85 protein-coding genes, 3 tRNA genes, 2 rRNA genes and 23 pseudogenes (2 of these 113 cut by a window edge) are annotated in these 115343 nt (G+C 34.8%); 47 read left to right on the forward strand and 66 right to left on the reverse strand.

From position 1 onward, the window contains the following. Nucleotides 1-617, reverse strand: partial view of a 4-hydroxy-3-methylbut-2-enyl diphosphate reductase gene (gene ispH / locus wVul_RS03655; RefSeq protein WP_047759225.1) — the 5' portion only. Its footprint begins 310 nt before the window's first position; the window shows 617 of its 927 coding nt (coding positions 1-617); its start codon is at nucleotides 615-617; its stop codon lies beyond the left edge, outside the window. A gap of 2 nt (nucleotides 618-619) precedes the next feature. On the opposite strand from ispH, the gene wVul_RS09790 reads away from it, so the two are divergent. Continuing rightward, complete coding sequence (locus tag wVul_RS09790) at nucleotides 620-1198, forward strand: penicillin-binding protein 2 (protein ID WP_238580392.1); 579 nt, start codon at nucleotides 620-622, stop codon at nucleotides 1196-1198. A 94-nt stretch (nucleotides 1199-1292) separates the two neighbouring features. Next, nucleotides 1293-2171, forward strand: coding sequence for a penicillin-binding transpeptidase domain-containing protein (locus wVul_RS09795; RefSeq protein WP_238580393.1), 879 nt, complete (start codon nucleotides 1293-1295; stop codon nucleotides 2169-2171). 2 nt (nucleotides 2172-2173) lie between these two features. Here wVul_RS09795 and wVul_RS03665 read toward each other — a convergent pair whose 3' ends face one another. Further along, nucleotides 2174-2482: a hypothetical protein gene (locus tag wVul_RS03665; protein WP_047759226.1), complete on the reverse strand. Its 309-nt coding sequence runs from the start codon at nucleotides 2480-2482 to the stop codon at nucleotides 2174-2176. 300 nt (nucleotides 2483-2782) lie between these two features. Here wVul_RS03665 and wVul_RS08625 point away from each other — a divergent pair. Continuing rightward, a pseudogene (locus tag wVul_RS08625) lies at nucleotides 2783-3485 on the forward strand (transposase); the annotation flags it as partial. A gap of 79 nt (nucleotides 3486-3564) precedes the next feature. Here the strand turns inward: wVul_RS08625 and wVul_RS03675 are convergent. From wVul_RS03675 to wVul_RS03695, 5 genes and pseudogenes are all read right to left on the reverse strand, one after another. After that, nucleotides 3565-4767: pseudogene (locus tag wVul_RS03675) on the reverse strand (IS256 family transposase). A 56-nt stretch (nucleotides 4768-4823) separates the two neighbouring features. Beyond that, nucleotides 4824-6135, reverse strand: a pseudogene (locus tag wVul_RS03680) (IS110 family RNA-guided transposase). A 459-nt stretch (nucleotides 6136-6594) separates the two neighbouring features. Further along, a tRNA-Ile gene (locus wVul_RS03685) sits at nucleotides 6595-6671 on the reverse strand. A gap of 39 nt (nucleotides 6672-6710) precedes the next feature. Next, nucleotides 6711-7037 carry a thioredoxin gene (trxA, locus tag wVul_RS03690; protein WP_047759228.1) on the reverse strand — a complete coding sequence of 109 codons (327 nt, stop codon included), beginning with the start codon at nucleotides 7035-7037 and terminating at the stop codon, nucleotides 6711-6713. Between the two features lie 89 nt (nucleotides 7038-7126). Then, entirely contained in the window at nucleotides 7127-7747 is a 621-nt protein-coding gene (locus wVul_RS03695) for a ribonuclease D (protein WP_047759229.1), read from the reverse strand. Nucleotides 7748-7898: 151 nt separating this feature from the next. On the opposite strand from wVul_RS03695, the gene wVul_RS03700 reads away from it, so the two are divergent. Further along, nucleotides 7899-7972, forward strand: a tRNA-Gly gene (locus tag wVul_RS03700). Nucleotides 7973-8267: 295 nt separating this feature from the next. Here wVul_RS03700 and wVul_RS03705 read toward each other — a convergent pair. Further along, nucleotides 8268-8582: a hypothetical protein gene (locus tag wVul_RS03705; RefSeq protein ID WP_047759230.1), complete on the reverse strand. Its 315-nt coding sequence runs from the start codon at nucleotides 8580-8582 to the stop codon at nucleotides 8268-8270. Between the two features lie 24 nt (nucleotides 8583-8606). Here wVul_RS03705 and era point away from each other — a divergent pair, with 24 nt between their 5' ends. Next, nucleotides 8607-9491, forward strand: a complete 885-nt coding sequence (era, locus tag wVul_RS03710; protein ID WP_047759231.1) for a GTPase Era — start codon at nucleotides 8607-8609, stop codon at nucleotides 9489-9491. After that, complete coding sequence (locus wVul_RS03715; RefSeq protein ID WP_047759232.1) at nucleotides 9484-10302, forward strand: 3'-5' exonuclease; 819 nt, start codon at nucleotides 9484-9486, stop codon at nucleotides 10300-10302. The genes era and wVul_RS03715 overlap by 8 nt, the downstream gene beginning before the upstream one ends. Nucleotides 10303-10546: 244 nt before the next feature. On the opposite strand, the gene wVul_RS03720 is transcribed toward wVul_RS03715, so the two are convergent. Then, a complete protein-coding gene (locus wVul_RS03720; protein ID WP_047759233.1) occupies nucleotides 10547-11839 on the reverse strand; it encodes a lipase family protein in 1293 nt (430 codons plus the stop codon). A gap of 334 nt (nucleotides 11840-12173) precedes the next feature. Between wVul_RS03720 and wVul_RS03725 the strand changes: the two genes are divergently transcribed. From wVul_RS03725 to wVul_RS10265, 4 genes are all read left to right on the forward strand, one after another. Beyond that, on the forward strand, nucleotides 12174-14186 hold the full coding sequence (locus wVul_RS03725) for a WD0745 family porin (protein ID WP_047759234.1): 2013 nt from the start codon (nucleotides 12174-12176) through the stop codon (nucleotides 14184-14186). Nucleotides 14187-14530: 344 nt separating this feature from the next. Next, nucleotides 14531-15328, forward strand: a complete 798-nt coding sequence (locus tag wVul_RS03730) for a DUF2163 domain-containing protein (RefSeq protein ID WP_047759235.1) — start codon at nucleotides 14531-14533, stop codon at nucleotides 15326-15328. A 31-nt stretch (nucleotides 15329-15359) separates the two neighbouring features. Continuing rightward, a tRNA-Ser gene (locus wVul_RS03735) sits at nucleotides 15360-15446 on the forward strand. Nucleotides 15447-15611: 165 nt separating this feature from the next. Beyond that, nucleotides 15612-15668, forward strand: coding sequence for a hypothetical protein (locus wVul_RS10265; RefSeq protein ID WP_202966477.1), 57 nt, complete (start codon nucleotides 15612-15614; stop codon nucleotides 15666-15668). Nucleotides 15669-16088: 420 nt separating this feature from the next. On the opposite strand, the gene wVul_RS08635 is transcribed toward wVul_RS10265, so the two are convergent. Further along, nucleotides 16089-17194 (reverse strand): IS3-like element ISWpi17 family transposase gene (locus wVul_RS08635; RefSeq protein ID WP_153295427.1). Its coding sequence is split into 2 segments (ribosomal slippage): nucleotides 16089-16921 and nucleotides 16921-17194, totalling 1107 coding nucleotides; the frame shifts between segments, so codons are not numbered across the junction. Between the two features lie 93 nt (nucleotides 17195-17287). Here wVul_RS08635 and wVul_RS08640 point away from each other — a divergent pair. After that, nucleotides 17288-17984: pseudogene (locus wVul_RS08640) on the forward strand (IS256 family transposase); the annotation flags it as partial. Between the two features lie 215 nt (nucleotides 17985-18199). On the opposite strand, the pseudogene wVul_RS03755 reads toward wVul_RS08640, so the two are convergent. From wVul_RS03755 to wVul_RS03765, 3 genes and pseudogenes are all read right to left on the reverse strand, one after another. Continuing rightward, nucleotides 18200-18613, reverse strand: a pseudogene (locus wVul_RS03755) (transposase); the annotation flags it as partial. Nucleotides 18614-18738: 125 nt separating this feature from the next. Continuing rightward, nucleotides 18739-20577, reverse strand: a complete 1839-nt coding sequence (locus wVul_RS03760) for a tetratricopeptide repeat protein (RefSeq protein ID WP_047759236.1) — start codon at nucleotides 20575-20577, stop codon at nucleotides 18739-18741. A gap of 260 nt (nucleotides 20578-20837) precedes the next feature. Continuing rightward, a complete protein-coding gene (locus tag wVul_RS03765) occupies nucleotides 20838-24098 on the reverse strand; it encodes an ankyrin repeat domain-containing protein (protein ID WP_047759237.1) in 3261 nt (1086 codons plus the stop codon). A 606-nt stretch (nucleotides 24099-24704) separates the two neighbouring features. On the opposite strand from wVul_RS03765, the gene wVul_RS08645 reads away from it, so the two are divergent. Together wVul_RS08645 and wVul_RS03775 are read left to right on the forward strand one after the other, a co-directional pair. After that, entirely contained in the window at nucleotides 24705-25511 is an 807-nt protein-coding gene (locus wVul_RS08645; protein WP_153295522.1) for a leucine-rich repeat domain-containing protein, read from the forward strand. Nucleotides 25512-26139: 628 nt separating this feature from the next. Then, a complete protein-coding gene (locus tag wVul_RS03775; protein ID WP_458694596.1) occupies nucleotides 26140-27984 on the forward strand; it encodes an ankyrin repeat domain-containing protein in 1845 nt (614 codons plus the stop codon). A 373-nt stretch (nucleotides 27985-28357) separates the two neighbouring features. Here the strand turns inward: wVul_RS03775 and wVul_RS03780 are convergent, their stop codons facing one another. The 5 genes from wVul_RS03780 to wVul_RS03800 all read right to left on the reverse strand — a co-directional run bounded on the left by wVul_RS03780 (nucleotide 28358) and on the right by wVul_RS03800 (nucleotide 32846). Beyond that, on the reverse strand, nucleotides 28358-29842 hold the full coding sequence (locus wVul_RS03780) for a recombinase family protein (protein ID WP_047759327.1): 1485 nt from the start codon (nucleotides 29840-29842) through the stop codon (nucleotides 28358-28360). A 10-nt stretch (nucleotides 29843-29852) separates the two neighbouring features. Further along, nucleotides 29853-30284: a DUF2924 domain-containing protein gene (locus wVul_RS03785; RefSeq protein ID WP_047759239.1), complete on the reverse strand. Its 432-nt coding sequence runs from the start codon at nucleotides 30282-30284 to the stop codon at nucleotides 29853-29855. 4 nt (nucleotides 30285-30288) lie between these two features. Beyond that, nucleotides 30289-30762 (reverse strand): ankyrin repeat domain-containing protein, encoded by a 474-nt coding sequence (locus tag wVul_RS03790; RefSeq protein WP_047759240.1) that lies wholly within the window; start codon nucleotides 30760-30762, stop codon nucleotides 30289-30291. Nucleotides 30763-30800: 38 nt separating this feature from the next. After that, nucleotides 30801-31511 carry an ankyrin repeat domain-containing protein gene (locus wVul_RS03795; protein ID WP_047759241.1) on the reverse strand — a complete coding sequence of 237 codons (711 nt, stop codon included), beginning with the start codon at nucleotides 31509-31511 and terminating at the stop codon, nucleotides 30801-30803. Nucleotides 31512-31679: 168 nt separating this feature from the next. Continuing rightward, nucleotides 31680-32846, reverse strand: coding sequence for a phage tail protein (locus wVul_RS03800; protein WP_047759242.1), 1167 nt, complete (start codon nucleotides 32844-32846; stop codon nucleotides 31680-31682). A 90-nt stretch (nucleotides 32847-32936) separates the two neighbouring features. Between wVul_RS03800 and wVul_RS10270 the strand changes: the two genes are divergently transcribed. Continuing rightward, nucleotides 32937-33152: an HU family DNA-binding protein gene (locus tag wVul_RS10270; RefSeq protein ID WP_047759243.1), complete on the forward strand. Its 216-nt coding sequence runs from the start codon at nucleotides 32937-32939 to the stop codon at nucleotides 33150-33152. On the opposite strand, the gene wVul_RS03810 is transcribed toward wVul_RS10270, so the two are convergent. The 11 genes and pseudogenes from wVul_RS03810 to wVul_RS03860 all read right to left on the reverse strand — a co-directional run. Further along, complete coding sequence (locus wVul_RS03810) at nucleotides 33133-33915, reverse strand: baseplate assembly protein (protein ID WP_047759244.1); 783 nt, start codon at nucleotides 33913-33915, stop codon at nucleotides 33133-33135. The two genes, wVul_RS10270 and wVul_RS03810, sit on opposite strands and share 20 nt — an antisense overlap. Before the next feature lie 2 nt (nucleotides 33916-33917). Continuing rightward, nucleotides 33918-34253, reverse strand: a complete 336-nt coding sequence (locus wVul_RS03815; RefSeq protein WP_047759245.1) for a GPW/gp25 family protein — start codon at nucleotides 34251-34253, stop codon at nucleotides 33918-33920. Nucleotides 34254-34274: 21 nt separating this feature from the next. Further along, entirely contained in the window at nucleotides 34275-34532 is a 258-nt protein-coding gene (locus wVul_RS03820) for a PAAR domain-containing protein (protein WP_047759246.1), read from the reverse strand. 1 nt (nucleotide 34533) lies between these two features. After that, a complete protein-coding gene (locus wVul_RS03825) occupies nucleotides 34534-34998 on the reverse strand; it encodes a phage baseplate assembly protein V (RefSeq protein WP_047759247.1) in 465 nt (154 codons plus the stop codon). Further along, on the reverse strand, nucleotides 34985-35461 hold the full coding sequence (locus tag wVul_RS03830; protein ID WP_047759248.1) for a hypothetical protein: 477 nt from the start codon (nucleotides 35459-35461) through the stop codon (nucleotides 34985-34987). Before wVul_RS03830 ends, wVul_RS03825 begins: the two co-directional genes overlap by 14 nt. Then, a pseudogene (locus wVul_RS03835) lies at nucleotides 35458-35933 on the reverse strand (phage tail protein). The gene wVul_RS03830 and the pseudogene wVul_RS03835 overlap by 4 nt, the downstream one beginning before the upstream one ends. A gap of 42 nt (nucleotides 35934-35975) precedes the next feature. Next, entirely contained in the window at nucleotides 35976-36281 is a 306-nt protein-coding gene (locus wVul_RS03840; protein ID WP_047759249.1) for a head-tail joining protein, read from the reverse strand. Nucleotides 36282-36426: 145 nt separating this feature from the next. Continuing rightward, nucleotides 36427-38478, reverse strand: coding sequence for a recombinase family protein (locus tag wVul_RS03845; protein WP_047759180.1), 2052 nt, complete (start codon nucleotides 38476-38478; stop codon nucleotides 36427-36429). A gap of 361 nt (nucleotides 38479-38839) precedes the next feature. After that, nucleotides 38840-39841 carry a major capsid protein gene (locus tag wVul_RS03850; RefSeq protein ID WP_047759250.1) on the reverse strand — a complete coding sequence of 334 codons (1002 nt, stop codon included), beginning with the start codon at nucleotides 39839-39841 and terminating at the stop codon, nucleotides 38840-38842. A gap of 24 nt (nucleotides 39842-39865) precedes the next feature. Further along, complete coding sequence (locus tag wVul_RS03855; protein WP_047759251.1) at nucleotides 39866-40237, reverse strand: head decoration protein; 372 nt, start codon at nucleotides 40235-40237, stop codon at nucleotides 39866-39868. A 197-nt stretch (nucleotides 40238-40434) separates the two neighbouring features. Then, a pseudogene (locus wVul_RS03860) lies at nucleotides 40435-40824 on the reverse strand (S49 family peptidase); the annotation flags it as partial. A gap of 79 nt (nucleotides 40825-40903) precedes the next feature. Between wVul_RS03860 and tnpC the strand changes: the two are divergent. Then, on the forward strand, nucleotides 40904-42274 hold the full coding sequence (gene tnpC / locus wVul_RS03865; protein WP_047759252.1) for an IS66 family transposase: 1371 nt from the start codon (nucleotides 40904-40906) through the stop codon (nucleotides 42272-42274). A gap of 10 nt (nucleotides 42275-42284) precedes the next feature. On the opposite strand, the pseudogene wVul_RS03870 reads toward tnpC, so the two are convergent. The 9 genes and pseudogenes from wVul_RS03870 to wVul_RS03910 all read right to left on the reverse strand — a co-directional run. Further along, nucleotides 42285-42989: pseudogene (locus wVul_RS03870) on the reverse strand (S49 family peptidase); the annotation flags it as partial. Continuing rightward, nucleotides 42986-44419 (reverse strand): phage portal protein, encoded by a 1434-nt coding sequence (locus wVul_RS03875; protein WP_047759253.1) that lies wholly within the window; start codon nucleotides 44417-44419, stop codon nucleotides 42986-42988. The pseudogene wVul_RS03870 and the gene wVul_RS03875, both read right to left, overlap by 4 nt. Nucleotides 44420-44489: 70 nt before the next feature. Continuing rightward, nucleotides 44490-44900: a type II toxin-antitoxin system RelE family toxin gene (locus wVul_RS08650; RefSeq protein ID WP_153295524.1), complete on the reverse strand. Its 411-nt coding sequence runs from the start codon at nucleotides 44898-44900 to the stop codon at nucleotides 44490-44492. Nucleotide 44901: 1 nt separating this feature from the next. Then, nucleotides 44902-45126 carry a gpW family head-tail joining protein gene (locus wVul_RS03885; protein ID WP_047759254.1) on the reverse strand — a complete coding sequence of 75 codons (225 nt, stop codon included), beginning with the start codon at nucleotides 45124-45126 and terminating at the stop codon, nucleotides 44902-44904. A gap of 3 nt (nucleotides 45127-45129) precedes the next feature. Next, entirely contained in the window at nucleotides 45130-46950 is a 1821-nt protein-coding gene (locus wVul_RS03890) for a phage terminase large subunit family protein (protein WP_047759255.1), read from the reverse strand. Continuing rightward, nucleotides 46947-48414 (reverse strand): annotated as a pseudogene (locus wVul_RS03895) (ankyrin repeat domain-containing protein). The gene wVul_RS03890 and the pseudogene wVul_RS03895 overlap by 4 nt, the downstream one beginning before the upstream one ends. 19 nt (nucleotides 48415-48433) lie before the next feature. After that, complete coding sequence (locus wVul_RS03900) at nucleotides 48434-48913, reverse strand: hypothetical protein (protein WP_047759256.1); 480 nt, start codon at nucleotides 48911-48913, stop codon at nucleotides 48434-48436. A 7-nt stretch (nucleotides 48914-48920) separates the two neighbouring features. Next, nucleotides 48921-50135, reverse strand: coding sequence for a DNA modification methylase (locus tag wVul_RS03905; RefSeq protein WP_047759257.1), 1215 nt, complete (start codon nucleotides 50133-50135; stop codon nucleotides 48921-48923). A 109-nt stretch (nucleotides 50136-50244) separates the two neighbouring features. Further along, a complete protein-coding gene (locus wVul_RS03910) occupies nucleotides 50245-50700 on the reverse strand; it encodes a crossover junction endodeoxyribonuclease RuvC (RefSeq protein ID WP_047759258.1) in 456 nt (151 codons plus the stop codon). Nucleotides 50701-51359: 659 nt separating this feature from the next. On the opposite strand from wVul_RS03910, the gene wVul_RS10490 reads away from it, so the two are divergent. The 5 genes and pseudogenes from wVul_RS10490 to wVul_RS03930 all read left to right on the forward strand — a co-directional run bounded on the left by wVul_RS10490 (nucleotide 51360) and on the right by wVul_RS03930 (nucleotide 55077). Beyond that, nucleotides 51360-51641 (forward strand): hypothetical protein, encoded by a 282-nt coding sequence (locus wVul_RS10490; protein WP_238580394.1) that lies wholly within the window; start codon nucleotides 51360-51362, stop codon nucleotides 51639-51641. Next, a complete protein-coding gene (gene rhuM, locus wVul_RS10495) occupies nucleotides 51583-51762 on the forward strand; it encodes a RhuM family protein (RefSeq protein ID WP_255351239.1) in 180 nt (59 codons plus the stop codon). The genes wVul_RS10490 and rhuM (wVul_RS10495) overlap by 59 nt, the downstream gene beginning before the upstream one ends. Next, nucleotides 51759-52354 (forward strand): annotated as a pseudogene (gene rhuM / locus wVul_RS10500) (RhuM family protein). The gene rhuM (wVul_RS10495) and the pseudogene rhuM (wVul_RS10500) overlap by 4 nt, the downstream one beginning before the upstream one ends. Nucleotides 52355-52522: 168 nt before the next feature. Next, nucleotides 52523-53791, forward strand: a complete 1269-nt coding sequence (locus wVul_RS08655; protein ID WP_076611312.1) for an IS4-like element ISWpi18 family transposase — start codon at nucleotides 52523-52525, stop codon at nucleotides 53789-53791. Nucleotides 53792-53874: 83 nt separating this feature from the next. Further along, nucleotides 53875-55077: pseudogene (locus wVul_RS03930) on the forward strand (IS256 family transposase). A gap of 214 nt (nucleotides 55078-55291) precedes the next feature. Here the strand turns inward: wVul_RS03930 and wVul_RS03935 are convergent. The 4 genes and pseudogenes from wVul_RS03935 to wVul_RS03955 form a co-directional block, all read right to left on the reverse strand. Further along, on the reverse strand, nucleotides 55292-55792 hold the full coding sequence (locus wVul_RS03935; protein ID WP_202966475.1) for a reverse transcriptase domain-containing protein: 501 nt from the start codon (nucleotides 55790-55792) through the stop codon (nucleotides 55292-55294). A gap of 384 nt (nucleotides 55793-56176) precedes the next feature. Further along, nucleotides 56177-57282, reverse strand: a protein-coding gene (locus tag wVul_RS08660) for an IS3-like element ISWpi17 family transposase (RefSeq protein ID WP_153295427.1) whose coding sequence is annotated in 2 segments (ribosomal slippage) — nucleotides 56177-57009 and nucleotides 57009-57282 — 1107 coding nt in all. Because the reading frame shifts where the segments join, the coding sequence is not laid out codon by codon here. 65 nt (nucleotides 57283-57347) lie between these two features. Beyond that, a complete protein-coding gene (locus wVul_RS03950) occupies nucleotides 57348-57506 on the reverse strand; it encodes a hypothetical protein (protein WP_153295526.1) in 159 nt (52 codons plus the stop codon). A gap of 63 nt (nucleotides 57507-57569) precedes the next feature. Then, nucleotides 57570-57734 (reverse strand): annotated as a pseudogene (locus tag wVul_RS03955) (helix-turn-helix domain-containing protein); the annotation flags it as partial. Nucleotides 57735-58516: 782 nt separating this feature from the next. On the opposite strand from wVul_RS03955, the gene lpdA reads away from it, so the two are divergent. Further along, nucleotides 58517-59902: a dihydrolipoyl dehydrogenase gene (gene lpdA / locus wVul_RS03960; RefSeq protein ID WP_047759260.1), complete on the forward strand. Its 1386-nt coding sequence runs from the start codon at nucleotides 58517-58519 to the stop codon at nucleotides 59900-59902. Nucleotide 59903: 1 nt separating this feature from the next. Here the strand turns inward: lpdA and wVul_RS03965 are convergent, their stop codons facing one another. Beyond that, on the reverse strand, nucleotides 59904-60266 hold the full coding sequence (locus tag wVul_RS03965) for a hypothetical protein (RefSeq protein ID WP_047759261.1): 363 nt from the start codon (nucleotides 60264-60266) through the stop codon (nucleotides 59904-59906). A 73-nt stretch (nucleotides 60267-60339) separates the two neighbouring features. On the opposite strand from wVul_RS03965, the gene murG reads away from it, so the two are divergent. Then, nucleotides 60340-61368, forward strand: a complete 1029-nt coding sequence (murG, locus tag wVul_RS03970; protein ID WP_047759262.1) for an undecaprenyldiphospho-muramoylpentapeptide beta-N-acetylglucosaminyltransferase — start codon at nucleotides 60340-60342, stop codon at nucleotides 61366-61368. A 97-nt stretch (nucleotides 61369-61465) separates the two neighbouring features. Next, nucleotides 61466-61621: pseudogene (locus tag wVul_RS03975) on the forward strand (IS481 family transposase); the annotation flags it as partial. A gap of 178 nt (nucleotides 61622-61799) precedes the next feature. On the opposite strand, the pseudogene wVul_RS03980 reads toward wVul_RS03975, so the two are convergent. The 7 genes and pseudogenes from wVul_RS03980 to wVul_RS04010 all read right to left on the reverse strand — a co-directional run bounded on the left by wVul_RS03980 (nucleotide 61800) and on the right by wVul_RS04010 (nucleotide 71718). Continuing rightward, nucleotides 61800-63002, reverse strand: a pseudogene (locus wVul_RS03980) (IS256 family transposase). 140 nt (nucleotides 63003-63142) lie between these two features. After that, on the reverse strand, nucleotides 63143-65935 hold the full coding sequence (locus tag wVul_RS03985; protein ID WP_047759264.1) for a glycine-rich domain-containing protein: 2793 nt from the start codon (nucleotides 65933-65935) through the stop codon (nucleotides 63143-63145). Next, nucleotides 65916-68270, reverse strand: a complete 2355-nt coding sequence (locus wVul_RS03990) for a VirB4 family type IV secretion/conjugal transfer ATPase (protein ID WP_047759265.1) — start codon at nucleotides 68268-68270, stop codon at nucleotides 65916-65918. Before wVul_RS03990 ends, wVul_RS03985 begins: the two co-directional genes overlap by 20 nt. A 47-nt stretch (nucleotides 68271-68317) precedes the next feature. Next, nucleotides 68318-68683: a hypothetical protein gene (locus wVul_RS03995; RefSeq protein ID WP_047759266.1), complete on the reverse strand. Its 366-nt coding sequence runs from the start codon at nucleotides 68681-68683 to the stop codon at nucleotides 68318-68320. 104 nt (nucleotides 68684-68787) lie between these two features. Then, nucleotides 68788-70065 (reverse strand): hypothetical protein, encoded by a 1278-nt coding sequence (locus wVul_RS04000; protein ID WP_047759267.1) that lies wholly within the window; start codon nucleotides 70063-70065, stop codon nucleotides 68788-68790. A gap of 97 nt (nucleotides 70066-70162) precedes the next feature. Then, nucleotides 70163-71191, reverse strand: a complete 1029-nt coding sequence (locus wVul_RS04005; protein ID WP_047759268.1) for an NAD(P)H-dependent flavin oxidoreductase — start codon at nucleotides 71189-71191, stop codon at nucleotides 70163-70165. 5 nt (nucleotides 71192-71196) lie between these two features. Further along, nucleotides 71197-71718, reverse strand: coding sequence for a cytochrome b (locus wVul_RS04010; RefSeq protein ID WP_047759269.1), 522 nt, complete (start codon nucleotides 71716-71718; stop codon nucleotides 71197-71199). Between the two features lie 254 nt (nucleotides 71719-71972). Between wVul_RS04010 and wVul_RS04015 the strand changes: the two genes are divergently transcribed. After that, nucleotides 71973-73145 carry an NADH-quinone oxidoreductase subunit D gene (locus wVul_RS04015; protein WP_047759270.1) on the forward strand — a complete coding sequence of 391 codons (1173 nt, stop codon included), beginning with the start codon at nucleotides 71973-71975 and terminating at the stop codon, nucleotides 73143-73145. Between the two features lie 469 nt (nucleotides 73146-73614). After that, nucleotides 73615-74496: pseudogene (locus wVul_RS10505) on the forward strand (transposase); the annotation flags it as partial. 24 nt (nucleotides 74497-74520) lie between these two features. Here the strand turns inward: wVul_RS10505 and wVul_RS08670 are convergent. The 6 genes and pseudogenes from wVul_RS08670 to pstC form a co-directional block, all read right to left on the reverse strand. Further along, a pseudogene (locus wVul_RS08670) lies at nucleotides 74521-75613 on the reverse strand (IS256 family transposase). Between the two features lie 319 nt (nucleotides 75614-75932). Beyond that, a pseudogene (locus wVul_RS09805) lies at nucleotides 75933-76553 on the reverse strand (IS66 family transposase); the annotation flags it as partial. Between the two features lie 107 nt (nucleotides 76554-76660). Then, nucleotides 76661-77305 carry a fructose-6-phosphate aldolase gene (gene fsa / locus wVul_RS04040; protein ID WP_047759271.1) on the reverse strand — a complete coding sequence of 215 codons (645 nt, stop codon included), beginning with the start codon at nucleotides 77303-77305 and terminating at the stop codon, nucleotides 76661-76663. A 508-nt stretch (nucleotides 77306-77813) separates the two neighbouring features. After that, nucleotides 77814-78158, reverse strand: coding sequence for a F0F1 ATP synthase subunit epsilon (locus wVul_RS04045; RefSeq protein WP_047759332.1), 345 nt, complete (start codon nucleotides 78156-78158; stop codon nucleotides 77814-77816). Between the two features lie 5 nt (nucleotides 78159-78163). Further along, nucleotides 78164-79600: a F0F1 ATP synthase subunit beta gene (gene atpD / locus wVul_RS04050; RefSeq protein ID WP_179943853.1), complete on the reverse strand. Its 1437-nt coding sequence runs from the start codon at nucleotides 79598-79600 to the stop codon at nucleotides 78164-78166. A 96-nt stretch (nucleotides 79601-79696) separates the two neighbouring features. Continuing rightward, nucleotides 79697-80785 carry a phosphate ABC transporter permease subunit PstC gene (gene pstC / locus wVul_RS04055; protein WP_047759333.1) on the reverse strand — a complete coding sequence of 363 codons (1089 nt, stop codon included), beginning with the start codon at nucleotides 80783-80785 and terminating at the stop codon, nucleotides 79697-79699. A gap of 107 nt (nucleotides 80786-80892) precedes the next feature. Here pstC and rpmH point away from each other — a divergent pair, with 107 nt between their 5' ends. The 3 genes from rpmH to wVul_RS04060 all read left to right on the forward strand — a co-directional run bounded on the left by rpmH (nucleotide 80893) and on the right by wVul_RS04060 (nucleotide 81685). Beyond that, entirely contained in the window at nucleotides 80893-81033 is a 141-nt protein-coding gene (rpmH, locus tag wVul_RS08690) for a 50S ribosomal protein L34 (protein ID WP_114517097.1), read from the forward strand. Between the two features lie 7 nt (nucleotides 81034-81040). After that, the gene (gene rnpA, locus wVul_RS08695) at nucleotides 81041-81385 is read left to right on the forward strand and encodes a ribonuclease P protein component (RefSeq protein ID WP_153295560.1); all 345 of its coding nucleotides are present in this window, start codon (nucleotides 81041-81043) and stop codon (nucleotides 81383-81385) included. A gap of 90 nt (nucleotides 81386-81475) precedes the next feature. Then, complete coding sequence (locus tag wVul_RS04060; RefSeq protein ID WP_047759273.1) at nucleotides 81476-81685, forward strand: hypothetical protein; 210 nt, start codon at nucleotides 81476-81478, stop codon at nucleotides 81683-81685. A gap of 24 nt (nucleotides 81686-81709) precedes the next feature. Here wVul_RS04060 and rrf read toward each other — a convergent pair. Together rrf and wVul_RS04070 are read right to left on the reverse strand one after the other, a co-directional pair. Then, nucleotides 81710-81816 (reverse strand): 5S ribosomal RNA (gene rrf, locus wVul_RS04065). 57 nt (nucleotides 81817-81873) lie between these two features. Continuing rightward, a 23S ribosomal RNA gene (locus wVul_RS04070) occupies nucleotides 81874-84660 on the reverse strand. 331 nt (nucleotides 84661-84991) lie between these two features. On the opposite strand from wVul_RS04070, the gene wVul_RS04075 reads away from it, so the two are divergent. The 6 genes and pseudogenes from wVul_RS04075 (at nucleotide 84992) to wVul_RS04095 (ending at nucleotide 92923) form a co-directional block, all read left to right on the forward strand. Further along, a complete protein-coding gene (locus tag wVul_RS04075; RefSeq protein ID WP_047759274.1) occupies nucleotides 84992-86044 on the forward strand; it encodes a methyltransferase domain-containing protein in 1053 nt (350 codons plus the stop codon). A gap of 47 nt (nucleotides 86045-86091) precedes the next feature. Beyond that, on the forward strand, nucleotides 86092-87897 hold the full coding sequence (locus wVul_RS04080) for a ribonucleoside-diphosphate reductase subunit alpha (RefSeq protein ID WP_153295536.1): 1806 nt from the start codon (nucleotides 86092-86094) through the stop codon (nucleotides 87895-87897). Between the two features lie 309 nt (nucleotides 87898-88206). Continuing rightward, a pseudogene (locus tag wVul_RS08700) lies at nucleotides 88207-89340 on the forward strand (transposase). A 292-nt stretch (nucleotides 89341-89632) separates the two neighbouring features. Beyond that, nucleotides 89633-91204: an actin-bundling T4SS effector WalE1 family protein gene (locus wVul_RS04085; protein ID WP_047759276.1), complete on the forward strand. Its 1572-nt coding sequence runs from the start codon at nucleotides 89633-89635 to the stop codon at nucleotides 91202-91204. 229 nt (nucleotides 91205-91433) lie between these two features. Then, entirely contained in the window at nucleotides 91434-92141 is a 708-nt protein-coding gene (locus wVul_RS04090) for a uroporphyrinogen-III synthase (RefSeq protein ID WP_047759277.1), read from the forward strand. Beyond that, the gene (locus wVul_RS04095; RefSeq protein ID WP_047759278.1) at nucleotides 92141-92923 is read left to right on the forward strand and encodes an exodeoxyribonuclease III; all 783 of its coding nucleotides are present in this window, start codon (nucleotides 92141-92143) and stop codon (nucleotides 92921-92923) included. The genes wVul_RS04090 and wVul_RS04095 overlap by 1 nt, the downstream gene beginning before the upstream one ends. A 39-nt stretch (nucleotides 92924-92962) precedes the next feature. Here wVul_RS04095 and wVul_RS04100 read toward each other — a convergent pair whose 3' ends face one another. Both wVul_RS04100 and wVul_RS04105 read right to left on the reverse strand, forming a co-directional pair. Continuing rightward, the gene (locus wVul_RS04100) at nucleotides 92963-93919 is read right to left on the reverse strand and encodes a hypothetical protein (protein WP_047759279.1); all 957 of its coding nucleotides are present in this window, start codon (nucleotides 93917-93919) and stop codon (nucleotides 92963-92965) included. A gap of 192 nt (nucleotides 93920-94111) precedes the next feature. Continuing rightward, a complete protein-coding gene (locus wVul_RS04105; protein WP_047759280.1) occupies nucleotides 94112-94366 on the reverse strand; it encodes a hypothetical protein in 255 nt (84 codons plus the stop codon). 142 nt (nucleotides 94367-94508) lie between these two features. On the opposite strand from wVul_RS04105, the gene wVul_RS04110 reads away from it, so the two are divergent. The 8 genes and pseudogenes from wVul_RS04110 (at nucleotide 94509) to wVul_RS09810 (ending at nucleotide 102381) form a co-directional block, all read left to right on the forward strand. Beyond that, nucleotides 94509-94988, forward strand: a complete 480-nt coding sequence (locus wVul_RS04110; protein ID WP_047759281.1) for an OmpA family protein — start codon at nucleotides 94509-94511, stop codon at nucleotides 94986-94988. A gap of 142 nt (nucleotides 94989-95130) precedes the next feature. Next, complete coding sequence (gene tilS / locus wVul_RS04115; RefSeq protein ID WP_047759282.1) at nucleotides 95131-96426, forward strand: tRNA lysidine(34) synthetase TilS; 1296 nt, start codon at nucleotides 95131-95133, stop codon at nucleotides 96424-96426. A gap of 78 nt (nucleotides 96427-96504) precedes the next feature. Beyond that, complete coding sequence (locus wVul_RS04120) at nucleotides 96505-97431, forward strand: ATP-binding protein (RefSeq protein ID WP_161794187.1); 927 nt, start codon at nucleotides 96505-96507, stop codon at nucleotides 97429-97431. Then, nucleotides 97424-97582, forward strand: coding sequence for a hypothetical protein (locus tag wVul_RS08705; RefSeq protein WP_153295541.1), 159 nt, complete (start codon nucleotides 97424-97426; stop codon nucleotides 97580-97582). Before wVul_RS04120 ends, wVul_RS08705 begins: the two co-directional genes overlap by 8 nt. Nucleotides 97583-97636: 54 nt before the next feature. Further along, nucleotides 97637-97792 (forward strand): annotated as a pseudogene (locus wVul_RS08710) (tRNA lysidine(34) synthetase TilS); the annotation flags it as partial. A 12-nt stretch (nucleotides 97793-97804) separates the two neighbouring features. Next, nucleotides 97805-99634 carry an ATP-dependent zinc metalloprotease FtsH gene (gene ftsH, locus wVul_RS04125; RefSeq protein ID WP_047759283.1) on the forward strand — a complete coding sequence of 610 codons (1830 nt, stop codon included), beginning with the start codon at nucleotides 97805-97807 and terminating at the stop codon, nucleotides 99632-99634. A 187-nt stretch (nucleotides 99635-99821) separates the two neighbouring features. After that, nucleotides 99822-100932 (forward strand): annotated as a pseudogene (locus wVul_RS08715) (IS256 family transposase). Nucleotides 100933-101582: 650 nt separating this feature from the next. Then, nucleotides 101583-102381 (forward strand): annotated as a pseudogene (locus tag wVul_RS09810) (transposase). A gap of 95 nt (nucleotides 102382-102476) precedes the next feature. Here wVul_RS09810 and wVul_RS09815 read toward each other — a convergent pair. Both wVul_RS09815 and mgtE read right to left on the reverse strand, forming a co-directional pair. Further along, a pseudogene (locus wVul_RS09815) lies at nucleotides 102477-102719 on the reverse strand (helix-turn-helix domain-containing protein); the annotation flags it as partial. A 135-nt stretch (nucleotides 102720-102854) separates the two neighbouring features. After that, on the reverse strand, nucleotides 102855-104225 hold the full coding sequence (mgtE, locus tag wVul_RS04150; protein ID WP_047759284.1) for a magnesium transporter: 1371 nt from the start codon (nucleotides 104223-104225) through the stop codon (nucleotides 102855-102857). Between the two features lie 154 nt (nucleotides 104226-104379). Here mgtE and prfB point away from each other — a divergent pair. Continuing rightward, nucleotides 104380-105481 (forward strand): peptide chain release factor 2 gene (gene prfB, locus wVul_RS04155; RefSeq protein ID WP_238580397.1). Its coding sequence is split into 2 segments (ribosomal slippage): nucleotides 104380-104445 and nucleotides 104447-105481, totalling 1101 coding nucleotides; the frame shifts between segments, so codons are not numbered across the junction. Nucleotides 105482-105665: 184 nt separating this feature from the next. On the opposite strand, the gene wVul_RS04160 is transcribed toward prfB, so the two are convergent. Beyond that, nucleotides 105666-106952: a Na+/H+ antiporter NhaC family protein gene (locus tag wVul_RS04160; RefSeq protein ID WP_047759285.1), complete on the reverse strand. Its 1287-nt coding sequence runs from the start codon at nucleotides 106950-106952 to the stop codon at nucleotides 105666-105668. A 166-nt stretch (nucleotides 106953-107118) separates the two neighbouring features. Here wVul_RS04160 and wVul_RS04165 point away from each other — a divergent pair, with 166 nt between their 5' ends. Beyond that, on the forward strand, nucleotides 107119-109377 hold the full coding sequence (locus tag wVul_RS04165) for an ankyrin repeat domain-containing protein (RefSeq protein WP_153295544.1): 2259 nt from the start codon (nucleotides 107119-107121) through the stop codon (nucleotides 109375-109377). Nucleotides 109378-109446: 69 nt separating this feature from the next. Continuing rightward, nucleotides 109447-110367 carry an RluA family pseudouridine synthase gene (locus tag wVul_RS04170; protein WP_153295546.1) on the forward strand — a complete coding sequence of 307 codons (921 nt, stop codon included), beginning with the start codon at nucleotides 109447-109449 and terminating at the stop codon, nucleotides 110365-110367. Nucleotides 110368-110373: 6 nt separating this feature from the next. On the opposite strand, the gene wVul_RS04175 is transcribed toward wVul_RS04170, so the two are convergent. After that, a complete protein-coding gene (locus tag wVul_RS04175) occupies nucleotides 110374-111636 on the reverse strand; it encodes an MFS transporter (RefSeq protein WP_047759337.1) in 1263 nt (420 codons plus the stop codon). A 34-nt stretch (nucleotides 111637-111670) separates the two neighbouring features. Further along, the gene (aspS, locus tag wVul_RS04180; protein ID WP_047759287.1) at nucleotides 111671-113473 is read right to left on the reverse strand and encodes an aspartate--tRNA ligase; all 1803 of its coding nucleotides are present in this window, start codon (nucleotides 113471-113473) and stop codon (nucleotides 111671-111673) included. A 327-nt stretch (nucleotides 113474-113800) separates the two neighbouring features. Here aspS and wVul_RS09450 point away from each other — a divergent pair, with 327 nt between their 5' ends. Continuing rightward, entirely contained in the window at nucleotides 113801-114076 is a 276-nt protein-coding gene (locus tag wVul_RS09450; protein WP_179943849.1) for a hypothetical protein, read from the forward strand. On the opposite strand, the pseudogene wVul_RS08720 reads toward wVul_RS09450, so the two are convergent. Beyond that, nucleotides 114027-114183, reverse strand: a pseudogene (locus tag wVul_RS08720) (IS4/Tn5 family transposase DNA-binding protein); the annotation flags it as partial. The gene wVul_RS09450 and the pseudogene wVul_RS08720 sit on opposite strands and share 50 nt — an antisense overlap. Nucleotides 114184-114398: 215 nt before the next feature. On the opposite strand from wVul_RS08720, the gene wVul_RS04190 reads away from it, so the two are divergent. Beyond that, nucleotides 114399-115343, forward strand: the 5' portion of a protein-coding gene (locus wVul_RS04190) for an N-acetylmuramoyl-L-alanine amidase (RefSeq protein ID WP_047759288.1). 522 nt of this gene lie beyond the right edge of the window; 945 of the gene's 1467 nt are visible here — the first part of the coding sequence; the start codon lies at nucleotides 114399-114401; the stop codon falls past the right edge of the window.

Raw genomic sequence — 115343 nt, forward strand, 5'->3', positions numbered from 1 at the left:
GCATTTTGTCTGTTTTGCGTTGCATAGCATATGTCCTTTAAATCTGGACCTATTATACTTGGAAATCTGAGCTTCAGAGCAGCAATAATTTCATGGGTATCATCGATGCTTAATGTGGTTTGTGTAACATAAGACAAATTATCTGGATCTTTAACCTTTAAATCATATACATCCTGCAAAGTTTGTACTAAAGTGATAGGATTGTTTACTCTTCCCCTAATTCCCTTAACTTCTGGATGGTTTTCATGCCCAATGAGAATTAATTCTTTACCACTATTTTCATACCTTTTTGCCTCTTTATGCACTTTGCTGACTAAAGGACATGTTGCATCAATCACTTGAATACCCTTTCTTTTTGCCTTATCTTCTATATTTTTTGATACTCCGTGCGCGCTGAAGATCAGTATTCCTCCATTATCTTCAATTTCCTCGATACTGTTCACAAAAACCACTCCTTGTCTCTTAAAGTCCTCTACTATATATTTATTGTGAACAATTTCGTGTAGCACATAAACTTGGCACTTGTTTTTGTATTTTTCTAAAGTAATAGCTAATATGTCCACAGCTCTTTTTACCCCGGCACAAAAACCTCGCGGCTCAGCTAAGATAATTTCCATTTTTGTCAAATCAAGTAAATATGCAAGCATTACTTAAAAATAAGCTCCGCTCACTGTGTTTTATAGTACCATTATTTACGTTTTATATAATAATTATTTTTCGCATATTCTCTTTAACATTTGATCAACCTACTACTTCAGAAAATTTTAGAAAAGATAATACAGTATATAAACAACTTGATATTTTAGATAGAAATGGAGTGGTAATAGCAACAAATGTGCCCACAACATCACTATATACAGATGCAACCAAAGTAAAGAATCCGGAAAGTATAGCAGCACAACTGTGTTCTATTTTGAATGATCTTGAATACGAGAACTTATATAGAGTACTTACTTCAGAAAAGAAATTTGCTTGGATAAAGCGGCATTTGACTCCAAAAGAACTGTTAGTAATAAAAAATGCCGGCGTGCCAGGAATAAATTTCTATAACGATGTAAAACGTATATATCCTCACAGCAATTTATTTTCACACGTGCTTGGTTACACTGACATAGATGGCAACGGTATTGCAGGAGTTGAGGCATATATAAGTAAAAACAATGAGCAAGAAAACCCATACTTAGATACACGAGTATAGTGCATAAAGAGCTAACTATAAAGCTGTAAGCAGATATCAGGCACTCGGCGGAGTAAGAATTGTTTTAAATGTGAGAAATAGTGAAGTCATTTCGATGGTCAGTCTACCTGATTTTAACCCCAACCTACAGAATAAGGCAGAAGACGTACAAAAGTTTAATCGCACCAGTCTTGGGGTGTATGAGATGGGATCGGTGCTAAAATTCTTTACAATAGCCGCAGCGCTTGATGCAAACGTTACAAAAACTAGCGATTTATATGATGTATCAACACCAATCACCATTGGAAAGTATAAAATTCAGGATTTTCACAAATCTAAAATTCCAAAAATTACTGCGCAAGATATATTTGTAAAATCATTCAACATTGGTGCAGCGAAAATTGCAGTCAAATTAAGCATTGAAAAACAAGTAGAATACTTTAAAGCTATGAAGCTATTTTCTCCTTTAAAAATAGAAGTACCAGAAAAATCTACACCGATAATCCCGGATAAACGGAGTGAAAACACTTTAATAACAGCATCTTATGGTTATGGCATAGCTATAACTCCTATACATCTTGCACAAACTGCAGCAGCATTAATCAACAATGGGATATTTCATAACGCAACCTTGATGTTGAATAAAAGAAGTATAGGAGAGCAAATTATCTCAAGAAGAACCTCCAGGGAAATGAGAAAATTATTACGCGCAGCAGTAACAGATGGCACTGGCAGAAAAGCAAAAATAAAGGCATATTCAATAGGAGGAAAAACTGGATCGGCGGAAAAAGTTGTAGATGGTAAATATAGCAAAGATGCAAACATAGCGTCATTTATAGGAGTACTAACTATGCTTGACCCAAGGTATATAGTGCTAATTGCTATTGATGAACCTCAAGGAATGCACCACACCGGGGGAATAATTGCTGCGCCTATAGTAAAAAACATTATAAATAGAATAGCACCTATACTAAATGTTACACCTGAGATGTAAAATTATGATTGCTTTACTATAACTTCAAATCTATCATTACCAAAATCCTTATTAATATACCAAGAACCATCATCTTTAGTTACAAACTCAAGACCTTTAAGGTCTCTTTTTATTGTCTTTCCATTTTGACCATCAATAGCGATATTAATATCGAATGTAATAACGTCTAGATTTATCATAGCTTCTTTCCCGCTGCATGAATTTAGACTGAACTTGCCTAACATGACATCATTAAAACTCACTTCCCCTGTATAGACATCACACTGACCGTCCACACAACACGTAGTCTCAATATAGAAAAGGTCTGACATATAAAACACCTTGCGTTTATAAAAAAAGAGCTAAATATATATAGCTAGTGCAGCCCTACGCCACGCCACTATAGTTGTAAACCTAGAGCACTTTATCTATAATACAGCTAGGAATGTAAAATTCAACAGTTAATTGTGTAAGGAAGTCTAAATTACTATATCTTAGAGGAATGGCTGGGAATGTTCAAAAAAGCATAAGCGTCAAGTTAAGGAAATAAAGGTATGAAAGAGATAGAATAATAAGGTATAAGTTTTCCTGGGTATATGAATGAGAGAACTTGCAATATAGCTTGCTTATAAAAAGACCTCAATGAATTCTTTAATGAAAAAGCAGACAAAATATCAATTGCAGTAGGTTTTATAAAAAGAAAGAGAAAACTTAATGGCTCATCATTCATAAAAGCTATGGTTTTTGGTAACATTAGGAGTTGATGATTGCAGCATAGAAACAATGTGCCAATTGCTAAATGGAGACTCGATAGAAATTACAAAACAGGGTTTAGGTTTAATGAAGAAGCAGTTGAGTTTATGAAACAAATGTATTTTGTGTTTATTTAACTACGGATTGATTGCAAAATTTTACAGCAATTAGGAAGCGTTAAATTATTGGATAGCAGTTACATTAGCCTACCCGGTAGCATGGAAGATATGTACAAAGGATAGCTATAGAGATTGTGAGAGTAATACTAAATCAAGAATAAAGCTACAGTTAGTCTTTGATTACCTGAATCAAGCGCTAGATAAATTAAATTTAATGGAGGTCAGATCGAGGTTATAGGGATTATCTTGAACAGCCAATGATTTTTTGATTTTGGCTACTTTGTACCTAGTTCTTTTAAACAGATTGATGAAGCAGGTGCATATTTTGTAAGTCGTTGATACCAACATATATGATAAATCAAAAAATAGAGCTATTGGAGTATTTGGAAGGTCAATTATCTTCAGAAAAAGATTAGGAAAGGAAGTAAAAATTCAGGTAAGAATTATATGTCAAAAACTAACAGTCTCTCCTAAGAAACTCCTTGAACTAACTCATCTTTTTTTACCAGGGAGTGTTAAATAAACTGTGTCAAACCACATTTTTAGCTCAACTGAATTTTCAATCTGTTAGGAAAGAAAATATCAAGCTGAGAAATAGTTAATGCCCAATTAGGCAAAGCCATGACCCATTTTTGCTCTACTTTTTTTATAGCACAATATACCTGTTTGTACAAGGCGTTTGTGTTGGTAAATGAGCCTTTGGTCTTAGTAAATTTTCTGATCTGCCTATGCAGCCCCTCAATAGGATTAGTAGTATAAATTAACTTTCTAACTGGACCTGAATACTTGAAATAACTGGACAAATTTTCCCAATTATTCTGCCAAGATTTTACAACTAACGGATACTTTTCGCCCCATTTTTCTTCCAGCTCAAGCAAATAATTTTCAGCAATTTCTTTACTTGTAGCACGATATATTTTTTTCAAATCATTCATAAAAACTTTCACATCTTTGCTAGATACATATTTCAATGAATTTCTTATCTGATGCACTATACATAGCTGTACTTCTGCATTAGGAAACACATTATTTATTGCTGTAGGAAAGCTTTTTAGTCCATCTACACAAGCTATCAGAATGTCCTCTATACCTCTCTCTTTTAGGTCATTTAATACACCCAACCAGAAGTTAGCTCCTTCGCTTTCAGCTAAATAAAAGCCCAGTACTTCTTTTTTACCATTTTGGTCTATGCCCAATATATTGTACATACATTTACTTACACAATGCCCATCCTCCTTGACCTTAAAAAACATGCCATCCATGAACACTATCGGGTATACAGATTGCAGTGGGCGACTGCGCCATTCATTGATTATCGGTAGCAATTTGTCGGTAATACTTGATATTTCTGCTGCAGATATTTTGTGATCATAAATTTCCTCAACATGTGACGCTATATCTCCATACCACTGGCAAATGTGCTTAAGACCTTTGCTTCAAGTTCGGGATGTAGGCTTGTTTGTCTTTTTCTAACTACTTGAGGTTCAAAGCTTCCCTCCCTATCTCTTGGTGTTAACAATTCAAATGAGCCTGCACTTGTACGTAAAGTTTTTCCCATTTCTTCGATTATTTTCTTCGCTTTCACCAGACAAGTGGTGTTCTATTTCACCTTCCAGACTTGCCTCAAGCAGCTTTTTTATAAACGGTGTCATCTCTTCCTGTTAGCGGTCTTCCTTCTCGTATAGACGACAGGTTTCTAATTCTTTATAATCTACCAATCCGGTAGTTTTATTTACTTGACTCATGTCAAACCTCCGTTTTTTTATATCAATTATATTTTTATTTCTTGGTTTGACACAGTTTATTTAACACTCCCTTTTACCAGGATATAGCCAAATTCAGAAGCTTTTTTACTCAGATTTTTCATAACCCTGTTTTGATAAAGTTTTTCGTAAGAATCAATTCCTTTTTCGACATACTCTTGTCCATACTTTAGCATATTATAAAAGATACATGCTAATTTCCTTGCCATAGCAGTGATCGCTTTTGGAGCTCCCAGTCGTTTTTTCCACTTTCTGCATTGTGAACCAAGAGCAGTATTACTTTTTGATACACATTGTGCAGCAAGCCGTAAGGCATTTGCAGCACGATTTACGACTTTACAAGTTTTCGTGCTAAACACTTTCTCTCCAGTGATTTTATTACCAGGACTCAGCCCCAACCAAGACGAAAATGTTGGCCATTTGTTATGGTTGATACCAGTCTCTGAGATTATGGTCTGTATACTTAGTACACTGAATCCTGGAACTCTAGTAAAATCTATCCCGATAACCCGGTATAATTCTTCATGCAAATTAAAGTTTGGATCATTTTTTTGCTTGCCTTGTGCTTTACTTGTTGATTTGCTCTCATCAGATTTTGTTTCAAATGTTTTATAGTAGCTTTCAACGCTTCTATCACATTCCTTTATTTGTTCCTGGAAAAAAGTATATGCTTCATATTCTTGCTTAAGTGTAAACAAGTGTTCCTCTCTGTAGTCACCGGTTAATGCCTTTACAATAGTAGATTTATCATTTCTTATTCGTCCATCCCTTAATTCAGCTAATTTTTCAGGATCTCTTTCACCTTCAATTATCGCTTCAATAATCCTAATACCTGTTACACCATTAATATCACTAATTGCCTTATGTAACTGAATGTTCATCTGAATTAATGCCTTTTGCATGCGTTGAGTGTGTGTACTTGCGCTTCTGATTAGATTATTACGTTGTCTGACGTAGCCACGCAGTACGCAAATTTGATCATCTGGTCTAAATGATCCTTGGAGCAGTCCATAGCTATGTAACTGTTGCAACCACTGGCAATCTTGAACATCAGATTTTCTACCAGGTACATTTTTAATATGCCGCGCGTTTACTAATTTTACTTCAAATCCATATGATTCAAGTATTTGAAATAAAGGAATCCAATATACTCCCGTTGATTCCATAGCTACCGTTTTAATTTCACACTTCTTCAACCATTTTGCTAAGTTATGCAGATCCACTGTAAAACAACCAAACTTTTGGATATGTTGCTCATCTCTTCCTTCTGGAACACATACATAATGTACAGATATCTATTCCTGCCGCATTAGGGTTCATTACTTCCAACTTATTTTTTACTTTTGCCATTTTATATCTTTAGTATATAATTTATCATTGAAGAAGCGCTTCAGCTTGAGACGGTAAAATTAAGGCACTCTCCTAAACGAGGTAGTCTGAATAGACTCCATCAATGGTTTAACCGTCACCTTCAAAACCATGCTAACCAACGGGCACTGTGACACCATTGGGATATCGGTCATAACTGCAGAAGTGCTTCCTACGCAATTATACCAACAAATTACTAAAAACTTAAATTAGGGAGTTTCTTTTTGGTTTGACAGGTTTTGCCTGTTCGATGCTAACTATAATGATAATCAGATTTAGAATATGCGGAAGTAACTTTTTTTGACAATATAATGGAGTTTTACAGACAAATAACAAACACTAATTGTCTTACAATTGCAACACTACAGAAAATTATATTAACTTTCTGTAACAACACAAAAAATTTATGTCAGAAAGTAGGTTTTGCAATTATATCAATAGTGGTGGGATTGGTAGGACTCGAACCTACGACCAATTCGTTATGAGCGAACTGCTCTAACCGACTGAGCTACAATCCCTTTTATCAACACCTATAATACACACAAAAGGAAATTTGTCTACTCGCTTATTTCACTATCAACCCAACTTTGCAAATCATTTGGTGCACCAATTTTACGTGCAATTTCCTTACCATCTTGAAATATGATTAAAGTAGGTATAGATTGAACTCCATACTTACTTGGCACCTCAGTTTCTCCATCTATGTCGAACTTGCAGATCTTGATCTTGCCTTTTCTATCCTTGGCTAATTGCTCAATACGTGGCATCAGACTTTTGCATGGCCCGCACCATTCTGCCCAAAAATCTACCAGAACTAACCCTTTATAGTCAGTGACTTCAGATTTGAAATTTTGATCATTTACCGCTTTAATATCATCACTCATAAAATACCTAAATTTTTGTAAAATATATCCTATCAATTAGCAGCTAATCAACTAAATTCTTTTGAACTGAAGTGTTTTGCATAAAATGATTACATTTGATGGTTAAAGATATCTACATTTCCCCAACCCATTAAGTCTAGCTCAATACGAGTAGAAAGAAATTCAAAGCACTTTTGGGCCAACTCTTTTCTGTTTTCACGTTTCAGCATTGAGTCTAGCTTTTCCTTTATTCTATGGAGATATAAAACATCAGATGCAGCATAACTTTTTTGCTTGTCTGTTAAATTTTCATTTCCCCAATCAGAAGATTGCTGTTGCTTGTTTAGTTTGGTATCAAGCAGTTCTAAGCACAATTCTTTTAAGCTATGATTATCTGTGTAAGTGCGAACTAAACGTGAGGCTATTTTCGTGCAATAGCACGGCAGTGCCCAAGTTTTTAAGTAATAATGTATTATGCTTACATCAAACCGCGCAAAGTGAAAGATTTTGGTTATATTTTTATCCTCTAATATTTTTCTCAAATTTGGAGCTGTATAATCGTTTTTGAATTGAATCAAATGAGCGTTGCCATCATCAAAAGAGAGCTGCACAAGGCATAATCTGTCTCTGCTATGAAGTAGCCCCATTGCCTCTGTATCAACAGCTATAGACCTTATACCATCTGGTATTTCACTAGCTGGCAGGTCGTCTTTATATACAAATATTCTCATAAATTTAATATATTGCATGGCACATATGATAACAAAAAATGTGTCTTAAGTATACGAAAAGATCATAGAAGGTTGTCTCCCACATTTTTCATATACGTGGGGTTTACAAATTGTAACATGCACCTATAATCAAAATAAGCAGAATTTAACTGCGGGAGTAGCTCAGTTGGTGAGAGCGCAACCTTGCCAAGGTTGAGGTCGAGGGTTCGAATCCCTTCTCCCGCTTTTTTTTCAACATAAAAAAATTACTTTACTTATCCAACTAATCTAGCTATACTAAAAATAGCTAAAAGCTTTTTAGAAAATAAGGGGTTATATGAAAAAAAAGAAAAAAAATAGTGTTATACTTTATTTAGCAATTTCAGGCATAGGAGCAACAATAGGAGCACTTACAGGTTTTGGACTCAGCTTTACAGCTTTATCACCATTGGTAATGGGTGGAATAGTAGGTTCTATAACTCCAGCATTGTTTACAGCTCTGTGTGCGGGGATTCTGCTATACGAATTTAGAAAAAAGGCTCTATTGAAAAGAATGATAAAATGTTTGTGTCGGTTCAGGTATTACCACACCTGCAGGTGCTGTAATTGGAGTTGGCCTTGCTGCAGCTACAATGGCTATTTTTCCCGGTGCAACGCTCGGAATGGGATTGGCAGCTTTAGCAGGTGCAGTAATAGCGCCCATAGCAGCAATCGCAGGGATGTTAGTAGCAGAAAATGTTATTGCACCAATAGCTAAAAAAGTGAATGAGTATATTATATCACCTATAGTTGAGCGTTTTTCTTCAAAAGGAGAAGAGTACAATTTACCTGCAAAATAATCAATTGACGTTAGCATTTAGCTTCCTTTATAATTTCCTTTGTGAAAGAAGAAAAATGTTTATTTGTAACGATAGCTGGTTTGCCAAATGCTGGAAAGTCTACATTAATTAACAGCATCGTAGGCAAGAAGATTGCAATTGTCACCCCTAAGGTGCAGACAACAAGGACGCAGGTAAGGGGTGTTGCAATATGTAACAATACGCAGATTGTCTTTACTGATTCTCCAGGAGTGTTTTCAGCAGAAACAAAACTTGAGAAAGCTTTAGTCAAATCTGCATGGTTGGCAGTTAAGGATAGTGACATCACCTTGCTGATTGTTGATGTAAGCAATTACTTAAAAAATATAGAAAGAATAAAAACTATATTCGCACGACTTCAGCGCACAAAAGGCAGATGCATTTTGGTTATCAATAAAACTGATTTAGTGAAAAGATCAGAACTCAAGATGGCACATGAGCATCTAAATTTGCTTTATAAATTTGAAAAAATTTTTACGATATCGGCACTGAAGAATGATGGACTTTCTGATTTGATGAATTACCTATCTGAAATTGCACCAGTAAGCCCTTGGTTCTATGAAGAAGATCAAGTAACCGATTCCTCAGCAGATTTTTTATCAGCGGAAATTACGAGAGAGAAGTTGTTCTTGAACCTGCGTGAAGAATTGCCATACTCTACAGCTGTTATAACTGAACAATTTGAGGAAAAAAAAGATAAGAGTTTAGTCATAAAACAGATCATATTTGTGTTGAAAGATAGTCATAAGAAAATAGTGCTAGGGAAAGAAGGTGGTAACATAAAAAAAATTAATATCGAGGCGCGTGCAGAACTGGAAAAATTATTTGAATGCAAAGTTCATCTCTTTTTGTTCGTAAAAGTGCGACCTTGGACTGATCGCCCTGAGGAGTATATAAGCGATGCTTAATTCTTTGTTGGTATTTGACATTGAAACTATACCAGATGTAAATTCCTGTAAGAATTTGCTTAATATTAGTGATGATAGTAGCGTAGAAGAGAAAAGAGATGCGTTAACAAAATATCATCTTGAAATAACAAGCGGGCAAAACTCTTTTCTACGTCAGCCTTTTCACCAAATTATAGTTATTAGTTTTTTGCTTTGTGATATAACGCACCAGAGCGGTTACGAGGTATTCACACTACAAGAAATAAGATCTGGAGGTACGATAAACTCTAATGAAAAAGAGTTAGTGAAAGGATTTTTTAACTACATATCAGAGAAAAAGCCAAGACTAGTTTCATTCAACGGACGCACTTTTGATATACCGGTACTGAAGTATCGTGCTATGGTTCATGGCATTCAAGCGGAATATTTTCACAAAGCTGGCGATAAGTGGAATAGTTACAATCAGAGATACAGTAGTGATTGGCATTGTGACTTACTTGAAACCCTCTCTGATTTTGGAGCTTCTGCGAGAGTGAAAATGAACGAAGTTTGTGCAGCGTTTAATCTTCCTGGTAAGATTGGAGTTGATGGTTCACAAGTTATGGACTTATACGACAATGGGAAAATACAAGAGATTCGCGATTATTGCGAAACAGATGTGATTAACACTTATTTGATTTACTTGAGGTTCATGCATCATCAAGGAAGAATGACTACAGAAAGCTATAATAAGAGCATAGAAGAATTGCTTTTAGAGTGTGAAAAAAAAGAGCATCTAAAAAAATTTAAAGAGGAATGGAAAATAACTAGTGGTGAAAACTTTTATACTTGAATGTAAATGAATAGATATTATGGAGCAATCTAATAAGTATCCATTCAGCAGGGTGGCAAAACAAGATAGACAAAAACATAGGAACAAATGGTGTCATTTGACACTGGCTTTTGCACAAAAAACGTTGTAGAGTGTTTACCAACTTAGTTGGATCCCAGTGTCAGCTACTTGGATGACAAGAAAAGAAGCACTGGTTTCACATGCATCTGAACAGATACATCTAATAATTGCTCCATAATAATAGTTATAAGCTCCTTGCAGTAGACAAGGCATTCTCATATGCCATCTGCTTAACTTCTGCTTGTTCAAGCTGAGAAGAATTTTTATTTTTTACTTCTTCGAAAAAATTTGACCCACTAAAAATATAATTCCCTAAATTAGCAGCATAATATTGAGCATTACCTAGAACTGCACAGTTAATTCGGCTTAATATTCTCGAAGGGTAGTAAAAGAGAGAAACGTTATTGTTTGATTGGAAGTCATTTTCATCCATTATTTTAATGGCTTCATGATAACCATCCATTTTATGAACAGAATATCCTTCAGGTACTGATATTCTTAATTGTGCACCTACATGAGCATAACCAAAGACACCAGGTGATACCGCCGGCACTGGATCTTGTCTATGTTGAGTTACTCTAATGGTTTTTTCTTGCAGAACATCATTATAAAATTCACTAGCAGTAAGGTCAAAAACTCGTGGATCACCAAAAGTTGCAACATGGATATCTTCAGCTCCTTCTGTTTTGTTGAGGCATAAAGCAGCTATCTTGGCAATAGCTCCTCCCATACTGTGACCTGTGAGATTAAATTTAAAATCTTTGATTTTTGATCCTTGTTTTTCAGCACGAGATTTCAAAATGCCATAAAGATTAGGCCATGAATCCGTAAATGAATTATAAAATCCTCTATGCATTCTTCCACCTTCAGGTAAAAATTCCGAAGTAGTAAAAAGTACATTTACATCAGTGATTCCATCGTTTACACCATGGCTCAGACGAGTACCGTGGTAAGCTATTGTAATTTCTTTACCTTTTATGAAAACATGACCAGCATCTTTTTCAAAGCTATTACCAAATGGAATAATTTCATAACTTTCGCTAATAAGTTCAGCTCTAGTTTTATACATTTTTTCAGTAGATGGAATAATCTCAAAATCTTCTGTAGTTTCAAATTTAGTTTTGTATACTCTTTGAGCTAGATTGTTACATTTTTTTTCACCTAATTTTTCATCATCATCGCCATAGCTTATCTTGCAGAAATTACTTATTTCCAATAATTTCTCTCTATCAAATCCTGCAATTTTTACAATACTTTCATCTATTTGATAATCAGAAGGTAAAGAACATGGCTCATTTGGGTCAGCACGATTTATAAATTCATAATCTTCAATGATCTCAAACTCATCATCATATCCTTTCATCTCACATTTGCTGTCATCTAATGAAATGGAGCTTGACTGTTCAGGTTTATCTAATTGTAAATCTATGCCACTACCTGTAGCGCTAAACCAATTGCGTAAAAAACTAAAATCCATAAGTACCTTAATCTATTAAAAATAAAACAATAATCTATTAACTATAATACAAATTAATATTATTGTCAACAACTTATATTAATATATTAATCTTTTTTTTTGTGCTTTCACTTTGAGTAAATTTTACTTCCATAGAATAAATATAGAGTTACAATGTACCAACAAGCGACCTTTGTGCTAAATTTTGGTTAATATACACGTTGAGCGTATTAAGAAAGTTGCTTTTGAAGTATTGCATTTTACTTTTATTTTCGCTATAAGGTTGCTTTAAGTTGGATTTTCAACATCTTTATACTATTTATGTTATGATTTTAAAATTTTTTGGGGGCACTTCATGAAAAAATCTATTTATACTAGAACTGCTCTGGCTTCTCTATTGACTTTATGTTCTTTCAGTGGCTTTGCTGCTGACTTTTCTGACGAGAGTATGAAGGAAGTAAAAAAGCAAGAGAGTAACGAGTCAATCAAAACTTCTGGAAAGATGGAAGTGATGAAGACGTCAAATAAAAAACTAAAAGAGAAAATGGACAGGATATGTAATGCTGATCCAAGAAAAAAAGCTGAAGAGCTTAAGAAAAAAGAAGAGCTAAGATTAGCAGCTGAGCAGAAGAAAAAAGAGGAGTTAAAATTAGCAGCTGAACAAAAGAAGAAAAAAGAAGAGTTAAAATTAGCAGCCGAACAAAAGAAAAAAGAAGAAATCAGACTGGCAAATGAGAAAAAAGCAAAACTTATAGAGGATTCAAAGGCGAAAGCCCTGAAAGTTAAAAATTCTAATGTAGAAAAGTCAAAAACTAAGGGTTCTAAAACCAAGAATGCTAAAATTGAAGCTGAAGATATAAAAAAGGATGTAAAAGTTGTTAACAGCAATACAGAGGAAAAAGGTAAGGCAAGTCCTGTTGTTTCAGTTGGTGGCGTTGATATTATCGATACCAACCAAGGAAAGGATGGCTTAAGGATAACTTTTGGTGGTGTTGTTGATTCTCAAGGTTATGGTAACTATGGGTTAAGTGGCTATGAGCGTTATAATGTTATGCCAGGGAATTTGGTAGGTTATTTTGCTACTTCTGAAGATCTTGTAAAAGGAGCAGATCCAGTATTTCCTAGAGGGATAGGAAATATTGGTGATTACAGCGAAAACATGGGCATGATTTCAGATGCAATATTGCACTTAAGAGCTGAAAACAAAAATGAAGATTTAGGACTTCTTTATGGTGCTGATGTGCAATTTCATGTTCCAGTGACTGAAGGTAAAGGAGCTTCACAAGGTGTGAATGCTGCAAGAGGTAGAAGTGCACATGTATTCTTAAATTCAAAATATGGTGATCTGAAACTTGGCTATCAGTTTGGTCCTGAGTCTCTAATGAGACTTGATGCAACAAGGATTGCAACTGTTGACGGAGCTGCAGATAGTGACTGGTTCAGGAAAGTGAACTTAGAAGGAAGTGCTGCAAACTTTCCATTTTACGTAACACCACGTCTTTACACTGAAAGCTTCTCGAGCGAGAGTGAGAAACTCTCCTTCCGTATGGCAGGGAAATACAACAAAGATATTATGACTACATTGCCGTTTAGAGCTGCTTACTACTCGCCAAATTATATGGGTGCGAGATTTGGTATTAGCTACTCACCTCGTTACGATAATAGTTTATCTATTGTAGAGGATTATGGTAATGTAAAACATGTTGGTCCAGGCTATGAGCACATAGTAAGCGCTGGCGCATCATATGAATATGACTTTAGTAAACATAACATAAAAGTTAAAACTTCCGTGGTTGGTGAGTATGGTCATGCAAAGGAACCAAATAAAGATAAGCATTCTTATAGGGAATTTGTAGAGTACAATGACCTTAGGGGTGTTAATTTAGGTGCAAGTGCTGATTATAAGATTGACGAAGGTCAAAATATAAAGTTTGCTGCCTCTTTTGCATATTTGGGCAAGTCTGGTCAACCAAAAGGTATTAAAACGCTGATTGATGTTAACTCTGGTAGATACTTGGATGAATATGAATCGCTTCCTGATAGTGACGTAAGGATGAGAGGACTGAAGGCTCAGTTTGGTGAAAATACCATGTATTGGACTGCAGGTGCTGGCTATCAATATGAGAATGTCTATACAAGCTTGACATACTTTGGCAGCACAATGAATGACAAAGATATGCTTCATGATGTTGCACTTGGTGTTCAATATGATCTATCTTCTTCATGCAGTAAGAGCAAATTTGTTCCTTATGCAGCCTTACATTATTTTATGACTGACGAAAAAGGTGCGCTACAAGATAAAGATAATAACGATGTACCTTCTAACCAAGGAATTCTTCTACTCACTGGTGTGAAGTTTTCTTTTTAATTAGTCCTAGTAATACACACCATAACTTGAGTGTGGTGTGTGTCTTGTCTGTCAGTGTTTTATTTGTCGATCAAATAAACATGTGGTGTCTTCTCTCCTGTCATCCCAGTGCTTGACACACGATTGTATAAGCGTTTGTTTTAATTCGCATAACAGGTGGTGTCATCCCAGTGCGTGACACTGATCATCAGAAACGTTGATTACTTTTATACCCGTAAATTTAACTAGATGCCAGTGTCTGGGCACTGGCATGACACCCTATAACTACTCAGATAATGGGTAAATCGTCATAATCCCTTACCTATCGAACTTTTCAAATTTAATCAATTAAGCGGGAGGCAACTATGCAAACCAAATTAAAAAACCATTTAGCTGGAGAATTACTTACCATCGCTACTTGCTGGAAATTAACGCTTGTAAGTGGGGAAGTAATGGGATTTACTGATTATGACGAGGATTTAAATGTCAATAATATACTTTATAAATCTTCAAGTGGGTTTACAGCTAGTAGTATACTATTAAACAGCGATTTGAGAACTGACAATCTAGAAATTGAAGGAATATTAAATAATGCTGATATTAAAGAAGAAGATGTTTTATCAGGAAGGTATGATTTTGCAAATATTGAAATATTTCTTGTGAATTATAAAGATTTAAGTCAAGGAATGATGAGTCTGCACTTTGGAATTTTTGGTAAAGTAACATTAAATAGTGGTAGGTTTATCGCTGAAATTAGAGGGCTTGCGGCAAAGCTTGAGAAAAGCATATCAGAATTGTATTCTCCTGTATGCAGGGCACAATTTTGCGACGATAAATGTAAAACTGATGCTAAAAAGTTTAGTAGAACAAGCACGATTACTAAAGTGATAGACGAAAGAAGATTTGAAGACACTAATTTGGTCAAAAGCGATGGATATTATAAGCATGGAGTAGTGAAATTCTTTAGTCCAGCAACATTTGAAGTTGTAGTTAAGGAATACAAAAATAAAGTAGTTACATTATTTGCTTTACCTCCATATAAAATTTCTACTGGGGATAAATATTTGATACTTGCAGGTTGTGATAAAGCATTTTTAACCTGCAAAAACAAGTTTAACAATACTGTGAATTTCCGTGGCGAACCATACATACCAGTTGTTTAGCAGCACAATTTTCAATATTATGAATAAGTATGGAAAGGTGGCTGAGTGGTCTAAAGCACACGCTTGGAAAGCGTGCACATATGAAAATATGTCGGGGGTTCGAATCCCCCCTTTTCCGCACATTATTTCTAGTATAACACAGTGTTTTTGTCCTACTTAGACTGGGTTAATTGCTGAGCTTTTGTAATCGCATTATAATTTGGTTGACCAATTTGTTTATTATTAGCACATTTTACAACTGTCTTTTATTAGAGAAAATTCGTCTACCGTAGCATTGTCACAAATGAGTCGTAAAGTAGAAGACAGACAAAACAAAAGACCGCAATTAGCAGACCTGTGAGAGTCAGGAACAAACTACTCTACAGAGACAGTTACTATAAAACCGACGCTAATAACGAATTAGAGATAAATGTTGCAAAGAATCGCAGTGGGTCAACCGGAAAGGTCACAGTACTGGGAGGATATTATGTTGAAAAATCGAGAAAAATATTGTATAATTATTAGTACTTTTTAAGCGAATGTCTTATGGCTTTTTCTAAATTTCTTGATGCACGCAATGATTATGCTTTTGTGTGACGTGAAAGTCGTCTATTGAACTGTTTAGCACTGACTAAACCGAGTGTTTTGCCACTCGTACCCTACTAAACTGTATAGTGCACCCATTTGTCTAGACCATTTTTTTCAAAGTGATCCGATTTTTAAAATGAATATGTTGATAAATACGTCGACACACATTTAAAGTATTTATCAACATATTCATTTACTGTTTATGATAATAAAGATCAGCAGGAACTTTATAATGTAGAGTCTGATGTCGCCTTCTATAGTTATACCAAGCAACAAAATCATTTATTATAAGATTCAAATCTCTGATACTATTTGGTCTATAATAATATATAGCTTCTTGCTTTAAAGTTCTCCATAAGCGCTCAACAAATATATTGTCGAAGCAACGTCCTTTATGGTCCATACTGATTTTGATATTAGCACGCTCTAATTCCATAATAAAGTTGTAGCTAGTAAACTGCATCCCTTGATCACTATTAAAAATCTCAGGTTTACCTTGTTTTAGAGCTTCTTTGAGAGTATAAAGGCAAAATCCAGCATCGAGATATGGTGATAATGAATGAGCAATAATATAGCGACTATACAAGTCCATTATTGCCACAAAATAGACAAACTTACCTTCTACCATAATATATGTTATATCAGTAGCCCATACCTGATTAACTCTGCAAATAATCAAATCTTTGAGTAAATAAGGATATATTTTATGCTTTTTTTCTTTAATACTTGTATTACATCTTTTTCTACAATACAGCCCACTAATCTTCATTTTTTTCATAATTCTTAAGATTTTTTTGTGATTGACTACTACTCCACTCGCTATGATTTCAGCAGTAATTTTACGATATCCATAACGGCAATCAGAAGCCAATTGAATCAAATTTGCTACTTCACTTTCGTTATTAATTATAGGCCTATAATATAGGCTAGATCTGCAAATCCCCAATAAATCAGCCTGTTTCCTAATTGACAGATCAGAATCTTTTTCTATAAACCTTACTCTATCTTTTTTGCTTATTTCAGTAATTTTTTTTTCAAATAACTATTTTCCACTGTCAATTCTCCTATTACTTTATGTAAACTTTCTATTTCTTGCGCTAAGATTCTTTGTTTTCTCGCACTTTCACTTTCTTCAACAAATAGGTCTTTTAACCTTGCCAATACTCTATCACGCCAATCATATAGATTTGTTGATGGTATTTTATATTCACTACATATCTCAGATGTGCTTTTTTGATTTTTTATTGCTTCCAAAGCTATCTTTGCTTTTAACTCTGGTTCATATTTTTTTGTTGCCATACTTTTACCCCTTTACCTTCCTACTCGGATTAACCATTTTTTTTTGGTCTAGTTTATGGGGTGCATTATAATATCAAGTATTACTGACAAACAGTAATCAACGAATGGCGTAGTCGTCCGCTGCAGTCTGTATATCCGATAGTTTTCATGGTTTTTTAAGGAGTTGTGTAAGTAAATGTATGTATAATATATTAGCAAAATGGCAGAAAAGAAGTTTTATTTAGCTGAAAGTGAAGTTCTGGTTGGGAGTACTAAATGATCTCAAAGAGAGAGGAGTGGAAGATATTCTAATTGCATGTGTAGATGGGCTAAAAAGCTTTCCTGCAGCAATAAACGGTGTGTTCCCTAATGCAGAATGTGTATAGTGCATCAGATACGTAACTCACTGAAGTATGTAGCTAGTAAAGAGTTTTTTGAGTGATTTAAAGAAAAGCTTCAAGTAAGGAAATTGCCGAGAATTATCTGTTGGAATTAGATGAAAAATGGGGCACAAAGTACCCTATAATCTTGGCAGAATAATTGGGAAAACCTATCTGGTTATTTTAAGTATTCCGACCCAGTTAGGAGGATAATCTATACTACTAATCCCATAGAGGGGCTACATAGGCAAATTAGGAAATTCACCAAAACCAAGGGCTCATTTACTAGCATAAATGCCTTGTATAAACAGGTATATTGTGCTATAAAGAAAGTGAAGGAGAAATGGACTATGCCTGTACATGATTGGGCATTGACTATATCTCAGCTCGACATTTTCTTTCCCAACAGATTGAAAATTGAGTTGAATTAAAAATGCAGTTTGACACAGTTTATTTAACACTCCCTTTAAGGTTTATTTGTTATATTTATTTTTTAAGAAATCTTGATCTAAAATAAGATAATTTTTTTTAAAGAGTCTATAAATTACTAATTTTATCGTTTAATATCTAAAATAATTTTTACCGCTTCTCTTCTTTCTTATGCCACTTTTCCTTAACTTGACGCCTATGCTTTTTTGAACGTTCCCGTTCCATACCCTTTATACATATTTTCCATACTGTTAAGTAAGCTAATATAGCTGCTGTCTAGTAACTTAACGCTTCTGAATTGTTGCAAAATTCTACAATTAATTTGCAAGGTGTCTTTAAATAACGTTAAAGATTCATTGTACACCCCTTTCATAAATTCCACTGCTTCCTTGGTAAATCTAAAGTCCAGACCTTGTTTCGTTATATCTATCGCATCTTTGTTTAATAATTGACACATTGTTTCTACACTACAATTATCAACTCCTATATTTCTCAAGATTATGGCTTTTACGAATGATGATCCTTTTAGCTTCCTCTTTCTCTTTATGAACCCTGTTATAGCCGAGATTTCATCTGCTCTTTCATTAAAAAGTTCTTTGAGCTTTTTTGATAAAAAAACTATCCTTTTCATTATATAAGTTCTCCATTTTATTTGTTAAATTTAAGAGAACTTATATCTCCTTTTTCTCTTCCTTACATCAAATGTATTACCACAAATCCTTAACTTGACTCGTATGGTTTATTTAATACTCCCATCTATAAATTGACTATAGCATCTTGCTGATGGCTAAGACCAATATTGACATTATTAAAATAACTACTTACTTGCTGCTGATTATCCATTTTTTTCCTTTTAATTTGTGTACTCTCTGTGCCTAGGAACCTTTTATTTCCTAGCAGTAACTCTTCACTTGATACTGAAGAAGAACTTTCGCTATTTTTTTCTACATAAAGCTCTTTTAAGATTGAGACACCCTTAGCATTCAAATCAGATTTTTCAAATTGTAAGAGCGATTCTCTTTTTTCTACCTCATTTTTTAAATATGTTGATTTATCTTCATCTCTAGTAAACAACTTTTGTATAGCATATACAGTATCTAAAGTATCAGGATGATTTATCCCTATAACCTTCTCTTGTAATTCTTGCAATCGTTGAAGTTCTTGTAATGCTTTTTCTTTATCCTCTAAGCAACTATGTAAAACAGCTATATAAAACTTCACAGATAGTACGTTAGGATGATTATCTAAAAATCCATAATTTTTTTGTAGCTTCAGCACTTTCTCAAAATATTGCAATGCTTTCTCTCTTAATTCTCTTTGAATTACTTTTCCTACCTCTATTTCAACAAAATAAGGAGCCGGTTGTAAGTACTGACTACTCTCTTGATTTATCAGAATATCTTGTAGCTGCCTAAATAAAGTTTGTATACTCAATTCACGAGGTAAATCTTCTTTATGTGGTAACGCTTCTTCATTTATAGTTACTTTTTTTCTTTCTTGACTCATAAAGAAATATGCTAAGGCATAGATATATTTTGTATCTAAATTATAAAATTCATACACCTCGGAAGGATCAAGATAAGGATCATTATCAGAATTAAAATCACTTATTTTAAGGAAAATTTCATCTCTCAGTTGTCTTACATAGTACAAAGTTGTAAATGCATCAGTATATCTTTTTTGCATCACAAATACTTCAGCTATAATAACTGCCATATCTAGATGTTCTTCTATAAATTCCATGATTTCTTCGTTAAATGAACTAGTAAATACAAAGTTATTGTATTTAATGTACGACAATGCTTTTTTATAATTTTTTTGTTTGAGATAAGTAGAAAGTACTTTTTTATCCAAAGCAAGAGAAGAAAATGTATCATTTATCTTCTCTAATTTTTTTAAATCTAGAAAGATTTTTAACGCTTTATCATACCGTCCCAAACCAGCTTGTGCGCAGGCGAACTCATATTTAATTAATCTTGAATATCCATCATCTACACTAAGCAATTGACATAATTCTGACGTAAGATTGATAACTTTTTTATACTCATATAACTCGTTTAAGCTACTTAAGACTAAACAAGGAAAATTCTTATTTTCTTCTATTAGATAGTCATATTTTCGACTATGATCAAACAAAGATAAGAGATGATCTATCTCTAAAAAACCTCCTTCAGCTTCAGATACCAGTTCTAGAACACAGCTTAATGTGTGTTTTTCCTCATCTATGCTAAGCTGTGAACGTATTACTCTTTTTATTAATTCATGCATAGTATAGACCTTGTATTTACCTTCCTCTTTTGCATAAATTATCGAATATTGTTCTAGCAATTTAAAAATAGAGTTTAGTTCATCCTTATCTTTAACCCAGAACAAAAATAAATCTGAATTAATTTCATCTGAACCAAAATAAGCCATAGCATTTAAAATTTTTAGAATTTTCTCTCCAGAACTCATCTCTTCTATTGTTTTTATCGAAAGTAGTAATGTTATTTGCAATATCCTATCGTATTCATTCTGCCTAGTGTTTCGTGGAAATTTCTGATCAAACTTTTCGTACTGTATTAAATATTCAAAAATTCCAAATGCTTTCCTCAAAGGGCTTGATCCTTTGTTTTTAATATACGCTGCTGCTAGATTTATAGCTAATGGAAAACCTTTGAGTTTTCTTATAAGTGCTTTTATTTGTTCATCTTGCGATCTATCTGCTATCTCTAAAATTCTTTTGACAAGTTGTATAGCTTCTTTTTCTCCAAAATTATCTAAAGATACTTCTGCTATATCTTGATAATCTTGATCAGAAGAAGTAAATAAGCAATCAAAACCACCTCTTTGACCTCTGATCTTTAAAATCCTCTCTAGATCTTCTTTTTTAGCTCCCTGAAAAAGGAATAGGCATTTTTCCTTCCTTTACACTCCTCTCCTTCCATAAACATGGCTAACCTATCTCGGACAAAGGAAGCAAAAGAACTTTCTATGGATAATATATCTTGAGTATTTACCTCATAGGCATGAAGATAAACTCCTTTGTTTTCTTCAACAAATTTTCTAGCTAGTTGAGTTTTGCCAATTCCAGATGGACCTACTATTACTACCGCTCCCCCCTGCAACTTTGTATATATTTCCTCTATTTGTTCCTGTCTTCCAGTGAATTCTTCTACTGGAGCACAAACATCCTTAAAATTCATTTTCCCAAATAGAAATGCTAATGTTTTTACATTTGATGCTTTTTTTATACTAGACCAAAGACTACTAGATCTTGCTGTATTACCATGCTCTGATTCGAGTAGGTTGCTATAGTCTTGAGAGACTGTTTCAGCATGCTTTACAAATGCTTCTTTTATTTTTAGATAGTAAGATGAATTTAGAATTGTTTTTAAACTTTTTTCCATCAAAGATATAACATCACTATTTTTTTCAGTCCTTTCTATTAACTCTTTACCTCTTCTTATATGTTGCTCTTTTTTTCCTTCTCCTTTAACTAAGTATTTCATATTCATATCTAAATTTTGTTTGCGTTCTTGACAACAAAATAAGATATGCTCGCTTAAAAAGCTTACCTCTTGTTCAATATGGGATTTAATTTTTACTATAAGATCTTCAATTACTTTTTTGCTTGGCATTTGAATTTCTTTATTAACAATACAAAATACCTGCTCCACAGTAGCCTTAAAGTCTTGTAGGCCTAAAGCGTCTAAGGTATACACATAATTTTCAAGTTCTACGTTTGTAGTTTCTACTCTAATATGTCTTGTATCATATGTTCTTTTCGACTTTTCACCCATAAGGGAACGGCGATAACCATACTGACTAGATTTATCCTCACTTTTCTTTCTATAATAGATAAAAGAGCCTTCACTTCCTTCTGCAATTCCGATATTTTCATATAAATCTCTAAGATTATAACTTATTCCTCCATACTGCGCAGACACCTCTTGCAAATATGTACTTAGAACAAGGGTTTCAGCTATCCCTATATTTCTTAAATCTCTCTTATGTTCTTTCTGAATGTAATATTCAATTATCTTATTTACAATATCATCTGCTATCTTTGAAACATGATCAAAGCCCATTTTCTCAAATTGCATTTCAAAACTTTGAAAAACATTGCATCCAGCATCTACTAATATTTTTCTAAAGCCCGGTTTATATTCATTAAATGTTTCTATTAAGTCTGATAGATTAATAAAATTTTTTGTCGCTTTTATTACATTACCTGTTCTCAAAGATGCCTTAACACCAGACATTGTCCAGTCATCTATATGTGTTGAACATCCAAAAATACTCCGCACAAATCTACTAGTGTTCATTCCATCAAAAAATACTCTGTTCCCCTGTCTCAGTATACTCGCAAGTACATCATATGTAATAAGCCTCGTTTCAAATGATTTAGTGAAACTCAGAACAAACTTCATCAAATTTGAATACTCTACTTGATAAAATTGATAATGATTACCTTCTTTGTAGGATAAGTGTATTTTATTACAATATTTTTCCTTTTCATTGTATACATAATCTTTTGAATCTTTCTGAGACACTATTATCGTTGTTTTTATCAGCTCAGACATTGCATTTATTTCATTCTTTCCACCCCAAACTCCAGTAAGTTCCATACACTTTAAGTATGTGTCAAATATAAATTCCTGAACTTGATTACGTTTTTTTATCTTATTAAGTTCAGTATAAATTTCCTTCACTGCATTTTCATTAAAAAAATTAGGTTGGAGTTTACTAATATCAATATTATACTGCTTAATTTTTTCAGCACCGAATTCATCTTTAAATTCTTCTTTAAAGGTACCTCCTGTAAAATAACTTCCACTTTGACTCTCAAAAAGATCCACAATATTAACCTTATTTTCAAATCTTCCTTGGCTGAAACATACTGCATCAACAGCTTCATTACGAAATGTCTTCGTTACCAACTGCCTCATTGCACTATCTTCATAAATATTTGCATTACCTTGCATTAGCCTTTGAATTGAATGTACATCATGGTCGCTCGTAAATAATTCTTTAAACCTTTCATGGAAGGCATAATCATCAAATTTTACGGGAGTTAAGTAAGCTAAAGCAACAGACCAAAATAAGCAACTGCCATCTCCCGGTACATCAACTTCTTCATATGAAATAAGTGGTTGCAGTATCTTAGCGATATCTTTTCTGTTATTATCTTTAGCAATATCTATAGGAGTCTTTCCCTCTCTATTTAAAACATCAATTTGCGCTCCTATCTTTAGCAAAAACCTGACAATTTTTAACTCTCCCACACAAACAGCAATATGTAGCGGTGTATCATTATATTGATTCACTCGAGAATTAACGTTTAGACTCGGATATACCTTAAAAAAACTTTTTAGCTTTTCAAGCTTTCCATCTTCTGTAAGATCAGAATCCTCTATAATACTAGTAAACTCTCTCTGTATTTCACTTATTAATAGTGTCCCGCTCAAGATTGGCTCAAAATGGAAATCTCCTTTATTTATTATATGTATAGTATCTTTTTCATTATAATCTGTACTTACAGGTTTGGATGCTAACCCATCAATAAGATAGCCTGACCATCCACACATGGGAAGATTTTCAATAACATGCAGCTTAACATTATATTCATTACAAATCATACTTCCCTCAATTTCAGGCCTGCCACATATAGGAATCTGCAACGTATTTCCATACTTTAAATCAGTTAACGATGAAAATACGTCTTTATTGTCTTTCTGCATTTTTTCTATATCTTCAATACTGTGTTCTATACCAATCAAGTAACTATTCCATAATTCATCATCATCAATACCAGGCTCTGGAAGTACTACTGTAGAATCTTCATGGTTTCTAGCATCTGCTATAACCTTTTCTTTCACTTCTTGATTACTTAAAGCTTGCTTCCTACACACTTCTCTCAAAGATTTCGCAGTAAAGTTTGTTCCAGGCTTTAATTGCTTAAGTCCTTGTGCAACTGCATCAAAGAAACAATCCCCTCTTCCAATTGCTTTCCCTATTGTAAAACCTTCTGGCAGCTGTAAGCCACTACTTATCAAACTAGATTGATCAGGTGTTTGCTTAAAAAGCCCTAGGCTTTTCTCTGCATGATTTACAGAGCATGATGCATCTAACATAATACCTCCAGCATTAATTGTCACTACATTATGGATAAAAAAAAATAACACAAGAAGAACTTTTTAATATTTTATTTGAGATACATAGTTTATGTTTTTAAAACTATAGCCAGTGCTCACAAATACACTTCTGTTTTTTTACTGCAATGTACTCTTTCTATTTCTAAATACTAATTCAACTTCACATATCACTAAAAACTTAATAATACATCCACTTTCAGCAACAAAAACCAGAAGCGTGAGAACATTTTTCTTTGGAATGGGTTGGTCACCGCTAGATCCGTGCGAACTTTTTTATATGGTAATTTCATTGTACGCTAAAACCAACTATATTAGCCTACTTTAGCCATGTTTACATACGAACTGTTTTGTATAACTTTGTTACAACAATTTCACATTCTTATTTACACAACGCCGCTTTTGTTTAAATTGTTCTCACAAAGGTAGGTACTTTTTTGTGGTTTTGAAAAAGTAAATAATTTGATTTTTTGTTGCGCTGAAGAGTCCAGCATTCTCCACAAGTTTTAAATAACTTATTAATATACTTGAAAGTTGCTGAAAATATCCAATACTATAATATTGATATAATTAATATGGTGAAATAAAATGGATTTTAGTAAACGTGTTGACGGTCATTCTCTAATTATTCGAAATCCTTCAGTAAATGTACAGGAACTAGTGCGCTTTTTACGAGATCACACACACATTACAAAACTTAGTATACTAGCTTGCGAAATTGGTGATAAAGGTGCAAAAGCTTTAGCTGAGGGTAATTTTCCAAACTTGACCGAACTTCATTTGGAAGGTAACAATATTACTTCTGAAGGTCTGGAAGCTTTAATTAAGGGTAATTTTCCAAACCTTACTACACTCAATTTGAATGAAAACAAAATTGACGTTACAGGTGTACAGGCATTAATTACGGCATCAAGTGAAGTATTTCCAAAGCTTACTAATCTTAATTTGCATGATAACAATATTGACAATAAAGATGCAGGAGCTTTAGTTGAAGCATTAGATAATGGTATATTTCCAAAGCTTAAGGAGTGTAACATAAACGGTAACTGCATCTCTGATGAACTTATTGAAAGATTAGATTATATGATAAAAAACAGATCTCAAAAAGGAACCGTGCAGATGGGAAATAAGTTACCCTTTGTAATCGCTTCTGCTGGCTTATTGTTAAGTTTAAGCATATCGTACTTTGCAGGAGCTGCTGCTTTAACCCCTGTTGCTACTGCCATTTCAGTGTTTCTTGCAGCTGCAGTAGTTGGCACATTAGTAGGTTACAGTATTGGTAAGTTTTATAAAAAGGTTAGTGAAGAGAAGCAAAAAGATCTTGATACGAGTACGTTGACTGCTGTTAAAAGTGTACTATGTAGTGTATTTACTAAGTCACAATTGGGGGCTTAATTCAAGGTAGCCTTGTTGCGTAGTTATTTATTAGAAGTGTAATGGAATTAATAGTATGTGTTATGCTATCATGTTATCTATATGAACTTTAGCTAGCATGGCATCTGCACTAAAATATTTTTTGAAAAAGTTAGTTGACTTGTAAATAATTCTCTACTAATACTGGCATGTGTTTGTTTATTCTGCTGAAGTTGCTCCATGCAGGTTTGCTGTAAAAACTTCAGCAGTTTCCGTACTCCTTTAAAGCATCATGCTCTTATAGTAGTGATATCAAGTATAGGTCTTAACCATGTTGATTTATAGTAAAATTAGCTCAAATTTGGAGTCATAAGCAACTTTTAACCTCTCTATATACTCCATTGTTACTCACCATAAAAACTTAACAAAAGCTTAACTACATAAGTAGTAAAAAGATTATGGTTATTGATTTAATGTTACATATTGCATATAATGTATTATGTATCTTAGCATTAGAGAGGTAAGTATGGGTGAGTCTACTGGGATAGTAAAATCTATCATCAATCTACTAAAACCAAAATCCAAACCAGAACCATCTGATTTTGAATATGAATCAATTATAGAACATCTATCATCTAAAGAGCATTTATTAAATGAGCTGATGAATGATATGTGGTACTCAGGAGATTTACCATCAGTTAGAAATCATAATGAACCATCATCTTTGATAGATAGCAAACTTGGATTAAGTGAACAGATTTGTGTTTGGTTTGCTCTAGATCACGATCTTACGCCAAGTCAAAAAAATTTAAACAAAAAGTTACTTAGTGCTCTAAAATGTTTAGCTTCTAACTGTGGTTCATTTGATAATACTGAGCCCCTTGAAGAATTTTTATATGATAATAAAAACAATAAAGATTTAAAAGTAGTTCTTAACATCAAAAGAGGAGAATCTCAATCAACAGTATTGCATGCGATTGCAGGAGCAAATATTGGTGGATTTCGTCGCACAGGAAATCAGGCTATAGATTTACTCTTAGAAGCAGGCGCAGATCCTAACATACAAGATAATAAAGGAAAAACACCATTATACCTTGCTGCTGCCAAAGGTCACCACGATAATGCAAACTCTCTTCTCTTGAAAGGAGCTAACCCTAATATAACAAGTAGAAAGGGAAGAACTCCACAACAAATAGCAACTAATAACCTCTGCTATGATATTGAAGAATTATTTTTAACTGATAAACAGAAAAAGATGAATAAGGAGTTGTATGACTTACTTGTACTCGATTCAGACTGCACTAAAAATTTAAAGGAGTTTTTAAGTAAGCATAAAAGAGATTCAGACCTAAAAGTGGTGCTAAATATTCGGCAAGGAATGGGTGAATCAAAAGTGTTTTCGTATGTTGATCGTTTTTCTTGGGACAATGAAGGTCTTATTCAAGAGTTAAGAAAGATATTTTTAGAAGCAGGAGCATTAGATTATGGTATAAATATTTATCGTCAGCAAAAGGAAGGACAGGCCAGTAAATTACTCGTTAATTTAACTTCAAATCAAAAGGAGAAATTAAATAAGTTTTCTGATAAGGTATTGCGAGCTCAAAATATGGCTGAACTTGAAGAGATTGTAAATGATGCTATAAAGTCTGGCGTACGATTAAACTATTCTCTTTCACAAGATTTCTTTTCAGGCAATGAGTACACTTTTACCGATTATGTGATGAAAAAAATCAGTGAGTTGGAAAAAAATCCTAAAGTTTCTAGTAGTATAATATGTCAATTAGTATCAAAAGGGGCAGTGTTTGGTAATACAGTTGATGCTAACACACTGACATCAGAATTTAAAGAGCATAAAACTAACCTAAAAAAAGCTAATAGAGATTTAGTTAGCAATTCTCATAAGTTTATTGAAATCGCAAAAAGTGCAACCAATAGCGAGCTAAAAGATGCAAGAGTGGACAACTCCGTTTTTTACTTAGAATATTCTAAAGATAGTAAAATAGACATTATAAAGATAACAGATGGGGTAAGGGGTTTAGGTCTAACCGATGGAGAGATAAAGTGTGGAAGAAATATAGTAAAGATCGGTAGAAGTGAAGTAGAAATTAAAACTGAAAATGGCATAAGGAATTATACAGATNTTACAGAAGGCAGCAGTATAGTATTAACTTTCTATACTAGTTTGGGAGAATTAGAAGTTAGATTATGCCCTCATGAAGAAAATAAAAATTGGATAAAAGTAGAGGTGAGTGAAGAAGGCCTACTTCTACTCGATAAAATAGACAGTTATAATGAAGCAATAGAAGATTGCAATGAAGGAATAGAAAATTATGAAAAGATAGGACAAAATTGCTTATTGGGAGGTTTATCGGTTATTGAAGCTATAGACCAAGGTGTTTTTGCTAGATCCGGTGAATTAATGCATCCTGAAGTCACAAGCGAGTCTAACAACAAATGGACAGAATGTGAAGAGTTAAGAAGGACTTCTGATCCTAGGAGAGAAGTTTCTAGATAGATTAAAAAAGTTAAAGATTATTATTTAAATATAAACTGCTATAGTTTATAGATTAAGAAGTTCGTACCAATGTCTTTTAAGAACACTCTTTTATATTGTTTTTAAGCTGGCTACAAAATGAAGATATGGAACATACAATTGGCTGAGCTGCCTTTTACACTCCAGGTCTACTATTAAAATATGCAGCTAAAATTGGATCATTTTCTACCATTGTTGAATCTAATCTACTAAAATCTTAATTATTTATATTAATATTTTCGCATAATTGATTTTGTAACATTTATTTGCTCTTCTACATCAATCTCAACATCTTTTGGCATGGCCCTTTGTAGCATCTCCTTCTGGCACATACTCTTTTGATCTCCTATTGCTTTTATAAATTAAAACCGTAAAACTTCTCTAATTGCTCACTCCACAGCATCGGTATTTCCCTCAAGTCAGCTAACTTTAAACCCCTTGGCTGTCTTCCATTTACTATATCTTCTTTAATCTTCGGAGCTAAATAATTTAACCTTAAAATCTGTTGTATACGTCTTGTACCTATATTAATTTTGACACCTAGCTCTTTTACACTTCCGTACTTTCCCTCTTCTAATTGCCGTTTCCAGGAATGGGCTCTCACCACTGCTTTCAGTAGTGCATTATTTGTTTTTCCTTCTGGCTCTACTACTGTGCATTTGTTTCCTTTCTTCTTCATTGGTATAAATTTTTCCTCTGATTCAGAACTCACCTCTATTCCATCCCCTTTCACCATTACTCCCTTTATTAACTTTTTCACTACTTCTTTCTGCTTTCCAAAACTTAAATTTTTCCACTCTTCCGCTTTTTTTCCCCATTTTTCATATAGCTGTTCAGCTTTCTTCATCACTTCTTTTTCTACTTCTCCGGCTACTACTGTTCGGTTTACTGATTCACAATTCTTTCCTCTTAAATGATTATTGCACACGTAATATCGGTACCTTTTATTCTCTTTTTTTGCATACGTCAGCGTCATATTTACATCACAGCTTTTGCACTTAATTATTCCCTTTAGTAGCGCCTCTTCATATCTTGCTTTTCTATATGGTTGATTCCTTATCAATTCCTGTGCTTTTTGCCATTTTTCTTCTTCTATTATTGCATCGTGCTTTCCCTCATACTCTTTGTCATAATGCCTGATTTTTCCCATATATATTGGATTTGTTATTATTCTTCTCACCGTCGCTTTTTTAAAGATATCTGCTTTCGTTCTGTAACCTTGACTATTTAGCTCCCTTGCCAATTCTGCCATTGATTTTAGCTCCACATATCTTTCAAATATGTGCCCTACTATTTTCGCTTCTTTTTCATTTATTATTAACTCTTTATCTTTCACATCATATCCCAGCGGTAAAGTTCCTCCCATCCACAATCCTTGCTCTTTTGATGTTGCTATTTTATTTTTTACTCTCTCTACTATCATCTCTCTTTCTAGTTGTGCTGCTCCTGATAATACCGTTTGTACGAACTTTCCCATTGGCGTATTATTGTCAAATATCTGCGTTACTGCTACAAAATTTACTCTATGCCTTCTAAAAAATGACGTTACTTCTATGCTGTCTTTTGTTTCTCTTGATAACCTATCTAGTGTATATACTACTACACAATCTACTTCTCCTTTTTTTACATCTTCAAACAACTCCTTTATCGCTGGTCTTTCTAAATTTTTTCCTGAATATCCTCCATCATCGTACCTTTTTGCCAATATCACCCAGCCTTCTTTGCTCTTTATATATTTCTCACATGCTACTCGCTGTGCATCAAGACTGTTAAACTTTTGTTCTAGCCCATCCTCATTTGATTTTCTCGTATATATCGCACACCTTACTTCTTTTAGCATTTTATTCTCTTCAATTTTCACTTTTATCACGCATCCCAAATAATAAAGGTCCGTTGTAGCTCATTCCCATTATTCTCCCTGCTACTGCTGACAATGACGTATAAAACTCTTCTTTATAGATTAAACCCTTATCTGTTACCATTACCACATGCGTTTCTTCCCCTCTCTCTAGTATTAATTCTGTCCCTTCTACTGGTAATTTATCGCTACTTATTCTTTTTCCCTTCTCTAGCCGATCTCCCAGATACTCTAGTCTTTTTATCCCCTTTCTTGACATTTCTCCATACGCTTTTTCCTGCATTCTATAAGCTAATCTTGGTATCAGATATTTCTTTGAGTATCTAGGCGCCTCTTCCCCAAATACCTTCTTCCACGTTTTTCTCAGCTCACCCAAAGGTTTTCTCTCTAAATTCATTACTTTCTTTTCTATTTCCTCCTCCATATTTTTAGCCTTTCATAAATAACTTTTCAATTCTGTCTATTTCTTTCTTCAATACTTCAGTTACTTCTTTACTGGTTTTCGCATAATCCATCGCTGTCATTCCAAATTTATCCGCTTGCTCTATTTCTCCTCCAGCTTTCACTAGCTCCTCCACTATTTCTTTTTCACCTACCATACATGCAAGGTGCAGCGGTGTGCATTTATTTCCATATTCCTCAGCATTTACATTCCCTCCTGATTTTATCAATTCTCTCACGGTTTCTAGACGTTTCTCTGTTACCGCTAGATGCAGTGCTGTGTGTCCTTCTACATCTGCTGCATTCACATTCGCTCCTTTTTCAACTAATAATCTCACTGTTTTTGCGTCTACTGCATAATGTAAAACTGTTCTTCCTTTTTCGTCTCTTTCATAAATATTTTCATATGAGTTCTCTAATAATTCTTTTGCTGACTTATTAAATTTGCCAAGCTTTAACATAATCCACCCCACCTTTTCTTTAAATTTAAATCCCTCTTTTAAACCTTCCTTTTCGCTACCTCATCTATCATTTCGTTCACTTGGCTCATTATTTTGCTTGCTAAATTTTTACATTCTTCCTTTATTAGCGATTTGTCTCTCTTCCTTATTTCTCCTATCTCTATTATTTTTAGCTCCGGCAAATAACTCCCATTCAACATGTCTGCTATTTCTCCCACTAGCCTCTCTATTCCATAGCAGGTCAGTTCTCTACTTTTTGTTATTCCTCCTTGTTCTCTCAGAAATTTACTCGCCTCTTCACTCTCTTTGCTATCACATAGACGATACTTTTCACTTTCCCAAATGTAATACATTGGTGTTGCACCGTACTTATTCAGTTGATTAACTGTAGCTCCGGCCTTTACTAGCTCTTTTATTATTTCAACTTTTGCTCCTCCTATTTTGCACGCAGAGTGGAGTGGCGTACATCCACTGACATATTGAGTGGCATTTACTTCCGCTCCAGACCTTAGCAGCACTTTCACATTTTCTAAACTTTTTGCGAATACTGCACAGTGTAGTGGTGTATAACCATTTTTATCTCTTGCATCAACCTCTGCCCCTTTTTTTATTAATAATCTCACTGTTTTGTAATCAGAGATTTCTACTGCTTGATGCAAGATCGTCTCTCCTTCTTCATTTCTTTTATTAATGTTTTTAAACCCGTTACTTGATACTTCTTTAAAAAACTTACTCTTGCTAAAACTCATTTCATACCTCACAAAATTAGCTTTTCTAGCGTTAGATAAATTTCTTATGTTTACCTGCTGCTATTCAAGTCATGTCTTTTTTAGCATGAGAAAGCAAGTACTTTTCTTTTTATTTCATACATTTTAACCTATTATTAATATAATATATGAGGATCTAAATATAAGTACTTAACTTATTAGAGATATTACTTGACTATTTTTCCAACTTCTGTGCAAATGTCGATGTTCGTGCCACTTCAGTACTCCTGAATAAAATACTAAAATGTAATTTTCTAATTCGTGTATTGAGTCTTTTTGCTCTGAATCTGAGTTATTTTTATAGTAAACGTTGTGTTCTGCTAAAACATATTTTCTGACCTTCTGATCTGTACAATTTTCTACTTTGTAACGATGGAGAATGCTGAATCTTTCTAAAATTGGCTTGTGTTTTAAACTCCAATGCTGCCCTGAAAGTTTATCGCTTCCCAATACAAATTTATTTCCTTCTTCTTCTATGCTACCAACCGGAAAGCACGCATTTGTTTCTCCTAAGTTCCAACTGTCCGATAATACTATCTGCGCTTTAGCAAATTTAATCGATGGTAATAAGCTTTGAGTTAGAGGATACAGGGCTTTTAAGTTATACCACTGATGACTTCTTTCATAAATGCCTTTGTAATCCTTTGTGTGAGGCTCTGTTTCCCCAAGTACTGCTACATCTAATCGATATATGTCATTACTAAATGTTTGTTCATAATGCTCTCTTAAATAGTTGTCTACAATCTCTACTAACGGACCTCTAGAACTGAAAAAATTTATTCTTCCAAACGATAACACTGGCCCATTTTTTTCAACTTTTCTACCTGAATAGTCTGATAATAAGCTGCCGAATATACTTTCATCTAATATAAACCTATCAACGTTATAGTAGTCATTAAAAATCCTCATTAGCCTTGATCTTGCTGGTAATGATAGTTTTGCAAGCTCTACAACCGCATCTACAAAAAAGTCATTTGGAACATCTTTTATCCCTATCTGCAGTTCAAAAAAATGTTTACCAGGTGGTTCTTCAATAATTGTAATATCTTCTATATTTGCCCATTTGAGAGCTATTTTGAGTGAAGCAGGTGTTCCTCGCAGTCTTTGAAATTTTACTCCTTCTACTATAGCTCTTCTTTTATTTTTTACCCAACGCAGTATCTCTTCTAAACCATATTCTTCTATTATCCACGGCAATGTTTCTTCTTCCAATCTAAATTTAAATCCTCTAATACAGCTTGGATCAACCTTATAATCTATTGCATCAACCAGTGCTTGCTCTTGCTTTGTTGCGTTTGGCGGTAATAAACTTTTCATTTGTCTTTTCTTTCAAGTTGCTTTAATTTCCTTTATTTAGGTAGCTTATGAGTAAGCAAGAGATCATTGCAGAACTGATCAAAAATAAAGATGTTCTTAATATCAAAAACACTTTCCTTAATATTTGACCATATTATCCATACTTTAAAAAACAAATTACAACTTCTGGAAGAAAATCAATACTTTCGTCTCCCTAACATTGGTCATTTTTATCCAGTAAACCTTAAACCACTTATTGCACGCAATCCCCTCACTGGTACGATTCCACAAAACAAAAAAATACGTTTTAAATCCTATCTAACTTGACGTAGCCAAGCACTGCACACTCATTCCCCAGAACCACAACATCCTCTCTTGGCTCGATTAATTCTACGTTTTCTACACCCTCTACAAACAAATTTGCTATTATCCAAGATCTTGTAACATTCCATCCCAGCCTTCTATTTGCTTCAAACTTCTTAATGAACTGCTTCTTGATTTCCTCCTTCGATATTACAGGACTTATGCTCATTCTGCTGTGAATATCTATTTCCATAATATTGCAACCAATCACTGTTACTGCATCTGTTAATACCCTTATATCATCTCTAGTAAGCTGCTTTTTTACAATTTCAAGTAGTTCTTCTGATGCTGTGGATAACTTTGTTGATAAAATTGAAATTTGTACTTTCCCTGGTATGGGTGATTCTACTAATGCATCCTTTACTCTACTATCTGCTGAGAGTGCTTGAAACCGATAATGCTCTTTACTCCCTCCTGTGCTTGAGCCAACTATTCTTGCCTTGATTCTTTTTCTGAAGCGTTCATCTTCTTCTCCATCTTGCCTCTCTGCTCCATAAAACTCAGCTAAATTATCAAGCTCTTCTCCCCTTGCAAACTTGAGTAAATTGCTTTTTACCGCTTCATTTATTCTTTGTCTCAGCAAAAGCTCTCTCCAGGCTGCTACTTCTAAAATCTTCATCGCTGGGTCACTTTCAATTAGTGCCGTAAAACTTTTATCTCGATTTATTAACTCTTCTTTCATCCGAGCAAAAATCTCTTCGAAGTTCAGTGGTTCAGGCTGCTGCATTTTTAAACAACTACTCCACTAATACCTATGAATTTGCCTTCTGGAAGATAAAGACCTTCGAGTACAAGAGTCATTTTTCCTTCTTTAACTTCAGCAATCTTTACTTTTTCTAACTTAAATCTCTTCTCAAATTTCCCCAGTGCTTCTGCTGTTGCTGCATAGATTTCCAAAGTTAAATCTCTATTTATTGGCTTATCCACCAATTCAAATAATCTTGACCCATAATCTCTCCTCATTATTCTACTGTTTACTGGAGTGGTCAGTATATCAATTATCGATTGCTTTAAGTGCTCTATTCCTTCTAACGCTTTTCCTGTTTTAGCATCCATTCCTCTCATTTTTCGACTATTTTAATTTTTTTATTTTGAAAACACACTTTGATTTTTACTTACTATTTGAAAACTACAAGACGCCACATCACCTGTTCTCGCTACACCAATACCATTTACAAATACGCTGTTTGATCCTTGTGTTAGTGTCTCCTCTCCCATAGTTAAGGTATCACTTCTACGACAGACAGATCTACCATTAATACGCACATCTTTACTCCCGCTTACGCAAACATGAATAGGTACTCCAGTACAATTATCACCTGTACAAACTATAGCTCTTCTCATGTCAATTTAAATCTATTCTACTTCCTTTCAGTTTTATTCCACTTTTTGTCATTTCTATACTCGCTTCTCCAGCCTTCAGTGTTATTTTGTCTACTACTTCAATCTCTAAATGATGTTTATCTTTATCGTATGACAACTTTGTTCCATCTTGAAATGTTAAGCTACTCACCTCTTTTTTATTCTCTGGAGCAGAGTACTTTTGTTGATATATTCCAAGAAGTACTACTCCTAAAGATAATTCTCCCAGCGGGGAAAGTATAACTACTTGCTCATCAATATCTGGAGGAGACCAATCTCTATCTTTTCCTGCTTTACTTGTTATCCACGGTAAATAATCTGTTAAAAATTCTCCTATTTTCACTCTTACTTTTGCTTTTTCATAATCTACTTCTTTTACAACTCCTATACGAATGATATTCGCTAATTCTCTACTTAGCTCTGAAATCGCAAAACTATGATCCAACATGTACGTTACCTATCTCTATAATATACGGTTTAATTCCAGTTTCTGACCACACTGACTCACCAATATGTATCTCATGAACCCAATCAACTACCCAAACAAGATATGCATCTAATTCTGGCCTAAATCCTTCAATTTCCGCAGAGAGAAATTCAGCAGGAAAAATATTTTCCACGTTCCAAGTATTTTTATTTACTACTCTCGCAACCTCAGCAGCTAATGTTCTAACAACTACCGAGGAATCCTCTACTGTTCCATCAACTACAATCCTCGCTTCAAATCTTGCTTTCAGCGCTAATTCTTCTGTTCCAGGATCATGTCCTTTTTCAAATCCGCTAAGTTCCACAAACACCGCTGGCGCTACTAATTCTTTTCTTATCGATGGATAAATTTCACATGTTTGTATTGCTGGTATTTCTTTCTTCAGTGTGGTGCAAATTGCATTATGCAAATCTTTAAAATTCATACACTTCCTGTAATATAACTTAATTCACGTTCAAAAAATTTTGTAAATACTTTCTCAACCTCATAATTAACAATATTATCCTTGAAGCCTCTGGTTCCAGTGGTAGTTTTACTTCCTTTATTGGCAATGCTGCTCTTCCTTCACGTTTAAAAATACCGCTATTTCCTTTTGGCATAACTGCTGCAAATCCTCCTATAAACTCATGCTTTCCTACTTTCGATCCTCTTCTTGTTTTTTGTATTTTGCCAATTGTCGATGCTCTAATGTCGTAGAGATTTGCTCTAATTAACACTTCTAATCTGCTTGTTCTTGCCTTAAAGATTCGCAGCCTTTTTCTCATTACCGTTAATTTTATCTTCTTTTCCTCACTGATTTCCTTAGCTGCTTTTGCTTTTAACCATAGTGCTGTTTTGTTTAATGCCCTCTCCGTCGCTTTTTCCACTTTTTTCCTTTCAGCATCTATACTTTGCATAACCTTCTCAATGCTATCGCTAACCTCAACGTTGATACGCATTCACACCCCCGACGCTTGAATTTTCCATACCATTCCTGAATTGTCTTGCAGCGGTGAAGAATGTACTTTATATTTACGATCATCAATAACAAAAATATCTCCCACCATTGGCTTCAATACATCAAAAACGCTTACCTCAAGAAAAAGCATCTCCCCCACAAATTGTCCTTCACCAATTCCATATAATTTATCTGGCTGTTGCTTCAATATTTGTACCATGTATGCCTTATCCTTTGATTCATACAACGCTTGCTCCCCAAGATGTGCAAAACAATCTGCAAATAATCTTTCTATTTTTCCTTGCATATTTTACCTTTATGCACTAATCTCTACATGCACGCTAAGAAGGGGCATATTGGTAGAGCAGTCCTCATGCCTCACCACTTTTGTAGTTGCTCTACCAGTATTGTTATGTTGCAACGACTTTTACTGATCGTTCATATTGATGCTCCTATAAAAAATTTATGATGTTGAGTTTACCATTTTTAAAATCTATTAACATTCTAATAGTTTCTGATTTATCCTCAAATAAATATTTGCAATTAGCTTTACTAGTATCTTTTTGTATTTTAATTTTACCGTTATTAATTCTATCATAAAGCCAATGCCTAGAAACTTTAAGGATTTTTGCAACTTGCGAAATAGTAAGGTAGCCAGGTACTTCAATGGGAAGTGGATGATACTTTTTTTGAGAAATATTATTTTTTAATCGAATCCTTTCTACTGTACTTTTTAAAACAGTGTTCTTCTTGGGAGAGCGATATCCTTGTTTTTCCAGGTACTGAGCAATTTCTATATCTGTTTTGTCATCTTTGCTTAGCTTTACTATAAGTTGTTCCATTTCTGTTGCGTTGGTTAATTCACGAAAAGAATTCACTGAAATAGGAATCTGAAAAGTGGTAGTTTCTCCACCATGCCATACAATACGTATTTGTAAGCAATCACGTTTAATTCGGTGCGCTACTACCTTGTCAATTATGCAACGGAGAAAAGATTTTTGTTGTTGATGTGACAGAACTGGTTTATACCAAATTTCAGGTAATTTCCTACCTATATCTAGAAATACCTCTTTCAGTTCCTCAGATAATTGAGGAGTAGGTTTTTTTGGATGTTGACGTTCAAATATAACCTCCGCATCCTTAAGGTCACTCAATGCTTGTTCCCAACGCTTTTCAAGTTCTGCAGCTACAAGACGATTATCAGGATCAACTTGATTAAATTGTCGTTCTGCCAGCTTAGCTTGATATCTTAAGCGTTCTAATTGTTGCAAACGTACTTTATTAATTGCTTGTTCAGATTGTAACTGTGAATCAATAGCTTTGGTATAAGCATCCAACTCAATTTGACTAAGTGCTTCAAAAAATTTAGGAACTACTTCATTGTCAATAGCATCAGCAGGTAAACTTTGACATATAGGTTCAAGACCATGTTTGTACGAGTGATTACATATATATTGGTTTCCTTTTTTGTACTTCACTATCATTTTGTATCCACATTCTCCACAATAGATTATTCCATGCAATAACAAGGCTCCTTTTCTAGGTATTCCGCGTGTTTTTCCATGCATATATTCTGGATAATTATCTTTTAGCATTGTCTGAATTTTTATAAAACTTTCCCAATCTATATAAGCTGGATATTTATCTTTTACCAAAACTTTCCATTTTTCTATTGGCAATCTTTTTGTCGTTTTTTCAGCAGAGGATAGTTTGTAATTTGTGGTACGACGACCATAAACAAATGCTCCAGCATAAGCTGGATTCTTAAGTATCGAGAGAATTGCACACCTCTTCGGTTTTTCCCATTGTAGTTCTTTTAAATAGCTATACCTAGGAATAGTAAGTTGATGATCATGAAAATATCTTAGAACCTTTCCTGCTGATCGTTTTTCTAAAAAAGTTTTAAAAATAAGCTCAATATGATGCTGAACTTCAAGATTAGGATCCTTATGTATTGAACCGTCTGGATAACGAACAAGGCCAGCTGGAAGAGTTAAGGCTAAATCACCTCGTGTTGCTTTATTCAATAATCCAGCATTTAGTCGAGCTCTTATAGTAGATAACTCTACTTCAGCAAGTTGCCCTTTTATACCCAGTAACAATCGACCATTAATACTACCAGGATCATAGATACCATCCCTATCAGCTATTAAACACTGTTTATAGCCACATATATCCAGTAACGGATACCAGTCAGAGCAATTCCGTGATAAACGGGTTACATCATAAGAAAGTATGATCCCTACTTGTCCTAAAGTAACTTTAGTAACAACTTCTTTAAACCCTTCACGCTTTTCAATATTAGTACCAGTTATACCAAGATCAGTATCAATTATGATAACCTTATCAGCTTTCCAACCAAGATCAATTGCCCTTTGCTTCAACGCATACTGTAGTTCTAGACTCTCTTGATTGCTTAATATTTGATGAGGTGTTGATTGTCTTATATAAATTATTGCTTCGCGTGCTAAGTGTTGTACTGTGATTAGCTCTGACGTGCTCATGAATAACCTCTTGAGATATTAACAATATATTTTCTAAGACTTCCAATTTAGAACTTTGTGACATTCGCTGCCACAGTTGATATGGTTTACATGGCATAGTAATTTATACTCCTTTGCTAAAGAAACAAATTCATATAATGATTCATATGTTAGCTTACTAACGATAAAATCTTCCCTATCAACTAAATTGGTAGCAGAAAACGGAATACTTAAAATGATATCATTACGGTAAGTAACCAATATATTGCTACCACAATGGACCCTTGAGGCTATGGTAAAAGTTCTACCAAACAGTGGATGAGTTGGGTCTGTAACTGTAATCTTGTCAGTTAATATTTTTACTTCATTGTTGAGGGGGGTATTAAGATAATATCTTGACTAATGTCCCTGGACGATGGCACATTGGTAAAGGATTTGACTGAGTATGTAAATCGGTCCCTCTATCAAATCTTCTTGGCTCTTGTTTTGCATATAATGGCTGACCAAGCGTATTCACTGTCTCATTAAAGTCTGCTGGTGCAAAATATGTCGTAAACGTACTTGCTGTTCCTAGTGGAAAACAGTGTCCTGTATCTCTTTCTATAAATCTTCTTACGGTTCCTTCAGGATCAGTTGCTTGTCCTCTATACTCCTCAAACGTTATTCCACAGAACGTAAATCCTGATCTCATATCATTTCGAAGTGCTGCTCCTTCTTGCCATCTCTCATATGCTTCTTTCACTTTAGTATGAGAAGTAAGTGCATCAAAAAACTCAGGGCTTACCAAAGCATGAACTCCAGTCATATATTCACCACTTAAGTTATCCTCAATATGTCTCAATACTTCCAGACATTTTCGTTTTACATCAGTTGTTGCTGTTCCTAGCGCAAAATTTACTACTTTTGGTGTGATTTCAAATTCGTTGTACAGATTTAATAATTCACTGCCATCTGCGTCCAGAATAATCCCTTTCAGCGCTCCCATTCGCAAATGCTCCAACGTTATTGCATGTTTATTTCTCATTAGCTGCAAATGGTCAGTTATTACATCCGCCAGCGCTTTAAGTTCACTTTCTGATCCAAATGCTCTTATTCCCTGTACTTCCTCTGGTAAAACTACATCATCATGGGGAATATGTGGAATTGTGAATGTTCTTATTTTCCGTTTTCCTCGTTTTCCCACTGTTGCTGGTGCTCCTGGGGATTGTGTTGGTAATAAACTGAGAACTCCTTGGTGTTCTTCTATTGTAATATGACGAAATCTTACCGACCTACTTGGAAATAAATTTAAATTTTCTGTACGTCCATAATTTATCGGCAATATGTTTATCGCATTTGTTAGTGCCGTCATACTAAATGCTGGATTTGTAAATGGATTTTGCATTTTTTTCTCCCTTTTTAATTTAAGTTAAACTCCCTTGCGGATAATGATTCCTCGTGCTTCAAGTTGCTTTATTGCTGCAGCTTTCTGCTCTTCAGTGATATTTGCTGGCCACACCACTGCATGATCTGCTAACATTGCTATACGTGTAATGATTACTGCTTTGGTGGTTTCCGTTGCATTTACATCACTTGTTATTACACCTATAGCTGTTTGCGTTCCATCCGTAGCTGCTGGATTAAGTATCCTAATAAAACCATCGTCTGTCTTCTTGGCAACTACTGCACCAAGCTTAATATTTTGACCTTTTGCTACTGTTATTTGGTCTCTTGAATATAGACTTGATGCCTCATATTTCAGAAGATCACCTAAGTTATTTGCTTCAGTTATACTTGTCATTTTTGCTCCTTTTTTTCTTTAATTTTATCGCCATGTTTGATACGCGGCGGTAAAAGATTTATAATAATTTTGGCTACTTGTTTACCGCTGTGTTTATAGCTGTTATACGCCGCGGTAAAAGATCTGTAATTGCCTATTCTGGCGGACTTTGGTCACTTATTTACTGCGGCGTTTGTAATTGCTGATACCTAAATTTCTCAAATGCCAGATTGCGCTCGAGTTCTTGCTACCTGCATCATCAAGTCTTCTGGTGTATTTTGCGGTATTGTACTCAGTATCTCTGTCTTCTTCGTTCTCTCCGCCAGTATCGACATTAATATCTCTTGGGCTTGTTTTGCATTTACATTCTGCTCAATAAATTCTCCTATTTTCTCTGGCATCTTTGATAAATTACATAATCTTATTACCTCTAATACTTCCTTGCGGCAGCTCTCATACCCAAAACATCTTCCTTGTTCAATTAGATTGTCAATATCTATTGCTTGTATCTCAGTTTTAGTCATATTACTCCTATAATTGTCAATAAATTCTGAAAATGTCGTAATTCCATCAGCAAGTCCTATCTCTATTGCTTTCTCGCCAAAATATGTATCCGTTCAGGAGAGTGGCAGAATAAGGTAGACAAGGTAATCTAAAAAGATAACCATAGAGCAAAAGTGAGGTAATGTGGTAAACCTTTTAGAACTTTGCAAAAATTTACAGCAAAAAATAGAAAGGCTGGAAAGAGAGAATGAAAATTTAAAAGCAGAAAACAAGGCTTTAAAGATAGAGAACGCTGAATTAAAGGAAAGGCTCGGTTTAAATTCAAAAAACTCATCTCTGCCTAGCTCAAAAGAGCTATACAAAATAAAAAAGGACAAACCAAAAAGCGAAAGGAATGTTGGCGGTCAGGTTGGGCACAATGGCAATTATCGCGCTAAAATGAACGCAGATGAAGTGGTAAAAGTAGAGTTGTCATCTACTTGCGAATGTGGAGGGGAGATCGCAATATACAAGAAACCGTACATTCACCAAAAAGTTGATCTTCCGGAAATCAAGCCTTATGTAGTGGAATATCAGCTGGAGCAAGGTCGTTGCCGGAGATGCGGGAAAAGGAGAAGCAGTAAGTTACCAGAAGGTGTTACGTCAGATACATTTGGACCAAGGGTTAAGTCAATAATTGCAGCGTTCAGCGGGTTTTACAAAAATTCAAAACGCGAAATAGCGAGTGTCGTAAATGATATCTTCAATTTGAACATAAGCGTCGGTAGCATATCAAATAGTGAACATAGAGTTGCTTCAAAATGCAAAAAAATGTATGAGCAGATCGAACAAGAAGTAAGTACAAGCAAAATTCTTCATATCGATGAAACCAGCCATTACAATAAGGGTAAGCTTGGTTGGTGCTGGATGTTTGCAAGCAATGCGGCAAGTTTTGTAAAATTTACAGAGTCAAGAGGAATGAAGGTTTTACAAAGTAGTAAGTTCTGCAATCGCAATAGCTTAGTAGTAACTGACAGATATGCAGCATACAACTACTTTGCCGATAAAAACAGGCAAATCTGCTGGGCACATTTATCAAGAGATTTTGAAAGGTTAGTGCATAGTTGGAACATCGAAGTCAAAGTTCTGGGCTGTTACTTAAGAAACGTAGCTACTGAATTATTTGCACTGAAAAAAGCTTTACTAAAAAGTGAAATAGACGTTTTAAGATTTACTAGACGTGCCAGAAAGTTGCGAAAACGTACAAGGTATTACTTGAAGGAGATATTCCACTTACCTGAAGCAATAGGAGCTTCTCGAGTTGCAAAAAATATTTTGAAATCTGAAAGAATGATGTGGAATTTTTTGAATGATTCAGAAAACATTCCATTGACAAATAATCATGCTGAACAACAGATACGACACTATGTCGTTTACCGTAAAAATTCATATTTTACCCAATCACAGCGAGGAAACACATTCCTTGAGAGGATAATTTCATTATACTTAACTTGGAAACAAAGGGAGTTAAACCCTTTTCACAATCTTCTATCTATCGTTTCTCACACCGCTTAGCTGAACAGATACCAAAATATAGCCCTGCTTCGGTTGATTTGATTCTTTCCATGGACAAATTTCGGTTTCTTGCTATTAGCTGGACAAACATCTCATATAGGCGATTTACCTCTCCTTGCAAGCTTTCCAGACTTTCAGACGTTATCGGCTCATGCGGATTTAAATCGTTTTTTCTCTTTCCTGCAAATACTGTGGTATATTTTATTCCTTGTTTTTCATCAAACTCACTTTGGTCTATATGGCTTGCTATTACTCCTATGCTTCCTATACCTGAAGTCCGGCTTATATATACCTTTTCAGCACTTGACGCTATCGCATACGCCGCAGAATATGCATCATCATTCGCTATTGCTATTATTTCTTTTTCTCCTCTCGCTTTGTAGATAAAGTCGGAAAGGTCGAATAAACCGTTTACTTCACCTCCTGGACTATCTATATCCAGTACTATTGTTTCTACTTCTTCATCCACTAAAGCTCGTTTCAACTGTTCTTCGATTTGTTCATATGATGTCATTCCTAGTATATCATCGAAGATTTCCGATTTTTTTGTCAAAATTCCATGTGTTGGTATAACTTTTATTCCTTTTTCACTATTTTTTATTGCATGTTTTACATTTTTAAATATAGGCTGTTTTCCCGCATGTAACGATAGTAACTCAAAACTTCTTGCTTCTATCATCATCGGCTTATTCAACCAGATCATTTGTGTTGTCATATTATTTCAGAATTAGAATTAAAGTTGTTGCTGACGTCGGAGTCAAAATGTAGACCTAATTCACTAGCACGCCTTTGATCTTCTGCAATTTCTTGGTCTATTTCTTCTATATCGTAACCCAGCTCTGATACCACCTCTGACCTGCTCTTAAACCCATTTCTTACCGCCATTTGCTGTGCTTGCTGATCTTTCAGCGGGTCTACCCAATCAAACCCTTGCGCTATCCATTTTACCTCTTTTGCCCCTTTTTTTGTCCATTCTTCTCCTATATCGAGTTCTCCTGAGAGTAGGGCTAATTCTAACCACCTATCCCATACTGGACGGCAAAATTGAAATACTACCACGTTATGCTGTAACATCGCGCACCTCCTACGAAACTCTATTAACCCTGCTCTTATCGATGAATAATTAACCCCGGTAAGATCTCCTGTTAGCTGCTCATACGTTATCCCTGTGCCTACTGCTATTGCCCTGAGCTGCTGTTTCATAAATGCTTCATAACTTCCTCCAACATCAGATGGTTCCGAAAATTTTATATCTTCTCCTGGGTCTAAAAGTTGCATTGTTCCAGGTTCAAGACCAGATAGTGCTACCCCTTGTTCATTACTCTCTCCTTCTCCCATGATGTTTGCTTCAGGATCAAGTCTCGTAATAAACCCTGCAAACATCGCTGCTGTCTTCTTTCTCACTAATTCCGCATCGTCATATTGATCAAGTTCGTAGAGCTTTAACAGTACTGTAGAAAGCCATGGTACTCCTCGAATCTGCCCTGGTCTAAGTGGTTTATAAATATGTAAAACATCGTTTGCTGGCACTCTCACTGATTCGCCAAACGAGCCTTCACCAGGGTGCTCTCGAAAAAGGTAATACGCTTCTCTTTGCCCAAGCCTGTTAAACTCAATGCCGTTTCTGATTACATTACCGTTGGCAAGGGTTTGATTGCTCTTATTGTCTAAATGCTCTGATTCAAGTACTTGCAGTTGCAACGGTACACAAAGACCATCTTCTCGTTTTCTCGTTCTCAGCCGTACAAAACATTCCCCTCCCTCTATCATGCTCCTACAGACCAAAGCTTGTAACCCATAAAAATCATTTATCCCACTGCTGTCTGCTTCATCTGTCCATCTCAGCCATAATTCTTGCACTTTTTTCCGAAACTCTGCATCTTTCGCCTTTGACTGCGGCTTTATTCCTGTTCCAACAGAGTTACTTACTATCGTATCGATGATGTTTGCTGCATAGGAGTTCTTTCTTACCATGTCTCGAGATCGACTTCGTAAAGTTTCAAGACTATACGAGAGTAAGCTATTTATACTTCCTGTCTCTGGTTGAAAGTGAAAAAATCTTCTTCCAGATCCTCCTGCATCCCACGCTGAACCTTTAGGCTTTGGTGGTTTGCGGAATAATTGTTTGAATGACTTTAGTAACATTTAGACACCTTAACAGACAGATAATGTTTTAAAAAACAGCTTGCTGACTTTATGCAACTGCACAAAACTCTTAATCCTTCTTTGATTTACCACGTAATGGTATGCCAGCTTTCAGCGGATCAGTTGTAAGTTTTTCATCTATAATTTTTTTTATTTTTGATCTTATCGTTGGTGGTATATCTGGAAAATCTTTTTCAAGAACATTTTTTGAATAGGCAATTTTGTACTTTTGTTTACCTTCATCATCTTCAGTGATTTCCTCAGATAACCAGTCTACATCCTCCCCTCTAATCAACTCTGCACCTTCAACATCTCGTTCTGCAATCATTTTTGACAATTCTATGTCTTCCTCTAGCGCTTCCGTTGCTAGATGCACTAAAATCTCTGCTACAGTCTTGTTGTCAATTTCTGCTATATCTTTGAGATATTTCGCTAATTCACCTTCAAAGCTCACGTTAACATTTAGTTGATTTTCAGCCATTTTACTTGACCCCTTTATCTGTTGAAATCACAATCCTGCGCTTCGGCTTTACACCTACAACTTTTAACTCAGCTTTAATTCGTTGTCTTAAATCCAATAGATCTTTTATCTGCACTTCTCCATACCTAACCACATGATCACCATATGCAATCGATACTACTCTTTCGCCACTTTGAAGCTTCTTTATTGCTTGTTCAACTTGAATTAGATAATCTTCGTTATACATTTACTACTCGCTGATCCATTTGCTTTTGACTATTTTCTTTGATTTTTTACTTTCCATTTTTCCACTCAAACTATTCCATTTACTCTCTGGCCAACGATCGATTCCAAGTGCAATAGATGCTGCTCTCGCATAAATCCTGCAATCTAGTACTTCATTTCGGTCTCTTATCTTCTGCCACTCTTGCTTGGTGTATCCTTTTACTACCTTGGTAATTAGTTGTTCTGCAGTAAGTTGCTTAAAATATTCAGGTGGATACTCTGGAAAATGACAATATCCCGGCGCCCCTTCTGTTAAAACATTAAGTAGCTGAAAAAGCTCGGACTTCAATATCGATACCCCAACTGGCCACAGCTTCATTCCTCTCCGTAACTTCTTACCACCAACTGTTACATCAACTCTACTTGGGCTGTTAAGCGGCACTAGCGCTTTGTTTGCTCCTTTTACTGCCATTACTCTCCCAGAGCCTTGGTGACTCCTTACCCAGTTATAAACCTCTTGCGTTGCATATCCAGCATCTACCGCCATCATGCTTATCATGTATTCAAGTCCATTTTCACCGATAAAATGATGATTCAAAAGCTCTGAAAGTCTTTCCCATACTTCTCCACCTCCTGTATCACCTTCAAATACCTGGTAATCTATTGACCAGCTTTCACGACCCATACCCCATGCCACTACTTCTACTTCTAACCGATCTTTTTGGACATCTACTCCTGCTGTCAATATCACTTTGCCTTTCGGAACCGTACCTATCGGAAAATTTTCTCGACGCTCAAATAGTTGCTTCCAGTCTGGTACTTCTCCTTTGTCTACCCAGGTTTCTCCGAGTGTTGTATTTATCCAAACTTTCAGTAATTGCTCATTTTCCTTTGCATGGAGAAAATCTTCCACTGCTTGAGTCCAGCTATACCACCCAACTGGGCTATACAAACTAGATAAATGAAACCCTATTTTTGCCCCTTCTTTTGCCCCTTCACCTGTAGCTCTCCATTCACCTCTAGCTAGCATCTCTGTTTTTTGATGATTTTCTATCTTTTCACCACATTCTATACATATATAGTGTGCTGTATTTGGATTTTTATCTTCCCATTTAATTTGTGACCATTTTAGAACTTGATAGTAATTACAATGCGGACATGGAACAAAAAAATATCTCTTATCTGTTGCTTCAAATTCTTTTTCAATTCTGCTTATTCCATGAATCGTTGGCGTTGATACTAAAAAAATCTTTCGCCGTGCAAATGTATTGGTACGAGCTATGCTGAGTAAAACTGGATCTCCTTCTCCTCCTGAATCTCCTGGATAGGCATCAATCTCATCAAGAAAGAGATATTTTACTGGCATAGAACGAAGTCCTACACTGCTATTTGCTCCAGTTATTACTACTATTCCACCTGGAAATTCCTTACTTTGTACAGTATTTCCTGAGTCTCTTGACCTTGGGTCTTTTACTTTACTTTTTAAACATGGCGTACTCTCTATTAACGGCGCAAATCTTCCTTTTGACCAACGTTTTCCCATTTCAACTGTTGGCTGTACTACTAGCATTGGACCTGGTGTTTGATCTATGATGTAGCCTATCCAATTGTTACCAGCTTCTGTTCCTCCAATCTGTGCTCCTTTCATGAATACTACTTTCTCCGCTGACGAAGATGGAGATAGCGAATCCATGACTTCTTTTAAATAAGGAGTTCTTTCCGTTCTCCATTTACCTGGCTCTGATGCTGCAGTTGGTGCTAAAACTCGATACTTATTCGCCCACTCTGATACTTTAAGCTGGGGATCTGGTCTTAAACCTTCAGAAAAAGCTCTGGCATATATCATTGTCTGCATATACTCATAATTTGTTCTATCTCAACATCATTAACAGTAGAACTACACTCTTCCAATTCCATAAACATCTTTTTCTGAAATTCCTTTTCTATATATCTTTTGCTCATCTCACTTGCGATTATTGCTATAACAAGTGCAAGTATTCCTGTTATTGTTGCAAAAATGATCGCACTGCTTATTGTTGTTGCTGTTAAACCTGTATATGCTGCCATTGCTACTGCGCTAACTGTAATACAGATGCAGATAATATTATTATGTTTTTTCATCCTTTTATCTGCTATTTCTCTCTGTGCTATATATTTATTATGAAGGGTTGGAAAATTAACAACGGTGTCTCTGCAGAGCAATGCCCCATTTTTTTCAGTAAATAAAACTTTAAGTAACTCCAAATTATTTGATTTGATTGCTAAGTGCAGAACAGGTGTATAGTTTGCTCCTTTTTTCAGCAATAACTTTACTACATGTAAATGCCCTTTTTCCGCAGCAAGGTAAATCGGAGAGTGACCTTTATTATTTAAAATATTAATATCGATTTCTTCTTTTAAGATTGCATCTACAACTCCTTTTTGTGCAGCTAAATGGAGTAGACTGTTCTTTTCAGGACCATACTTATTGTTCATCAAGATCTTCTTTATCTCAGGCTTAGCGTAATCAAATGGTGTCTTGCCACTATCGTCTTTTACCAGAGGATCTATATCTTCTCGCGTTAGTAAGACCTCTATGGTTTTAAGTCTTTCAGCGTAATGTAGTGGTGTTCTATTCTCGTAGTCTTGTAAATTGACTTGAGCATTAGGCTCCTTTATTAAGCATTTGAGGATATCCAAACACAAATCTCTTTCATCGTAATTAGTATTACTTACGGCTATATGAACAGGTGATAATTTCATCGAGTTTTGTCCTACACGTGCGCTATTTACATCTGCTCCTAGCTCCAGTAATAACTTTACTATCTCCAATTTTTTGTTGTTAACTGCATAGTGCATCGGTGTCTGATTTCGTGCATCAAAAACCTCGATTTCAGCATTTCCTTCTCTTATCAAAATCTTTACAACTTCTGCATGTCCTATTCCTGCTGCTAGATGTAATGGCGTATGATGCAAAGCATTTCGTACATTAACGTCAATACCTTTTCTGATCAAATATCTAACTGCATTAACTTCACCTATCATTGCAGCTAAATGAAGTAAGCTATCTTGTTCTGATCCGTACTTGTTATTAATTAGCGCTTGTAATATTTCTGCTTTTTTCCCTTCTTTGGCGTAATCAAGAGATGTTTTGCCTTCATTGTCCTCAACAAAAGGATTAATGTTCTTCTTCGTGAGTAATAAATCCACCATGCTTAAACTCTATAGCGCAATGTAGTGGTGTCTTTCCATTTAATCCTCTGACATTAACATCTAATCCAGGTTGATTAATGAGACACTTTATTAACTCCAAACTTAAGTTATCAGCCATTTTATATTCAAAATCTTTTTTATATTTGAAATTTAGTATTAGATAATTCTTGTAATGAGCTTGTAATCTCTTCAGTTAGCGTCTTATGAATCTTTTCAGTGTCACTCAGTGATGCAAGCAGTGCTGAAACCCTATTTGGAATATTAAGCAAATTATTACGTACAACTCTTGCTACATTAAATGCTTCGTTTTTTACTTCTTCTACTGCTACAAGTTCACCAATCTCAGCTTTTGCTTTTGCCTCCAATAATCTACCACGTTCCATTTCATTTTTTATTCTAGTTTTTAGCAACATCGTGGAAAGGTTACTTGTATTTTCTGGATTTTTCCTCCTCAGTGGCTGACTTGGATCTCTTATTGCTGCCACCGCTTCATTTGCCTGTTCTCTATTGATCAAACCATCCTCCAACTTAACTATTCCTTTCTTTACTAAATAACAGACATATTGCTTTGAAAATCCTTGTTCTTTTGCCCATTCTGTTTGCGTTATCTTTTCCACTTTTTTCTTACTGTTTTTCTTCTTGAATTTGTGAAAAGGTTTTACCAGTATCGGCTAGAATGGCATCTCTTCCGGTATATATTTGCCAACGTTTTATCGTTACATCTACAAACTTTGAATCTAACTCTATTGTCCTACAAATTCTTCCTGTTCTCTCGCATGCAATCAGTGTACTTCCAGAGCCGCTAAATGGATCAAGTACAGTATCCCCAGGTCTGCTGCTATTAACTATTGCTTTCTCCATTAGCTCTACTGGCTTCATCGTTGGATGTAGTGAGTTGTGTGTTGGCTTATCATAAAACCAGAGGTCACTTTGATTTCTTCCTCCATGCCACTCACGTTTATTGCCATTTTTCCAACCGTAGAGCATTGCTTCGTATTGTCTTTGATAATCAGACCTTCCTAGCGTAAAATGATTCTTTGCCCAAATAATAAAAGTTGACCATTTCCCCCCCGCTTCCTCAAATACTTTTTGCAACGTTGAAAACTCTGATGATGATGTACAGATATAAATCGCACCTTTGGTGTATGCTAAAATATTGGAACAGATGTCATAGAGAAAAAGTTCGTACTTTTCACCTTGATTATCATTTAATATTTTTTTATCTTCTCTCTCTTGACTACTACCATAATCAACGTTATATGGAGGATCACAAACGGTAATATCTGCCATTTTATCATCTAACAGCGCTTTATATGATTCAACTACAGAGCTATCACCACAATAGATTCGATGATCACCTAAAATCCATAAATCCCCTGGTTTTGTTACTTTTTTGTCATCAATAGCTAAGTCAGAAAGATCTTCTTTTTCACTATCTAAATCATCAAGGAAATGTTGAACTTTTTCTAATTCAAATCCTGTCATTTTTAGGTCAAACTGCAGATCTTCTAGCTCTTGAATTTCCACTTTTAAAAGCTCATCATCCCACTTTGCCCAATTAGCTGATTGATTTGCAAGTAATCGAAAAGCTTTAGTTTGTGGTTCATTTAGATTATCACTTAAGACCACTGGTATACTTTCCATACCAAGTTTTCTTGCTGCTTTAAGTCTTAAATGACCATCAACCACAGTGCCATCGCTTTTTGCAACTATTGGAATACGAAAGCCGAATTCCCTGATTGAAGCACACATTCTGTTTATTACGTCATCATTTTTACGTGGATTACGCTCATATTCGACCAGATTTTGAGTAGGATAGTAGTGGATTGCTAAATTCATATAATTACTGTACTAATTAAAAAGTTAATATTCAAAATATGTCTAACACTAGAAAAGGCCTGGGGTCTGACCCACCAAATCCGCCATTCTGGCTGAAAGGACCCACTTTTTATGGATTTTTCGTCTTATTAATATCTTTACTAACATAGAACATTAATGCCAAAGCATCGGCCTCATTATCATCTCTAGGTGAAAAACTTTTTTCACGTATCGCTTCAATAACTTCACTCTTACTTGCATTGCCTTTGCCTGCTATAAAGCGTTTGATAGTTTTAACATTAACACCTTGGTAGGGAATATTGTTCTCTTCACACCAAGCAGAGAGAACTGCGAGAAAACCGCCATAGCAATGCGCTGCATCAGTTCCTAGATGTCTTCTCACTTCCTCAAAATACACTGCAGAAATGTCTTTCAAAGAATTGAGCCAATTACGAAAATTCAAGAAGCACATGCCACCTCCACTGAAACGACTACCATGAAAACTTTCGCTTCCACTTTCAATTACTCCACCTGTTAAAATTGCCCAGCCCGTTTGCTTGCCGAGGTCTAGTGTTAGGATTGACATTATTTAAAATTACAAGTAGCACTAAATATTGTTTGGTTCCTGCAAAGCACACCAGCAATTCATAGGTTTTTGTAGTCCAACAATGAGAATTATGTGCTACTGCAGAAAGTTGTTTTCTTGTTATATATATTCACCAAAATTACGAAAACTGTTCAATTTTTTTTATTTGCAAAGTACAAAAATCGTATTAGACTTATATACAGGTTTGTTCTATAGTAGTAAGGTTATTGACAATGCCATTTAATTAAGTTTTAAAGGGTGTTATATGCGTTCTTTGGTGAAGTGCTGTTGTAATCATTACCCATAGAATCACATCTAGCTTTAAAACGAAGTTTTTATCTCATCTAAAAAAATATAAATTCTCAAGCTTACCAAATTTCCTTTCTACTAAATGTCTGTTTGTTAGTGGTAGGATTGACATTTTCTTGAAGCTCTCGTACTTAAAGCGCATCTACCTCGTTGAAACAATGCCCTTCTATTATATATATACCGGATTTCTTACTACTTTTTCCGGGATTTTCTAAAAAAAAGTTAAAATAATTTCAAAACTGCTTACCAGCTAAAGAATAAAGTAGATAGTTCTCTATTTTTAGAGTTTTACAGTTGCTTGTCTTTTTTACAAATAACCTATATGCTACTTGAAGTAAGGTAGAGTAGATATGATAATAAATGAAAACGAAATTTTATTATATACAACTCCAGATGGAGACGTGAGAATTGATGTTTTGTATCGAGATGAAAACATTTGGCTTACACAAAAAAGAATGGCGGAGTTGTTTGATGTTAATATTAGAACAATTAGTGAGCATTTACAGAACATATTTGCTAGTCAAGAGTTAGATAAAGATTCAGTTATCCGGATTTTCCGGAATACTGCTGAAGATGGTAAACAGTACCCTACACAATTTTATAATTTGGATAGCTATTGGTTATCGAGTTAATTCTAAAAAGGCTACATCTTTCAGAGTATGGGCTACAAAAATTTTGAGAGATTTCATCATCAAAGGATTTGCATTAGATAGCGAACGGCTAAAAAACGGCCCAAAGTTTGTACTTCAATGAATTACTTGAAAAAATCAGGAGTATCTGAACGTAGATTTTACCAGAAGATTACGGACATTTATGCTGAATGCTCTGCAGATTATGATCCAAATTCGGAAATAACAAAACAATTTTACGCAAAAGTACAGAATAAATTATATTGGGCGATTTATGGCTTGACTGCAGCAGAGCTAATATATTCTCGAGTTGACCACAAAAAACCAAATATGGGGCTAACTACATGGAAAGATGGTCCTGGCAACAAAATTCATAAGAGTGATGTGAGTACTGCAAAAAACTACTTGACTGAAAAAGAGTTGAGTGAACTAAATCATATTGTTTCCTAGATTATGCGGAACTTCAAGCAAGAAAGCATCGGCTAATGAAAATGCAGAATTGGGTTGAAAAGTTGGATGCATTTCTATTGTTCAATGATTATGAAGTGCTTAAAGATGCTGGTAAAGTTAGTGCTGAAGTTGCAAAAGCTCTAGCTGAAGGAGAATACGAAAAGTATAGAGTTATACAAGATAAATTACATGAATCTGACTTTGATGAATTAATTAAAGCAAGTAAAGAAAGTGAGAAAATAACTACAACAAAAACCAGCTTGTAGTTGAGCTATCTGTGTTTGACATCTTGTCTACCACCTTTTGTTTTAATTTCAAGGGGGGTGAAAAATTCACTGCCATTAAGTTAAGGGAAAGTGATGGACTGTATTGTAAAATCAGGTAAGATCCACAAATTAAAAGAAGTAATGACATGAGTAAAAAAAAGAATAATCATGTTTATAAAAAATAAATTGATGAGTTTAAACTTTATAAACGCACACAGAGCATCCTCAAAAGACTTCTCACGAAAAAGAAAGCTGCCCTTCATTAATGTATTTCTCCTGATTTTTAGAAAGAGTGTAAAGTCATTACAAGTAATGCTTAATGAGTTTGTTCTGCATACAAGAAAAGATTACACAATTACGGCAAGTGCATTTACTCAAGCAAGAAAGAAGCTAAAGCATACTGCGTTTTCAGAGTTAAATGATGATATAGTTTCCCTATACTACCAAGATCAGGAATTTAAAACCCACCATGGCTTCAGAGTACTTGCATTTGATGCTTCAATACTGATTCTGCCAAAGAGCGACAAAATAATAGGCGAGTTTGGCTCAAGAGCAGTATGGAATGGAATCCAGAGATTTGAAGACTATACAAGTGCAACCTTTGAAGTTTGCTACGATGTGCTAAATAATATTGCAATAAAATCTGTGCTAAGTAGAGGTGACAGCTATGAGGTTGATTTAGCGATCGGTATGCTTGAATCCATAAAATCAGACGATTTGTTAATCTGTGATAGAGGATACGTATCTTATCGATTTCTTGCTGAGCTTACAGGAAGGAAAATCAATTATATAATTCGCTGTCCAAGTTCGTCTTTCAATGAAATAAACGCTATGTTTAAGCCGGAAAGCCCATCTAGTATGGTGGTAGCACCTATTAAAGTAGCAAGACAGCTACGAAAGCTAGGATTACCTGATGAGATGAAATTCAGGTTAGTCAAAATAATACTTTCTTCTGGAGAAGTTGAAGTGTTAGTAACATCTCTGTTAGATGAGCAAAGTTTTACAGTCGAAGAGTTTGAGAGATTATATTACTTGCGCTGGGGAGTAGAAACATTTTTTTCTAGGCTGAAGGGAAGATTAAATTTAGAGAATTTCACAGGAAAAAGTATTGAAACTATCAAGCAGGATTTTTGGTCAACTATCTTCATCAGTAATCTAGAAAGTATCATGATAGAAGATGATGAAGAGACATTGAGCGCACAGAATAGTAAACTAAAAAAAAGCATCAATAAATCTGTCTCATTTAATGCGATTAAAAACTTAGCCTTTGATATTTTTTCTACAGAGTCAGACATAGACTGCATTATGGATCGACTATCACAGTTATTTTTGATGAACACTTTAGTGGTAAGAAAAGGGAGAAGAGTTGATCGTCATAAGATATCTGATATTCGTTCACTCAACTACCAGAAAAGAGCTAGAAAACATGTGTTTTAAATTCAAGATATCGGGAGTGTTAAATAAACTGTGTCAAACCAAGAAATAAAAATATAATTGATATAAAAAAACGGAGGTTTGACATGAGTCAAGTAAATAAAACTACCGGATTGGTAGATTATAAAGAATTAGAAACCTGTCGTCTATACGAGAAGGAAGACCGCTAACAGGAAGAGATGACACCGTTTATAAAAAAGCTGCTTGAGGCAAGTCTGGAAGGTGAAATAGAACACCACTTGTCTGGTGAAAGCGAAGAAAATAATCGAAGAAATGGGAAAAACTTTACGTACAAGTGCAGGCTCATTTGAATTGTTAACACCAAGAGATAGGGAGGGAAGCTTTGAACCTCAAGTAGTTAGAAAAAGACAAACAAGCCTACATCCCGAACTTGAAGCAAAGGTCTTAAGCACATTTGCCAGTGGTATGGAGATATAGCGTCACATGTTGAGGAAATTTATGATCACAAAATATCTGCAGCAGAAATATCAAGTATTACCGACAAATTGCTACCGATAATCAATGAATGGCGCAGTCGCCCACTGCAATCTGTATACCCGATAGTGTTCATGGATGGCATGTTTTTTAAGGTCAAGGAGGATGGGCATTGTGTAAGTAAATGTATGTACAATATATTGGGCATAGACCAAAATGGTAAAAAAGAAGTACTGGGCTTTTATTTAGCTGAAAGCGAAGGAGCTAACTTCTGGTTGGGTGTATTAAATGACCTAAAAGAGAGAGGTATAGAGGACATTCTGATAGCTTGTGTAGATGGACTAAAAAGCTTTCCTACAGCAATAAATAATGTGTTTCCTAATGCAGAAGTACAGCTATGTATAGTGCATCAGATAAGAAATTCATTGAAATATGTATCTAGCAAAGATGTGAAAGTTTTTATGAATGATTTGAAAAAAATATATCGTGCTACAAGTAAAGAAATTGCTGAAAATTATTTGCTTGAGCTGGAAGAAAAATGGGGCGAAAAGTATCCGTTAGTTGTAAAATCTTGGCAGAATAATTGGGAAAATTTGTCCAGTTATTTCAAGTATTCAGGTCCAGTTAGAAAGTTAATTTATACTACTAATCCTATTGAGGGGCTGCATAGGCAGATCAGAAAATTTACTAAGACCAAAGGCTCATTTACCAACACAAACGCCTTGTACAAACAGGTATATTGTGCTATAAAAAAAGTAGAGCAAAAATGGGTCATGGCTTTGCCTAATTGGGCATTAACTATTTCTCAGCTTGATATTTTCTTTCCTAACAGATTGAAAATTCAGTTGAGCTAAAAATGTGGTTTGACACAGTTTATTTAACACTCCCAAGATATCTTTTCAGTATCATTGCATTAGTACATTCTTTGCAAAATAACCTGCAATTATTACTTTTTTAAATAACTTGCACTTTTCAGACTCCCTTTTCTTAAAAATTCACCCTAGTATTTACCATAATTATCAATCGCTTCAAATTTTTTGTCCAATCTTAACTTCTCTTTCCCTTAACTTAATGGCAGTGGGTAATTACACCTCCCTGCGGCACTCCGCTGAGACGCTTTATCTTTGTTCCATCTTCAAGTTGCATATCTGCACTTAGCCATCTTTGTATGTATAAGATAACCCATTTATTTGTAGTGTGTTTTCTGACTGCTTTCATCAGTAGATTGTGGTCTATGTTATCGTACATTCCCTTGATATCAAACTCTATTAACCAATTTTGGTATCGCTTCCTGGTTTGTCCTATGGCATCTAATGCTGATTTATTTGGCCTATAACCATATGAATCTTCATCAAATGCCTTCTCAAGTTCTGGTTCTAAAACACTTCTTACAACTTCCTGTGCTATACGATCCGAGACAGTTGGTATTCCAAGTGTCCTTGTCCCTCCATCTGCCTTAGTTATATCACAAGCCTTCACTGCAGGTGGAAAATAACTACCGGATGATAGCCTATTCCATAGCTTGTAAAGGTTCTTGCTTAAGTCTTGATCAAACTTTTCAATTATCAATACCTGCTCCTCCTCTGTTTTCTTTAACTCTTTTATAAGCCAAAAACACTAGAGATTTTGGTATGTTAAAAGGCTTTGTTCTTTCAATCATTTTCATCCTCCTTCAAGTTGAATGATTTACTAAAATCAACTAGTTCAACCCCTTTGCTCCATGGTCATTACAACCACTTCTTCACTACTACGCGCCCCAGTGATTTGCATCGCTACTCTAAAGCTTGAGGATTAGCCTCTTGCTTATCTCGCTTTTCATCAAATCGACTGGTTCCTGCAGTTTATAGTGCACCCATTTGTCTAGACCATTTTTTTCAAAGTGATCCGATTTTTAAAATGAATATGTTGATAAATACGTCGACACACATTTAAAGTATTTATCAACATATTCATTTACTGTTTATGATAATAAAGATCAGCAGGAACTTTATAATGTAGAGTCTGATGTCGCCTTCTATAGTTATACCAAGCAACAAAATCATTTATTATAAGATTCAAATCTCTGATACTATTTGGTCTATAATAATATATAGCTTCTTGCTTTAAAGTTCTCCATAAGCGCTCAACAAATATATTGTCGAAGCAACGTCCTTTATGGTCCATACTGATTTTAATATTAGCACGCTCTAATTCCATAATAAAGTTGTAGCTAGTAAACTGCATCCCTTGATCACTATTAAAAATCTCAGGTTTACCTTGTTTTAGAGCTTCTTTGAGAGTATAAAGGCAAAATCCAGCATCGAGATATGGTGATAATGAATGAGCAATAATATAGCGACTATACAAGTCCATTATTGCCACAAAATAGACAAACTTACCTTCTACCATAATATATGTTATATCAGTAGCCCATACCTGATTAACTCTGCAAATAATCAAATCTTTGAGTAAATAAGGATATATTTTATGCTTTTTTTCTTTAATACTTGTATTACATCTTTTTCTACAATACAGCCCACTAATCTTCATTTTTTTCATAATTCTTAAGATTTTTTTGTGATTGACTACTACTCCACTCGCTATGATTTCAGCAGTAATTTTACGATATCCATAACGGCAATCAGAAGCCAATTGAATCAAATTTGCTACTTCACTTTCGTTATTAATTATAGGCCTATAATATAGGCTAGATCTGCAAATCCCCAATAAATCAGCCTGTTTCCTAATTGACAGATCAGAATCTTTTTCTATAAACCTTACTCTATCTTTTTTGCTTATTTCAGTAATTTTTTTTTCAAATAACTATTTTCCACTGTCAATTCTCCTATTACTTTATGTAAACTTTCTATTTCTTGCGCTAAGATTCTTTGTTTTCTCGCACTTTCACTTTCTTCAACAAATAGGTCTTTTAACCTTGCCAATACTCTATCACGCCAATCATATAGATTTGTTGATGGTATTTTATATTCACTACATATCTCAGATGTGCTTTTTTGATTTTTTATTGCTTCCAAAGCTATCTTTGCTTTTAACTCTGGTTCATATTTTTTTGTTGCCATACTTTTACCCCTTTACCTTCCTACTCGGATTAACCATTTTTTTTTGGTCTAGTTTATGGGGTGCATTATATTGCCTTATCGTTACCCTTCATGCTGTCTTCCATCATATGAAAAATGTCGACCTCTATGATATTGAAGATTTCGGAACTCAATACCTTCACTTTCGTTGTACCCTGCATTGTCCATTCCATTAGCTTTACTACGCTCGTTACCTTACGCAGCATAATGGTCTGTTCTAGGCTGCTGGCTAGACTTTGCCTAGGTTGACCAACTGTCTTCTAAACGCTTTTCTTGGCACACTCATATAATGCCTCTTCTCCTCCTGTTTCGTATAGTTCTTTGAATCGGTAAAATGTATCTCTCGAATATCCCATCACTTTACATGCCTGCGATACATTCCCTAATTGTTTTGCAAGTTCTCTAACTTTGGTTTTAATATTTTTTCTTCTCATATCTGACACTCCTTTATAATTTGTTTATATTTTTATCTTACTTTATTAGCCTGTCAGATTAAGTCTAGACTATTACATGTAAAGATTATCGGAGAGCCACGTGATATGGAAACAGTCATGCGTGGTTCGGAGAGGGGTTGTTGGAAAAGTGCTTAACAGTAACTCGTTGGCTACCTACTCTACTTTCCGTACAGTTCTGCAAGAGACTGGTTGGGGAAGTTCCACCGGTCTACTCTCCTCGTCATAAAGTGAATCAGCTTCACACGCCACCATTTTCGGTCTCTTTTAGCTATAAATATTAAGAAATTTACTAAGCAAAAAAAGGCAAAAGAATCCCCAGCCATTGTTTATTTTCAGTATCGGCGCTTTTTAGTCTTAAACACTGCAATTTAGCTGCTTTTAAATGCAATTAATCTAAGTTATAAATGTTTAAGAAATTTACCAGCAGAAGAAAAAGACAAGGAATCCCCGCAGTAGCTTACTCTTTATTTTAAAATTTGACGTTGGGTGATATCTTAAACGCTTTATAAGCCCGTTTCAGCTTGTATAGGGAAAAATCCGGAAATTTTATAAAGACATATCATGCACATAGTGCAAAAATAGTACGCCAAATACAAGTCTTCTTGTCGTTTTAATCTGCACAGATTGGGAAGTTAAATAATATAGCTTCAATATTATAATAAGGGAATTGGCAAGATTTGTCAAGTTGCTTCTATGTACCTGAGCATTGATCATACTGGTTCCATCTGTTATATATAGTCTTTTGAACACGAAGAAAACTGATGAATAAGTATGATATTACAGTTATAGGTAGCGGTCCTGGTGGTTATATAGCAGCAATTAGAGCGGCGCAGCTTGGATTTAAAACTGCAATTGTTGAAAAGGAAGTAAATTTAGGCGGTATATGCTTAAATTGGGGATGTATACCAACAAAATCGCTACTTAGAGCATCTGAAATTTATAGATTAATAAGAAGATCAGACGAATTTGGTATAAAAGTAAAAAATGCAAGTTTTGATATACAATCGATAGTGAAATATTCAAGAAACGTTGTTGGTAAGCTATCAAATGGCGTTGAGTATTTGATGAAAAAAAATAACATCAAAGTTCATCAAGGCTTCGGTAAACTTACAGGTAACCATACTGTAAAAATTCTTAATGATAAGAAGGAGGAGGAAATTTCTTCCAAGCATATCATTTTAGCAACAGGCGTGAGGGCACGAAATCTTCCTGAAATAGAAGCAGATGGAGATTTAATATGGAATGCGCAGCACGCTATGACTCCAAAGAAGTTACCAAAATCTCTACTAATCATAGGTTCTGGTGCGATAGGGATAGAATTTGCAAGTTTTTATAGTACTTTGGGAGTTGATGTAGCAGTTATAGAGATAAAAGACACTATTTTGCCGCTGGAAGATAGGGAGATTTCAAGCTTAGCACGAAAAATATTTACAGATCAGGGAATAAAAATATATACAAGCAGCAGTGTAAAAACTTTTACTAAAAATAAAGACTCTGTTCAAGTGCAACTGAGTAGCAGTGAAAGCAAAGAATTTGATAGAATGATTGTTGCAATTGGTGTTCAAGCAAATACTGAAAATATAGGCTTAGAAAACACAAAAATTAAGTTGAGTCTTTCTGGTTTTATTGAAGCGAATGAGTGGTATGAAACAAATGAGCCGAACGTGTATGCAATAGGTGATGTCGCTGGTCCGCCATGTTTAGCGCATAAAGCAAGTCATGAAGCTGTAATCTGCATTGAGAAGATTGCTGGTAAAAATGTCCATGTGTTAAAAAAAGAGTGCATACCAAATTGCACTTATTCCCATCCACAAATAGCAAGTGTTGGCTTGACTGAAGAACAGGCAAGAAAAAATGGATATGATATAAAAGTAGGGAAATTTCACTCCAAATTTAATGGTAAGTCTATTGCACTAGGTGAAACTGAAGGGTTAGTGAAAACGATTATAGATAAAAAAACAGGCGAGCTTCTTGGAGCTCACATGATAGGAGCAGAAGTAACAGAGTTAATTAGCAATTTTGCTCTCGCAAAGCAACTAGAGGGAACAGACTGTGACATGAAATCTACGATTTTTCCTCATCCAACCATTTCAGAGATGATACACGTATCAGTACTTGCTGCAGATGGTGAATCGCTGAATAGTTGAATTAACGTTCTATCGTTTTGGAGTTGTCAATGTTGTGCTGTGCTGCAATTTGAGTACCAGCGTCAGATTTCTGTAACCTTTCTTTTAACCCTTCAGCTGCTTCTTTCACTTCAAGCTTTTTTTCCTTATTAAGATCCTCTGGGCTTTTTCTTTTACTATCTAAACCTTGTTGTCTATCAATGTTTTTATTGAGTTGTTCTTGCTGAGGTAGATCAACAACTGAGTTAAAAAGAGCTTTTATAATGCTTTTTAACAATCTTATAAAACCTCCGCTTCTGCCCTCTCTTTGTTTTTGAGGGTTGTTTTTCACGTTAGATTCTTTTTTACTGTTACTACCTTTAGGCATTTTTAACTCAACTATCATAAAGCTTAATAAAATTTTACATGCAAATTATTAAAAAGTGATTAACAATCTATTATCAAATTGCTACTTACAGATGAATATTATTCTAGCAACAGGCGGTACAGGCGGACACATTTTTCCAGCTATAACTTTAGCAAAAGCACTAAAGACACAAGGATACAATTGTATATTATTCACTGACCAAAAAATCATCAATGTAGAAGGTTATATTTTACCATTGTGCAAGCCAAGTGGCAACAAATTGAAGTTTCTCTTTTTGTTAATGTATAGTTGTGCACTAGCAATATATAAAATCAGAAAATTGAAACCAAAACTAGTCATTGGTTTTGGTAGCTATGCTTCTTTTCCAACTCTTCTTGCAGCAAAGATTCTTTCTATACCTATAATTTTACATGAACAAAATACAGTTTTAGGGAGGGTAAATAGATTCTTTTTCAAGAGTGCAAAATTAATTGCAACTAGCTTTCCAGAGACTAAGTATGCAGAAGGTAGTAAATGCGTTTTTACAGGAAATTTTGTCGATATAGAAGCACAAGACTATTCTAGTACTGAAACAGTCTTAAACGTGTTAATAATAGCAGGCAGTCAAGGTGCAAATTTTTTTGATAATGTAGTGAGCAGCGTAATTTGTAATTTGCCTATTAAAGTGAAAAAGAAGATTAGAATAATACAGCAATGCACAAAGAAAAATATGAACAAAGTCAAGAGTCTATACAAAAGTGAAGAGATTGATTGTGAGTTAAGTGAATTTTTCGATGATATGGAGAATAGACTGGCCAATGCTCATTTGGTAATTAGCAGAGCAGGAGCAACCTCGATAGCCGAGATTACTCTTGCTAAACGTGCTGCTATATACATTCCCTATCCTCACTCAAAAGATAACCATCAATTTTATAACGCAAAGCATATTGAAAATTCGGGAGCAGCTGTAACGGTTGAGCAAAATAGTAAAACAGAAAAAAATCTTATAGAGCTACTAATCAATTTGCTTCTTAATCCCAAAAAATTGCTTAACATAGCAAACAACACCAAAAAAACAGGAATAAAGAGTGGTACTATTGAGATTTTACATCAAATTCGTAAATTAGGCTTGGTAGATTGATAAGTTATTTCTGAAAGGCACGTATTAATTGTAATAGTTTAGACTTAATCTGACAGGGAAACAAAGTAAGATAAAAATATAAACAAATTATAAAGGAGTGTCAGATATGAGAAGAAAAAATACTAAAACCAAAGTTGGAGAACTTGCAAAGCAATTAGGAAATGTATCACAGGCGTATGGGATATTCAAGAGGAGATACATTTGCCGCTTCAAAGAACTGCATGAAACAGGAGGAGAAGAGGCATTACACGAGCATTATATGCAAATAGAGTATCAGAGAATTGACCTTACCCAGAAAAAGTAGAGAGGAAGTAAAGAAGTTTTTGCTATGAAAATAAAAAGTTCAGGAATGCAATGTAGAATGTCTACGCTGTTTATTATAAAAAATTTCTATATAGGGAGTGTTAAATAAACTGTGTCAAACCACATTTTTAGCTCAACTGAATTTTCAATCTGTTAGGAAAGAAAATATCAAGCTGAGAAATAGTTAATGCCCAATTAGGCAAAGCCATGACCCATTTTTGCTCTACTTTTTTTATAGCACAATATACCTGTTTGTACAAGGCGTTTGTGTTGGTAAATGAGCCTTTGGTCTTAGTAAATTTTCTGATCTGCCTATGCAGCCCCTCAATAGGATTAGTAGTATAAATTAACTTTCTAACTGGACCTGAATACTTGAAATAACTGGACAAATTTTCCCAATTATTCTGCCAAGATTTTACAACTAACGGATACTTTTCGCCCCATTTTTCTTCCAGCTCAAGCAAATAATTTTCAGCAATTTCTTTACTTGTAGCACGATATATTTTTTTCAAATCATTCATAAAAACTTTCACATCTTTGCTAGATACATATTTCAATGAATTTCTTATCTGATGCACTATACATAGCTGTACTTCTGCATTAGGAAACACATTATTTATTGCTGTAGGAAAGCTTTTTAGTCCATCTACACAAGCTATCAGAATGTCCTCTATACCTCTCTCTTTTAGGTCATTTAATACACCCAACCAGAAGTTAGCTCCTTCGCTTTCAGCTAAATAAAAGCCCAGTACTTCTTTTTTACCATTTTGGTCTATGCCCAATATATTGTACATACATTTACTTACACAATGCCCATCCTCCTTGACCTTAAAAAACATGCCATCCATGAACACTATCGGGTATACAGATTGCAGTGGGCGACTGCGCCATTCATTGATTATCGGTAGCAATTTGTCGGTAATACTTGATATTTCTGCTGCAGATATTTTGTGATCATAAATTTCCTCAACATGTGACGCTATATCTCCATACCACTGGCAAATGTGCTTAAGACCTTTGCTTCAAGTTCGGGATGTAGGCTTGTTTGTCTTTTTCTAACTACTTGAGGTTCAAAGCTTCCCTCCCTATCTCTTGGTGTTAACAATTCAAATGAGCCTGCACTTGTACGTAAAGTTTTTCCCATTTCTTCGATTATTTTCTTCGCTTTCACCAGACAAGTGGTGTTCTATTTCACCTTCCAGACTTGCCTCAAGCAGCTTTTTTATAAACGGTGTCATCTCTTCCTGTTAGCGGTCTTCCTTCTCGTATAGACGACAGGTTTCTAATTCTTTATAATCTACCAATCCGGTAGTTTTATTTACTTGACTCATGTCAAACCTCCGTTTTTTTATATCAATTATATTTTTATTTCTTGGTTTGACACAGTTTATTTAACACTCCCGAACGTTCCCGAGTTGAACTAAAAATTCGGTTTGACACACTTTTTTGAACATTCCCCAGAGTTCTTTGACTATAGTCCTAATAATTCTTTTTTAATTTCTTCTTTAATGGTATCAATAATCTCTTTATCAAGTTTATTTATTAAAGAATCATCAATGGCTATGATATCATTTGGATTTTGTATCATTTTTTCAATAGCATCATCTATTTTTTTTACTCTTTCTTTATTAATTTTGTCAAACATAGGTTTAATCTTCACATAACCAGGAGCACCTTTACTGTAACTTTTGGTGCTTTTGTTGATACAACCGCCAGCACCATATATTTTATTAGTGTAGCTTTGACTACATTTTGTTACATCTTTATATCCAATCTCACCATTCCTTATGTATGCTATTTTATTATCCTTTCTAGAGTTTAACTCATCTCCTTTTACAACTTCTTCTTCTAGCTTTAAATTTTGCTCATGAATTATTGTATCTTTGTAATCTCTCCCCCCATAGGTTCTGTATGTACCCCCGCCTGCAACAGTAATTAAATCTTTACAACTTACTTCTGAAGAGTTTCTGCACATTTTTATTAAAGTAGGTCCCCCATCTTTGTTAGATTCATTATCTTCTTGCCCACCACCTCCTTCTGTCACTTTTACTTTAATATATGGATAACTAGGGTTGACTTTTAGTTTAGCTTTAATATAATCACCTGGCCTTCCTGGCTTATTTACAGTAGAATGAGCTTTGCCAATTACATGACCAGCTTCACCACCTCCCCATGCCTCTATTTCAACATAATCATACACCGATAAGTTATCTGTATAGCCATCTCCAAGCTCATAAAGTTTTCGATTCTTTTCTTCAATATTCTGCTTTTTACTTTCCAATTGCTTCTTAATTATTTCTCTTAACTTCTTTTTTAAACCTTCTAAATCGAACCTACATAATTTATCAGCGAAAAAGACTTCTGTTCTATTTGCTTTAATTGGATTATCTAACTTCGTTACAACGCCATTTTCATCTTGTGAAACTCTTAAGTAAAACGGCTTATCATCCTTATCTACATACTGTGTTGAGCGACTACACACTCCATCAAAGCAAAGGCAACCATCATCACCTTGATTGCAATTTTTTTCTTCATGCTTTCCATCTGTTAATTCATATACTATCTTGCATTTGTTACAATTTTGTTTTGTATCTATCTCTTTATCCTCTTTCGTCATGCAATTATCTCTAGGCTTATTTTCTTCAGGAATGAAAATATATTCCTTCTTATTGAATATTATCTCATCCAGCTCATTTTGCGGCTTTGCTAAAACCTCAATTGTTTCGTTACAAGGAAAATAATAAAGTTGATTCGACTCCTTTGAATAAACAGTACTGTATTTAGCATAGCTTGCCCCCACTGATTTTAGCGGTATTAGCTCACTTTCTTTTTCAAGAGCAAACTCCTCCGGTTCTGGCTGCCAACCAGAAAGGCAGAGCATTTTACTTTTAGAATTTTCTTTATATTTTATTTCTACTTTTGGATATCCTGAGTTATCTAGCTTGTACTTATTACCCTGAAGCTCTTTACATTCTGTTTCGATATTAGGAACATAACCATACTTTTTTAAAACCTCAAACTGAGAGTTATTTTTTAATATACCTTCTATTATGTTATCGATATCGCTTTTACTGTTACTACTATCAGTTGTTTTTGCTACTATTACCGGCTTTACTACTTTTAAAGGTAGATGGCCAACGTATGTAGGAGAATTCGCATTAACATAAAAAGTACAGACTCCATTATTGTGAGTTCCACGTGCATCATGAGTGCAAACATTCTCACTCATCTTCATTTTTACTTTTAATGTATTTTCACCTTTACCCTCATCAGGCTTTGGTATGCTCACTTCTTCAAGCTCTGGAGCAGGCGGTGCTGGGAAACAGCGAGCAGGAAATTGTAATTTTCTTTCGGACTCTTCTCTCTCAGTACCATAATATTCAGTGCAGAGCCGACCTTTTTTTCTATAAGTTTTAAAGTGATGGTGGGTATCTTTATCTGGAATAGAGTATGGAGCACTTTGAATATTCTCATTACTTGAAACAACGCGTGGAAAAGGTAGCTCCCTTCTTTCCTTCAGCTCACCAACAATGACTCCAACTCTTGGATGAAAGTAATCGTTGTCTTGATTGCTTATAGGAAAAATTCTAACTTGCGGAGGTGACATCGCAAGTTGCTCACAAAACGGAGGAGGACCGGGCGCAAGTGGCACAGGGACACATTGTACTTTTGTTTGATAGCAAACATCGCATTCATCTTTACCTACAGAAGTCGCACGTGCGAAAAGTTTTGTTGAATAGTCTGCACAAGCAATTTTTTGACTACAAGCACACACCTTAGGAGAATTGGCAAATTTTTCTCGCTCTTTTTCAGTTACATCTTTTGCCCACTCCCAGTTCATGCCATTTTCCAACTTATCTCCCTCTTTTGTTCCTTGCCAATCGATGAAAACTGCTGCAGAAACTCCAGCACCACTCCCTTGAGTTCCGTATATTTTTTGACAAGACTGTTTATTATACAATTCATAACAATTATCTCCTTCATAATCACACACTCTAATTCTCGGATTAAAGTAACCATCAACACCTTGATTTCTCACTGGACTCACTTTAATATTTTTTAATAGATGATCATCATAATTTACATTGCCCCAATCAAAGCTAATAATCTTCCACAAGCCTTTACCTGTCTTATTTACAATTTCTTCAGCATGAGTATTAGTTTTTACTAAGTTTGGACACGACGGAGCAGGGTACCCACTATTTGCACCAAGCAAAATTAGCACTAGGAAAAAAAATTTGACTTTAAACTTTACATTTTTCATAGAACACCGGTAACCACTTACTCACTTTTTCGCCCTTTTCCTTTATTGCTTCATACATATACTTTATAGTCTCTTTATTAGCCGAAAGCACATGTATTTTTTTCATATTTTTCAAATCTAGACTTAAAGTTACTAAACCTTTGTATTGCTTTATCAAAAATAAACCTTCCTGCGTTGGTGTTCGCAAAATAATACCCATTTCCTCTTTCGATAGAGAAAATGCCTTCATGTATGACATGTCTGCATTAACGTTCGGCATAAAGATTCTTGTATCAACATGTTTATCTAAATGTTGAGTAAACTTGCTAGCAAGTGCTAGAGTTAAGTTTTCAGTACTTAGAATTACTACAACATTCAACTTTGTCATCCTATGCATCCAGTCGTCAAACTCTTCCTCTGTAGGAAAAATATTACTTATCTCCCATGCTTCATCCAAAACAAGTATTGCAGGCGAGCCATCACATTTTGCTTCAAAAGAGTATAAAAAATAGTAAAGTATCACGGACATACATTCTTTTTGCTTAGTGAGATTTGCAGTATTGAGAGATATGGTTTTTGTTTCCCAGTCAATGTCTGACTCATCACCATCTTGGAATAAGTAAGCAAATTCACCATCACCGCACCATTTATTTATTTTACCCCCAAGAAGTAAAAGCACTTCAAAAATTTGAGAAATAGAGCGCGATTCTCTTGGTATAGCAAATATAGAATCTACAATTTCTTTTATCTTTTCTTCTACGTCCACCAAACTCGCATCTGCAACCATTCTTTTGATCAATTCGATCAGCATATTGCGATTAGAAGCACTGTCTTCAATGTTCAGTGGGTTAAATTTTAGACTTTTATCTTTACATTTTGGATCAATTATGTAATATTGGCCACTCACTGCTTTAGTAAAGATTATTGATTTTCCAGTATTATCTAATATTACAATCCTGGGATTAAATTTTCTTGACTTCGACAGTAGAAAATTGATCAGTGAGGTTCTGCCTGAATTTGGAGCTCCAAGTATCGTGGTATGACCATTATTTTTCTTTCCATGAAAGTTAAAAAAATAAGGACTTCCTTTTTTTGAAAAAAAGACTGTTACTGCTTCTTTCCACCTTCCCCCTTTTAATGTACCCGATGTAAAATCGTGCAACATAGCAAAGCTGCAAGCATATTTTTCTAATATATTTTTCGGTTGTGTAACAAAAGCAAAATTTCCAGGAAGCTGCGCCCAAAAATGATTTTCCATGTGTAGATCAGTTCTAAACACCATCAAACCAATTAACGACATTACAGAGGATAGATCGCTAATATTTTTAGCTAATCTGTTCTTATCATCTGCAAAGATTGTAAAAATAATTTTCTGTTGACAAAAATCCATAACAGAAGTTTTTTCAAGTTCTATTATTTCCTTTATTTCTGAATTTTGAAGTAAGGTGTTATCCTCACTGATCTGCAATATATTAATTTGTTTTTTGAATTCTTTGACTGCTTTGCTATTACTAGTGAATATTATTACCTCTGTAATAATAAGCTCAGAGTCAAGTTGCAAACATCTATCTATATTTTCCAAAGAGATTTCTCGATATTCCTTTATGCAAAAAATAGAACCAAACTTCTGTTGATTTCCAAATATTGTTTGAAATGTGTTGAATCCAAAAGCTACTTTTAGATTTTTAACATGTTGCGATAGATCCTTTTCATATATTGGATATTCTTTGTGGGTTAATGTAATAATATAATGGAGAAATTCCATCATCTTAGAATATACTTTGCCTTCACTAAACCTAAGGCCCAGCTTTTTAGCTCCAAAAGGTTCTAAATCTTTTTGAATCAGACCAGTCACCCTTTGCAATTCTTGATGATTTTCTTGTAAGAATAATCTATGTTTACTCTTTATAACACCCCAAAAAAATGTATTACTAATATGCTTGCCAAAATCACTAAATAACACCACAATATACAGCTCATTTATATACTGTAATTTACTATCAGTTAGTTTATTAAACCATATTGAATGTAACTGATCGGAGAAGTCTACAGTTTTATTCCACTGTAAGCTCGGTTTGTTGTGCTTTCGGACAGTATGAATCCAAACGGTAAAATATAAGCTTTTGATATTTTTTGATATGCTTTTTCTAATTTCAGTTCTAAGATCGCTGTGGTTATCAACTGAAGAATAATCTTTTAATTTGATTATTTTTAACAATTCCCCCTGTTTTGTTAGTATAGTTTCTTCATCGTAGTGGCAAGCATAAGGGATAAAATCTAAATTAATACTCTCTAGTAATGCTAAATTGTTCTTTTTTTTAGACTGAGAGCTAGTGGCCGGTACTTTTAGCTGCATACAATATTATGCGTATTCAATAAAAAGATAACTAAAAAACATAAAACTTAATTCTTATCTTCTTTTTTGCTATCGGATTGTAACTGTATATCTTTTGCAAAGTTGAATTTTTCTTTCAAGTAATCTGTTGCTTTTTCTGTACTCCCAAACATCATGATCAGTACGCCAAACATTATCATGAAAAAAATCAAACCTCTGAACACTACTGCAAGTATCACTGTAGCTATACATAACCCTATAATTGTCGAAGGACTCATATTTTCCATAGTATCTTTAACTGAAAATGAAGAAAAAAAAGTCTTTAATGTTTCTGGTATGTTTTTTAACTCATCACTTGCTTTGCTAGGACATGACATGAAGATAAAACTTAACAGGGCTACAATAGCAAAAACCCTACCCAATTGAATATGCATCAGCTAAATACCTTTAAGATACTTCTCAACTATAACAATTTTTACATCAATAGGCAAGAACCGAATTCACTTGCTCATCATAAGTAACTCATATTTAATTTTTACTATGCCGTAAGCTCTTTATTGTCAATAAGAGGACTCACACTAATGGATGTCAATTTACTTGACAGAACATTTGAATACAATTCAACTGCTGCTGCTATAGCAAACACTGCAGCCGTAGCAAATAGTACTGCTGCTCCTACTAGTCCTGATGTCATTGCTCCTGCAACAATGCACCCTATTGTGGAGAGAGCACAACCTGCTACAAATGCAACGTGAAGATTTCTGTTATTGGGTTGTTTAACTTCACTCTTCTCACGATATTTAGAAGAGGGTCTTCTTCCGCTTGGCCCTTTGGGCCTTGTTTTGGTTAGGTGTGCTAATTTTGTCTCTCCTTCATCCTTTGGTTGCAAACCGTTACTTTCTTCAGTAGAGCTTAATGTTGTGCTTACACTTTCCTCAGATGAATTGCTTGTTACTGAAGTTAAGCTGCTCCTCCTGCTACTTGATACCAAGCCAGGTGAATTTATTTCACTATCTGAGTCATTGCTACTACTGAGTTTAGAAGTATTTGCAACGCTTAGCACTTCTACAGCATCTGCAGTTGTACTAGGGTCTTTATTTTTTAAATCCTCACAAGATTGGCTAAAGGAGCCATTCAATTGTGATTGTGCAATCTCCTTTCTTGCTTGTGATTGTTCTGATGTAGGAACTGTTGAAGCACCATAATAACCTGAATTTCTCAATGTATTGTACGTTCCAGGGGTTCCTTTTCCACTTACACCCTTAGCTAAAGAACCCCTTTCCAAAGCACTACTACCCGAACTTTCAGCACATGCAACTTCATTAGAAAAACTTTTATTCTTAAATAATCTCATGTCATTAACTCGTCTATCTGTTTGATGATTTTTTTGATTTTGAATAGTACTAATAGAAAGATCCTTATCGCTGCTCTCGATAGTAATTTTTGCAATTATTCTTAATATTTTCCCTTTTATTGTTGGTGATCTTTGTGATGATTTTCCTTCATTGCTAAGTACTGAAGGTTTTGTTAATTTCTCTGACTCTATCACTTTTGTTTTCAATGCTGGAAGGAAGTTGTCAATATAATATTTATAATATTCTTTTTGTTCTCTCAGTGACTTTTCTAATTCAATTAATACGTTAGGATCAGCTCCTTTGTTGAACAACTCTATGCATTCTTTCAGAGTTCTGTCTTTTTCAGATTGTGGGCTTGGATGTTTGTGCTCTTTTTTTGTTACCTTTTTGTATATAGTGTTGTGCAATTGTCGATTAATAATTACTTCACTACTCTTATGCTTTTTTAAAGTACCTAGCATAACATTTCTCCGTACATAACAAAATGTATAGATACCTCTTTAGCGTTAATTTTACGTTAAACTTGGGCAATTATACCTTATTTAGCTTATTACGAAGCTACTTGCTTTCCGAATTTTCTACTTCTACAAATTTGCTTTTGGTATAATTGTCTGCTTGTTGAACTAACATACCTATCACTTCTTTTACAGGTTTTTCCCTATCAACCATACCAACACTTTGACCGGCCATTAAAGATCCTGTTTCAACATCTCCATCAATTACTGCTCTTCTTAAAGCACCAGCCCAGAACTTTTCTATTTCAAGTTGCCCTTCTTCTTTTGAGGTCTGTCCATTTTGATATTTATCGATAATGTCTCTTTGATGCTTCATAAAATCGTCACTTGCTTTGTTAGCTATAGCTCTTACTGGAATTACAGGGAAATCAGCACTGATCTGTATAGAAGATACTGCATTACGCGCAGCTGATTTGATGAATACTTCTTTAAAATTTTTGTGAGCGATTGACTCATTAGTGCAGACAAATAATGTGCCTATTTGACAGCCACTTGCTCCCATCTTTAGGTAGTTCATTATCATTTCGCCTCTTCCTATTCCACCTGCAACAAACACCGGTGTTTTCTCATTTTTAAAATAAGGCAGTATCTCTTGTGCAAGAACAGAAGTGCTGACTGGACCTATGTGACCACCTGCTTCCATTCCCTCTATTATTAACGCATCTACTCCCATTTTTACTAACCTTTTCGCGAGGCTTAATGCTGGTGCAAAACACATAACTTCAATGCCCGCACTCTTGATTTTTTCTATATTAGGCTTCGTTGGTAGTCCACCGGCAAGCACTATATGGCTCACTTTCGTTTCAATGCACACATTTATCAACTCACTTAACTTTGGGTGCATAGTAATTAGATTTACACCAAATGGCTTATGAGTTAATTTTTGCGTTTCTATGATTTCTTTTTTCAGTAAGTCTGGAAACATTGCACCGCATGCAATTACGCCGAATCCACCGGCATTTGAGATTGCTGAAACCAAATTTCTCTCCGAAACCCAGCTCATAGCACCACCCATTATGGCAAATTCACTACTAAGAAAATCTGTTCCTTTTTTCCAGAGGCTATTTAACATATAACCTATATTATACGTTTAAAAATGTTTTGTTTATCTATAAATGTGTGTTTTAAAGCACCAAGTATATGCAAAGTTATAAAGACTACCATAAAATATGCAAGCATCGAATGTAGCTGATTAGCTGCACTAGCTAGCTCTTTGTTTTCATTGATTAACAAAGGGATATGAAAAAAATATTTGATCTCTTTGCTAGAAGCAGAAGACATGACATAACCAGATAGTGGCATTAGCACCATCAAAGCATATAAACCAAAGTGTATCGTTTTGCTCGCATTGATTACAAACCGAGAAAAATTGGCTGGTAATGGCGGAACATAAGTAAAGACGCGAAAAAATACGCGTACTATAATTAATCCAAGAGCAGTGATACCGCAAGCCTTATGAATAGCGTATATGCTGAATTTAATTTCACTACTAATCGGCAAACTTTTCATGTACAAGCCAGAACAAAGCATGCCAATAATAAGAGCAGACATTAACCAATGAATAATCCTTAAACCTAAACTGTATTTATTGTCTTTCATTAATTTTGATTACTCTAAAATAGGACTTAAAAAACTATTTTTTAGTCAAAATTATCTATACATAATTTTGCTGCCTTAATCAACACAAGTATAATAATTGTACGTGCAACATAAACATTGTCTATCAGATCATAAGAAGGTGGTGAAGTTTGTAAGGGCTTTTCTGTTGTAACGATAGTTGTGCCCGTGCAAGAAGCCTATTGACTTTAAGCACATTTTAGCCTATACAATTTCAATATCTTAAACTACCAAGCATGCCCGATCTAAAGACAATGATGTTAAACTTTGGACCACAGCACCCAGCTGCACATGGGGTGCTACGTCTTGTTTTAGAGATGGATGGCGAGGTGATCGAAAGAGCAGATCCCCACATTGGGCTTTTGCATCGCGGCACTGAGAAGTTAATAGAACATAAAACGTATCTTCAAGCTCTGCCTTATTTTGACCGCCTTGATTATGTGTCACCAATGTCACAAGAGCATGCGTATTCGTTATGCGTTGAAAAATTGTTGCAATGTGAAATTCCAATCAGAGCAAAATATTTGCGTGTTTTATTTTGTGAACTGACAAGGATACTAAATCACTTACTGAATGTCTCTTCTCAAGCACTTGATGTTGGAGCAATGACTCCTCTTTTATGGCTCTTTGAAGAAAGAGAAAAAATACTGGAGTTCTATGAAAGAGCCTCAGGTGCAAGATTTCACGCAGCTTACATAAGACCAGGTGGAGTTGCAGCAGATATTCCAGAAGGTTTGATTGAGGATATTGCAAAGTTTATAGAACAATTTCCAAAGTATATAGATGATGTTGATGAACTTTTAACAGAAAATAGGATATGGAAGCAACGCACTGTAGGAATCAGTGAAATATCAATAAAACAGGCGCTTGATTGGGGCTTTAGTGGACCAATGTTGCGTGCTGCTGGTCTCGCTTGGGATTTGCGAAAAAGCCAATCATATGAGATATATGATTGGCTAGATTTTGATATACCAATTGGCCAAAATGGTGACTGTTATGATCGTTATTTAGTTAGAATGGCGGAGATTAGGCAATCTATAAGCTTGGTGAAGCAATGTATAGAGAAGATGCCTGAAGGGCCAATAAAAACTGAAGATAGAAAGATCTCTCCACCGCCAAGAGCAGAAATGAAAACATCCATGGAGGCTATGATCCATCATTTTAAACTTTATTCAGAAGGATATCATGTACCAGCAGGTGAAGCTTACACAGCTGTTGAGGCACCAAAAGGCGAGTTTGGAGTATATATAGTTTCAGATGGTACCAATAGGCCTTACAGGTGCCGAATAAGAGCACCTGGCTTTGCACATTTACAGGCCTTAGACTTCATGGCAAAAGGACATATGCTTGCCGACGTTGCAGCAATTATCGGTTCACTCGATATAGTCTTTGGTGAGATTGACAGGTAAGATAACTGTAGTTTCATTCATTACATATTAACTTTCATCCTGATATCTATGCTATCCTTAATTCGCCAGATTATGAAATAAGAGATAAAATTGAGAGTAAAGTACGTACAATTCTTCCTTCCAAAAACATAATTAATGTAAAAGGCAGCGATATAAGCAGTTGTGTTAAAAGTCAATAGAAAAATGAAAAATACTGAAAATAATTTTCACTTGGTAGGCTATAAAGCCAAAGATGTTTTGACACATTTTTACGTAATTTAAGTTGTAATTCTTAGCTTAAATTCTTTTAATAAGTAAGGAAGATATGAAGCTTTAGATTTAACAAGTTAAGGAATATGTGCTTATAGTTTGTGTGGACGCAGGCTTTGTTGCATAGCTAGTGTTGGTTTAATGAAGGAAAAAAGCTTTAAAATGTATGGTACTAACACATTTTGTTGTAAAATAGGCATCTTTCAAACAAGTATAACTTATGCCACAAAAAATGAGAGTAAGTAACCAAAGAGAATATAACGAATTTCTCAAAAAAAGAGGAAATATTTTTCACTTTATTAATAGAGAATTGGTATGAAAGCAGTCCGAAATCAGCTGGCGGCAACAATGTTTATAGTGATAAGGTTGTAGTTTTAGTACACATATCTATTTAGGATAGGTTTAAGGCAAGCAGTAGGTTTTGTAAAGGGTACCTAGAAAAGATAGGAAAGGTTCTGAAGCTACTCTCAAGCTATCTAGGAGGCTAAACAAACTCAATATGAAGATTAATGATTGTAGAATAAATAAAGATGATATAGAAAATATTGAAATTGCTATGGATAGCAGCATGATTAGTATTTACAGCAATAGTTTTCAACACCACAAAACTAATGTTGAGAAAAGGAAGTATAATTATCTCGCTCAAGTGAGAAAGTTACATATTACCTTAAATATAATGAATAAAGAAGTAATGGCTACAAGCGCTACTTTACGTGACAGTGTATTAGCGTGTAGCATGAGATGGATAATAAGAGCAATATTTTGTCTCTTCGTGCGGATATGATGCAACCAATGTGTACAAGATATGTAAGGAGCTTAATATTAAACCTATAATACGACCCATAAAGAAAGCAATAGTCTATAAAAAGAGAGATTATTTATCGGAAAGGAATAACAACATTAAAGTTATACAATCTTGTGAAAACTATGAGAAGGAGTGGAAAATGATGATGAAATACGGTTTGAGATCACATTTCTTTTTTAGGTTTAATTGGATTTAGTTTCAAAAATAAATCTGAAATAAATCGTGAGAAAGAGTTGCTAATAGTGTTACTTGATTAATAAATTTACTGCAATCGGCATGCCTAAGTTGGGAGTGTTAAATAAACTGTGTCAAACTGCATTTTTAATTCAACTCAATTTTCAATCTGTTGGGAAAGAAAATGTCGAGCTGAGATATAGTCAATGCCCAATCATGTACAGGCATAGTCCATTTCTCCTTCACTTTCTTTATAGCACAATATACCTGTTTATACAAGGCATTTATGCTAGTAAATGAGCCCTTGGTTTTGGTGAATTTCCTAATTTGCCTATGTAGCCCCTCTATGGGATTAGTAGTATAGATTATCCTCCTAACTGGGTCGGAATACTTAAAATAACCAGATAGGTTTTCCCAATTATTCTGCCAAGATTATAGGGTACTTTGTGCCCCATTTTTCATCTAATTCCAACAGATAATTCTCGGCAATTTCCTTACTTGAAGCTTTTCTTTAAATCACTCAAAAAACTCTTTACTAGCTACATACTTCAGTGAGTTACGTATCTGATGCACTATACACATTCTGCATTAGGGAACACACCGTTTATTGCTGCAGGAAAGCTTTTTAGCCCATCTACACATGCAATTAGAATATCTTCCACTCCTCTCTCTTTGAGATCATTTAGTACTCCCAACCAGAACTTCACTTTCAGCTAAATAAAACTTCTTTTCTGCCATTTTGCTAATATATTATACATACATTTACTTACACAACTCCTTAAAAAACCATGAAAACTATCGGATATACAGACTGCAGCGGACGACTACGCCATTCGTTGATTACTGTTTGTCAGTAATACTTGATATCTCTGCCGCCGATATTTTGTGATCGTAAATTTCCTCAATATGTGACGCTATATCTCCATGCCACTGGCAAATGTGCTTAAGACCTTTGCTTCAAGTTCTGTTGTTTGTCTTTTTCTAACTATTTGGGGTTCAAAGCTTCCTTCCCTGTCTCTAGGTGTTAACAACTCAAATGAGTTGTACGTAAAGTTTTTCCCATTTCTTCGATTATTTTCTTCGCTTTCACCAGACAAGTGGTGTTCTATTTCACCTTCCAGACTTGCCTCAAGCAGCTTTTTTATAAACGGTGTTATCTCTTCCTGTTAGCGGTCTTCCTTCTCGTATAGACGACATCTTTATAATCTACCAAACCGGTAGTTTTATTTACTTGACTCATGTCAAACCTCCGTTTTTTTATATCAATTATATTTTTATTTCTTGGTTTGACACAGTTTATTTAACACTCCCCCTAAGTTCGAAATGGCTGCGTGAATTTTTCATATAAAATGTTAACATAAGTGGCTATGCAACAAAGCCGGTGGAGCATAAAATTCGTGAAATTAAGATTTTATGTCGCATACCTATCGCAATTTTCAGAAGAAATACAACATGAATAATTGCTGGTCTGGTAAACCTCAGACATGAGTTTTATTGATCCTGCTGCTCGCCTAACTCATGCTGAAATTAGTTGCATACCGTTTCGCAGTGGGTCTAAAGTACCTCTCGGTTACTACCAAACTATTATGATTGCAGCATACATTGTTTTTTAAAAACTTTCATTCCTCTTGACTCTGTAAGTTTTACAAAACTTGCTTAGCAAACACCAACCAATATTGTAATGACTCGTTTCATCAATATGCAACAACTTTCAGTTCCCTGCATTTTGATGCAACTCTATGTTCACTGTTTGATATGCTACCAATACTTATGCTCAAATTAAAAATTTCATTATGCTTTGAATTTTTGTAAAATCTCTTGAGTGCTGCAATTACACCTTGCTCCAAATGTATCTGCATTTTGCTAAGGAGCTACTTCTTCTTTTTCCACACCTTCAACTGATATTCTACTACATAAGACTTGGTTTGGTGAATCCCCCACCACATTCGCAAGAATTCTACCTTTACTACCTTCTATTTTAGATGCCCAACCTGACCGCCAATGTTCCTCTTGCTTATCCTTTTTTATTTTATACAATTCTTTTGAACTTGGCATTGATGAATTTTTCGAATTTAAACCAAGCCTTTCCTTTCTTTGAGCATTCTCAGAGCTTCTTTTTCGGCTTTTAAATTTTCTACCTCTATTTTTAAGTTTTCGCAAAGTTCTAAAAGTTTTACCATATTACCTCATAGCTATTCTATGATTAGACCACCTTGTCTACCTTGCTACTCCCCTGAACAGATACAATTATTGTGTTTTATGTTTTTTTCACATTTAGTAATGTCATTTATTGTTTTATGCCCCAATCTTTTTCAAATATTGCGACCCCTTGATCAGTAAGTGGATGATTAATTAACTGTCTAAGTACTTTTGCTGGTGCAGTAATTGAATTAGCACCAAGTTTTGCAGCTTCTATTACATGTGCTGGGCTTCTTACTGATGCAACAAGAACTTTTGTTTTGAAACTATAATTAGAATATATAGTGCATATATCTTTTATTAGCGATAAGCCATCATAGCTTATATCATCAAGACGGCCAACAAAGGGAGAAACAAAACAAGCACTGGCCTTAGCGGCAAACAGTGCTTGTCCAGGAGAAAAACATAATGTGATGTTAACAGGTATTTTATGCTCTGTCCACAACTTTTTACAAGAAATTAATCCTTCATATGTAAGGGGCAATTTTACCACAACATTATCAGCGATTTCCGCTAATTTAAGGCCTTCCTTAATCATATCTTCATGGCTACTTGCAACAACTTCAACACTAACAGGCCCTTTTATAATAGAGCATATTTCACTTACTAAATCTTCGTATTTATCTTTATGCCCAGATTTCGCTATCAAAGAAGGATTAGTTGTTATGCCATCAACGAACTCTTTTAGCTCCTTAATTTCATTCAAATCAACGCTATCAAGAAAAATTTCCATATTAATCTCCTATTAAAAAACTATCTTTACAAAACATTGTCATCTTTGAAGGCAAAAGTACAAAAATGGTGTTATCCCAGTGTCCGCTACAGAACTGTACGAACGTTCAGTAAGGCAAGGTGTCATTCCAGTGCTTGACACTGGAATCCAGCCTATTTCATCATAGAAATTGTTTTCGACATATGTTCCTAGAATCCCCTGCCAATTGCATGATTTACAAATATTTTTACACCTAGATCCCAGTGTCACGCACTGGGATGACAAAGGTGAACACTGGGATGACAGGGAAGAGAATACTGGATGACAGAAAAAAAGCACTTGGATGACGCCATTTTTTGTACTTTTGCCTTCAAAGATGCAACGTTCGTATAGCAGTGAACTTGACCATAGGATCCAGTTGTCAAAATTTCTGGATCCCAGTGTCACGCACTGGGATGACAAAAAAAGAGCCCCCTGAGCAAAAATCTTATAGCCACTTGAATGATAATTGACTTTTTGCCTAAAATAACTAAGAAAGAAACTTCTCATCAAGATAATTTAAATATATACCAACTCTCTTATTTTTTAATGATTCCTCATCATGAGTCAAGTGATCAAAAACCTGAATTTGATTTGTTACAATGCTACAATTATTATTCGCAACCTCTAATATACCACTGTCAATTACAACTTTTTTCTTTGTCTGGTTATTCATTTGAGCAGTAATTATACCAGGCAATAAATAAATTAAGTAAGGAGAATAGTAAGCTAAAATCATCAACTCCCCCTCAAGCCCACTCACTGAAAGAGAAACTACTTCATCAAATGAAATTTTATTATCAGGAGAAAAAAATTGCACCTTAAAAGTGTTCATCATCTTTAATGCTTAGCTCCAACTTCAGCTTTTATCGACTCAGCCTTTTCTATTGCTTCACCTATACTTCCTACCATATAAAACGCAGCTTCTGGCAGATGGTCATATTTACCTTCAATAATTCCTTTAAAACTGGAAATAGTATCAGAAAGTGAAACAAATTTACCAGACATGCCAGTAAATACCTCCGCAACATGAAAAGGTTGAGAAAGAAACTTCTGAATTTTACGAGCTCTATCAACAACAATTTTATCTTCATCAGATAGTTCATCCATACCAAGTATTGCGATAATATCTTGCAGCGACTTATAAGTTTGCAATATACGTTTCACCTCAGAAGCCACATTATAATGTTCCTCACCAATGATTTCAGCAGATAAAGACTGAGAAGTTGAATCAAGTGGATCAACAGCAGGATATATGCCCATTTCAGCTATTTGTCTTGACAATACTGTGGTGGCATCAAGATGAGAGAATGTAGTTGCTGGAGCTGGATCAGTCAAATCATCCGCAGGAACATATATAGCCTGTATAGAAGTAATAGAACCAGCAGTAGTTGAGGCTATTCTCTCTTGCATAGCGCCCATATCAGTTGCAAGAGTTGGCTGATAACCAACAGCTGATGGTATTCTTCCAAGTAAAGCAGAAAGTTCAGAGCCAGCTTGAGTGAAACGGAAGATATTATCTACAAAAAATAGAACATCTTGGTTTTCACGATCACGAAAATACTCCGCCATAGTTAGCGCCGTTAAAGCAACTCTAGCCCTTGCTCCAGGAGGCTCATTCATTTGACCATAAACCAAAACGGCTTGAGATTTTTCGTGCTCATTTATATCTATTACATTCGAAGTGATCATCTCATTATAAAGATCATTACCTTCACGCGTTCTCTCCCCTACTCCGGCAAATACGGAAAATCCTTTATGAGCTTTTGCTATATTATTAATTAATTCCATTATCAGAACTGTTTTACCAACACCAGCTCCACCAAATAAGCCGATTTTTCCTCCTTTAAGATAAGGTGCAAGAAAATCTATAACCTTTATTCCTGTAACTAAAACTTCTTCCTGTATCTTCTGCTCAGTAAAACTTGGAGGTGATCTATGTATAGGTTCTAAATCATACTTTCCTTTCAGCGGACCACACTCATCTATAAGCTCTCCCACAACATTAAAGATCCTTCCTAAAGTTGAACGTCCAACCGGAACTGATATTGGTGCACCTGTATCAACAAATTCGTCACCTCTTGACATACCATCTGTGCTATCCATAGCAATACAACGGACTATATTGTCACCTATATGCTGTGAAACCTCTAAAATTAGCTCCTTGCCCTTATATTTTAATTTGCTTTTTAAAGCATCAAATATCTTAGGTAATTCGCCTTCAAATCTTAAATCAACAACTGCTTGAGTTATTTTAACTACTTTACCTATATCCATCTCTTTCATCACCTAACACTACAATTCTATAAAAGAACTTCTAAAGAAAATAAATCTTACATTATTAACAGAAATTTTGCAATATTAAAACACTTACTAGTTACGCTTCATTATAAACAATGCAAATGCATTCAATAGCCAAGTAATAATAAACAGCACCAAACTAAGCGCATAAGCAGCAAGAGTTTGCACACTATTGAAATCCTGATCTCCGGTAAGCAATGTAGCAATTTGCACAGTAATCGTAGTAATTGAATTAAGAGGATTAAAAGTCAAATTTGCGTTAATTCCCACAGCCATTAGCACAATCATTGTTTCACCTATCACTCTTGAAATCGATAATAAAATTGCACTTAAAATTGTAGGCATTGCATAAGGTATTGTTATATGCCATATAGTTTCCGCTGGAGTTGCACCAAGCGCCATAAAACCATAACGTAAACTTTTTGGAACAGATCTTATAGCATCTTCGAGTAAAGAAATAATAAAAGGAAGAATCATTACCCCAATTGATAAACCAGCAACTAAGGCACTTTCTGAGTGTATACTTAACTCAAAAAAATTAGCTACCTTCTTCACAAATAAGGATAAAAATACAACTGAGAAATATCCATACACAATCGTAGGAATAGCAGATAAAACTTGTAAAATAGTATTAACAACGTAACGCGCTTTCTTGCTTGCATATTCGCTAATATATATTGCAGAAAGTAAACCAAGCGGGATCACAACTAACATTGCTACAACAGTTATAAGTAATGTCCCTACTAAAAGTGGTGCTATACCAAAATACCCTACCTCTCCTTTGCCGATAATAGCTACATTGTGGTTCCATTTTAAACAAAATAAGAATTTTGAAATAGCTACTTTATTAAAAAAATTAATGGACTGAATAAAAATAGATAGCATTATAAATAAAGTGATAAAAAGTGATATGGCTAAAGCCATAAATAACAAAAATTTTACCATCTTATTTCTTTTACCCTTAAAGATAAAAATCAGCATAAAAAAAAGTAACGCTATAGAAATAGAAGTTATAAAATAACCATCATAGAGTGCTAACAACCAAGGTAGCATCCACATACAACTCAAATATATATAAGACTTAACTTTACTTACTGTTTGAAATCTACTCAAACAAAATAAAAGGATTAGTAAAACAGGTACACCTATAATTAAATTCATTTTTCCATACATCAAATTTTATTCTACAAGAATGTCATATAAGTTCACTATTATTTGACAATAAAGTAAAACTATTTAAAATAAATCATTATATTAATACAAAAACAATGAGCACAAAAAGAACATTCCAACCAAGCAAATTGATAAGAAAGCGTAGGCATGGGTTTCGTTCACGCATGGCAACAAGAGCTGGAAAAGCAATCCTTAATAGGCGTCGTTCATTAGGATGTAAAAAATTATGCGCATAATAAAACTATCGAGCATAAAAAAAAAGATTTTTCTTCTGTTTTTAAAAATAAGTTAGCATTTAACAGTTCTTTTTATCGCGGATTTTACATATCGCTATATGCCAAAAAAGAAGAAGAACCTGAAAAGTATGTTAACACTATTAGAATAGGTCTAGCTATTAGTAAAAAAGTCGAAAAAGCAGCAAAAAGAAATAAAATAAAAAGGCAATTACGAATGCTCGCTAAAATTAGCATTTTAAATATAAGTAATGTAGGATACTACTACATAATACTAACTCATAAAAACATTATGCAAGCAGGCTATAAAAATTTACAAAAAGATCTAACTATTTGCTTAAAAAAGATAAAATAAGAAAAAATTTTCACTAAAGTATTTACAACTATATTTTTTATGATAAGGTAAGTAAAGTTTTTAAAATAAATTAATAGATGTGGGTAGTTAGTGGTAGAGAGTATAAGAAAGCAAGATAAAAAGCTTGATACAAATAATATTAAGGAAGGTTTTTATGAATATAAAGAATCTAGCTATCGTACACAATGGAAAATAGCATTTGAACAAAGCCAATACTTAGAACAAAATAAGAATAAACCTAGAGCACAGCTGCTAAACTTAAACATAGAAACAACCTCTTGCAATAAGAGAATCATTTGATAAAAGTAAAAAAAAATTTTATAAACTTGGCAGCGACCTACTTTCCCTTTTTAAGTATCATCGGCGCTAAAAAGCTTCACTTCCGAGTTCGAAATGAGATCGGGTGGTTCATTCTTGCTATAGCCACCAAGTTAATAAAAATTTCCAATTTAATTTAATATTTAACACTGCATATATACATATAGAAAGCAAATAAATCAATCAGGCTATTAGTACTAGTTAGCTCCACATGTTACCATGTTTCCACACCTAGCCTATCAACGTGGTAGTCTCCCACGGCCTTAATTGGGAAATCTTTTTGAAGAGGGTTTCTTGCTTATATGCTTTCAGCAATTATCCCATCTATACATAGCTACCCAGCGATGCTATTGGCATAACAGCTGGTACACCAGAGGTATATCCATCTCGGTCCTCTCGTACTAGAGTCAGATCTTCTCAAATTTCCTTAACCCACGGCAGATAGAAACCGAACTGTCTCACGACGTTCTAAACCCAACTCACGTATCACTTTAATCGGCGAACAGCCGAACCCTTGGGACCTTCTTCAGCCCCAGGATGTGATGAGTCGACATCGAGGTGCCAAACGGTGTCGTCGATATGAACTCTCGAACACCATCAGCCTGTTATCCCCGGCGTACCTTTTATCCGTTGAGCGATGACCCTTCCATACAGAATCACCGGATCACTATGACCGACTTTCGTCCCTGCTTGGCTTGTCAGCCTCGCAGTCAGGCAAGCTTATGCCATTGTACTATCAAGCTGATTTCCGACCAGCCCTAGCTTACCTTCGCACGCCTCCGTTACTTTTTAGGAGGCGACCGCCCCAGTCAAACTACCCACCATACAATGTCCTAGTTCCAGATAATGAAACATAGTTAGATATCAAAAATGCAAAGGGTGGTATCTCAAGGTTGACTCCATTACAGCTAGCGCCATAACTTCAAAGTCTCCCACCTATCCTGCACATCACATTTTTAATAGCAATGTAAAGCTATAGTAAAGGTGCACGGGGTCTCTTCGTCTAACCGCGGGTACCCCGCATCTGCACGGGGAATTCAATTTCGCTGAAATGATGTTGGAGACAGTGGAGAAATCGTTACGCCATTCGTGCGGGTCGGAACTTACCCGACAAGGAATTTCGCTACCTTAGGACCGTCAGTGTTACGGCCGCCGTTTACTGGGGCTTCAATTCAGAGCTTGCACCCTTCCTATTAACCTTCCAGCACCGGGCAGGCGTCAGACCCTATACTTCCACTTACATGTTTGCAGAGTCCTGTGTTTTTAGTAAACAGTCGCTACTCCCTATTTTGTGCCACCTACTCATAGTTGCCTAAAAGCAGGTTACCCTTCTTCCGAAGTTACAGGTATAATTTGCCGAGTTCCTTCAACATCATTCTTTCAACACCTTAGTATACTCTACTCATCTACCAGTGTCGGTTTACGGTACGGCCTTATAAATATAAGTGCTATTTCCTGGAGCTTTTTCTAAGCATAGATCAATCCAATAAGACCTATACAAATACAAAACCCGTCACACTTAAAAGGTTTAGGAATATTAACCTAATTGCCATCGACTACTCCTTTATGGACTCGCCTTAGGAACCGACTAACCCTACGCAGATTAACTTAACGTAGGAACCCTTAGATTTTTGGTGAGAGTGTTTTTCACACTCTTTTACGCTACTTATGTCAGCATTCTCACTTCCGATATCTCCAGCAGTCCTCTCAAACTACCTTCACAGACTTACGGAACGCTCCGCTACCGCACCCATTGATCGAAATCAACAAGTACTCACATCTTCGGTATACAGCTTTAGCCCCGGTACATTTTCGGCGCAGAAAAACTTATTTAGACAAGTGAGCTGTTACGCTTTCTTTAAAGGATGGCTGCTTCCAAGCCAACCTCCTAGCTGTAATGGTTTTTCTACTTCCTTCCCCACTTAGCTGCAATTTTGGGACCTTAGATAGTGATCTGGGTTGTTTCCCTCTTCACCACGGACTTAGCACCCGTAGTGTGCCTGTTGTACAATTAATTATTGGTATTCGGAGTTTGGTTAGATTTGGTAAGATGATGAATCCCCCTAGTCTATCCAGTGCTCTACCCCCAACAACATACATACAACGCTCTACCTAAATAGATTTCGCGGAGAACCAGCTATTTCCAAGTTTGATTGGCCTTTCACCCCTAATCACAACTCATCCAATAATGTTGCAACATTAACTGGTTCGATCCTCCAGTGTGTTTTACCACACCTTCAATCTGGTCATGACTAGATCACTTGGTTTCGGGTCTAATCCATAAAACTAAAACGCCCTATTCAGACTTGCTTTCGCTACGCCTACACCTAACGGCTTAAGCTTGCTTCATAGATTAACTCGCTGACCCATTATGCAAAAGGTACGCTGTCACTCTAATACAAACTAACTACAAGATTGCTCTTGTAGGAAAAGCATAGAGCTCCAACTGTTTGTAAGCACTCGATTTCAGATTCTATTTCACTCCCCTCCCGGGGTTCTTTTCACCTTTCCCTCACGGTACTTGTTCACTATCGGTCGCTAAGGAGTATTTAGGCTTGGAGGATGGTCCCCCCATATTCAAACAGGATTTCACGTGCCCCGCTCTACTCAAGGATTTAAAAACTTTCTACTTATACAGGACTATCACCTTCTATGGTTACTATTTCCAGAGTATTCTAATTCTTATTCTTAAATCACTAGCCTTTTCCGCTTTCGCTCGTCACTACTAACAGAATCTCGATTGATTTCTTTTCCTTTGGCTACTTAGATATTTCAGTTCACCAAGTTTGCTTTACATACTTAGTATGTAATAACTAGCTAAGCTAGTTGGGTTTCCCCATTCGGAAATCTGCGGATTAGAATTTGTTGACAATTACCCGCAGCTTATCGCAGCCTGCCACGTCCTTCATCGCCTCTTAACGCCAAGGCATCCATCAAGTGCTCTTAATAATTTATTTATCTGACTATATGTAGAATATGCAGAGTTAAATATTAACTTACAATTGAATTGAGATTAAATTAATCTCTACCATAAAACTTGTCAAACATCTAAAAACTAATCTTTTACATACTACAACCTGATAAATAATATGTCAACGCCTTTTTACACAAAACATTTCCTATTATTATCAACAACAATATACCAGCAATCCTAAACAGTATAATCTGAGAAATATACGGTAAATTTATATATACAGAAAAATTAATGAAAAAGATATTTTGTAAGATAAAATGTGTTAAAATTAGTTACCTAAAAACGATAATGAACATTCGGAGTATTTCTAATGTATGAAAAGTAATCTCTCTTTTATAAAAAACGTTGTTTTAAATTGTATATCTAAGCTCACTAGTGTATTAAATATTAAGAAAGTAAGAGATTTGATTATGGATAAATATAATACTCTCTATAAAGAAATCGTAGTGCTTCTTGAAAAATCTAAAAACCTGTTAAATACCAACATTGAAATCGGTTTATATCACTTTTATAAAGGTAATATATCAGATGCAAAGTTAAGATTTTGGTTAATTAGCATATTCCACCCCAATTCACCTATAATCTGGTATAATATTGGAAGATGTCATTTTGCAGTAGGAAATACTAACAAAGCTTATAATTATTTAACAAAAACGCTAAAATTAGATAGTAGTTATGAAGAAGCTTCTTACTACATAAAAAAAATAACAAACACATCAGATATTATAGAATTGCCTGAAAATCTCATAAAGCAATATTTCGATTACACAGGTGAATATTTTGTTGAGCATTGGCTGATTGCCAAACAATACAGAGGGCATGAACTCGTACACATGATAATTACAAAAGTCTTTAACAACTCCACTTCTGAACTAAATATACTTGATCTTGGTTGCGGTACTGGAATATGTGGTCATTTCCTAAAAATAAATAATGTCAGAAGTTGTACAACGGGAGTTGACATCTCAAATAGAATGCTAAATATTGCAAGAGGATGCCTTATAAAAGGTAAACCTGTTTACAATGAGTTAATACATATGGAAATGAAAGAGTTTCTTAAACAGGAGAAGAGCCAGCAGTACGATGTAATTATCTTTGCTGAAGTACTACATTATCTATATGATTTTCGAGCAGAATTGGAATTAGCAAAAGGATTGACAAACAAAAAAGGGGTTATTGTATGTTTGGTAAGAAGAAAAGAAGGTAAAGGTATTGACTTTATAAACAAAGGAGATTATTTTCGTCATTCGGAAGACTACATTCACCATGTTGCAAAAGAAATAAACATGCAAATAAGTCATATGAGTTATTGTAAAATATATGGCAGTCAGGTTGACGGTATCTTGTTTGCATTACAGCATCCATAAAAAAAAAATTCAACAACTTAATCTAGGAATCGCTCAAATAAATGTCTATGAATCATAAAAGGAGCCTTATGAATTACATTGCTATTAACTACGCAAAGGACAGTAAATTAACCGACTTTGGAAAAGCAGTTCTATTGGACAGGTATTTAATAGAAAATGAAAGTTATCAAGGTCTCTTTATACGCATTGCCAATTACTACTCTGATAACAAAGAGCATGCACAGCGTCTTTATGATTACATGAGCAATTTGTGGTTCATGCCTTCAACGCCAATACTTAGCAATGGTGGTACCAAGAGAGGATTACCTATTTCCTGCTTTCTTAATGAAACTGAAGATAGCTTGCAGGGAATAGTTGATTTATGGAATGAAAATGTTTGGCTCGCTGCACGTGGAGGAGGCATAGGTAGTTATTGGGGAAATCTACGCTCAATTGGTGAAAGTGTCAAAGGTAGCGGTAAAACATCAGGAATTGTGCCATTTATTGTGGTACAAAATGCTCTAACACTTGCAATCAGTCAAGGATCTTTAAGAAGAGGAAGCTCAGCAGTTTATCTTCCTGTATCCCATCCAGAGATAGAAGAGTTTCTTGACATACGCAAGCCAACAGGAGGTGATCCAAATCGCAAAGCACTAAATATACACCATGCTGTAATAGTGACAGATAAATTTATGCAAGCCGTTGAAGGTGACAAAGAGTGGGAGTTAATCAGTCCTCACAATAAAAAAGTTATCTCAACTGTCAAAGCACGTGATATATGGATCAAAATGTTAACAGCAAGAATTGAGACTGGAGAACCTTACATTATTTTTCTTGATGCAATAAGTAACAATAAACCAGAATCTTACAAAAAGCTCAATTTAGACATCAAAATGTCAAACCTATGCAGTGAAATAACTTTAACTACAGGTTACGATCACCTGAACAAGTCACGCACTGCTGTATGTTGTCTATCATCTGTGAATCTTGAATACTACGAAGAATGGAAAGATAATGAGCTCTTCACAGAAGATATAATGCGTTTTCTTGATAATGTACTAGAGGACTTCATAAATAAAGCACCAAATGAAATACAGCGAGCAAAATATTCCGCAATAAGAGAGCGTAGTATCGGTCTTGGTGTGATGGGTTTTCATTCACTTTTACAAAGCAAAATGATTCCTTTTGAATCGGTAATGGCACAACAATGGAATAAAAAAATATTTAAGCATTTACGACAACAAGCAGATATAGTTTCTAAAAAATTAGCAGAAGAAAAAGGGCCATGTCTTGACGCTAAAGAAATCGATCTAATGGAAAGGTTTACACATAAGCTCGCTATCGCTCCAACTGCCTCAATTTCGATTATTGCAGGCAACACTTCCCCTGGAATAGAGCCATATGCAGCAAACGTATTCATACAGAAGACACTAACAGGTTCATTTGTAGTGCGAAATAAATTCTTGCAAAAATTATTAGCAGAAAAGAATCAAGACAACGATAAAATATGGTCCTCAATCTCGACAAATGAGGGTTCTGTTCAGCATTTAGATTTTCTTAGTGAGCATGAAAAACTGACATTTAAAACAGCATACGAACTTGATCAACAATGGATCATAGAACATGCAAGTGATAGAACTCCTTATATTTGTCAATCTCAATCAGTAAATCTGTTCTTATCTGCCAATGTGTATAAACGTTACTTACACAAAATACACATGCTTGCTTGGAAAAAAGGATTAAAAAGCTTATATTACTGCAGATCACAATCAATACAAAGAGCTGACAAGGTCTCACATGACATATTCAAAAAAAGTGAAATATTGCAACAAAAAACAGATATTAATTATGATGAATGTCTATCATGCCAGTAGACTGTGCATACCTTACTGTCACCAAAATACAACTGTACAAAAGTTATGTTTTCAAGGCAACTCAGTTGTCGCTCAGTATTCTCTTACCCGGCAGGCTTTATTGCATAGGAGAAAAAGATTTAGCAGTGATTCTGTTATAGAGTAAATATCTATCAAATAAATACAGCTTATGCCACAAAGAATAGACTTCTTGGATAACCTAAGGAAGCAGCTTAAAATTAGGGAGTGTAAAATAAACCATAGGAGTCAAGTTAAGGAAATAAAGGTATGAAAGAGATAGAATAATAAGTTCTCCCAGATGTACTTTTAGTGAGAGAACCAATGAATAAAATAACTTGCTTATAAAAAAAGCTCAAAGAATTTTTTAATGAAAAAGTAGACAAAATCTCAATTACAACAAGGTTTATAAAAAGAAAGAGAAAGCTAAAAGGTTCATCGTTCGTAAAAGCCATGGTCTTATAGGGGTTGATAATTGTAGCGTAGAAACAATGTGTCAATTACTAAACGAGAGATATAACAAAACAAGGTTTAGATTTACTGAAGAAGCAGTGGAATTTATGAAAAGAATGAATCTGTGGTTCTCTTTAAAAATATCTTGCAAGTTGATTGCAAAATCTTGCAGCAATTTAAAAGCGTCAAGTAGTAGCTCTGCCTAACAGTATGGAAGAGATGTATAAAGGGTAGTTACAAAGGTTATGAGAGTAATACTAAGTCTGGAGTTTTCGACTACATGAAATAAACCAACTTAATTTAACGGAGGTCAGACCAAGGATATAGTAAGTAAGCAATGATTTGCTAATCTCGGTTATTTTGTGCCAATAAACAAATCAATGAAATAGGAGCTTATTTCATAAGTCGTTGATACCAACATATATGATAAATCAAAAAATGGAATTATTGGAATATTTAGAGATTTTTAGAAAACGAGGTATTGTTAGGAAAAGAAGCAAAAATTAGAGTAAGAATTATATGTCAGAAACTAACTGAATATGGCCAGAAGAAGGAAAGCTAATAGATTAGCGAGATCGCAAGGATATACATCCTCTACAAGAATTGTTAAACTGGTCAATACTAATGTTCCAGAAAATAAAATTAGTGCTGAGCAATAGAGTAAGGTGGCAAATTATTTAAATTGTATAAAAGCCATATCAGACTTGATAAGCTACCGTGCAGAGTATTATGTGAACTATATGCTAAATTGTGCGCAATTCTTATATTTCACGGCATAGTTGGTTGCACAGAAGTGAAAAAGAATACAGTTTAACAAAGGCATTTATTGAGTTAAAAAGGCGGGTTAGAGAGTTATTTTTAGCACTAAAGAATAAAGTTAATAGTTTGGAAATTTTTCTTAAACATAACTTGGTCACGATTTTCATTAAAAGATAAGTACAGAAAAACTAGAGTATCTACCTAACTTCCCTGAATTCGCTCACAATCTCTTAACTTGACGCCTATGGTTTATTTAACACTCCCAATCTAAACGAGACGTCATATCGCAACAATCACTAACGAGTAGCGGCCTCTCGCCATCTATAGTCCCTTCTCCTATCATTCCAAGACTAGGATAACACCTATCGACAGCAGCATTCACAAAATTGTGTTTAGCTACTTACATTGCACCATTTAATTTTCTGTGCTTCCAAAAAACACATTAAGTAAACATTGGTAGTCGAATTAACACTAACTTAAGAACTGAAGAATACAATTATAATATATTGTTAATGTGAGGTTAAAAATGTCACCTAGTGAAAAAAACTCTTCAAATTTTGTTGAAACTAAGCAAGATGATCTTGATTTGAGTAAAATGATGCAAGATTCATCAAATTCAGATATTGCTCATGATTCTAAGAAGCTAAAGGAAAGAATTACTGATTTGTTAAAAAGAGATACAGAATTTTCCAAGATGAAACAAGGAGATAAGGCTCTTGTAGTAGGTACAGCAAGTGGGTTATTTACAGCAATGCTACCACTTTTGGCAGTTGGTGCAACACTTGTTATACCAGGTGCTATAGTTGGTCTTACTTTATATTTCGCTGCGAAAGTCGCTGTAAAAGCAGTTCAATCTGGATATAAAGGGCTCAAATGGTCAGCAGAAAAAACAGTTGAAGGGGCGAAGCATATTGGCGGGAAAATTAAAGATGGTACTGTGTATGTTAAAGATAAGGTAGGAGATGGTTATGAAAATTCAGTAGATTCACTGAAGAGGGGTACTCGTTTTATAAGTGAAAAAACAAAGGAAAAGACAAGTGATATACTCACTGCAACAGCGAATAAATTATATCGTGCGGCTGGTAATGAAAATTATTCAGATAGAATAGATAATGAGCTTATCCCTGACTCGCCACAAAAGGAGAAGATCCAAGGAATAAAAGGAGATCTTAGAGCAATTTGCACGGACGGACAAAGTGATTCCATGTTAAGAAAGAGCATAATTTCTGGGATATCATTGAAAATAGGGGGAAAAATAGAAGCAAGAGAGAAGGAGGAACTCAGTTGCTTTGCAAGTGATGTTGCGGAAAGTTCTGATTTGATTATGAGGTGGAAAGAACAGAAAAAGTTTATTGATAACTTGGGTGCAGATGGTTTGCGTAACTTAGTTACAAAAAGACTATCGGATAAAGATAAATACTTTAGAGACAGTATTTTCTCTGAACATCACGATGAGATTAAGGAGGTTATTACGGAATGCGAATTTGATCAACTTGCAAAGATGCGCTGTAACAATATAGAAAATGCAGCAGGAAGAAAAGCTAGTAGATCATTTTTTTCAGGGAGAAGAAGAGACTCTGAACAATCTCACAGCTTGTCGGGAAGCAGTTCAATGGATTCTCTAAGCAGTTACAGCAACGAAGCGGAATTATTAAATCCTAATGAGCATAAGGAAGTAAAAGCACCTACCTCACTTTGGAGCAAGTTGTCATCATCGCTAAAAGGTGGCAAAAAGCCAGAGGAAGCTACTTATATAAGATATCAAGATTCTGAGTTGGATCAGATACAATCTGCAGAGATAGGAAATAGCCGTTTTTATGTTGCTCCGGAGAAACCGCCAAGAAGCAATTCAATGGGTTCTTTAAGCACTGACAGTACTGCTACAACTTCTAGCTTTGCCAGTTACCGTCGTAATTCTGATAGTGGGTTCAATTCACCAAGTTCTTCTACTCCACAAAGACATAGTCCTTCTCAAGAAACAAGATTTGGTCTAGGAGTTACGGAAGAGCTCACTGAGAAGTTGGCAAAACGACGTGCGATTGTAGATCAACCAAACGTAGAATCTGTTCAACAAAAAGCTGAGCCTAGTAAAGGATAAACAAAACCGCTTATCATTCTAAAAGGATGTTACTCAACGAGTAACGTCCTTTTTCCCATTTGATCAAAAATGTTCGCTTATTTACGATCAATTTTTCATTACCGGGCCAATCATGGAGTCTCTTTTACCTTTTTTTTCTAATTTATGCAAGAAACTTAAAAAATAAAAGTTTTTATTCAATAATTTGTCTATAAGGGATATTATTTTACTGCTAGTGAAATAAACCAGAATGAAGTCCATTTTATTGACAAGGCCTTTATTAGATTCGTTGAGTACAAGAAGCACACTGAAAAAATATGGATACAAAGTTTTTATAGAACCAGTATTTACAATAAAGCTCTTAAATCCTGATATATCTACCTATGAATTTGACGTTGTGATATCCACAAGTAAAAACAGTGTAAAGGCTTTCAGTCAAATATGTAAAGAGGATGACTTTCCAATTATTACGGTTAGTAATTCAACCATGCAGGCTGCAAAAAATTTGGGATTTTCCGATATAATCTCAGCAGACAGCAACGTTGATGGTCTGATATCATTTATAAAAACTCATTATTCAAACGCAATAAAGTTCTTATATATAAGGGGACAAGAAGTATCATGTGACCTAAAAAAAAGATTATCTGAAGAAGATTTTAACGTAAGAGAAGTTGTACTCTATAAAACAATTACTAAAAGGAGTCTAACTAATAGGTGTAAAAATTTATTATTGGATGGTAAAATTGATAGTGTTGCCTTTTTTTCCTCACAGACAGCAAGGGTATTTTGTTCATTAGTTCTAAAAAGTGGACTATCTCATGTGATAAATAATACAGTTGCATATACCATGAGTAAGAACATTGCTGATAGTTTAAAGTTAATCAAATGGAAAAAAATTATAACATCGAGATTGCCTACTGGGGAGAGTTTAATTGATATAATTAATAAGGATTGTTGATGCTAAGGATTGCAACTTGGAACGTAAACTCCATACGTAAAAGAATTAACCAACTTTGTAGTTTTATAGTTGATAGTCAGATAGATATAATTTTGCTGCAAGAGATAAAATGTACAGAAGAGCAATTTCCTTATGCAGAGATAGAAAAGTTAGGATATGAATATGCTATCTATGGACAAGTTGCAAGAAATGGTGTTTGTGCTTTATCTAAATATCCAATATTGGAGCAGTTTAAGATTGACATTGTAGAAGATTATCAAGAAGCGCGTTATGTAGAGTGCATAATAAAGTACAATAATCAGAAGGTAAGGGTAGGAAGTGTATACGTGCCAAACGGCCAAAGCCTAGACTCTCAAGCATTTGAATATAAACTCAAGTTTTTTGATAATTTATATAAAAGGATGAACAATCTATTAAAAAATGAAGAGTTAACCATCATAGCTGGCGATTATAATGTTGCACTGAATGAAATTGATATTTTTGATTCAAATTTATTAAATGGCCAAGTGTGCTTTCATATAAAAGAGCGTGAGAAATTAAGAGCGATCTTGAATCTTGGTTTTAAAGATGCATTTAGAATATCTCACCCAAACTTGCAACAATTCACTTGGTGGCATTATCAAGGTAATTCACTAAGAAATAATCAAGGAATGCGAATAGATCATATGCTGCTATCGCCACAAGCTGCAGATAAATTGGAAACATGTTACATAGACGATAGGTTGCGTAAGCTAGAAAATCCATCTGATCATACTCCTGTTGTATGTGTTATAAAACAATAAAAGACCTCTTACACAATTCACTTTTGGTAAGTCTATGTCTTACTTGACTGCTTGCCCTTGTTCCTCAACTAGCTGATCTACAGTAACTTGCTCATCAAGCACAGTAAGCTGCTCACCCCCTTTATTTCCCACCTGAGAAGCTTGTTCCGGAGTAGGTTGTTTTTTACTCCCGTCAGCAATTGTTTCAAGAGGTCTTTCAATTGGGGTTTTTAAAATATCATCAATGCCATTGCGAATTTTTTCATTCAATCTTGCTCTTTTTTCTGTATCATCTTTATCTTGTGAACTAGGGTCATATAAAGTACCTTTTTTGTTATTTGAAAAAAGAACCTCAACTCCTCCCTTTACGGCAAATATTGTACCAATAACAGCAGCAAATACCGCAAGTGTAGTAGGACCAAAAATCAATATTGAAGCAACGGAAAAAAGGACAGGAATAAAAACCTTGCGTACGAAAGCTGTTACCATCTCTTCATCACTGAGCGGTGGTTCATCTTCCTCTTTTTTGTCTTTACTTAAGAATGGTATTTTTTCTTTCACCCCATTCATAAAAGAGCTGGAAATATTTTTTGGGTCTATTTTTATTCCAAGTGGCAAACCAATAAGCTTTATGAGTGAATCCTTAGCTTCTGTAACACGTATATCAGCTACACAATCATCTACTAATTTCTTTCTTTCATCATTCTCTAAATTCTCTTTGTTCGCTAATTTTTTCTCTCTAACTTCTTTAAATACAGAAAGTAAAAACTGACAAAAATTCTCTTCACTGAGTGAGTTTATATCTTTTAGATTGACATTATCAAGTGGTATGTTGTTATAAGCTGATATAAAATGATCAGTTATTCCTTTGTTCTCTTTTAATTTGGCTTTACCTTCTAATACTTTTACAAAGTAATCATAGATTGCCTTATGTTCCTTCTTGAGGAGTATCTCATTTTTTCCCATCACCTGAGTAGATGACTCTAAAGGCTTAGCTTTTACTTTTGGAGCTTTCATAACTGATCTATTTACATTAATCTATGCTTTAATTGTAGCATATTTTTCGTATTAATTCAAATGATTTACACTCTAAGAACACGTCTTAAAAGGACTCAAGTAGTTAATTTAGCAAGCATAATAGTAATCATATTAAAGAAGATACCACTTTTTGAAGTAAGGGGAGAATGCTCTTGCTCATACGTCTAAAATTCAAGCAAAGGTTCTTTCAACAATCCAACGTTTGGGAATAACATGAAATCCTGTAACATCAGCAGCCTTCTTGGCAATCGTTAATAAACATCCTGTTTTCAATAAACAGTGATTTTGCAATTTGCCTATATATCCCTGATCAGCAAAAAACTTACGTAAATTTGCATTTAGCTTGAACAAAAAGATACCATCACGATCTTGAACGCTTGCACTATGAACATGCCAGCCTTTGCTGGACGCACAAAAATCGAGCATCTTATCAGAAAATTAATTGTCAGGTTGTATTGTAAAGGAAATATTTAGTATTTTATTTTTCTTGACTACATTATAGTATAGAGTGATTATTAGTCACAAAATTAAAATTACGCACTATATTTAAAATTATGGAGGTTTAGTAATGTGGAGTAGAGTGGTTATAATGTGTTGTTTTTGTTTACTGCTTACCGGTGTAAGTTCTTGTCCTAAAAAAGAAGTAAGTGTGGCAAATAAAATGAATGCCGTTATTAAGCAAATAGGTGATAAAAGAGTTTTCTTTGGTTACGATGAATCTAGTATTACTGAAATGAGTGCAGATGCATTGCTTGATGCAATGGAAGTGTTACAAGATAACCCTGATGCGAAGGTTACTTTAACTGGTCATACTGACAATCGTGGTTCTCATGAATATAATCTTGCATTAGGTGCTAGAAGAGCAGATGCAGCTAAAAAGTTTATGGTCAGCTGTGCATCTTATCTAGAAAATAGAATAAAAACTGCTTCTAAAGCTGAAACTGAGCCTTTGGTTGACGTAAAAGATGATTCTAAAAATTCTAAGTACGAAAAAGACCATGCTAAAAATCGTAGAGTAGAATTTTCATTCTCTGGAATAAAAAGATAGTCTCCTTTGAATCCCAGTGTTCAGCACTGGGATGATAAACAGTCAAACTTGTGCTTCTACTGATTGTTAGCTCAATTTGCATTGAAGTGCTATGCCGGTATAATTTAGAGAGGTTTGAATTGCCTAATCATCAAGAAATATAATGCAATTGGAGTTGTTATTTCAAAATATAGTTAATAACTTTGCTTTTCATGATAATCAAGTTGCGGTTGCAGTATCAGGTGGTATAGACAGTGTAGTTTTATTGCACTTAACGATTAATTGGGCAAAAAAAAGCAAGCTTTTAGCCCCTATAGCATTAACAGTAAATCATGGGTTGCGTTTAGAATCTCAAAAAGAAGCTCATTTTGCTATGAGTTATGCAAAAGAACTCGGAGCAAAGGAGTCGTTTGTATTAAATTGGGAGAAGAAAAATATTAAAGGCAATATTCAGTTGCAGGCACGAAAAGCACGGTATAAGTTATTAATAGAATGGTGTAAAAACAATAATGTTAAATATTTATTTGTTGCTCACCATAAAAATGATCAAGCAGAAACATTTTTGTTGAGATTAGAACGAGGTAGTGGCGTAGATGGATTATCATCAATGGACTACAAATCTTTCTTAAATGGTATTTATGTATTTAGGCCGTTGTTAAATTTCAGTCGTAGTGAAATAGAAAGGTATGCTAAGCTTCACCAGTTAAGATGGACCGAAGATAGAAGCAATTATGACTTAAAATACAAGCGAACTTTATACCGTAACTTGCTTGAAGCAAGTGATAATCAAGATGTTTTAACAGACCGAATATGCCTTGCAGCCCTTCATATGAAAAGAGCTGCAAAAGCGTTGATGCACTACACACGCCTTGCATTTAATGACTGTGTTAATGTGTATGATCTTGGTTACATTGAAATTAAATTAAGTAAACTGTATAAACTACCAGAGGAAATAGCCTTAAGGCTTCTTCTTTACTCTATAATGGCAATTACCAGCAAACACTATAAACCAAGATACAACAGCCTTGTTGCAATATTTAATAAAATATTGCAACAAGATAGTAATGTTAACTGTACACTCTATGGATGCAAAATAAGAAAATATGGAGAAAGCGTCCTGATAATAAGAGAACCATCAAAGATACGGCAAATTACTGTGTACTTACCATTAAATGGTCCTATTGAATGGGATAACAGATTTAGCTGCATAGTGCTCGGAAATCGAGAATGTTCAGTTATCATTGCTCCACTAAAAAAAACACAAAGAGTTCCTGAATTTCTGAAGGATTATAACTGCTGCCCTGAAGTTTTTTATTCTTTACCTACGGTACAAAAAAATGGAAAGGTGATTGCTTATCCATGTATAAAACATGATAGCAAGAATATTAGTGATGATGAGATTAAATATTCCATTACTGGTATAATAAAGGAAAATTTGCTAAAATTAATTGATATTTAATTAGGAATTACAATGAGTGGGTCAAGATTTTTCAAATTTGTTTTATTATGTCTAACAATCGCTGCTTTTATTTGTCTTATGTATATTCTTTTTTTTAAAATTAAAGCTGCTGCGGCCACTATATCTTTCACGCCTATCATTATAAAATCTGTTGTAGTAACATGTTCAGTAATATGCACTGCAGTTGTATTATGTTTTGCTATCTATTCTTTGCTAATGAAATTACCTGGAGTAACAAAGGTTGAGCAGGATGAGCAAAAAGTAACGTTTGACGACGTTATAGTATCAGATAAAATGAAAGAAGCACTACGAATGATTTGTAATGATATATCACAGGAAAAGAAAGCTCTATTTGAAAAGGTTGGTTTTAAGCCACCACAAGGCCATCTTTTATATGGCCCACCAGGAAATGGTAAAACACTTATTGCTCGCGCAATTGCGGGTGAAGCTAAGCTTCCATTTTTTCCCATTTCCGGAGCTGACATTGCTGGTCGATTTGCTAATCAAGGTGTACACAATATACAAGAACTTTTTCGAACAGCAAGAAAAAAGGCTCCTTGTGTAATTTTTATAGATGAGATAGATTCTATCGGTTCAGAACGTAGTGACTCCAAGAACGAATCTAATAGAGCTATAAACGAGGACCATAACAAAACTTTAAACCAACTACTGATTGAAATGGATGGTTTTAATTTTAACAAAGGTGTAATAGTAATTGCTGCAACTAACCATCAAGACGTTTTAGATGAAGCACTGCTTAGGCCTGGTCGTTTTTCTAAGCATATCTATATTCCTCTACCGGAATTGGGTTCACGAAAAAAGATATTAGATCTTGACATAAAGAATGTGCCAATTGCATCAGGTCTAACTCTTAAAGAAATTGCAAGAAAAACTGAAGGCTATTCAGGAGCTGAGTTATCTAATTTAGTAAACGAGGCCAAGCATAACGCCGTAAAGCGTACTCAAGAGCAAAAAATAGACGAACCTGTTGTTAGGCATGGGTGATTTTACAAAAGCACTTGAAGAGCTTAACAATAAATCCAAAAAGCTCAAGGATAAAAAAGTGAGCAATATAGATGATAATGTAATAAGTGCACTACTGCAAGCTACTGTAGAATGTTACACACGCCAGAGTTTTGCCAGTACAAACACATAATAAGGATGATTATTGCAGTGGAAAACAACTTTTTAAGTTTGTAATTATTACTCTGAAATTTACTACTCTTTGCCAACAGTGCAAAAAGATGGAAAGGTGATTGCTCATCATGATGTAAATTATAACGGAAAAAATACCGATAACAATAAGGTTCAATGCATTATTAATAGCATGATAAAACAAAATTTGATAAACTTTATTGATATCTAGTTAAAGGTAACAATGAAAAAATTTTTAGAAGGTTTATTGATCTGGTTAGTGATTATTGTTCTTATTTCAGTTGCTTACATTCAGTTCAGCGGAAGTATAGGCAAGAGTAAAGCAACCATACCTTTTTCAGAATTTTTAACTAGACTGGAAGATAATGATATAGAAAATGTTACCATAAGAAACCAAAGCATTGAAGGCAAGTTTAGAGATGGGTCAGCCTTTAACTCAAGTGGTGTTATATATAGCGACTTAATAAAAAGTTTGCATGATAAAAAAGTGAAGTTCTCCTTTTCAATTGGAGATTCTGCAATAGGTATAATTGGTGGACTACTTATTCAATGGATTCCGACGCTTATCTTTTTCGGTTTATTACTTTTCCTTTTTAAACAAACGCAAGCAGGAGGCAATAGAACTATAAGCTTTGGCAAATCAAAAGCTAGGCTTATAACTAGTGGAAAAAAAGTGACATTTGATGATGTTGCCGGAATTGATGAAGCAAAAGAAGAGTTAGTTGAGATCGTTGATTTTCTTAAACAAAGGCAAAAATTTCAAATATTGGGCGGAAAGATACCAAAAGGATGTCTTTTAATTGGTTCCCCTGGAACCGGTAAAACCCTACTTGCTCGTGCAATTGCAGGTGAAGCTAATGTACCATTTTTTAGTATTTCCGGGTCTGATTTTGTTGAAATGTTTGTCGGTATTGGTGCAAGCCGTGTACGTGATATGTTTTATCAAGGCAAGAAAAATGCTCCTTGCATAATTTTCATAGACGAAATAGATGCAGTGGGTAGGCATCGCGGCATTGGTCTTGGTGGCGGTAACGACGAAAGGGAACAAACATTAAATCAGTTACTAGTTGAAATGGATGGCTTCGAGTCTAATGAAGGTGTGATAATAGTTGCTGCAACTAACCGTCCAGATGTGCTAGATCCAGCACTACTTAGACCTGGTCGTTTTGACCGACAGATTACTATTTCTTTACCTGATATCAATGGGCGTGAAAGAATATTAAATACGCATATAAAGAAAATATCGATAGCGCCAGATGTGAATGTAAAAACAGTTGCAAGAGGAACACCAGGTTTTTCAGGTGCTGATCTAGCAAATTTAGTAAATGAATCTGCACTTATTGCTGCGAGGAGAAACAAGAAAATTGTTACCATGGATGATTTTGAATATGCGCGTGACAAAGTGATGATGGGCATGGAAAGACGGTCCTTAGTTATTACGGAAGAAGAAAAAAAGCTTACTGCTTACCATGAAGCTGGTCATGCAGTAGTTGCAGTTAATATGCCTGCCTCTGATCCAATACACAAAGCAACTATTATTCCAAGAGGTAGAGCTTTAGGCTTAGTTATGAGACTACCGGAAACAGATAGAGTGTCTCACACAAGAGAAAAGATGATAGCAGATATAACTGTTGCTATGGGTGGAAGAGTGGCAGAAGAACTAATTTTTGGTTATGATAAAATTACAAGCGGTGCATCTTCGGATATAAAGCAAGCATCTGATTTATCACGTGCTATGGTGACGAAATGGGGAATGAGTGACAAAATAGGGCCAATATATCACAATCGTGAACAAATCATGCATGATTCTGAGACAATTTCTGAAGATACATTAAAACTTATAGATGAAGAAGTAAAGAAAATTGTATTTTCTTGCTATGAAAAAGCAAAAGACATTTTGACCAAGCGTAGGAAAGACTTGGAGCTCATTGCTGAAAATCTACTGGAGTTTGAAACTTTAACAGGCGATGAAATAAGTGACATATTAAGTGGGGAAAAAATTGTTAGAAATGAAAACGAAGGCAAGGAAAAGGTAAGAAGATCATCTCTCTAATTAGATCTGACTTTATTTAACACTCCCTTCTGGTAAGTATTGCTACGGTAAGACCTTTTTTGACAGTATGCATATTACTTACCAAAAGAATATTGATAACATTAAAACAGATTCTGGGGAGTGTTAAATAAACTGTGTCAAACCAAGAAATAAAAATATAATTGATATAAAAAAACGGAGGTTTGACATGAGTCAAGTAAATAAAACTACCGGTTTGGTAGATTATAAAGAATTAGAAACCTGTCGTCTATACGAGAAGGAAGACCGTTGACAGGAAAGGAGGGAGCATTAACACCATTTATAAAAAAGCTGCTGGAGGCGAGTCTAGAAGGTGAAATAGAAAACCATTTATTAGCTGAAAGTGAAGAAAATAATCGAAGAAATGGGAAAAACTTTACGTACAACTCATTTGAGTTGTTAACACCTAGAGACAGGGAAGGAAGCTTTGAACCCCAAATAGTTAGAAAAAGACAAACAACAGAACTTGAAGCAAAGGTCTTAAGCACATTTGCCAGTGGCATGGAGATATAGCGTCACATATTGAGGAAATTTACGATCACAAAATATCGGCGGCAGAGATATCAAGTATTACTGACAAACAGTAATCAACGAATGGCGTAGTCGTCCGCTGCAGTCTGTATATCCGATAGTTTTCATGGTTTTTTAAGGAGTTGTGTAAGTAAATGTATGTATAATATATTAGCAAAATGGCAGAAAAGAAGTTTTATTTAGCTGAAAGTGAAGTTCTGGTTGGGAGTACTAAATGATCTCAAAGAGAGAGGAGTGGAAGATATTCTAATTGCATGTGTAGATGGGCTAAAAAGCTTTCCTGCAGCAATAAACGGTGTGTTCCCTAATGCAGAATGTGTATAGTGCATCAGATACGTAACTCACTGAAGTATGTAGCTAGTAAAGAGTTTTTTGAGTGATTTAAAGAAAAGCTTCAAGTAAGGAAATTGCCGAGAATTATCTGTTGGAATTAGATGAAAAATGGGGCACAAAGTACCCTATAATCTTGGCAGAATAATTGGGAAAACCTATCTGGTTATTTTAAGTATTCCGACCCAGTTAGGAGGATAATCTATACTACTAATCCCATAGAGGGGCTACATAGGCAAATTAGGAAATTCACCAAAACCAAGGGCTCATTTACTAGCATAAATGCCTTGTATAAACAGGTATATTGTGCTATAAAGAAAGTGGAGGAGAAATGGACTATGCCTGTACATGATTGGGCATTGACTATATCTCAGCTCGACATTTTCTTTCCCAACAGATTGAAAATTGAGTTGAATTAAAAATTCGGTTTGACACAGTTTATTTAACACTCCCAGATTCTGATATCAGTTTTGACTTCGTCGATTCTTCTGTCAGTTAATTCACGCCTGTCAGGTTAAGTTGTGTCTAGTACAAAAATTATGCAAAATATCTTACCTTCCAGTTTTGGCAAATTCGACGTTCTTCCATGGTACTTCTTCTGTTTTTCGACTTTTTCCCTCTCTGGCCTCACTTTTTCTACAATTTTCTCCAATTCTTCTATCTTTTAACCTGTCACACTCCGAAAATTCCTTGGATGTTTCTTTAGATTATTATACCTTAAACTCATTTTACCTCACTTTTATTTCGCTTGCTTCCTTTTTATCATACTTTGAGCCTTTTTTTACTTGTTTTGCAGCAGCTCTTTCTTAACTTGACGCGTATGGTTTATTGAACACTTCCCATTTTCATAACAAAATCTACGTTACAATTGTTTTTCTTGAGAGCACTTTATGCAAATTTATTGCCTCGCTTTCTCACTCCGCAATTAAAAAATTCTGTAATGCCGCTTATGGTGGTTCGCTAGTAATGAGAATTGGTATTACCAAATCCATTATAAAAACAAGATTTTGTTGTTAAGTCTACTTATATGGTTAAGATGGCTCTAAAGTAGTATAAACGCTAATCAACTATGTTTTTAAAAAAAAGAGGAAATGTTTTTCATTTTGTTAATAGAAAATTGGTATGAAAATAGTCCAAAAGTTGCAGGTACACTTATAGTGGTAAAGTTGTAATTTTAATACACATATCTTTTTAGAATTGGCTTGAGACAAGCTGTAGGTTTTGTAAAAGGTTATATGGTACAAATAGGCAAAAAACTTAAGGTTATCAGCTATACACAAGCTTCCAGAAGATTTAAAAAGCTTAATTTGAAGATTGATGACCATAGAACCAATAAAGATGATTTGGAAAATATTAAAATTGCCGTAGATAGCACTAGAGTTAGTATCTACAATAATAACGGTGGGCATAATACTCGAAAAAGAAAATACAGTGGCTATGGTCAAGTAAGAAAACTACATGTTGTTTTAAACGTAAATGATAAGAATAGTGGTGTTGCTGTGCCGGTCTGCGATATGTTAGAGGAAGTCAGTGATAAATATAACATTTGTTCTATTCGAGCAGATGCGGCTTATGATATAAAAAGTGTGTATAAAGAATGCAGAATATTGTGCCTATTATTCGCCCTAGCTAAAATTTGTTTAGCTATCAGAAAGAAACAAGTAGAATATGAGAATTATGAAGATGGTATTAATGAATGGAAGAAAAAAGTTAAGTATGGAGCACGGTCTTATATTGAAGTCTTTTTCTATAGGTTATTTGGGTTTGGCTTGAAAAATAAATCAGAGGTAAATCGTGTGTTAATTAAGTGCTACTTACTGAACAAATTTACTGATATAGGTATGGCTAAATTTAAATTAGCTGCGTAAATTCATTGTGATTTACATGCCTATCAGTGCTATGCAACATAGCCAACCCGCATCAACCAGTATATTTTGGACTTCAGCTGGATGTTTTATTAGAGAACCCATTTTGCTATTTTATACGCTGTGCTTTCACTTATCCCATAGCTTTATGAAAATATGTTCCATATTCCCGCAACACCATAAGCAGCATATTTTCCTCGCTCAGCTTGTTTTTCCTACCTCCTTTAGCCTTTTTTCCTTATTTGCTTCCCGTAAAATCTCTACCATTTTATTAAATGTTACCTTTTTTACTCCTTTAACCTGCGAAATTTTTCATCATCCAACTCTTCTACTATTTTCACCTTTTCCCTCACTAAAAATACTTATCTTGCCATGTTTTTTCCTCTTATCCTAGTTTTTAAAGAAGTCTATTGTACTGAACGTTATGGTAAAGGGGACGGCAAAGCTTGTAAAGCAATTTTTTTATATAGCACGATTTAGCTATTTAATAAAAAGATTGTGGCTAGACCGAGAAATATAAGAGCTGAGAGAATATCAGTTGTTGCTGATGTTAGAATTGAAGAGGAAATAGCAGGATCGGATCTTAAACGATGGAGCATTATAGGAATGAAAGTGCCGATAAATGTTGCAGTGATTGACATTACAATCATGGAAATCACGAAAATGATCTCCACTTTTAAACTATGGAACCTCATTGCTAATACTACGAGTGAAATTGCAGATAAAATTACCCCATTTATAAGACCTATCATAAATTCTTTTATAAGTATTCTTTTTGCATTTTGCTCAGTTAGATATTTTGTTGCGATTGCACGGATAGTTAGTGTTACCGTTTGGGACCCTGCATTTCCGCTCATTGATGCAATGATTGGCATAATTATTGGTAGTACTATAAAACTTTGTATTACGTTATCGAAAAAGCCAACTACTATAGAACATATTGTTGCAGCTAAGAGGTTAAACAATAACCAAGGTAACCTTTTAATTATAGTTTTATGTATAGGGGCATTTATATCAGATTTAGAAGATACACCGCTTATTTTAAGTACATCCTCTTCTGCTTCTTGTTGAACGATTTTGATTACATCTTCAATAAGGATTACACCTATAATTTTACCATTCCTATTTACTACTGGAGCTGATAATAGAGAGTAATCTTTAAATATTCTTGCTACTTCTTCTTGATCCATTCCAGTTTTAATTATTTTTATATCTTGACTCATTATCTCTTTTATTATTGTTTCTCCTGAGTAGGATATTACCTTATTTAAGTTGAAACTACCTATGGGCTCTAATTTCGAGTTAATGATGAAAATTTGATAAAATGTTTCTGGTATTTTTTTATAGTTGCGCAAGAATTCCATTAGCTGATTTATCGTCCAATAATATGGAGCTATAACCATATTTTTATGTATCAACCTTCCTGCACTTTCTTCTGGGTATGATAACAATTCCTCTACTAATTTTTGAGTTGCATTGGGTAAGTAGTTAAGTATATTTTCTATAGACTTTCTATCCAAGTCTTTCACTATGGCTACTATGTCTTCTACATTAAGAAGCATTAGCAACTTTGCTGTATTTTCTATTCCCAATATTTCTATGATCTCTATTTGTAAATCTGGTACCACATGCACTAGGGCATCACTTAACAAATGTTGATCGAGGATACTAACTAATTTCTCCCTGTGATCACTGATCGAAGTAGATAAAAAATAAGCTAACTGAACGCTATCTATCGTTTTTACAATATTACAAACATTTTCTAATTCTTGATTATCGAGTGACTCTATTAAGTCATCAATAGCCTTTTTGTCTAAACCATAATGAGAATTTGTTTTAATATTCATTACTTTACCTTATTTTTTAATAAATATACACACTTGATTTTGTTGAACATTCAAGTATAATAAAATTATTTTGAATTAACTATTATATGGTTAAATTTCTATTTTGTTTGCTGTTATTGTTAGTGATAATAAATATATTAAAATCTAAAGTATAATGAAAACCCATCCAGAAATCCTTGAATACTTTCAAGGCTTAAATAAAAGTATTTCTCTTATCAGGAGGTGTCTTTGACATAGAAAAATTAAAGTTGCGTCTTGAGGAACTGGATTCTCAAGCGTCGAATGATAATCTATGGCAAGACAATCAAAAGGCACAAGAAATTTTAAAAGAACGTTCTAAAATTAAGCATGACATAGAATCGTTTTCAAAGCTAGAAAGCGATTACAACGATGCCATTAGCTTGATGAAATCTGCTATTGATGAGAATGATGAAGAATTTTTTTCTGAAGTTGAAAATGAATTAGCCAAGCTAGAGAAGTTAATCAAACTTAAAGAGACAGAATCCTTATTTACTGGTGAAGCAGATAATAATAACTGCTTTTTGGAAATCCACTCAGGAGCTGGCGGAACAGAGAGCAATGATTGGGCTGAGATGCTCATGCGCATGTATACAAGATGGGCAGAAATTTATCACAACTTTAAAGTTGAAGTTGTAGAAAAATTAGATGGTGATGCGATTGGTATAAAATCTACAACAATAAAGATCATCGGAGAAAAAGCTTACGGGTGGGCAAAAAGCGAAAGTGGAGTTCATAGATTGGTGAGAATATCACCATTTGATGCAAATGGTAAACGTCATACCAGTTTTGCAAGTGTTGGAGTCACTCCAGTGATCGAAGATTCAATAGATATTATTGTGGATGAAAAGGATTTAAAGATCGACACTTACCGTGCTTCTGGAGCAGGTGGTCAACATGTAAATAAGACTGAAAGTGCGGTACGTATTACCCATATTCCAACAGGCGTTGTAGTTCAATGTCAAAATGGTCGTTCTCAACATAGAAATAAAGATGAGGCACTTAAGCTACTTAAAGGACGTTTATACCAAATTGAACTGGAAAAAAAAGAACAAAAGATGGCTGAGGAATATGGTAAAAAATGTGATATAGGTTGGGGCAATCAAATCAGATCATACGTTATGCACCCATATCAAGTGGTAAAGGATTTAAGGACTGGACATGAAGTAGGTAATATAAACTCTGTTTTTGATGGTAATATAGACTGTTTCATAGTTAGCGTGTTAGAGTTAAAATAAGGTTTGCTGAAAGTTAAGTTTTATGCTCCGCTAATAAGGTAAAAAGAAAACCAATATAATGAAAACCTATTGAGAAAAATGGAACAATTTTGTCAATAGACTTCTTATCCAAGTAGCTCATGAAAACGATAAACCGTTTCTTATGGGTACAAAAAAATGTAACATGAAGAGAAATCTTTATACATTAAGTTGTGGCTGGGCAACGTCTGCCATTGATGATTATTTCACCTACTGTAACTACTGCTAAAATAAAACAGTAATACACCTGCGTTAACAAAGAAATAGGTGAAACAGAAGCGATGCTACCTGCTAGCAGTAATTGAGAACCATAAGGCAAAATACCTTTTGTAACGCAAGCAAAAATGTCTAACAAGTATGCACTACGGTATGACGGAATATTGTGCTTTTGCGCAAGCCTTTTTGCAATATCGCCACTTAATAAAATAGCAATGGTGTTATTAGCAACTAAAACAGTAAACATAGATGCTATTCCCGCTATTACAAATTCAGCTTTAGTTTTTGTAATATTACTTTCATCAATAAGTTTATGTAACGCCTTTTGACCTTGTTTATACATTATATTGCCTAACCCGCCAATAAATAGAGCGAATATCACTATCTCGTTTACTTTCGTGAAACCGTCATATATGTTATGAGAGAGTTGAATGATAGTATAGTCAAAAAAAGTCATCCCTAGTACACTAGCAACAATTATATTTACGGTTATTGTTACTAAAGTAGTAACTTCAAATAACCCCATGATTATTAAAGAAATATAAGGAATAATCTTTATTACTGATAAATAATCTAAATTTGATGTAGGAATAATTTTTGTACTATCTGCCATAACTGCTAGATAGACAAGTGTTATAATGCTGGCAACAAATGCTACTTTAGAATTTACTTTAAGTTTATCCTTTATCGTAGCCCCCTGTGAAGAAACAGATGCAATAGTAGTGTCAGATATCATTGAAAGGTTATCACCAAATACGGCACCTCCAACTACAGTCGCAGTTCCTATTTCAAGACCAAAAGCTCCACTTTTTGCTAAGTTAACAGCTATTGGTACCATCAATACAACAACTCCCATAGATGTACCAATCGCAGTTGATATAAAAGCGGAAGCCAAAAATACTCCAGGCAGTAGTAATCTTGCTGGAAGGAAATTGAGAATTAAATTAGCAACAGTATCTGCACTACCAATTGATTGAGTAACCACAGAAAATGCTCCAGAAAATAGAAAAATTAAGCACATAGTAAGGGTGTTTTTATCACCCATACCCTCGATGACAGTATCGATGTTACGTTGAATTTTACCTGCATTGCGTGCAACAGCAAAAAATAGCGCCGGTAGTAGGCAAATTATCGGTGAAACTTGGCGAAGCGGATTATCAATTCCGATGAAGGAAAAATAGATACCACTTCCAAGGTATAAGACCAAAAAAATAAACAAAGGAAAAAAAGCTGTCATTTTGCTGCCTTAAAACTTATAATTATAATCAATTAAGTGGTTTCAGGCAAGCTTGGTTTTCTGCAAGTTGATAACAGTCTTTTAGACTCTCAAGTTACGCTATGGAAAAATGTGTTGACCATTGTACCATAATATATAGCATCAAAATATAGTATGAGGTAAAGCTATGGTAATGACATATGAACAGTGGAACATAATATTAGGTGTAATTGATCAAGAGGTAAATTTAAGTAAAGACAATGTAATTGAAAGAATAAAAGAGCTATTAAAGGAAGTAAAGATACTAGGGCAAGCAGAAACATCAAGAATGTTAGAAGAGATATCGCATGGATTAGAAGTATCAAGCAAGATTCCAAGAGTACAAGAGACACAAGAGCCATTAAAAAAGAGACTAAAGGTGGTAAATGTACCACAGACACCAGAAGAAGCAAAAAAGATACTAAAGGAGACAGGGATATCAAATGCACAAAAGATGGTAAAAAGAATGCTAAAAAGATTAGGTGTAAAAGAGACATCAGGAGAATCAAAAGCAGTGGTGCTAGAGGATATGCTAGATGCACTAAAGATCTCAGAAAAGGTACCAGTGATGCTAGACGCACGAGAGACACTAAAGGCACTAGAGGTACTGAAGAGAGAAAGTAGAAATATGTATAAAAAGTGGGAAGAAAATGAGTTTAATGTAAATTATTGGTTTACAGTAAATTACAATATACTACGTAGTGCGCATGATCAACACACATTACTGAGTTTAGCTATTAGTCTTCGCCTAAAAAATGTAGTAGATGCTCTGCTTAAAGTAAAAAGAATCAGTATTAACGCAAAAAGTCCATTTTTTGAATGGACTGCTTTACATTGGGCTGCTGAAAAAGGCAATGTAGAAATAGTACTCAAACTAATAGAAAAAGGGGCAAGTGTTAATCAGTTTGGTTCGTGTGGATGGACTGCTTTACATCTTGCTGCTGCAAATGGTAATATAGAAATAATAAAGATCTTAGTAAAAAATAGGGCAAATGTTAATCAGAAAAATGTAGCAAAATTGACTGCTTTGTATGAAGCTGTTAGAAACAGGCATAAAGAAGTAACAAAGTTCTTACTGCTTAATGGAGCCGATGTTAAGGAGAATGGAGCATGTGAGGTTAATGTTTTACATTTGGCTATTATGAAGAATGATAAAGAAATGGTGGAGTGCATAATAGAAAATGATAAAAATATTAGGGGAGATATTAATATGACGGATGCATTTGGACGGACTCCTTTATATTTGGCTGCTACAAATAATTATACATCACTATTAGAGATTCTATTACAAAATGGTGCAGATGATAATATAGAGGATAGATTAAGTGGATTTACTCCTTTACACATTGCTGTTATAAGTGGCAGTTTGCAAGCAGTAGAGCTCTTATTAAAACACAATAAAGCAAAATTAAAGTTCCTAGAAGAATTCAAGGTCCTATTACAAAATGGTGCATATGACAATCTAAAGGATAGATTGTATGTACGTACTCCTTTATGGGTTACTGCTATAAATAAAATTTTAGAAGAAGTAGAGCTCTTATTAGAACACAACAAAGCATATATTAATCGGAAAGATAGATGGGGATGGACTGCTTTTGATTATGCTTTCATACGTAACGATAGAGAATTAATAGATATTCTAATAGGCCATGGAGCAGATATGAATATAAAGGATCCACTTAAAATACTATTCGCTGTTTCTCCAAGTAATATTTTTGTAGCACGCCCTCTCCTAGAGCAATTGGAGGTATGTGATGATTTTTCGAAATTAATTCAAGCCTACAGTTTACATTATGCTGCCGCACATGGTGATATACAAAGCATACGTTATCTATTAGAATCTGGAGTAGATGTTAATGCAATTAGTGATTCAGGATTAACTCCTTTGCATTATGCTGCCAATAATGGCCATGAAAAAGTAGCAGAGATCTTAATTTCCCATGAAGCAGCAGTTAATCTACAGGATAATCTAGGGATAATTCCTTTAGGTTATGCTATTGACGGTAAACATTTGAAAACAATAAAGACCTTAATACCCTGTACAAATCTTTTGTTGCAGGATAATTGTGGTGAAACTGTAAAAGATTTAGATGAACGTAAAGGTGCAAGTAATTTTTCAGACAAAGCAGAAAAAAGAGTACGAGCTCTGAGAGAAAGAGTACGAGCTCTGAGAGAAAGAGTACGAGCTCTGAGAGAAAGAGTAACACCTTTAGTTAATGATATTGCAAATGTGCAGTCAAAGCCTAGTACTGAAGTGTGTCCAGCTAAAATAGATGGAATAAAAGAACGAAGAGCACATAGTCCTTGCAGATGGACATATCGCAAAAGAAAGCTCAGTACTGAAATGGATTCAGATTCTAGTACAGAAACAGATGAGTGTAACGATAGGTGGTCATACGGAAGGTAGAGTAACTACTGTTCAGAAATGTAGTTCATTTAACCGATAATTGATATTTTTTGATGTTTATTATAAATAATGGAATGCCACAAAGCTATATTAGTAGAAGACAATAACGTTAGGCTTGATAGGTACATTAGAAGAATTTTTCCCAATCTGAAGCAATCTGCACTTGAAAAGTCTTTAAGGAAAGGATTAATCAAAGTTGATAATTGCAAGGCAAAATCCAGCGATAGAGTGAATTCTGGGCAAACTATAACGATAAGATACTTAGATTATATTGAAAACACTAATTCTGATCGTAAATATAATGAAAAGCTAGCAAATCTATTAAGAGAGAACATATTATATGAAGACGAATATATATTAGCTATAAACAAACCCGCAGGAGTAATCGTTCAAGGTGGTATAAAGGTAAAAATTAGCATTAGTGACTTGCTTGACCAAATAAGAGAAGGGGAAGTATTTAAAATTGTCCATAGACTTGATAGAGATACAAGCGGAGTAATAATATTCGCGCGCAATGCTAGTGTTGCAAGATACCTTATGGAAGAATTTAAAGGACGGAGGATAAAAAAAACTTACCTAGCATTAACTTCTGGTATACCGAGCAAAGATAATGGAATAATAGACTACCCGTTGGTGAAAAAATATATTTCAGGGCAAGAAAAAGTAGTTATTGATGAAGACTCACCTCAAAATGCCACTACGCATTTTTCAATTATATCAAGATTAAAACATAATGTTGCTTATTTAAAATTACAACCAATTACCGGTAGAACCCATCAGTTGCGTGCACATTTAGCTCATATAAATTACCCTATTCTTGGTGATGGTAAATATGGTGGTAAAAAAGCTTTTATTAATGGAGCAGTAAATCAGATTCACCTTCATTCGCATTCTTTATCTTTAAAATTACCAAATAATAAAGAAATTACTATCACTGCTCCTGCCCCTAAACACATCGAAAAGTCTATTGAAGTGCTATCTTTCGACTGAACGATTTCACCAATCAACTTTTCTGTCTTTGGCTTTAATTTGAAGTACAGATATTAGGCTAATTAATGCACAGATAGTAAGGTAAATCCCTGCTGCAAGTTTTGTTTCAGTTCTTTCTATAAGCCACATGCATATCGATGGAGAAAGGCCACCAAAAATACCTGCTGATATGTTATGAGCTAAACTGAAGCCGGTACACCTAACTTTCGTTGGAAATAACTCACAGGCGAGAGAATTATATATTCCAAAAGATGCACCTATCGGCACACTTATTAATAGGAAAGTGAGCGTTACAATATAGTGATTATTATGTGATAATAGCGAAAGTGCCGGCAAACTGATGCAAGCTAAAGCTACTAATGTAGGAATTATCACGTTTTTTCTTCCAACTTTATCAGACAGTATTGCAAACAGCACTGCAGACGTTCCGAATGTGATTTCAACCACAATCCTTACTACATTTTTAATATCAATGCCTGAGAAAGTAAGTTCTTTGACAGATATGTTGTAAAACATGATTGCTGAATAAACAATTGCATTTTGGGCAACGCCAAGCCCAATTGCTAGCACAAATGCCTTTTTATAGTCCCTGATTAATTCTAAAAATGGAGAATCAGATAAGCTTTTATTTTGACCATGAATTTTATATGCTAGGCTCTCTTCCATTATGTATCTTATTAAGAAGCCTATTATGCCCATAATAAAGCAGAAATAGAAGAGCAACCTCCAGCCCCAAATTTCATAATTTTCACCTGTAAATTTTTTGCAAATAGCTATCATTACAAAACATGTAATAGAACCAAGAGCACCACTGAAAGCTTTCATGCTACCTAAAAAGCCTAGATTTTTTTTATCGCTTGAATGCTCTATCAAAAAGGCTGAGTTGATACTCGTTTCCCCTCCTGTTGCCATTCCTTGTATTATTCTACAAAGCAGAAGTAATATAGGAGAAAATATTCCTATTTCTCTAAAACTTGGTATAATTGCAATTGCAGTAGACGATATCGAAGCTAATATTACGGAAGTCAGCAAAATTTTCCTCCTGCCATACTTATCTCCAATGTAACCAAAAATAAATCCACCAAGTGGTCTGAATCCAAAGCCAATTGCAAAACTGCCAAGAAATTTGATTGTGCTTAAATAATCACTTTCTGAAGGAAAAAAAACGTTGCTTATTATATGCGTTAAAACTCCAAATAGAGTTACTTCATACCATATAATCATATTGCATATTATGCTTGATAGTACTGCCTTTTGAATATCATTCACGACTTCCGATTTACCACACTTTACTATAAAATTTTTACTCAATAACCTTTAGAGATAACTCGCGTAAATGTTTATTGTCCACTTTAGAAGGAGCACTCATTAGAACATCTTCACCCTGCTGATTCATAGGAAAACAGATTACTTCACGAATGTTTGGCTCATCGGCAAGTAGCATAACCATTCTATCAACCCCTGGTGCTATACCGCCATGAGGTGGCACTCCAAACCTGAATGCACGCACAAGCGCACCAAATTTTGTATCAACTTCTTCTTTACTATAGCCTGCAATGGCAAAAGCTTTGTACATAATATCCAGTTTGTTATTACGAATTGCCCCACTTGATAGCTCTATTCCATTACAAACAAGATCATATTGGTAAGCAAGGATGTTCAGTGGATCTTTTTCTTCTAAATCCTTCAAGCCACCATGCGGCATGGAGAATGGGTTATGAAAGAAATCTATTTTTTTGCTTTTATCATCATACACAAAGTATGGAAAATCGATGACCCAGCAGAACTTGAAGATATTGTCATCTATAAGACCTAGTTCTGATCCCAAAAGAGTACGCACTTTCCCTGCAATTATTGCTGCTTCATTTTCCTTATCAGAAGCAAAAAACACACTATCCCCAGGCTCTATATTTGTTATTTCTTTTATAGAATTTAGCCGATTGTCATTGAGGAATTTAGCAATTGGTCCTTTTGCAATGCCGTCCTTATCAAATGTTATATACCCAAGACCTTTAGCGCCAAACTCTTTTTTTGCATGTTCTATTTTTTTATCAAAGAAGCTACGAGGTTCCTCTGCTGTTTTGGGGGCAGGGATAGCTCTGACTACCATACCGCGTTCAATATTGCTTTTGAAAATATTAAACTCTGAATCACGGAAAATTTCTGTAACGTCGCTGATTAATAATGGATTACGTAGATCTGGCTTATCAGAGCCATATTTGAGCATTGCGTCTTTGTATGTAACGCGCGGAAAATCTTTATCAACTGATTTGCGAGAGAATTTAGCAAACACTTTATATAAAGTAGATTCAATAACTTGAAATATATCCTCCTGAGTTACGAAAGACATTTCAAGGTCTAGCTGATAAAACTCCCCAGGAGAACGGTCAGCCCTTGCGTCTTCGTCACGGAAACATGGGGCAATTTGAAAATACTTATCAAACCCTGAAACCATGAGTAGCTGTTTAAAAATCTGCGGAGCTTGTGGTAATGCATAGAATTTACCAGGATTCAGCCTACTTGGCACTAAATAGTCACGTGCTCCTTCAGGAGATGAAGCAGTAAGTATTGGAGTTTGAATTTCTAAAAACCCTTGCTCTATCATGATCTTCCTGAGTTCTGCGATGATTTGTGAGCGCAGAATAATGTTGTTACGGGCTTTTTCACGCCTTAAGTCAAGAAAACGATATTTAAATCTCATGTTTTCTGGGTATTCTTGCTCACCGGCGATACTTGCTAATATACTCCTTTCTTCTTTTGCTATCTCTTCATCACGGTGGAACTCAACTTCCGACTCAATGCACAAATTATTAACTATAACTTCAATTTCCCCTGTGGAAATAAAGCTATTTACCGTATCTTCAGTTCTAGCTTTGACTGTTCCTGTGACAGTAATCACACTCTCTGATTTTAAATTTGATATCTCATCAAAAAAGTCTTTATCATTATTGAACACTAGCTGAATTCTTCCATAGAAGTCTCTTAAATCAACAAAGATTAGGTTACCATGGTCACGTTTGCGATACAGCCATCCAGAGAGGGTAACTTCCTTTTCTACATCACTCTTCCTTAATTCGTTACACGTGTGAGTCTTATAGCAGTTCATTTAATTCAAATTTCTAGAATACAGAAAGATTATAAAATAAATTAACCTTTGGGCAAGCTAATATCTAAAAATCCTTTACAAACGATTCTGATTTGGATATACTTTTTTATGTGTGTTGAAGTATATTTATGACTCCTGAAGCATTACAAAAAATTCTAGCTGAAGAAAGATTCTGTATTAAAGAAACTTTCTAGCACTATTATCAAGGATGATTTAGAAAAAGTAAAATCAATTTTTGAGAAAAATAGTTCTATTATTAAAGATGTTGTTGCTGAGGTTAATTTCGCAAGCGGTAGAAATTTGTTAAGGTATGCTGTTGATAACAAAATGGCTAAGTATTTAATAGAGCAAGGTGTAAGTTTTACAGCTGCAATCAGAAAGGCGATCCCAGATTTGGAAGCAATAAAATCAATCTGTGAGGTAAATAAATCTATAGTTAAACGTGAGTTACAGAGAGATGTTAGCATATTAGAGTATATAGCTCTTAATAGAAGTGATGTTAATGACATTATAAAGTACCTAGCTGAGCAAGGTGCAAACCTTAATGCAGTGGATAGTTGTGGGTGCTACTTGCTTCAGACCAACTTCCACATGCCTGATTGATTGAACTTTCAGGCATACTTACCAACAATATTTACTAATCGATCAGTTAATCTTTTATCTCCAAGCACTGCATCTCCAAATTCATTTTTAGCCCATTCACTTGCCATTTTTATATCCTCAATATTTGCACACTTTAATATTCTAATCCTTTATTTTTATGTCCATTTATATTTGTGGGTAATAGTAAGAACGCCAAAATGTAATGATAAAAGTACTAATTGTAGCTGTAGCAAGTCTTGATTGGCTGAAAAAAAGTAAACATTTTATGCGTATTATGTTAATTTAGTTATATTGCGGGCAATTTGTAGGATGCTAGAGCTGCATGAGACTTATAGTAAAAAAATGTTTGTCAGTTTTATTTCTGTTGCTGCTTGTATCGCCTCTTATATATGGACAGCAATCTTGCTTAATTGATATCGAGAACGATTTTCAAGATTTGAAAACATCATTAAAAAATCCAATATTTTTAGATCCTGTGTCAAATTCAAATTATGATGATAGGGAAGGCAAAAAAGTGTTGATGGTGGTGGTGCATCATACCGAATCACCAACATTAAAAAGCACAAAATGCGCATTAAATTCTGCAGGGATATCAGTACAACTTATTGTCGATAGGGATGGCAGCATTACTCTGATGGTCCCACTGGAAAAAAGAGCGTGGCATGCTGGTATAAGTTATGCAAAAGTTCAAATAGATAATGTGGTTAAAGAGCTACAAAAGCTGAATGATTATTCTATAGGTATAGAGATTGTAAACACAGGGCTTGAGCCTTTTCCAGAAGAGCAAATGAAATCTGTCAAAGATCTGATTTTATACCTCATGAAACGCTTTAAAATTAGAAAAGATATGATATTTAGTCACGCTGAAATAGGTACTATAGTATATAACTCAGCCATTGAAAGCTACGCAATGCGTAAGCCCGATCCACATAAGTTGTTTGATTGGGAATTATTAGAGAAAAATGGCATCGGACTGCATATAGGTGATAGAATCAGTCCTCAAGATGCAAGACAAAAAGTAAATGAGGTTTTGTATAAGGTAGGTGATAAGAGTGAAAATATTTTGAAATTAAAAAAAAGGTTGAACAATTTTTTTTATAAAATACTGCCTTGGAACGACAAAGAAGGTAACACTGACAATAGCGCTGATTACTCAAATGAGTTTGATGAGAATTTTGCGTGGGTTATCAATCAGTTTTCAATGCACCACTTGCCGAAAGAAATTAGAAAAGACTTGCCTCTAAAATTAGAACAGGAAGATATTTTG

This window comes from Wolbachia endosymbiont of Armadillidium vulgare str. wVulC, from assembly GCF_001027565.1.
Classification (GTDB): Bacteria; Pseudomonadota; Alphaproteobacteria; order Rickettsiales; family Anaplasmataceae; genus Wolbachia.

Excerpts from the sequence above, each read along its gene's own strand:
- wVul_RS09795 (WP_238580393.1), top strand. The coding sequence starts at position 1,293 with ATGGTCAGTCTACCTGATTTTAACCCCAACCTACAGAATAAGGCAGAA.
- wVul_RS03665 (WP_047759226.1), bottom strand. The coding sequence starts at position 2,482 with ATGTCAGACCTTTTCTATATTGAGACTACGTGTTGTGTGGACGGTCAG.
- trxA (WP_047759228.1), bottom strand. The coding sequence starts at position 7,037 with ATGAGTGATGATATTAAAGCGGTAAATGATCAAAATTTCAAATCTGAA.
- wVul_RS03695 (WP_047759229.1), bottom strand. The coding sequence starts at position 7,747 with ATGAGAATATTTGTATATAAAGACGACCTGCCAGCTAGTGAAATACCA.
- wVul_RS03705 (WP_047759230.1), bottom strand. The coding sequence starts at position 8,582 with ATGCTAACGTCAATTGATTATTTTGCAGGTAAATTGTACTCTTCTCCT.
- wVul_RS03715 (WP_047759232.1), top strand. The coding sequence starts at position 9,484 with ATGCTTAATTCTTTGTTGGTATTTGACATTGAAACTATACCAGATGTA.
- wVul_RS03720 (WP_047759233.1), bottom strand. The coding sequence starts at position 11,839 with ATGGATTTTAGTTTTTTACGCAATTGGTTTAGCGCTACAGGTAGTGGC.
- wVul_RS03725 (WP_047759234.1), top strand. The coding sequence starts at position 12,174 with ATGAAAAAATCTATTTATACTAGAACTGCTCTGGCTTCTCTATTGACT.
- wVul_RS03730 (WP_047759235.1), top strand. The coding sequence starts at position 14,531 with ATGCAAACCAAATTAAAAAACCATTTAGCTGGAGAATTACTTACCATC.
- wVul_RS03765 (WP_047759237.1), bottom strand. The coding sequence starts at position 24,098 with ATGTTAGATGCATCATGCTCTGTAAATCATGCAGAGAAAAGCCTAGGG.
- wVul_RS08645 (WP_153295522.1), top strand. The coding sequence starts at position 24,705 with ATGGATTTTAGTAAACGTGTTGACGGTCATTCTCTAATTATTCGAAAT.
- wVul_RS03780 (WP_047759327.1), bottom strand. The coding sequence starts at position 29,842 with ATGCTAAAAGAAGTAAGGTGTGCGATATATACGAGAAAATCAAATGAG.
- wVul_RS03785 (WP_047759239.1), bottom strand. The coding sequence starts at position 30,284 with ATGGAGGAGGAAATAGAAAAGAAAGTAATGAATTTAGAGAGAAAACCT.
- wVul_RS03790 (WP_047759240.1), bottom strand. The coding sequence starts at position 30,762 with ATGTTAAAGCTTGGCAAATTTAATAAGTCAGCAAAAGAATTATTAGAG.
- wVul_RS03795 (WP_047759241.1), bottom strand. The coding sequence starts at position 31,511 with ATGAGTTTTAGCAAGAGTAAGTTTTTTAAAGAAGTATCAAGTAACGGG.
- wVul_RS03800 (WP_047759242.1), bottom strand. The coding sequence starts at position 32,846 with ATGAAAAGTTTATTACCGCCAAACGCAACAAAGCAAGAGCAAGCACTG.
- wVul_RS10270 (WP_047759243.1), top strand. The coding sequence starts at position 32,937 with ATGTTCTTAATATCAAAAACACTTTCCTTAATATTTGACCATATTATC.
- wVul_RS03810 (WP_047759244.1), bottom strand. The coding sequence starts at position 33,915 with ATGCAGCAGCCTGAACCACTGAACTTCGAAGAGATTTTTGCTCGGATG.
- wVul_RS03815 (WP_047759245.1), bottom strand. The coding sequence starts at position 34,253 with ATGAGAGGAATGGATGCTAAAACAGGAAAAGCGTTAGAAGGAATAGAG.
- wVul_RS03820 (WP_047759246.1), bottom strand. The coding sequence starts at position 34,532 with ATGAGAAGAGCTATAGTTTGTACAGGTGATAATTGTACTGGAGTACCT.
- wVul_RS03825 (WP_047759247.1), bottom strand. The coding sequence starts at position 34,998 with ATGTTGGATCATAGTTTTGCGATTTCAGAGCTAAGTAGAGAATTAGCG.
- wVul_RS03830 (WP_047759248.1), bottom strand. The coding sequence starts at position 35,461 with ATGAATTTTAAAGATTTGCATAATGCAATTTGCACCACACTGAAGAAA.
- wVul_RS03840 (WP_047759249.1), bottom strand. The coding sequence starts at position 36,281 with ATGCAAGGAAAAATAGAAAGATTATTTGCAGATTGTTTTGCACATCTT.
- wVul_RS03845 (WP_047759180.1), bottom strand. The coding sequence starts at position 38,478 with ATGAGCACGTCAGAGCTAATCACAGTACAACACTTAGCACGCGAAGCA.
- wVul_RS03850 (WP_047759250.1), bottom strand. The coding sequence starts at position 39,841 with ATGCAAAATCCATTTACAAATCCAGCATTTAGTATGACGGCACTAACA.
- wVul_RS03855 (WP_047759251.1), bottom strand. The coding sequence starts at position 40,237 with ATGACAAGTATAACTGAAGCAAATAACTTAGGTGATCTTCTGAAATAT.
- wVul_RS03875 (WP_047759253.1), bottom strand. The coding sequence starts at position 44,419 with ATGTTACTAAAGTCATTCAAACAATTATTCCGCAAACCACCAAAGCCT.
- wVul_RS08650 (WP_153295524.1), bottom strand. The coding sequence starts at position 44,900 with ATGGCTGAAAATCAACTAAATGTTAACGTGAGCTTTGAAGGTGAATTA.
- wVul_RS03885 (WP_047759254.1), bottom strand. The coding sequence starts at position 45,126 with ATGTATAACGAAGATTATCTAATTCAAGTTGAACAAGCAATAAAGAAG.
- wVul_RS03890 (WP_047759255.1), bottom strand. The coding sequence starts at position 46,950 with ATGATATATGCCAGAGCTTTTTCTGAAGGTTTAAGACCAGATCCCCAG.
- wVul_RS03905 (WP_047759257.1), bottom strand. The coding sequence starts at position 50,135 with ATGAATTTAGCAATCCACTACTATCCTACTCAAAATCTGGTCGAATAT.
- wVul_RS03910 (WP_047759258.1), bottom strand. The coding sequence starts at position 50,700 with ATGTCAATCCTAACACTAGACCTCGGCAAGCAAACGGGCTGGGCAATT.
- wVul_RS10490 (WP_238580394.1), top strand. The coding sequence starts at position 51,360 with ATGATAATAAATGAAAACGAAATTTTATTATATACAACTCCAGATGGA.
- rhuM (WP_255351239.1), top strand. The coding sequence starts at position 51,583 with ATGGTAAACAGTACCCTACACAATTTTATAATTTGGATAGCTATTGGT.
- wVul_RS08655 (WP_076611312.1), top strand. The coding sequence starts at position 52,523 with ATGTTTATAAAAAATAAATTGATGAGTTTAAACTTTATAAACGCACAC.
- wVul_RS03950 (WP_153295526.1), bottom strand. The coding sequence starts at position 57,506 with ATGCTGCGTAAGGTAACGAGCGTAGTAAAGCTAATGGAATGGACAATG.
- lpdA (WP_047759260.1), top strand. The coding sequence starts at position 58,517 with ATGAATAAGTATGATATTACAGTTATAGGTAGCGGTCCTGGTGGTTAT.
- wVul_RS03965 (WP_047759261.1), bottom strand. The coding sequence starts at position 60,266 with ATGATAGTTGAGTTAAAAATGCCTAAAGGTAGTAACAGTAAAAAAGAA.
- murG (WP_047759262.1), top strand. The coding sequence starts at position 60,340 with ATGAATATTATTCTAGCAACAGGCGGTACAGGCGGACACATTTTTCCA.
- wVul_RS03985 (WP_047759264.1), bottom strand. The coding sequence starts at position 65,935 with ATGAAAAATGTAAAGTTTAAAGTCAAATTTTTTTTCCTAGTGCTAATT.
- wVul_RS03990 (WP_047759265.1), bottom strand. The coding sequence starts at position 68,270 with ATGCAGCTAAAAGTACCGGCCACTAGCTCTCAGTCTAAAAAAAAGAAC.
- wVul_RS03995 (WP_047759266.1), bottom strand. The coding sequence starts at position 68,683 with ATGCATATTCAATTGGGTAGGGTTTTTGCTATTGTAGCCCTGTTAAGT.
- wVul_RS04000 (WP_047759267.1), bottom strand. The coding sequence starts at position 70,065 with ATGCTAGGTACTTTAAAAAAGCATAAGAGTAGTGAAGTAATTATTAAT.
- wVul_RS04005 (WP_047759268.1), bottom strand. The coding sequence starts at position 71,191 with ATGTTAAATAGCCTCTGGAAAAAAGGAACAGATTTTCTTAGTAGTGAA.
- wVul_RS04010 (WP_047759269.1), bottom strand. The coding sequence starts at position 71,718 with ATGAAAGACAATAAATACAGTTTAGGTTTAAGGATTATTCATTGGTTA.
- wVul_RS04015 (WP_047759270.1), top strand. The coding sequence starts at position 71,973 with ATGCCCGATCTAAAGACAATGATGTTAAACTTTGGACCACAGCACCCA.
- fsa (WP_047759271.1), bottom strand. The coding sequence starts at position 77,305 with ATGGAAATTTTTCTTGATAGCGTTGATTTGAATGAAATTAAGGAGCTA.
- wVul_RS04045 (WP_047759332.1), bottom strand. The coding sequence starts at position 78,158 with ATGAACACTTTTAAGGTGCAATTTTTTTCTCCTGATAATAAAATTTCA.
- atpD (WP_179943853.1), bottom strand. The coding sequence starts at position 79,600 with ATGGATATAGGTAAAGTAGTTAAAATAACTCAAGCAGTTGTTGATTTA.
- pstC (WP_047759333.1), bottom strand. The coding sequence starts at position 80,785 with ATGAATTTAATTATAGGTGTACCTGTTTTACTAATCCTTTTATTTTGT.
- rpmH (WP_114517097.1), top strand. The coding sequence starts at position 80,893 with ATGAGCACAAAAAGAACATTCCAACCAAGCAAATTGATAAGAAAGCGT.
- wVul_RS04075 (WP_047759274.1), top strand. The coding sequence starts at position 84,992 with ATGAAAAGTAATCTCTCTTTTATAAAAAACGTTGTTTTAAATTGTATA.
- wVul_RS04080 (WP_153295536.1), top strand. The coding sequence starts at position 86,092 with ATGAATCATAAAAGGAGCCTTATGAATTACATTGCTATTAACTACGCA.
- wVul_RS04085 (WP_047759276.1), top strand. The coding sequence starts at position 89,633 with ATGTCACCTAGTGAAAAAAACTCTTCAAATTTTGTTGAAACTAAGCAA.
- wVul_RS04090 (WP_047759277.1), top strand. The coding sequence starts at position 91,434 with ATGAAGTCCATTTTATTGACAAGGCCTTTATTAGATTCGTTGAGTACA.
- wVul_RS04095 (WP_047759278.1), top strand. The coding sequence starts at position 92,141 with ATGCTAAGGATTGCAACTTGGAACGTAAACTCCATACGTAAAAGAATT.
- wVul_RS04100 (WP_047759279.1), bottom strand. The coding sequence starts at position 93,919 with ATGAAAGCTCCAAAAGTAAAAGCTAAGCCTTTAGAGTCATCTACTCAG.
- wVul_RS04105 (WP_047759280.1), bottom strand. The coding sequence starts at position 94,366 with ATGCTCGATTTTTGTGCGTCCAGCAAAGGCTGGCATGTTCATAGTGCA.
- wVul_RS04110 (WP_047759281.1), top strand. The coding sequence starts at position 94,509 with ATGTGGAGTAGAGTGGTTATAATGTGTTGTTTTTGTTTACTGCTTACC.
- tilS (WP_047759282.1), top strand. The coding sequence starts at position 95,131 with ATGCAATTGGAGTTGTTATTTCAAAATATAGTTAATAACTTTGCTTTT.
- wVul_RS04120 (WP_161794187.1), top strand. The coding sequence starts at position 96,505 with ATGTATATTCTTTTTTTTAAAATTAAAGCTGCTGCGGCCACTATATCT.
- wVul_RS08705 (WP_153295541.1), top strand. The coding sequence starts at position 97,424 with ATGGGTGATTTTACAAAAGCACTTGAAGAGCTTAACAATAAATCCAAA.
- ftsH (WP_047759283.1), top strand. The coding sequence starts at position 97,805 with ATGAAAAAATTTTTAGAAGGTTTATTGATCTGGTTAGTGATTATTGTT.
- mgtE (WP_047759284.1), bottom strand. The coding sequence starts at position 104,225 with ATGAATATTAAAACAAATTCTCATTATGGTTTAGACAAAAAGGCTATT.
- wVul_RS04160 (WP_047759285.1), bottom strand. The coding sequence starts at position 106,952 with ATGACAGCTTTTTTTCCTTTGTTTATTTTTTTGGTCTTATACCTTGGA.
- wVul_RS04165 (WP_153295544.1), top strand. The coding sequence starts at position 107,119 with ATGGTAATGACATATGAACAGTGGAACATAATATTAGGTGTAATTGAT.
- wVul_RS04170 (WP_153295546.1), top strand. The coding sequence starts at position 109,447 with ATGGAATGCCACAAAGCTATATTAGTAGAAGACAATAACGTTAGGCTT.
- aspS (WP_047759287.1), bottom strand. The coding sequence starts at position 113,473 with ATGAACTGCTATAAGACTCACACGTGTAACGAATTAAGGAAGAGTGAT.
- wVul_RS09450 (WP_179943849.1), top strand. The coding sequence starts at position 113,801 with ATGGCTAAGTATTTAATAGAGCAAGGTGTAAGTTTTACAGCTGCAATC.